The organism is Leptospira paudalimensis, assembly GCF_026151345.1.
Lineage (GTDB): Bacteria > Spirochaetota > Leptospiria > Leptospirales > Leptospiraceae > Leptospira_A > Leptospira_A paudalimensis.
In genome coordinates this window covers 1,253,118-1,368,460 of the sequence record NZ_JAMQPR010000001.1, presented here as the reverse complement: position 1 = coordinate 1,368,460, position 115,343 = coordinate 1,253,118, and the positions used below count along the sequence as shown (strand labels likewise).

Below are 115,343 nucleotides of genomic sequence, written 5' to 3'. Positions count from 1 at the left end.
ATACCTGAATATAAAACATCATGATTAAAATCATAAACAATCCCAAGCAGGGGTTGTCCATTCTCCCATAAAGCAATCGAAACAGAAGCGATTGGAATTCCTCTTGAAAAATTCACTGTCCCATCGATTGGATCAACTATCCAAACTTTGCCATTCAGAAAATCCGTTTCTTGGTGGTTTTCTTCCCCCAAAATTGGGATTTCAGATTTTTTCCGAAGGTAATTTACGATGAGAGTTTCTGACTCTTCATCTTCCATCAATTTGATGTCATGTTTTTCAGAAGATTTCGTCCTAACATTTCCGTTTGCTTTTTTGGCTAATGTTTTACCAACCTTCTTTGCAATCTTGGAAGCAATGTCCAATAATTGTTGATTTGATAGATTCAAATTCTTTTGTTACTCAACTTTGATGTTATATTTATTTCGCCATTCGACATCTTCAAAATAAATTCGATACACTAATTTTAAAGTTTCATGCGCATCTGAACTGGATCCTGTTTGAACTGGTATATTTTCATTTACACATTTTGCAAACTCATTGATTTCATCGCGCCATGAGTTATCTTCTAAATAATTTACAGTTTCTGTTTTTGGATTCCCACCTGATTGGATATCTTGTGGGAATATGGTGAGTGTTTCTTGACCATACGATTTCGAACCAGAAAGGATTCCTGATAAAACAAGTGTACCTTTTTCTAGATTGATTTGTAAATTAAATCGATGCCTCCATTCCGTTGCCGTTGATTGGAATTGAATGATCACTCCTGAGTTTGATTTCATGAGTGCAAAAGCATTGTCTTCTACTTCCAAATTCCAATAACTATTGGAAACATAACTTTTAATTTCGTCTATTTCGCCCGCAAATAAACGGATTAGATCCACCATATGGATCCCTTGGTCGAGTAAAATTCCACCACCTGCAATTTCACGATTAGCTCGCCAACCATTCTCTACACTAACGATTGTCGATTTTCCATATACCCCTCTGATATTGATGATTTTTCCATATTCACCAGACTTTACAATTTTTAAAGCTTCTCGGACGGAATCATGGTAACGGTGATTAAATCCATATTTTAATTTTAAATGAGGGTTTAAGTTTTCAGTTTTTATAACTTCACTCACTTCTTGTAAATTTCTACCTGGAGGTTTTTCACAAAATACATGGCATCCGTTTTTTAGTCCAAGTATGGTTGCGTGAGCAGCAACGTCATTTGTTAGGCAAACAAAGAGAATGTCTAATTTCTCTTCTTTTATCATTTTTTGATAATCTGTATAAACCTTTACATCTTCCCTCTCTAACTTTCCTTCTGCCATGGTAACATCACAAACGGAAACTACATTTAAGAGAGAGTTTTGGTTGATGAATTGATGCCTCCGCCTTCCAACAACACCGTAACCGGCAATACCAACTCTGTATTGCTTCATTTACTTTAAATACTCCTTAAGTATTTTATCAGATTCAAATACTTTCTCTACACGGGAAACATCACCCGGAACATCCACACCTATCATCTGTCCTTCTGTTAAAACCATCCGAACTTTATAACCATGTTCGATGGCTCTATTGATATCAACCGATTCAATGAGTTCATAAGGAGTTGCTGGTAATTTTGCAAACACATCCAAAAAGGATTTTCGAAAACCAATTAAACCCAATTGTTTTAATTTTAAAAAATCAGAGTTTGGAGATTTTTTTACCGATGGGATTGGTTCTCTAGATGCATATAGTAAATCCCAGTTTTTATCAACCACAACCTTCGGAGCATTTGGACTTAGAAACTCTTCCTCATCAGTTATCTTCGTAACCAAATTCGTACAATAAATACTTTCATCCTGTAACATCGGATTGACTAAATCATCGATCATTTTTGGCAGTATCAATGGTTCATCTCCTTGGATGACCAAAATCAAATCCCCATCCACAATTTGTGATGCTTCTGCAACACGATCAATACAACCTCTATGTACATCAGATGTCATAACCGCCTTTCCACCATAAGCTTCCACAGTGTCTTTAATGATCTCGTCACAAGTAGCAACTACAACTTCATGAACGGACTTTGATAACAAAGTACGCCTTCTGACATGTTCAATCATTTCTAAACCAACTATTTTTGCTAAAGGTTTATTCGGAAACCGAGAAGATGCCATCCTGGCTGGTAATACAGCAACTATTTTCATTTGATTAAATTTTCCCAATTTAGATTCGATTTATGATTTAACATCACTGCATCAGTAGAATAAGCAATGAAGGTTTTGCCATTTTTGATTTCAGATTTTAATTGTCCTTCATCTGGATTGATGATGTGAATCCCCAGTGGTAACTTTGCCTTTTCAGCTGCCTTCTGGAATTTTTGGATCACGGCTAAAAACTCTGGATGTGTAAATTGTCCTGTTAGATTCATCGATCCTGATAGGTCATAAGGCCCAATCATAGCAGCATCAATCCCTTCTACTGTAAATATAGATTCGATTTGATCCAAAGCACGAATATTCTCAATTTGAATGACACGGACTAACTCTGTATTGATGGTTTTCGAATAGGTTTCAAAATGTTTTCCAAATAAATTTGCATTCGAAAAACCAACTCCTCTTATGCCCATCGGAGGATAACTACTCCATTTCACAAAATCTCGTGTTTGTTCAACTGTTTCAACCATGGGAACAATGATGCCTTTAGCTCCAGCATCTAATGCTTGTTTGATATCTTTCGGATGGTTTTGGGCCACACGAATGAATGGAACAGATCCTCCGATTTCAATGGCTCTAATGATATCTGGTAGAAGATTTAAACTAAATGCACCATGTTCTAGATCTAGGGTGACCCAATCATATCCATTCGATGCTAAAATTTCAGCTACATTGGAATTGGGTATTTGCATCCAAGTTCCAATCGTAGGTTTGCCAGTTTTTAATTTCTCTTTGATGGAAGTCATACAGATTTTTCCAATAGGATCGCATATTCATACAACAAATGGTGGATCACTTCATGAACGCCCTCGACAACTCCATATTTACCTTTTTCCGTAGGAACAAACAATACTTCATCGGCAATTTTCAATGCTTTACCGCCATCAAACCCAACCATAGCAATGGTTGTACAACCCTTTTCTTTTGCAAAAAGTAATCCATTGATGACATTCTGGCTATTCCCACTACTAGAAATTCCGAACGCAATGTCACCCTCACCAATAAAATTTTCCATTTGTCCGACAAACACTCCATCATAACCGTGATGGTATTCTCCAGGGTAATTCCCTTCTGTAAACGGTTCCTTCCCATCGTTTGCTTGTGCCGTCAACCAAGCGGGATTGTCTAAACCATACACCCGGTAAAACTTTTGGCCAGACTTCCCATTGATTTTTGTGCCTTTCCCAAAATCACAAGCCAGATGTGATGCAATCCCATGACTGCCACCATTACCAAAGAAAAATATGTTTTTCCCTTTTTCTTTTGCTTCGTATAACAGTACTGCGACCCTAGCAATTGAATCAATATCCAATTCATTTATTGATTTCTGAATTTCTGCTAAAAACTCTTTTGAAAATTTCTTTGCGCTATCAATGTTAGGCATGTCTAGATTCCTTTGTATTTCTCTTTTAAATGATTCATTCTCATTATCTTAAATAAAATAATTGCAACGATTCTTTGGGACGTAAGTCCGCAATTGGATAACCCACTGTTTGGTCCACAATTGAATTCACAATTTTCTCTTTTCCTTTCACTTGAGTGAAGATCAGTTGGTGTTTTGTCTCATTTAACCTTTCTAAGGTGAGTGTAATTCGATTCGATGGTGTTTTGGGCGCATTTTTTACAATGGCAACCGAATTCCCAACCATTTCCATATCAGATTGTTTTCCAGGAAATAAACTGGCAATGTGCCCATCATCCCCTAGTCCAAAAAGAACCAGATCAAATATTGGTGTCTTCGAAATTTGTTTTTCATAATCCAGTGCTGAATTTTCTAAATCTAAATCTGTATTACATTTAAACACTTTTTTGTAGTCATAAGAAATTTTGGAAAAAAAACAATGATATGAAAGATTATAATTCAGTTCTTCACTCGCCTTGTCTACGTAACGTTCATCTCCAAAAAAAAATTCGCAACGATTCCAATCGATGTCCTCAAGGACGAGTGACTCATAAATTCTTTTGATTGTATTTCCGCCTGTGAGAACAATTCGAAATACTCCTGAATGTTCAATACTTTCCTTTGCTAACTTCGAAATTATGCCACAAATCTCTTGAATGAAATCAATTTCTGAATCAAATGCAATAGATTCAATGGGAAACAAAAGAATTCACCTCAATTGATCTGCTAAGTTCTGTGATAAAGTGTTTCGATTTTTTTGCGTACTGGTTTAAAAACTTTGTGACACTCGATTGCCTTTTTTTGTCATACCACCAAGTATCTACACCATTCCAAATTTGATTTACTTCTTTCGCACAGTCCTCTGGGTTCTCAAAAAAAATCCCAACTTCTTTAAGTGAATCAAAATATGGTTTTGCTTCATCTCTGATTTCCCAGTGATTAGGATTCCAAAAAATCAATGTAGGTATGTCTAAACTCATCGATTCTAAAAACGTTGTAGCGTTGTACGTCGAGATAAACAATCTCGTAGTTTTTAAAATCTGTTTCATTTGTTTTTGACGGTCTAAAATTTGAATGGAAGGAAATTCTTCTTTCCACCTACGCTCATGTTCCCATCCATAATCTTGAGGATACAACTTTACATTACTTCTATCTTGGATGTCTGGGTTTAATGTTCTGTAAAATGAAAATTGATCCTTTAGGTAATCTAAAACCTGTGATGATTGTGAAGAGCTGTACATCCAATAGGAATACCTGTGCATTGAATTTTGGACCAGTAATAAGTCACCATCTCGGTCCCAATTCATTTTCTTTTGGTTTCCATATTTCACACAAACAGAAGGTGTTACATTCTTATGCTTGGGATCCTTCCAACCCCAAGTTAAGTATCGATTCGCTGTTGATACTTCATGGTCTTCATGGAAGGAAAACTTACCAATCCCATAATGCCCACCATGTTGTGACAGCACCAACTGAGATCCGTTTTGTTGTTTACCAGACATCCAAATCTTAAACAGATCATAACCAATATGGCTATTGCTAGTGAAGATTATTTTTGGATAGAGTGGCCAACGTTTTACAGATGGGTGTTCTTTTAAACTCTTGTATCCTTCCAAATACGATTTTGGAATTTGATTCGGGATGAGTTTCGAAACAATTTGTTCGAAACGAGATTCTCCTAAATCAATATCCCAATTCCTTCGGAGTTCCTGATTGGTTTTAAACTCAGGAATCTCTTCCTCCATAAAACGTTTTGGAAATTGGCCCAGTTTTAATTGAAGGAGGAAGGAATTTTTGATACCGAGATAATCGGAAATCAAAAAATACGAATCGGACTTTGCATTGAACCCAAATATTGTATAAAAAAAGTATTTCACCAGTTCTTTTAGAGAACCTGTTTTTGTACTTTGGTTTTTCTTTGGAAAAACAAATGATTCATCCTTCTTTATGGTTTTGTCAGGATGGGAAGTACTGATGATGTTTTGGTATAAAGATTGGTTCCAAAGATCAGAACCAAAAAACCGGTAAAAATCATTCATATCATTGGGAATCAAACTCTCCTCATCGATGGTTAACATTGTGACCGATGTGATTGGGTAATTTGCAAATGCCAATCGAAGAGACTCATACCGATCCCAAACCATCTGAAGGAAATACCCAAGCCAAGGGCCTACAATATTCCTCCAATAAATACCTGTTTGGTCCTCTCCATGGATCAAATTCAGGTGAGTTGTTAGTGCATCTAATGACTTCTCATAAACAGCTTTTAAGTACTGGTAGTCTTTATAGAGTTTATCCTTTTCATCCCAGTGATAGGGTAAAGTGATCGAATTGTACTGAGACCAAAGCTCCTTTTTGGAATGGAATTTACACCACTCCCCTAAAAAAAGAACATTGGTTCCTTCATTAGGCCAAGTGGCTTCTAAAGCAGTTGTAATTAAATGATAGTTCAATATAGAATTTCCAAAACAATCGACATTGATCTTATAAAGATCGATTCAACCACATTTAACCTTTGCAGAAGTTCATCTAAATTACATTCTAGCGTAGAGTTGTAAAATTTTATCTGGAGTCAAAATCTGTTTCCAGTTTTCACCTAACGCATTCGTAAGGGGTCGTTCCATTCTCAAGGTCATCTCTACCATACGATTTAAAGCAGCCGAATCCAATGATTTTGTAACTCCTTTTGGCAATACAATATTATGTTTTTTTAACATCTGTCTGAATTTTTCTACGTAAGGTCCGTAGTATTCTTCTAAAACATCAAAGGCAATACAATTGGCATATCCATGTCGATACCCAAGCTCTAAACTCAAACCGTACGAAAGAGCGTGGCACACTCCTACTTCAGAATTGACGATCGATACCCCACCCAAATAGGAAGCGGTCATCAACATATCGTCATCACCATCAGCAAGAAACACTAGTTCGCATAAATCCAAAGCTTTACTCGCATAGCCTCTTGCTAGTTCATTGATCATCGTTCCTTGTAAACTTTCTACACAATGGATATAACAATCCATCCCAGAATGGAATCTTTGGTTAGTTGGCACATTTTTGATAAGAGTACTATCCAAAATAATCGCATCAAACATACTAAAATCACTGTTAATCCCAAACTTACGATCTTTCCCCATGAGTACGGCAGTTCGACTTGCTTCCGCACCGGAACCTGCAACTGTTGGAATCCCGATTTTATGGATTCCAGGATTCGGTACTAAATCCCAACCTTGGTACAAACTAGAAGAACCTTCGTTGCATAATACAACAGAAATTGCTTTAGCAACATCCATTGAACTACCACCACCAATTCCAATGATAGAGACTGGTTTTTGATTCCCCTTTTCTTTCAGGATTCGTTCTTTGATTTCATCTACTTGGTAAGTAGCTGGTTCTTTTTTACTTGCTGGAAAATATTCAACGAAATCTGCATTTGTAAGATTCAATCGCGATACAATATTTGAATCTTTATGTACATCATCGATAATAAAGACGTAATAATCCTTTGGATCTTTTTTAGCAGGAACTAATTCTGCTAAACGATTAATGCTATTTTCACCAAATAACAAACGTGGAACTTGTTTAAATATTCTAAAATTTGACATTATGCCTCGCTATACTCTTTCATTAACATTTCTAAGATTTTAAAATCTATTTCATCATCTATCTCAAAATTTAGTTCTTTTGAATTCTCAAAACGATAAATTTTTTCTCCAAACCATTTTCCTTGCGATACGATTGCTTTAGACAAAATGTAAACACTGCCATCATCGTAGAAAAATCCTTTATAATCTTGCCGTCTCAAATTGTTATGTGAACCAAATTCTTTATACTTACACCAAAAACCAGTCGCTAAATTTGTATAATCACCAGATAAATAAGCGGCAATACAATCATCGATTAGGTTTTTATTCCGAAAGGGAGATGTTGGTTGTAAGACGATAAAATTTTTCGCTTCCGGTATTTTTTTCGAGATGTCTTCAATCACGGAAATAGTTGTCGCTTCATCAGATGCTAGTTCTGGACTACGCATCAGGACTTCACAACCATTTGTTTCTGCGACTTTTGCTATCTCTTCGCTGTCAGTAGATACCAATACTCGATCCAAAAGTTTCGATTTTTTAGCAGCTTCAATGGACCAAACGATTAATGGTTTTCCATTTAACAAACGAATGTTTTTTCCAGGAAGACCCTTACTACCACCTCTTGCTGGTATAATTGCTAGGTTCAATTTATCCTCTTAATTCGATTAATGCTTTTTGAATCGAATCAATCATATAATCAAAATCCGAATCAGACATTGTGATATGGAAAGGAAAGGAAACCATATTATCAAAGAAAGAATCGGCATTCGGACAGTTTGCTTCTCCAAAACCCATCTTTTTAAACAAATCGTATCGGTTGAGTGGATAATATTGTACGATCGCCTGTACTTTATATTTTTTACTTAGTAAAGACAAAAATGCATCTCTTGACTTTCCCGATTCTTTTCCTTGGAACTTCGCTACAAGTAAGTGATGGCTATGGGAATTTTCATTTGTTATCTTTTGAAATTTTAATTCAGGAAAATTGACAAACGCTTCTCTGAATTTTTTTGCTCTTTCTCTTCGATTGTTCGTAAGTGCATCGAGTCGGCCAAGTAAAACCGTTCCGAGTGCCGCTTGTGCTTCCGTTAAACTAAAATTATGAGGCCAAATCCCTTCAATGTCCAAATCAACATTTGACATAGCGGGAATCCAATATTCAATTTTATTTAAAAAAGGTGCATGACCATTATGGCGTATTCCAGGAATTTTTTTGGCCTGTGATTCATCTTTTAAAGTGATGATTCCACCTTCCCCGAGTGTCGTAATATTCTTTTGACCATGGAAACTATAAGCACCATAATCACCAAAGGTACCACACACTTTAGAATTCAACTTTGCTCCTAAAGACTGCGCACAATCTTCCACAACGAGAATATTCTTTGATTTCGCAAAATTGACTATTTCTTCGATATTAGGAATGATCATTCCATAAAGGTGAACCACTACGATCACTTTTGTTCTTTCATTTACCAAAGATTTAATACTATCTAAGGAAACTAAAAAAGTATCTGTATCGACATCAGCCCAAACTAATTTTGCCCCAGTCCTTCCAAAAGGAATTGCAGAAGCACAATAAGTGTGGGAAGGAATGATTACTTCATCTCCCTTTTTTACACCCGTTAAATCAGCAATTAGTTCTAATGCATGTGTAGCATTTGTCACACCAAAACATGGTTGTCCGCCAATGTATTTTGAGAATGCACTTTCAAATTCATTCAAATACTTACCTTGTGTTTGAGGATCTGCCGTTCTCATCACATTCACAACTGCATTAATTTCCTCTTCCGTATAATCAATTGATTTACCAGACCATTTAACTTTGAAATCCATATTCACCCTTATATTAAAAATTAAATTTTTCTAATCTACTTAACGCGACCCAAAAACCTTCACCTTGGTTTTTGTGCCCTTGCCATATTTCAGGAATAAAAGATGCTTTTGGTGAAGATTCTCGGAGCAATCGAGCCAATTGAAAAAAATCAATTTCTCCTTCGCCAATTTGCAAACCTTCTCCATCCACACCTGAAGCATCCACAACATGCATGTGAGCAATGTAAGGAGAAATCTTTTCAATAAAATCAGTAAAAGACCAATGAAATTGGTTACATGCTAATTTTGAATGTGAGATATCCAAACAAACTCGAATTTTATACTTATCACAATAATATTGGATGTCCTCAAACGACATGAAAAGGTTATGATACCTTTGCCCCCCAAAGTGCCAAGGAAATGGTGGCATCGTTTGTGGTATAATTTCTACACCATCCAAGTTTAGTTCTTTTAAAGATTGAAAATAATTCTCATATAACTTTGCTTTATCGGAGTTTGGCAAAAAATAATCATTTGAAAAACCACCAACATTTGTAACAATGAGAGGATTTGATTTCATCTTTGGGAAAAACACTTTTAATGATTTGGTTACATCAATCACTCGCTGCATGTGTTTTATCGACTGTTGGCGATAACTTTCATCATTCGAACAGAGATCTAACAAATGATCACCTTCAAATAACTCAGGAGTGTGAACAACAAAATCTACATCATAAGTTCCGCTCAAAAAATCACTGATGTTTAAATCTAAATCCTTATAACTCAAATGGAATTCAACGAGTTTCATGCTGGATAAATTCACCATAACATTAAAATCGTGAAACCTGACTGGCAAACCCCAAGGGCGAGTGAAGGAATAGTTATTTTTGATTTCGATAGCAGTTTCGCTTAAGTCAGACGGAAAGAAAAAATCCCCCTTTGAAAAATTGCGTTTTGCTACCTTACCGATGAGTTCCTTTTTGAAATAAGGAGCAAGTCCTTTCCCAGGACTCCTAGTGGTAATCATATTAGAAAGAATGACTTCCCCCATTACGATATCTTGGTTACAAACCAAACTTTTGCCTAGAGTTTCTCGGTTCATCAATTCACCTTGAGTGATGATTCGATTTCGAGCCTCTCCAAGGGAATCTTCCACTTGGCGAATTCCAATGACCATCTCTTTGAATTCATCTGGAAGTAAACTAACCTTATGATCATTCCCTTCCATTGTTTTATCAACAGTGAAATGTTTTTCGATTACCTTTGCTCCTAAAGCAATGGAAGCTAGAGGTATATGATAACCCCTTTCATGTCCAGAATAACCTACAAGGCAATTTCCAATGTCTTTTAGTCTTTTTAAGTAGGATAGGTTGATATCTTTAAATGGTGCAGGATAAGTTGAATTACAATGGAGTAAAATGTACTGAGCTCCTACTTCTTGTAAAACTTTTACTGTATTCAAGATTTCCGATTCATTTGTCATTCCAGTCGAACAAATTAAAGGTTTACCAGAAGTTGCGACTAATTTAATAAATTCGTGATTCGTAAAATCTGCAGATGCTATCTTATAAGCCTCCATTCCATATTCTTCCAAGGCCATAAAACTTTTTTCGTCCCAAGGAGTACAAAGTGGAAGGATTTCCAATTCTTTACAATAATCGAATAGTTTAAAAAGATCCTCGTTCGATAATTGGAATTTATTTAATAAATCAAGTGTGTATTGGGAACCCAAGTCTTCAGAAGCATCATTCACATTTCCTTGGTTATTATAAAGTGATAACAAATCCCTCATTTGGAATTTTGCACAATCAGCTCCCGATTTTTTAGCCAAATCAACGAGTTTTTTCGCAAGTTCCAAATCACCGTTATGGTTATTCCCAATTTCTGCAATGATGAAAGATGGACTAGATTCATCTAAAACAAAATTACCAATTGTTATTTCTTCTGAACCAATTCTTGCAACTGATTGTAATTTAAAATGATCATCGATCAGTGGAAGGATTGAAATTGTTTGGCTTAATGATTGACGGATTCGATCTGGACTTTCATTCACATGAAGGTATTTAAAATTGCGATTGATGATTGATTCCACGGGCAAACTCAAATCATGATCTTGAATTGAATCATCCAGAATCCATCTTCGAAAATCACCATCGGTTAATACACCTAAAATACGATTATCTTCAGTTACCGCGAATATAGTTTTCGCTTTATTTGATTCGATTTTTTTTAATGAATTCCGAATCGAATCTTCACAAAAAACTATATATTTTGAAATCTTTTTATCTATGATCATTTCATTTGCCAAATATTTTTCTGTAATAGAATTTCATAAACCTACTAGGCCCATGAATCAAAGAATTATAATCATACTGCCTAAGATTCTGCATAGACCAAGCCCCAGAATTTTGGAGCAAACATCGTATCAAAACAAGAATTTCCAAAATCACTTTGATGGTATTAACATAGAAAATTTTAAATACACTACTCTTGTTTACACCTTCTAGATTCGTTAGCATATGATTGACAACGTATTCTGTTGCATTTGATTTCTTTGCATCATCAATCGAATATAAATCCAAAAGATACTGGTTCAATTTTTTAGATGATTTTGGTCTTAAATCCCTGTCTAGGCATAAAGAATAAAGTTCCTTCGTATTTTTTGGAAGGTAACTTCCTTCCCTCGTTAATTTACGCCATTCTTCTAAATTTGGTGGCCCTTTATAATCAAACAAAGAATCAATACAAATCGTGGGTATCCCCGCTAAATAAGGTTCTAAAAAAGCTGAGGACACAGTACCAACTACCTTATCTAAGGTTCCCAACCATTCATAGTAGTCAAACCCTTCATTGATTTCAAATCCATCGCCAAAAAAATCCTTTAGGATTTGATATGATTTTACGTTTTCATTTGGATGAGGTCGAAATGATACCTTATAACCATTGGTTAATAGATATTTTGTTAAATCCCTCACAATCAAAAAGGAATCCAAATCAACATGCCAACGTTCAATATGACGTTGTTCCATATACCGGAGATTTTCAAAATTATGACGACCATCGAATGAATTGATAAGTTCATATCGACCGATGATTCCAATTCGATTTTCCTTACGAGATGAATCAATATATTTGATTAAATCATTCCTTATACATCCCAATACTTCAATCTGACAGGAACCAATGGATCGATTCTTTTTTAACCAATCCTTACTCCACTGGTTCCAAACATAAACGATATCAAAATTTTTAAATTGAACATATTCTGGATAAGTTGCCGAAATATCATGATCGACTCTCACGATACCTTCTACTTCTGTGATGACAATTTTGGTTCCTTTTCTGCGAAGTTTTTCTAACGATTCATTCGGTAAGGTAAAGGGATGAGAAAGGATGAGTAGGTCAGGAGTAAAAAGTTTTAAAATATAATTGGTACTTGATCTCGAAGTCAGAATGACTTTAAAACCATTTTTTTCCAAATACTTTGAAAGAAGCCATACAGAAGAATACTCACGCCTTAGGGCATCAATATGAATTAATGCAATTGGTTTCATAAATCAGGATAACCTTTTCCAATCGTAACGTACTGATTGTTTTCCTTTTTGTAAACATTTGATGTCGCTGGCCAATCGCCTTCATTTGTCATTTCATTATTAACTTCAAAGAATTTAGAAGGGCCCATAAATTCATAATTTCTATATTCTGTTTCTTTCCAAAAATATGAATGTTGGTGTTGTTCAATCATAAACTGGAAGGAACGTAGATCCAAATTTAACCAGTCCAAAAATTCTTTTTGGTACATCGGTTCTTTGAATTCAAATTGTTTAACAACAGAAATTGCCTGTTCTCTCGTAATACGTTTGTGCCGTATTTCCCTAGTTACATGATCTGTAACTTTCGAATACCCAGTTTTTTTTAACTTGATCCAGTCGTGTAAATTTGAATAATTAAAACAATCTATATAATCATACTTATCGGGTGTTCGACTTAAGTTAGCTGATTTATAATTGTATAATTTGATCATCTCTTCATGTTGAGCCAACGGGTCCCAACGGAAAAAATTTCCCAAATAAATTCCCCTTGTTCCTGTCACATGCAAATCAAAGTCAGTCGGATATAAATATTGCCAGACATCCTCTTCCGCCAAACTTCCAGAATGATCACAAAGGTCTTCCGCTTCTACACCAAACAAATCATGATCTTTCCTGTACCTTCGTGTCATCTCCACTTCATGGTCATGGGAAAACATACCAACTTGTTCCATACCTTGGTGTGCCCCCCAAATAATAAGAGGAATTTTATATTTCACCGATGTCTGCACAGGAAAAACTGTCTGGCCAGCCAAACAGTGCCAATACATGGAACCATATTGAGCAAGAGTGTGCCGAGTAATCTTCTTAACTGAATTAGGATTTACATTCTGAATGAAGATATCTACATTAAATTTGATTCTTAGATTTGCTAAATTACGAATCCCAATTTCCGTATTATAATACTTATTATAAGATACACATAAAGGATTTAGTTTTAATACGTTTTTTACTAAATGTAAAATATAGTGAGAATCATGTGCGCCTGTGACAGGAACAATGCAGTCATAGTTTTTTCCCGATTTACTGCGATAGTCTTGCACTAAAGTTTCTAATTTTTGTTTCTTTAATTCCCAATCAATTTGGTCTTTTTCTTCATGGATTTTACAACCAGAGCAAATTCCATTTTCATCGATAACCAAACCAAGCGGATGGTAGGTCGTATAAAGGCATCTTTTACAGATTTTAAATTCAGAAAAATTAAATTTCATGTTTCAAATAATAGGATTGGTTTTAAGAGCATTGTACAAAAGCCAATTTAAAACTGATAAGACTCAAAAATAGGATTTCTTAATAAATTACTAGACAGTTCCAATTTTATGTTTTGAAAATAATGTTCTTTGTAATTCAAAAAATTACCTATACATACCCCGACGACATTTTGGTTTTGGAACAATCTTTCCACTTGTTTTGAATTTGAAATTCCGCCAAAACAAATAATGGAAATATCATTTGGAAAAAATTTCAACATTTCTTCCGAAAAGGAATTCGGTTTCCCTTCGTGGATATGATCGATGAGAAGAAATTCGGAAGCTATAAACTCTTTCATAAAAGGAAGAGAATGAAAATCCACAACTTCCGATTTTTTTGAAATATAATTATAATGAGAGATTTTCCCATCGTAAACAGAACATGGCAAGGAAAGTATAACCGCCTGAGATCCAATGGATTCCGATACCATTTTAATTTGGGAAGGATTCTGAAAGTACATTTGATCAATGATGATCCGATCCGCCCCGGAATGAATCACATCTAAAACATTTTTTAAATTCTTAATTCCGCCACCATAAGCAATCGGAGTATTTACTCGTTTTGAAATTTCACTTAACAAAAGAAGGTTAGGATCAATTCCTTTCTTTGTACTATCGATAGAAAGGATTACAATTTCATCAACTCCCCAACGATCCAAGTTTTCTGCAAGGATCACTGGATTGCCGATGGGTAAATAATCTTTATAACCAAATGATTGAACTGCAATTCCATCTTTTACTAAAATGGAAGCTACCAGTCTTTTCTTAAAAGCCATTGACTAGTTCCTTTACAATTTTGGAAAAAAATTCTTTTCCCACATTCTGGCTTTTTTCCGGATGAAATTGTACTCCAATCACCTGCCCATGTTTCACGATTGAAGGAAACTCACGTACGTACTTCGTAGTTGCCGGAGAAAGATCTCCATCACTTTCATAAGCGAAGGAATGATTAAAATAAAAATCCAATCCATCAAATTCAGATAAAAAAGAATTCGCCTCGCGAATGCTAAGCTGATTCCATCCGATATGAAAATCATTCTGCTGAGACAATTGAGTGACATTCCCTTGGATAAACCCAAGTCCTTCATGGAATTCAATTTCTGTGGAAGAATTTGCAAACAATTGCATACCTAAACAAATTCCAAACAAAGGTCTTCCATCTAAAACCCATTCTTTCAAAAAATGGTTTAATTTTTTTTTGACAAGTGATTGTATTGCGACTGGGAATGCGCCTACTCCAGGCATAATCAGTAAATCACAAACCTTAATTTCAGATACGTCTGAAGTAATTTGAACAATAAAACCTAATTTATCCAAACATGCTTTTACTGATGCATGATTGCCAACTTCGTAATCTAGAATCGCAATTTTAATTCGCTTCAGAGTCCAAACCCTACTTTGAATTTTTTTACAATTTTTTTATCAGGAGTGATTTCAAATAATGATTTGTTAACAGATTTATGAACCACTTCCCAAAATTGAGTCACCGAAATTTCTATATACTGACAAAAACTTTCAATGTAATGATCAGAACAGGCACCATCATATTTTTCGACAATTTCAATTGCCTTCTCTCTTGAGATCCTTCCTACCCGAATATCTTCATTCATATAGTCCGTAACTTTTCCAAATCCAAATTTCAAAAACTTAATCATTTGGTTTAATGTTACCCAATCTTCATCAAGTGCGCTGACACCAAGTGGATCCCCTGTATTTTCTGCTTTATCTTCACGAATGTGAATTCCATATGCAGTTGAGAACATCGCATTTCCCAAGTTATCCCAGTTATCAATGAACCAACCTAAATCTATTACATTTAAACCGGCAGCATTCACTTCCGATTTATCAGGAAAACCATATGAAATGAGTTCTACATCAGAAAAACCAGCATCTCTCATCCAAGTTAAATCACCACCACCAAGAGTATTCATCGAAATTAAATTATTATACTCCCAAGGTTTTTCTGGATCAATGGTTTTCCGATCTCGCAAACTTTGGTTCTCTCCAATAAAGATTAATGGTATTTTATAAGCGATTGCAGTTTTAGGTACCGAACTATACAAAGCCATCTCTGTTGATTTTGCCCAATTGCTAAAGGTAAGGAATGCATGTTTCATTAATTTTTTCCAAGTTCCAGGAGCAGGACCAGAAAATAATACATCAAAACCCAACTGAATTAAATTCGAAATATTTTTAACTCCGAGTTCACTCACTTGTTCTGGCGGATAACTCAAACACACGAGTAATGGATTTAATTTTAATTTATCGCGTACCCAAATGGCTTGTCTTGTACTGTCCTTTCCACCACTGACTCCGATGATACAGTCAAAATGAGTTCCTTTTTTTCGTGGATATTTACTTATGATCTCTTTTAATAAATCAAATCTCTCAAGGTAATTAACATTCCTCGTCAAATCAAAGTTAATACATGAGGAACATTTTCCATCTTCTGAAAATTGTTCATTTACCCTCGTGTTTGGCTGTAAACAAGTGATACAATATTTCATCTAGATAAAATTGATTTAAATTCCTCATATACAGAAGGGACTAGAAAATTTAATTCCTTTTCTTTCTCAGTAACATTCTTTGATAACAATCCAAACCTGTTCTTTTCTTTTTCGAATTCTTGTGGTATATTTAACTCAGAATAAGGCATAATCCATTTAGCCAATTTGTCTTTCTCATCTATTAAATTGGTAGATGAAATATCCTTAAAAGATTCATCTACAAAATCAGAATAACCAAGTAATTTCATTTCTGGATAACATAGAAATTCAATTGCCATTCGATCTGAATGTTTGATTTTATCCTTCCATCGATTCACAGAAGATTGATTAAATCCTGAAGACGCATTTTCCTGGAATGTTGAATTTTGAGTCCATTTTTTATTACCACCATCAGTGATCTCTTCCGTACTAAGTAACTTTTCATCGAATTTTATTCCAACAAAATTACAAATCCCTTGAATGGTATCTTTCGGATTTAAAATCAAATCTTCATACTTAATGATCATATTGTTTGGATTTGATTTAGTATAGCTGTATGCGAGTGTAACAAGTTTTCTCCATTGACGTGCCAAAAAGAGAATTGGGTATCGGCCCTCTGAATAAAAATTTGATACCAAAATAGCCCTTGGATCACGGATGATATGAATAACCTTTGAAGTATTCGGAAATACATTGATGATATGCGGTGCAAATTCATTTGCCCATACCTCTTTAAATCCAGACAATCTTTTATTGCCATATACCTCGCGTAGAATCTGTTCCCCTTGTTTTAAAAAGTCCCCATAGTTATTTGCATTTATTCTATGAATTTGTTTAGATAACAATTCAGAATATGGGAAAGAGGAAGCTTCCGTAAACTCTTTCAAATATTTTAAGTTTGGAATTTTTACATCACTCAAACTAGTATTCTGTATTGTTTTAAAAAAGTTAAACTTACTCTCGTCAAAATAATAATCTTCAAGAGGGGCATGTGGATCCACTTTGTGAGCAGACTCATTCGAAAGAGTATTACGAAAGTCTTTCAAAACGGCAAAAAAAGGATCTGATGCAAATGAAATCTCATCTGATTGATTTAACAAACGAGCGACAAATGTAGTTCCCGAACGAAACATTCCAGTTACAAATATCATAAATGTTCTACTTCCTTTAAAGAAACTAAACCCTTTGATTCCAATTGTTTTATATACCAAAATGCAAAACCAAATGGCATTTTCGTTTCTTCACAGATATCTAATATTGAGTGTTTACCATCCATCATCCTAAGTGTAATTCTCATAAAGTGATACAACAAATCAGTTTCACCTTGAATATAGTCACAATCTTCTTTCGATAGTTTATCTCCAAACTTTTCAATTGCAGTTGTGTTTCTAGTTTGAGAAATATTGGTAGGAGATAAATAAAGATCAATTTCAGGACTTGCGAGTGATGGAATTCCTTTGAAGTTAGCAACAGGGATACAATCATTTTCAAGGATATCAACTACCTGCAAGGTACGTTCTATTAATTCTTCTATAGCTTCCTTGGAATAATTTTCAAAATTATCATCACTTGTGTGGTAATTCTCAAATGGCCATCGCAAAAAAGTTCCCATCGGAATCTCGTAACCGACTGAATCAAAAACATTCTCATCATTTCCAATTTTTTCACGATGTGAAAAAATTACATCTTTATTACCTCGTGTGTTAATTACATTGGCATAAGCTCTATCCAGAATATTTTGATGGTAAAAACTAGATTGGTAAATTAGTTGTTCGTTAATGCCACATAACGCAAGGAAGGTTCCTGCCTTGATATTCTCAGCAAATCCTGGTTCATTGTTCAAATAAGCAACAGAACCCACAATTTCAACACTTGCAAACGCTCTGTAACTATACTTTGTCTCACGATTTTTTAATCGATTGATCACTTCGAAAGAAGCGATACAGCCTGATAAACCATCGTTAATTTGGTCTGGGTGGTCAAAATGACCAACAAATATAATTTCCTTTTTACTTTTGCCTTCTTTTAGAAAGTCAACTTGTGTCATCTTCCCATTATAATCAAAGTTAGACTGAATGTTAACCGTGTATTCACCTGGAATCAAATTCTCATAAATATCATGAGGAAGACAGAACCCCCATTCTGGGTTTCTATGTCTGTATTGATTTCTAAAATGGAATGGGATTACTTTCGGTTTTTTTGGATTGGTAAAGAGATGAGGGCGTAAATCCTCTAAGTCAATTTTCCCTGAAAATGATGGTGAATAACTGAATACAGATAAGTTTGAATGTTTTTTAGAAGCTATCACTTTGCCTTTAGGGTCAATTAATTCAGCTACTTCACAACTCCAATAAGGTGGTAATTCCCAATGGAAAATTTTCTCTCCACACGGGTATTGGATTTTCCTTGCACCAGGATAAAATTTAATAACTTCGTCATATGCAGCTTCCATTTCAGGTCCTGCATGACATCTGTCATAGTTAGCAATTTTTTTGATTAGATCATGATAAGTTGATAACATATTTATAAATTAGAAAATGATTCTCCGATTCCAGTATACTTTGGGAAAAAAGCCAAACTCAACATATCTCGATGTTTTCCAGGCATCGGATTACCCGCTTTATGTACAACATAACCTGTAGAAATCAAAAGAGTATCACCACGTTTTCCAGTTAAAGCAATGGAGTTTGACTTTGGTTTAATTCTATTTCTTTTTCGATAATAATCAAAATGATTCAATTGTTCTTCATACGGAAGGAATTCAAATGGACCCAATTCCTCGTTTGTATCATGCAATAAAATGAATAACTGCATATTTAGATGATCTCTCACTAAATCTTGATGAAAACATTCTGAAAATATGTCTTTACCATAATGTTTTTCATCTATATGAAAATTTCTCCATAAATTTGGTTTGGATACAAGAGCCTCACATCCAAAATAATGTTCAATGACGGTTTCCAAATTTTTTATATACTCTAGTAAATTTGGAGGTAAGTCTTTAAATTCTAGTTGGTAACCAAAACTGAAATACTTTTCATCAATTGATTTACCTCTTGGTTTTCCTAAACTGGGATCATATGAAAAGTCACCAAGATTTACATGTCCTTTAAATAGAAAATAATTGAATTGTTCTTTGGCTCTTCTAAAACTTCTAAGATAAGAAGACTTTAAACAAAAAATTCGATACCGAAAGTAATAGAACAAACCTACGATTGAGGTAGGATAAAATTTAAACTTTGCTTTTGCCTGTACAGAAACTTGATCTTGTAATAACATATAAACCTCAGATAGATTAAATTCTTTTCTTTAATAACTTTGCTGGAACCCCACCTAAAATCGAATAATCAGGGAAATTTTTAGTCACAACACTATTAGCTCCAACAACACAACCCTTCCCTAATTTGACTCCTGGTAATATTACAGAATTAACTCCGAGCCAACAATCGTCTCCGATTTCGATTGGTTCATTTTTGGAATGACCATGTTCTTTGAAATAAATTGCATCCAATTCTCTGATTTTCTGTTTTCCATTAATATTATGTGTGGTACTAAGTAATGTTACACTAGGACCAAACAAACAATCTTCACCAATGTTAATCTCACCTGAAAAAATTGCATTAGAATGGATAGAAGTTCCTTTTCCAATATTTAGTTGAAACCCAGAAGATACCGAAAGCGAACAATTTGCCCCTATACTTACATGATCATTAATGGTAATTTTACTTCCCCCATCTCTGACTGAAATCATTCCATCCTTTGCAATGCGAAAATTTTCTCCAACTTGTAGTTCGGCACCTTTTGAAACATAAAGAGGACAAGGAAGATGACTTGATCGGTTTAACTTTAATTTAGCTTCTTTATCAATGTCTAAGCGTAAGTTAAAACGAATCGGTTTGAGCCTCCAATAAGATATGTTAGACAAAATTCTAATTACTTTCTGCAACATAAAACCGAATCACTTTCCTTTTGTAGGAATAATTGCCTTAGTCGATAGATGAGTTACAATCATCTCTATACTAGTTGGAACATCATAAATGTTAGTATCAATTTTGATCTCAGGATTGACTGGTTCCTCATACGGAGATCCAATCCCTGTAAAATTTGGAATTTCACCAATTCTTGCCTTTTTGTACAAACCTTTTGGATCTCTGCTTTCACAAACACCTAAAGGAGTTGAAATATAAACTTCTATAAACTCATTTTCTGAAAATAAATCCCTAACTATCTTTCGATCTTTCGAAAAAGGTGAAATTAAAGATGCAATGACAATGACTCCAGCCTCTACAAAAAGTTTACCTACTTCTCCGATTCTACGAATATTCTCTGAGCGATCTTCTGGTGAAAATCCCAGGTCTTTATTTAAACCGAATCGCAAATTATCCCCATCAAGGAGAACAGTATGATAACCATTTTGATTCAGATAACTCTCCAATGCATTTGCAATTGTTGATTTACCAGATCCACTAAGACCTGTTAGCCAAAGCATACATGGTTTTTGGTTTTTTATTTTTGCCCGATCTTCTGGAGTTACTTTATGATTGAGCCAAACTATATTATTATCCATTTAAAACGATGTCTCCAATTTATAGGCTTCTTAATTCAATGATTTTACTTTGAGGTAAGCCGAGAGTTTTTCCTTCAGGAGGAATACAACTGACTACTTTTTTATTTGCCAATGAGGCAACAATGAGTGCCATACTTTCGCAACCTACCACCAAATCAGATTTAGCTATTTGTTCAAAGAGTGGAACCCGATTCGAAATTTGAATCGGATATTCAGGATACTTCTCTAATACCCAATCATACTTTCCCATTTCATCAGATGGATGTGGCCTAAAAGTATAAGAACCTGATTTAATTTTAAGTTTCGTTAAATTTTGAAAAAAAAATTCAATTGCATCCGTTTCTGTGTAACCCCAATACCTTTCATCATTAAATGATTTTTTGGCATGGTCACTTATATTTTCACATATAAATAGAATGTTAAGCAATTCATCAGAATGATTTTCATTTTTCAAATTTTTAAAATAAGATTTTAAAGATTCGAAATAGGGATTAGATTTTAGTTTTACAATTTCTGAAGGGAAAGTGGATTTCGCCAAGTTAAAAGCATCTTCATCACCAACCCAAATTTCATCAGGCAACACCAACTGATCTTTATAAAGAAATCGTTCCTTATAGTTTACCCAGTGATCAATGAAACTAACCACTTTGATTTGATTTTTTTTTGCGGTTAGGATCGTTAATTTTTCAATTTCGCTCTGCCAACTAGTTCCTGTTATATATAACTTTGTATTCCCAATCGTTTCTTCTAAAGACTTTATATTTATCTCACTAAGTAACTTCGAAAAAATGGAAACAGCTGGTCCGTCTAGAACATACTGATAATTATTTTTGTTTTGCAGAACATAATTAGAAAGTATCTCTGCACCACCAGCATCGTGTGAAACGATTGTGATCAAATGATTACGTTTTCCAATCCTTTGCTAGAATGTAATACATAAGAACATCATGATAACCACCCTCTAAAAAAAGATGATCCACACGGCGCCCCTCTTCTTTCATTCCCAGTTTTAAGGCTAGTTTTTGCATTCCAATATTCTGATCAGCGGTTCCACAGTAAATTTTATTCAAATTGAGTTTTTTGAAACCATGTTCAAGAATGTACTTAGCTGCTTGGTAAGAGACACCCTTATTCTGATGATTTTGATTTCCAATGATGATTGCAAATTCAGCTGTGCGATTGATCCAAGAAATATCTTGCAAACTTAAATTGCCAATATGACCATCTAAAGTATGAAAGATACCTAAGACCACTTGGTCTTCTCTATTTAAATTTTCATAAAAAGATAGAAAATAGTTTTCATTCTTAAAAAATTTTCCATGGGAACTATACTTCGTAATATTTTGGTCAGAGAACCAAGAAGAATAAGGCCCATCTAAATCAGTTTTTCGAAGTGGCCTTAAATAATAATCATTTAGAAATGTATGGATCATTTTAACTGGTTTAGGTGTTTCCAAACTTTTTGAAACGCACTGATCACTAAGTCAACGTGTTCATCTGGGAATTCTCTCACACACATTTCATACCCTAGATATGTTGAATCATTTAAACCTTCAGCTACAGGGCAAATTCCTTTAGAGTAGTCTACATCTCTTTTGCAAATATCTGAAGTCCAAGGAAAACCTTTCGAACCATATGCAATTTTCTTTTGGTACATTGGCAAAAGGTGTAGGTTTGCATATTGTAATGAGATGTCAGAAACACCTTCCGCAACCAAAGCATCATAAATTCTATGTTTACTTACGCCAGTTACCTTTTCATCAATCTCCATAGGAAAAATGTAATAAACATGAGTTGCTTCAGATCGAATTTCAGGTAATTTTAAACCGATCAGACCTTTTAAACCGTTTCTTAATCTTTCAGCTGCATGGATCCTAGACTTAATTTTGGAATCTAATTTTTTAAGTTGTTCAATTCCAATGGCACATTCAATTTCACCGAGTCGGAAATTATAACCAACCATATTCGTTAAGTTAGTAACTCCCTTATCCTTCACAACAGCTTCCGCATGATTTCGAATTAACTGCATTCTCTCGGCAAGTTCATCATCGTTTGTAACAAGGATCCCGCCTTCACCTGTATGGATATGTTTATGGTAATTTAAACTATAACCACCAATATCACCTAACGTACCTGTATATTTACCTTTATACAGGGAACCAGGAGCTTGGGCTGTATCATTAATTACTTTTAAATTGTGCTTTTTTGCGATCCGGTTGATCTCATCCATATTTGCAGATTGTCCAAAGATATCAACAACCATGATCGCCTTTGTATATGGGGAGATATTTTTTTCAATAGAGACTGGATCAATGCAATAGGTATTTGGTTCTATATCCGCAAAAACTGGAATCGCATTCCAATGGAGGATCGCTGTTGCTGATGCAGACATAGTCCAAGGACTGACAATGATTTCATCTCCAGGTTCAATACCTATAGCTCCAATCGCTGCTATCAGTCCCGAAGTCCAAGAATTGACAGTAATCGCATGTTTAACATTAAAATACTCTCTGCAATTCTTTTCGAATTCTTGTACTTTGGGACCACCATAAAAATCTGGATCCCAACATCCCAAAAATTGAGACAAGTTTCCACTCTCAACTACTCTTTTAGCAGCTTCCACTTCTTCTGGACCCAAAGAATTATACCGATTCAATTCAAAATTAATAACTTTTGAACCACCTAACAGTGCTAATGTATCGTTCATTTCTCAACCTTTAATTTTCTTAACATTCTAATCATATTTAACGTACTATATGCTTCACAAACTGCTACAGAGTTAGAATTTTCCATAAATTTTAAAATCTTATCTAACACAAAGTATTGGCTCTTAAGATGATTACTTTCGATCTCTTCCATTTCTTTCGAAAGTATGGTGTAACCAGGGAAGGTTGGGTCTGGAACTTTATTTTGCCAATAAATTTCATCTCCCCCATTTTTATATGATAGTTTCCCTTCAGATGTAATCAGTTCGATTGAATAGTGAGAAAAATCTGATTCCCGCGATGAGATAAAAAACACTTTGCCTCTTTGAAAGCTAAATAAGGCGTCAGGTTCTATGTCCTCGTTTGACCAATAATTGTGTGATGTTATCGATTCAATTGACTCTAAATTTCCTAACCAAGATTCCAATAAATTGATAAAATGGCTTCCATTATGTATCAAACCTTTTGAATACCAACAAACACCCTTTAAAAATTCAATTTTTTTGTGAGAAGGAAATAATTTTTTCTTTATCACATCCGAAGAAGGTAAGTAAAACCTTTGGTAATTTACAAATAATTTTATATTATTTTGCTCACACAAGTTTACCATTTGCGTTGCTTCTTCGTCATCATAAGAAATAGGTTTCTCACACAGTATGGCTTTTAAAGATTTCTGTTTTAATATTGTTTTTAGAATTTCAAAATGAGTTTCGGTTGGAGTAGAAAGGATTACGAAATCTGGATTTGTTTTCGTAAGACCATCTAAAAGGTCATCAAAACTTGGCACTTTTGATTTTGATTCAAACATGTTTCGTCTTTCTAACGAAACATCAAATCCACCTACGAGTTCATAACCGTCATGAGCAAGTATTGCATTCAAATGGGTTAAACAACTAAAATGGTAATCTTCTTTGTAATCATACCCCATTCCAATTTGCCCAAGACCTACGATAAAAACCTTCAATTTTAAGTATCACCCTTCCTTAACACTTTTTTATTGATTTCCAATAACCTAGGATTCTCTTTTAAATAGGATACACATTCATAAATGCTAAAAAATGGTTTTTGAATTGAATAAAAATGTTCAATGATCGATTTCAAAAGTTCAAAGTCTTGTTTTTCATCTAATGTAAGGCCTAATTCAGGCCAAAAGACGGAAGTTGGTGCTACAAGATGTAAGTGGGGGAATAACTCTGGATGATTTCTCATATATAGAGAAACATGTTCTCTGTCTAATTTATCATTTGTTAGATTACCAGACTTCTCAAGATCATTTAACGAAAACACTTGAACGTCCATTCCATCTGGATAACTTCTAATATGTGCATTCCCAACATAAGAAGCGTTATTGTATTTATACAATTGAATGCATTGGTCGATAATCTCCGGATCAATAATAGGACAATCACCTGTAATTTCCACAATCACATCAGCGTTTACAGATTTTGCACCATCAACCACACGGATTAAAACATCATCCTCACTCCCTCTAAACACTGAAATCCCTTCGGATTTTGCAAAATCAACAACTGGGTTATCAGCCTCATTGATGGTTGTTGCGAGGACAATCTCATCGATTGATTGGACTTTTTTCAATCGATCGATCAAATAACCGAGGATAGGTCTTCCGAGAACTGGCAATAATACTTTACCAGGAAGACGTGAAGAAGTCATTCTTGCTTCAATGGTTGCGACAAATTTTTTCATATACTGATATGTTATGTGATTTCCTAGATAGAATATTCTTATAAAACTTATAAACTAGTTTGATTTAGTGTATCGGTATTTTTTAGGTTTAAATTTGAAATAACAGAAGTTAACTCAATTACTTGGTCTCTAATTTCTCTTAAAGCAGTTGATTCCCATAATTCATTTTTTCTAAGTGGACCCAAACAGTATAAATTTGTTAAAAACTTACCTTCTTTTGATTTTACTTGTCCTAAATTTCCAGTGACAAATCCAATTCCATTCTCCGATTGGGTGATATATCCCTTCTTCTTCAAATTGTTATATAAATCACTTTTTACTTCCTTCAACTTTGTATCAGGTCCCGTACAATTGATCAATCGATCAAATCGATACGAGCCAAATTTTGAGTGTGGTTCTAATGTAGAAATTTCAATCGTGTCATTTTCAAGTTTGGAAGATTGAATCCTTGCTTTTAAAAATGTAAGTTTTCCCAAATGAATCCATTCAGAAATAATCTCCATAGACTCAGAAGGAATTCTGTGACGAAAGGATTCCCAAAATGGACGAACATGTCGTATGAATCTGCGTTGGCTTTTGCCATCCCAAGATTTCCAGATTTCAGATGTGAAAGGTCTGATCACATTCATTAAATTGACATCGGATATTCCTTCATTCTCTCGAATCCAATTTCTTATTTTATGTACATCATGATTTACATTGCCAACTAATTCGGGAAATGGAGTTGGATTCAAATGATCTGGTTTCGAATGAACTTTGGGCAATTTTCCTGACCTAGAAAACGAAACAATTTTACCTTGGAAGTTTTTTCTTTTTAAGGTCATAATTACATCTACCATTGATAAACCAGAACCTAAAATACCTAACGACTCATTCAATTGGATTGATTCAAATAAACTATCATCCCATGGATTATGTAAATATCGTTTGCTATCCAAAACATCATTAGATAGGTAATTTGGATTTCCAGGTGGGATATTCCCCGTTGCGAGTATTAGATTGTCGACAATCAACTCCGCTCCCGAAGAAAGTTTGATTTTCCATTGTGATTCAATTTTTGTAGCATCAACTACTTCATCGTTGATTGTAAAAAACTCTTTATTGGGCGATTTTGTTTGAATATTGGAATTCAAAGTGGATTCTAAGTAATCACCAAAAATAAATCTAGGGAAAAATGAATTTTCATCATAACTTTCTCCTAAATAAAAATAATTCTTTTCATTCGATTTCCACCAATCCACAAAATGATTCGGATTTTCTGGAAACAAACTCATGCCCTTTGCAGGAACATTTAATTTTTGATAAATTGAATTCGGTGAATAAGCAACACCTCTACCAAATCTTTTTTTAGAAGATTCAATTAAGAAAATTTCAATTTTGCCATTAAAAGTGTTCTTTAATAAATTGATGGCGAGTAATGAACCACTAAGTCCAGCCCCTACGATAGCAACTGATAAATGATTATTTTTTTCCATTGATCATATCCCAACTAACTGCGGTTCCTCTAGGAATATCAAACATAGCCTTTGAGCCAATAATGATATCAATATATTTAGGAGGAATTCCATACCCAGGTCGAATACTACGAACAGATTCACTTGTAAACGTTTCACCCTTTTTGACATCTTTTACTACATATAAAGATCTTTTAAAAATGATCGATTTTTCTTCTGCTTTTGATCTTTCCAGTTTCACAGAACCTAGTGATAACCACGCACGTTCACTTTCCACGACAAGTGCCTTCATTTCTTCTGGTTCCAATGAAAATGTGGAATCAACTCCACCGTCTGCTCTTCTTAACGTAAAATGTTTTTCGATAACTGTTGCCCCAAGTGCGACACTGGCAACCGCGACACCAATCCCCATTGTATGGTCTGACAAGCCAACCTCACAACGAAACATATCTCTCATTGCTGGGATACTAAGAATGTTTGTATTTTCTGGACTTGCAGGATAGGTACTTGTACATTTCAAAAGGGTCAGATTTTCATTCCCAACTGAACGAACAGCATCCACTGCTTCTGCAATCTCAGCAATGGTGGCCATGCCCGTTGAAATGATAATGGGCTTTTTTGTTGCAGCCACTTTTCGGATGAGAGGTAAATCATTATTCTCAAACGAAGCAATCTTATAAGCAGGTGCATTTAGAGATTCTAAAAAATCAACGGCAGTAAAATCGAAAGGAGAACTAAAACATAATACTCCCTTTTTATTTGCATGTTCAAAAATAGCTTTGTGCCATTCCCAAGGGGTATATGCTTTTTTATACAACTCGTAAAGAGAAGTCCCCTTCCATAAACTTTTTGGATCGGAAATAAAAAACTCTCCATCACCTTTGTCAATGGTAAGAGTATCAGCAGTATAGGTTTGAATCTTAATTGCTGCTACGCCACAACTAGCAGCAGAGTCTATTATCTCCAATGCTCTTTCCAAAGATTGGTTGTGATTTCCTGACATCTCTGCAATGATAAATGGTTTTTTATTTCGCGAAAATTCAAAGTTCATATAATTTCATATTCCGTAATTATTAAAATTCCATCAGAAACACCAATCAAATAACCTTCGTTAAACTTCCGTATACTTCCCAAAAATAAATTAGTTTGGTTTTCGTTTGAGTTGAATTCTGAAATTTTATAAATGATGATCTTTTCCCCCGTAGGTAAAAAATAATAAGCCCCAGGATAAGGCCGAGTTTGTGCCCGAACAAAGTTTAAAATCGACTTTTTCGATTTGAGTATGTCGATATAACCCATCTCAGGAATCCGTTTCCCAAAATACGTTGCTTCCTCTTCTTTTTGAGGAGTTGGTATGTATTGATTGTCTATTTTTTCCAAAGTCTCACTTAATACCTTTGGGTAGATTGCTTTAAATTCATTGATGATGTCATTGCCAGTTGTCTCAGCGGAAATAGGAATTTTAATTTGGCTATAAATTGGTCCTGTATCAACTGTGGCTTCCATGATATGGCAAGTCACACCTGTAAAAGCCTCACCATTGATAATGGCCCATATATGTGGAGCCCTTCCCCTATACTTAGGTAATAAAGAACCATGGATATTCAGTGGGTATTCTGCAGAGTTTAACAACTGGTTAGGAATAATATAACGATAGTTCACACTGATGAGATATTTGATTTTTTTACTCTTCAGTTCATGCAAAAGGATTTGGTCTTTTCTCAAATCAGAATAGTAAAAAGGAATCTTATTTTCTAGTGCAAGTGTATCAACAGAATCAGATTTCAATTCTTTGTGTGTTAATACATGAGTTACATTTAAACCAGCGTTTATAAGTTCGGATAAACAACTTTGGCCCAAGGCACCAAAACCACAAAAGATCACTTCGTTCATTTAGTTTAAAATAGATCCAACGATATCAAAAGATTTGATCTGAAAGATCGTTTTTAGTTTTGTACTCATATTTTGTCGGACGGAAACATTTGTCAGTTTCTGGTTTAACTGGGAAAGATTTGTTAAAAAATCTCCCCGACTTGGCTCTATGTAAGATTCAATGACACCTGATTTCACAAGTCCAGAAATATTCCCTGTTTGGTTCTCTGCAGTTTGGATCACAATAAAAGGAATCCCTAATTTTCCAAGTTCATAGATTGTTTGTCCACCTGCAGTAATACACAAGTCAACTTGTAACATAAGTTCGCACATGGAACGAGCATCTAGATTTCTATATTTCTTGAGATATGGAAATTGATGGAACTCTTCCTCTGTAAATTCTGTAAATCCAGGTCCAACAATCACATCCAACTTTGATGATGGAAATTCAGAATGGTAGAATTGTATCAATTTGGAAGTTAAGTGTAAAGGATCACTTCCTCCCATCGTAATGAGTATCCTATCGATATTTTGATTTATTTTTTTCTCTATTCGATTCTCTCTAAATTCTTTTCTTAATAAAGCATACTCAGGACCAACCAATATCTTTTTATATCGATTTGGATCGTATTGGTAAACCAAACCTCCAAGTCCGCCATTGTAAATGATACAACCTGACGGATACTCTATCCGTTTGTCATCATCAATCGCAACTAAATGATGTGTATATTGTTTAAAGTGTTCATAATCAGCAGCTTCAGCACGGTATGAATCTATGATGATCGCATCATACCAAGTTTCCAATTGATTTTGTACCAACCAATTTTGTTGATTTAATTCTGATTGGAAGATTTCTGCGTCTTCGTGATCTGTATTGACGAGAATTTTAGTTTTAATCCCTTCACTTTCAAACAATTCAGAAAAGGCAATACATCGCCTGAGATGCCCTAGTCCATTTGATCGAAAATATTCAGTTAAAAAAAGAACCACAAACGAACTTAAAAACCTTTAGTTCAATCGGCTAAAACCAGAATGGCAAACAGGTCCTTCCAATAGGGAATCTATATCCTTTCCATTTTCACATTCTGAGATCACTTGGAAAATAGGTCTTAAATTTTCTAAGTATTTCTCAATGATCTCATCCGTATGACTGATACAAGCATAGACTGAAGTTCCTGCTAAATATCCTTTTTTTAACATTTCTTGTGTGATGTACGTTTTGTACTTTAATGCATTTGGACTTTTTACAGTGAAACCACAAAGTGCAGGTAAACCCCAATAATCCATTTCAAGTTTAGTCTCACTCGCTAATGATTTCCATGCTTCCGTGATTTGATTTCCAATCGCAGTGATAATTTCCCACGATTTTAATTTCTCCATCACTTCCAATGTCTTCAATGCAGCAGTCGGTCCAATGCGTTCAGTCCAAAATGTACTACTGATAAAAGTTGCTTGGGCCGATTCCATTATATTTCTTCTGCCAATGATGGCAGTAATGGCATAACCATTTCCAAGTGTTTTGCCAAAAATTGCCATGTCAGGATCAACTTTATATTGTTTATGTAAACCACCAAAGGTTTGTCGAAAACCAGAAGTACATTCATCAAAGATGAGTACGATTCCATTCTTTGTTGCAATCTCTCTTACTTTTTCTAAGAATCCAGAAGTTGGACCAGTGTTCCTGGATACTTCCATCATAATCACACCAATTGATTCATTTTTAACTAAGGATTCCAATTCTTCGATTTGGTTGTAGTGGAATGGAAAGACAGATCCAGCTAATGATTTAGGAACTCCATTTGGATCTAAACCTGGTAATAGATGCCCAGAGAGTTTATCATCACTTGATAGGTTTGCCGATAAATACCAATCATGCCAGCCATGGTAACCACAGATGGCTACTTTATCTTTTCCTGAAGCTGCTCTTGCAATTCTGATTGCAATGGCATTTGCTTCTCCACCTGTCCTTGCTAAACGAACCATATCGGACCAAGGGTGTAACTCCACCAACTTCTCTGCTAAGTAAACTTCTTCAGGACAGTTCAGTGTTGACATATTTCCTGATTTGACCACATCAAAAACAACTTGGTCTACTTCTGGATGCCCATATCCTAAAGTATTCGTACCAACACCCATAAGGAACATATCTATATATTCTTTGCCATCAATATCCCAAACCTTGCAACCGTTAGTTTTACTAAAGTATGCAGGCCATTTTTCAGGTAAAAACATTTCAGCTCTTTTTGAAAGAAGCATGTTTCCACCAGGGATTACTTTTTTTGCCCTCTGCCAAAGTTTTTGGCCACTACTCATAATCGAACCTTGATTTCTTAAATATTTTTTATTGGATTGGAATAACTCAGGTTTTGCAGACTCTAATGCCAATACATCTAACCAAGAGAAGTTGGTATTTGGCGAAAAGTGTTCAAATACTTTTTTAATGACAACCAAATCCTCTGGTTCATCCACAGTCCACCTTAGTGATGAATGGTCTTCAGAGTTCTCAAAGTTTTTTCTTTGAAATTGTTTTTCTCTTCTTAGGTAAGGAGTGACATGTTCCCGATCGAAGTCCGTTGTTGCCTTCTCATTTGCCTCTTTTAAAGCATCAAATGAGAATACTTCAATGTCCAAACCATCAGGGTAAGTTGGGGGATTGATATTGGACGCATAGTTTATCCCACCTTGTAAATAAAGATTGATTACTTGGTCTACCAAGTTCGCATCAACCAGCGGACAATCACCCGTGATCCTCACAACTACATCCGCTTTGTATTGTTCTGCCGCTAAATAAAATCGGTTTAAAACATCATTTTCACTTCCTCTGAAACAATCAATCTTCAGCTCATGTAGATGGTTTACAAAAGGATCATTTACGGAAGCAACAGAGGTAGCGACCACTATTTGGTTTATCAACCGAGAGGTTTTTAATCGATTGACTAGTAAATCAATCATGGGGTAACCTACAACGGGTTCCATTACCTTCCCAGGATATCTAGTGGAACCCATTCTCGCTTGTACGATCGCTAATACTTTCATTTTAATTGCCAACGGAATGGGTAAATTAAGTCTTCATCATAAGAAGAAAGTTCATCCATAAATTGTAATGTTCGAGTTTCATTAAAATGGGAGATGATTTCTGATAATTGGCTTTTTGATTCTACACCAAAAACAACATTCGATACTTTTGTCAGAGATTTTATAAAAAGAATACAGAAGAGTGCGGGAGATATCTGGTTTTTCTCAATTGCCTTATCCCATTTTTCAAACAAACCCGACCACTTAGAAAAATACTTGGGCCTAGTCTCTTTTTTCATCAAGAGAATACCTTGTAAAAAAATGGAACGTGCTTGGATTTCAATTCCTTTCAAGTGTAAAGAATCCATCCATCCACTCGACTCTAACGAACGATCAAATACATTGATAGGACATTGGATTCGATTGTATTCAACATAACTGGGAATTTTTTCCAAATCGTGATGACTATAAATACTCAAACCAAATTTACGAATGATTCCTTTGGATACAAAGTCTTGAATGGTTTCATAAACTTCTATAGCATTCGGACTAAATAATATTGATACATCATGTAAAAATAGTGTTTCGATTTGACTTAGGTTTAATCTTTCTAAAGAAGATTCAATTTGAGATTTGGTCCATTCGCGGACATTCTTATGATTTTCTAAATCCAGTTTAGGTAGTTTGGTGGATACCTTAAATCTGGCGTTGATTAGTTTACCTAAAATGATTTCACTGTCTCCATAAGCAACTGCCGTATCTAACTCCGAGATTCCATTCTCATAAGCAAAATCTAAAATAGATTCTACTTCTTTTGGGTTTACTTTCCCTACCGAATTAGAAACTCCATAGTTTAGACCAAACTGAACGGTTCCTAAAGTTAACTGTTGTTTCATGTTTAAAAAAGTGTCTGGTGACCTATGGGTGTCGTAAGCCTTAAAACAATTTCTTTTAATTGGTCGTTCGTTAGCCCTGGATACATTGGGATACTCAAGGCACGGCTATAATACTCTTCCATGTTTGGGTAGTCTTCAATTTTGAATCCCATCTTGGAATAGTATGGCTGACGATAAATAGGAATATAATGAAGGTTTACCAAAATGCCTGAGTTTCGAAATCTCTCGAAAATTTGGGTTTGAGAGGATTCCAATTCTTCTAGTTTCAATTGAAGAACAAATAAATGAAATGAAGAATATGAATCTGGCATTTGTTTCGGTAAAATGACCGGTTTATTTTTAAAAAGTTCAAAGTATGTATTCGCAATTTGATGACGTTTGCTCACAAATTCATTTAACCTTTGGTATTGACTATAACCAAGTGCAGCTTGGATATCAGTCATTCTATAATTAAATCCAAGTTCAATTTGTTCATAATACCATGGGCCATGTGGTAAATTCACCATCTGGTTTACATCACGCGTGATTCCATGACTACGAAGTCTATAAAGTGATGCATAAATCTTCTCATCATTTGTAAGTGCCATTCCACCTTCACCCGTTGTGATGATCTTTACGGGGTGAAAGCTAAAGATTGTGATATCGCTATACTCACAATTTCCGACAGGTTTACCTTTATAGGATGCACCGATTGCGTGTGAAGCATCCTCAATGATTTTAAAACCATACTTTTTGGATAAATTGTGAATTTTATCCATCTCCGGAGCTTGGCCCGCAAAGTGAACTGGAATCACAACCTTTGGTAAAGTACCTTGTTTTTCAGCTTGGATGAGTTTTAACTCTAAAGCCTCGACTGAAAGATTATAGGTATCTTTATCAATATCAACAAAATCTACTTTTGCTCCGCAATACAAAGCGCAGTTTGAACTAGCAACAAAACTATTAGGACTTGTCCAAACATAATCTCCAGGTCCAACACCAAGAGCCAAACAAGCGATATGTAAAGCTGAAGTTGCACTATTTACCGCCACAGCATGATTCACTTGTGAACCAGCGGCAACAGCTGCTTCGAATTTTGGAACCATCGGTCCTTGTGTTAAAAAATCACCTTTTAATACTTCAACAACTCGATCGATATCAGCTTGTGATATATCCTGTCTACCGTATGGAATCATATTTTCTTCCTTTGTTCATGTATGGAGTGATCTTGAAAAATCATACCGTTTTCGATTCTAAAAATTTTGTCACAACTTTGAAGGGTACTCAGACGGTGAGCAATGATCAAAATTGTTTTTTGACCATGTAATGCATTGATTGCATCCATCACTTCACTCTCAGTGTTTAAATCTAAGGAACTAGTGGCTTCATCTAAAATTAAAACAGATGGGTTATGATACAAAGCGCGAGCAATTCCAATTCTTTGTTTTTGGCCCCCTGATAACTTAACACCCCTTTCTCCCACAATTGTTTCGATCCCAAATTCGGATTTGTTCACAAAACTTTCTAATTGAGCGAGTTGAATGGACTCATTCACTCGATTGTTATCAATTTGGTTATCTGGTATTCCAAAAGCGATATTGTTTTTCAAAGTATCATCAGTTAGGTATATGTTCTGGGAGACATACCCGATTATCCTTTGCCAAGAATTCGGATCTTTCAAAATCGAATTACCATTTACTTTTATATCACCAGAATCAGGTGTGATTAAACCCAAAATCAAATCCAAGAGGGTACTTTTACCTGCACCACTTTCTCCGATAAATCCTATGGTAGTACCAGATTCAATTTCCAATGAAATATTTTTAATCACAGGAATCGATGAATAACTAAATTGTAAATTTTCTAATGTTAAGGAGTGAAATTCTAAAAGAGCCTCACGAACACTTTGTTCTCTTTTTTCTTTCGGAGAGTCTATTAATTTACATTCTTGGTATATCAAATCGATTGTCGGAAGTGAAAATTTGATATTCTGCATGATCACTAACATCCGATTAATCGAAGGCATCACTCGAAATGCAGCTGCTCCGAACAGAGCAACCAAGGTTGCAGCTTCACTCAATGTTTTCCCTTGGCTAAGGGATGTTAAAATCAGAAGCACAAAGCCTAAAATGGAAAAATACTCTAACCATAATCTAGGGAAGGCAACCAAAGTTGTATACTGTTTCACTACTCTTGCAGCACCATCACTTTCTTTTCGGTAACGACTTAGGAATTCATCCTCTCGTCCATAAATTTTGATATCCTTGATACCACCTAATCCTTGTTGGAAATGACGAATCCTTTCCGCTTCATAATTTTGCCTTTGTAAGCCTAAAGTTAATAATTTTTTCCTAGCAAGGACAAAAGTAATACCAGCCGCTAATCCCAATGAACCAACAACAACAAAGGCACCAACTGGTTCTACATAAACAAGAAACAAAGAAATCCCCACCATAGTGATTGCTTCATTAAAAAATGACAAAGCTTGTTGCACCATCGAAACAAGAGCAGCTACTTCAGTGGAAGTATTTCGAATCAACTCAGAAGAATTTCGATTCACATGAAATAAATAAGGTTGGTCTAAATATTTTTTAAAAAGTGTTCTCGATAATTTACTCTGAAACTCAGCCGCATAACTTGCTTGTTCCCAAGTAAAATAAATCAAATAAATGGTTCGAACCGTATACAACACTACCATGAGAACCATTGCGTAAACAGCCAATGTCTCGAGTGGCGGATTTCCGAGATACGATATCACATTTACAAAATATGGATTCTCTCTTAGTTGGCTCGAATCAGTTAATACCGAGACTAAAGGAACAATCACCCCTATCCCAAATGATTCAAATAACAAACTAAAAAATATCAAAACAAACATATAAACAGTGCGCCTCTTCTGTGCACTGTCTAGGAGAAACCAAACTTTAGATATATTTGACATGATGAAAGTAAAAGGAGTAAGTTAGATTAAATTTTACAAAGAAACGTATAAATCAAATTTATAAAGGATCGAAACATACACAAATATGATATAGGCAATTGTGAGAGGGAGTCCTAATTTAAGGAAATCTGATGGTTTGTATTGACCAACACTAAAAACCATCATGTTTGTGTGGTAACCAAAAGGCGTTAAAAAACTAGCACTAGCACCAAATGCTGTTACCAAAAAAAAAGGTTCCGTTGCAGTTGAAAGGCCATTCGCTAAAGACAATGCAAAAGGAAATGCAATGCCTGCAGCCACTGCGTTACTCACAAACTCGGTTAAAAAAATGACGAATAGAAAAAACAGAAATAGGGAGATAAAAACTGGCATTTGAAGTAAATACGGCAATATAAACGATAAAACTAATTCAGGTGCTTTTAAATTCTTAAGAACGACTGAAATCACAAACGCAGATCCTACAGTCATAATTAAGTTATAAGGTATTTCTGTTCTTAAGGAATTCACCGAAATAATTTTTGTTAAAATAGCAAATACTAATACAATAAGTGTTCCTTTGAATAAGGAAAGTAATCCGAATAAATTCAAAATAAGAATGCAGATAAAAAAACCTAAAAACAACAAAGAACTAATCATTCCATTCGTTTCTGCTTTTTTTTCCAAGTGGACAAAACTTAAATCGTTCGCATGAGATTTTTTAAAATCATCACCAATCACAAGTCTGAGTTGGTCTCCCGAATGAATTGTTTCTTCACCAATGTTTTTGAAAAAAACCTTATCACCTCTTCTAATTGAGATGATCACTGCATTAAACCTAGATCGGAATTGTGCATTTTTTGGTGTGAGTCCAATTAAATCAGATTCATCGGATACAATAACTTCGTTTACATTTTTCAAAAGATAACTAGAATCTGAGTCCAAGACAATTAAATCTTTTAGAATTTCAGCTGATTGAATGTCTTCCTTGTCTCCAACGAAAACTAAACGATCATTTTTTTGAATGATATGAGTTGGTGATGCAGGTGATACCAATTCTCCATTTTCGCGAACAACTTCTCCTAAAAATATTTTTTTAAGATTTCGAAGTCCGTTTTCCTCTATCGATTTACCAATCAATTTAGAATCAGGTGAAACGCGGGCTTCAAAAATTGAGCTCCCTTCTTTTGTCTTTGTATCTTCATCACCGAACAACCGTAAAGGAGCTTTTGCCAAATAAATTAAACCTACAATTGCAGGAGTGATACCAATCATAAAAAAATCGAATAAATTCCAGGTGGGAAATCCGGATTTCATTTTTAGATTATTTACAATCAAATTAGTTGATGTTCCTACCAAGGTGAGCATACCACCTAGAATGGAAGCAAATGAGATTGACATCAAAAAAGGCCTTTGGTATTGGTATCGCCCTCTTAAAATTCCAATCATAGTCGAAACGACAGCTGCATTATTCACGAACATGGAATAAATCAAAGAGAATACATTTAGTTTAAATAAAATGTATCTTTTGGAACCATTTAGCAATAAATTTCGAAAAACTTCCGTTAATCGATTGTATTCAAGACCTCTGGATATAAAAATCAGAGTTACAATTGTCATTAGAGTTTCATCAAAAAAAGAAGATAAAAATTCTTTGGTTTCGATCAAACCCGTTAATAAAAATAGAATGGATAATGTAAAAAAAACAAATCCAGTTGAGATTTCAAAAAAATACACAATCACAATTGCCGAAAAAATCAGAAGTAAAACGGTAAGGATGATTAGATTTTGCATTGTATTAATTGGCAAAATTTGAAACTTGAAATCGGAAGGATCAAATCTTAGTTTTAGAGTGATTTTGAATAATCATCGTAAGTCAGACGAACACCTTCGTTCAGATTCACTTCATGTTTCCATCCCATTTTGTGGAGTTTGGATACATCGAGTAACTTCCTAGGTGTTCCATCTGGTTTTGTTGGATCAAAAATCAGTTTTCCGTTATAACCCACAACTTCCTTCACTGTTTCTGCAAGTTCTTTGATACTTACTTCAATTCCAGAACCAACGTTAACATGTTCTCCACCTTTTGGATCTCCTGTTACATCGTAATTCTCCATAAGAAATACACAGGCTCTTGCCATGTCTTCTGAATATAAAAATTCACGAAGGGGTTTACCAGTACCCCAAATCACAACTTCAGGTAACTTATTCACTTTAGCTTCATGGAATCTTCGCATAAGAGCAGGTAACACATGTGAGTTTTCTGGATGGTAATTATCTCCTGGGCCATACAAATTTGTCGGCATCACTGAGATAAAATTTGTGCCATACTGACGGTTGTAAGATTGACACATCACAATGCCTGCAATTTTTGCAACCGCATAAGGTTCATTTGTTGGCTCCAACTTTCCATCTAAAAGTTGACCTTCGTCCATTGGTTGTTTGGCAAATTTTGGATAAATGCATGAGGATCCCAAAAAACAAAGTTTTTTGATCCCATAACGGTAGGAAGCATCGATGATATTGTTCTGGATTTGTAAGTTTGAAAAGATAAATTCAGCGGGATAAGTATTATTCGCATGGATACCACCTACTTTTGCGGCAGCAAGGAATACATATTCTGGTTTTTCCGATTCAAAAAATTGAATCACATCCTTTTGGTTGGTTAAATCTAGTTCTTGATGAGACCTACCAATCACATTAGTGTATCCAGACTTGTTTAAAACTTTTACTAAAGCAGATCCAACAAGACCTTTGTGTCCAGCAACGTAAATTTTCGATGATACATTCATAATCATATTTCCAGTTTCAATTTTAATGAATTTTGGTAAAAGAACCCAAATCGATTAGCTTAACTTTTCGATGGTCTCACCTAACTTTTCTACTTCAGCGCGAAGTGCTTCGTATTCTCTTTTTTTCTTTTCATAAAAATGAAGAGTCATCCTAGCTTTTTCTTCGATTCCTTGTGGTGTGAGTAAATATGTGTATGCGAGTTTGTTTTTATTATTACGAAAATTATTCATTTTGATAAGCCCTTTGTCGAGGAATGCCTTCAAAATATAATTCACCTTTCCTAAACTGAGTCCCAACACATCCGATGCATCTCTTTGCGATAAATGTGGGTTCTCATCAAGTAATTGGAGTAACTTGAGGTGGTGGTCACTGTATTCGTATTGTTCTTTCATGGAGGAATTTGTGTCCGTTTCAGACACCGTGTGGAAAAGGAAAGTCACGTTCAAAATGGACCCCAGGCATAGCTTCGCCCCCTGAGTCCCATTCTTTGTCAAAATGTGTTCAGTCTTTGAACAAAGTAAAGAAATTTTTGTTCATATTATGAACGAAAAAATCGTAAGATCCCATCCATCGTCCGTTGCAACAGGAAAAAAGTCCCAACGAAAAACCAAATCCCTGAAGGAATGAGAGAGAGGAAAAGAAAAAAGGAAGAAGTGGATTGGACATAATCCTCCTTTGGTTCATAGAGTGAAATCCAGACTACATTGCCTTTTTTGGATTCTGGATACTTTTGTTCCCAAGTTTGCAAGAGAATTGGGAAATCTGTAGAATCCGGTAGGATTTTGGCAAAACGGGGGTGCACCCCAAGTTCCTGCCACTTGTGGAAACGAAACAAATTTTTGTCCAAATAGAAGAATCGAATTGGCTCCGACGGATCCTTATCTGACATAAGTGGGATCATTTCATAAAAAGAGGCATGGCTCGTGTCCCTCCCCTTGGCATCGCGGGACCTATGTTGGATTGCTTTTGATAGAATCAAATTTAGGTGGAAAAAACCATCACAACAGATGTGAATAGGATGGTAACTGGTTTGTTTCTTTTCACAATACCTGTACCCAAGACACGAGTGATGGCATTCAATAACCTAAAATTTAGGTTGTAAAGAAGATTGTACAGTTTGGTCGGAAACAATCCGAATTTTCCGCAAGTTTTCTTGAATCATCAAATTGTGTTTTTACGTTTGGATGGAAACACAAATAACACTTTTCCATCTCCAGAGAATGCTATTGACTTTTCTTCCTTTTCAAAGGAAATCTACCTCAATGAAACCTAAAAAACATACGATCCCTTATGACTTTCTCATCAATCTCGTAAGTTTAGCAAAAGGACTTGTTTTCCATTCCATCGAAGAAAACTTCCCGGAAACAAAAGAAGAATTAGAAGCCCCTTATCCCTCTGCTCTCCTTTGTAACCATGTATCAGAAGCGGATGTAGTTTCCCTTTCCATGGTTTACCCAAGACTCAATCCTAAAATCAAAATGATCATCCCTGCCAGAGAAGACATCCTCTTACCTGGATTTTTACAAAAAGAATTTCGTGCGAAAGGATTTTTGAAGTGGATTTTCAAATTCATTGATGCAACAAATATCATTCCGATTTTATTACGTTATATCGGAGCAGTTCCCATCAAACGCCCGTTTCGTGATAATGCTAGAGAACTCATCAAAAAAGGGGAACTCCGAGACAAAGTGGATAGTGAATGGACCGAAATGGTAACTCACATTCGAAAAGGTCGAAATTTGTTTATGTTTCCTGAGGGAACATACAACCATGATGGATTTCTAAACCAAGTGAAACGTGGTGCTTACCACATCAAATCAAAAATAGATAAACTTCATTTTAATAGTTTTACACTTACCTATGACCACTTGTCTTACCAAAAAACAAAATTATACATAAAGTATGGTAAACCTTTTGAAATTCCAACGGAGATGCCAGCGGACCAAGTGGTGAAACTCGTTGCGGATACATTAGGAAAACACTACACAGTTACAATTGGAAATCTAACTTCTTTCTTATTACTCAAATTAGAAAAAGAAACCAAAATCAAAAAACAACAAATCATCCAATTATTATCACAATTTAAATCGCATATCGAAAACCAATTTCCAGAAATTACAATTGCTTCCGAATTACGAAAAGAGACGTTTGTTTCACAATTAGAAATTCTTTTTGCCAAACTGAAAAAAGTAAATTTGATTGATTGGGAAGACGAAATCATTCGCACAAAAGAAGTTTTGTATCATATACCAAAATCATTACACAATTTAAAAAAATCCAATATTGTATTGTATCATAAAAACCAACTTACAGCACATTTCGCAAAATTAGAAACCATTTGGAACCAAATACCACTAGAAAAAGGAATTGAAGTAAAAACATGAAAACAATAAAACCGATCAAACTCATGTTAGTTTCCACACTTTTTTTCATTGGTTGTGGTTCGATTTCCAGAGGGTGTGCTAAATATTTTGGATATGACGAAGTTTGTGTGGATGGTGTTCGTTACATCCAATTTACTTCAGGAGCGAGCGTAAAATACAATCCCGATGGAACAATAGCAACTTGTCGCTAAAACTAATTTGTTCTTTGTGATCCCTTTCCTTTGGTGACTTCCCAAAAGAGAATGGATCCAGCACAGGAAACATTCAGCGAATTCACAACACCAAACATGGGAATTTTAACCATTTGGTCGCAGAGAGATTGTAATTGTACACTCATCCCTTTTTTTTCATTCCCTAAGACCAAAAATATCGGGGACTTGAGTGTTGTTTCTCGTAAATCAAATTCACCACAGGAATCGGTTCCAATCACTCTGATTCCGATACGTTTTTTTTCCGAATCCACAAAACGAACCAAAGTTTCAAAATTGGGAACAAACACGAGTTTTGTGTGAAACAAACTGCCTAAACTAGACCGAATGACCTTAGGATCATACACATCAATGGAATGCCCAATGACAAACACGATATCGACTAAAAATGCATCTGCGGAACGTAACAGAGTTCCAAAATTGCCATAATCACTGGGCCGATCAAATAATAGATAAAATGGTTTCTCTTTTGGTAATATGGAAACTTCTCTACTGAGTTTACTGAGATCAAATTGGTTTTTTATTTTGGCTGTTATGATGAGTTCAGATGGATTTTCTTTTTCTGAAAGTTCTAAGTACAATTCATCTTTCACTTCATATACGAGTGCATCTCTCTGGTTTTGGATCACTTCCTTCGCCCAAGAAGATAAGTTACTGTTTTCTCGGAACAAAATCCGTGTGATTTTCCAACTTGCAGTTAACAACTGCTTTATGGGTTCAGTACCCTCAACAAAAACCTCTTTTTCCTGACTCCGTTTGGTTCGGTTTGTTTGGAGTGCAGAAATGATTTGAAATTCTGCATTCCGAACCGACATCTTTAAGAGTTTCAATTTTGAAATTTGATTCCTAGTTCCCAAAAAAACTAATACGTCAGATAGAAACGGCCAGTCTTGTACCTTGGTCGATGGCACGTTTTGCATCTAATTCAGAAGCAAGATCGGCACCTCCAATTAAGTGTACAGGGATTTTTGCCTTTTGTAAAGGTTCGAGTAAGTTACGGTTTGGGTCTTGGCCTGCACAAATCACAACTGTGTCACAAGGAATTTTTTTAGTCTCCCCTTTGACCTCAATCACGATTCCATCTGATTCAATTGCCTTGTAGGTAACTCCCGAAATTTGGGTTACCTTTCTGTCTTCTAAGGATGTTTTATGGATCCAACCAGTAGTTTTTCCAAGTGTAGCCCCAAATTTACTATTAGAACGTTTTAACATGGTCACTTCCCGAACACCTGTAGGTGTTTCTTTGGAACCAAGACCCCCATCTTTATCGATGGTTTTTCGGATCCCCCACTCTTTTAGGTAATTATCAGTTGTAAAACTATGACCAGGATCAGTCAGTAAAATACTCACATCAAATCCAATACCACCTGCTCCCATCACCACAACACGTTTTCCAACTGGTTTCCCTTTTAAAACTACGTCCACATAACTAAGAACATTTGGTCCGTTGATACCTGGAATCTCAGGAATTCTTGGGATCACACCTGTCGCAAGGACCACTTCTTCAAAACCTTGTTCAATCAATGAATCACTGGAGATAAATGTATTGAGTTTCACTTCCACTCCATATTTTTTTAGCATCGTGCCAAAATAGCGAATGGTTTCTTTAAACTCTTCTTTACCAGGGATACGTCTTGCAATATTCAATTGCCCACCTAACTCTGGTTGTGCATCAAAAAGTGTTACAGAATGTCCACGTTCCGCTAATGTTTTTGCACAAGACATCCCACCAGGGCCTGCACCAACAACCGCTACCTTTTTCACGCGATCCGTTTTTTGAATGTTTAATTCGGTTTCATGACAAGCTCTTGGGTTCACCAAACAACTAGCAGTTTTGCCTTGGAAAATATGATCTAAACATGCTTGGTTACAAGCAATACAAGTATTGATCTCTTCGGGTTTTCCGGCCATTGCCTTCTCTACAAAAAAGGAATCAGCAAGGAATGGACGTGCCATTGATACTAAATCTGCATCACCTCGAGATAAAACTGATTCCGCTACTTCAGGAGTATTGATTCTGTTGGAAGTCACAAGTGGAATCGACACGTGACCTTTTACTTTTGCAGTGACCCAAGTAAAAGCAGCTCTTGGAACCATCATAGCAATTGTTGGGATTCTTGCCTCATGCCAACCGATTCCTGTGTTGATGATGGTAGCCCCTGCTTTTTCAATTTCTTTTGCGAGGTGTAAAACTTCATCGATATTACCACCTTCTTCCACCAAGTCTAACATCGACAGACGGTAGATGATGATAAAATCAGTTCCCACTCGTTTTCTAACTGCTTTTACGATTTCAATTGGGAATTTGATACGGTTTTCAAAACTCCCTCCCCAATCATCAGTTCTGTTATTGGTTCTTTTAGCAATAAACTGATTGATGAGATAACCTTCACTGCCCATGATTTCAACTCCATCATAACCAGCTAATTTAGCTAATTCAGAACATCTAACAAAGTCATCAATGGTTTTCCAGATTTCTTCTTCTGTTAAGGGATGAGGTTTGAACATGTTGATGGGCGCACGTAAATTGGAAGCACCTACAATTTTATCATGGTAGCCATATCTGCCAGTATGCAAAATCTGCATGGCAATTTTTCCACCTTCTTTGTGGACTGCTTCTGTGACAACACGGTGGTGCATTGCTTCTTCTTCTGTGTCCATCACACTGCCACCTTTCGACACACGTCCGGCTTCATTCGGTGCAATGCCTCCCGTCACAATGAGAGCAACTCCACCCTTTGCCCTTTCCCCATAAAAAGTCGCCATACGTTCGTATCCATTCGGAGCCTCTTCCAGGCCCGTGTGCATAGAACCCATAATGGTTCGGTTTTTTAAAGTAGTGAATCCAAGGGATAAAGGAGAAAGTAAAGTTGGGTAAGCTGTCATAAAGACCCAAGTGTAGAAATTCTAGGATTTTGGCAAGATTTACTTGCAATCTAAAAGAGAACGGATAAAACTTTGTCCTGTGGAAATTCTCACTGAAAATAAAAATGGGAAAAAAGGAATTCTCTTCGTTGATGATGAGTCCATCATTTTACTGAGCATGAAATCCCAAGTGAAACACCATTTTGGAGAGAGATTCAAATACTTAACGGCAGAAAATGCCAACGAAGCATGGGATTTAATTTTAGAATTAGAAGAAGAAAGAAATTCTGTTGCGGTCATTATTTCCGATTGGTCTATGCCTGGAATGAACGGTGATGAATTTTTACGAAAGGTTCACAAACGATTTCCTTCGATAGAAAAAGTCATCATCACAGGTTTTGCTGATGAAAAATTAGTAACTGCTTTAGAAAAAGAGATTGGGCTTGTCACTTGTTTGAAAAAACCTTGGGACGAAAAAGAACTCATCACAGCCATCACCCAAGCCATTGATCACGAAGATCCTTTTGGTAAATAAATCGAAAATATAGTTTCCCCTGGTTTGGAAGACAAATCAATCCTTCCACCATGCCGTTTCACAATTTTATTCACGATGTCAAGTCCGAGCCCACTTCCTTCTCCAGGAGGTTTGGTAGTAAAAAAAGGTTCAAAGATTTTGGAACGGATTCCTGGTTCAATCCCAGGTCCAGAATCTTGTAAGGATACCAAAACTTCGGAACCACAGTCTTTAATTGTGATCATCAATTTTCCAGTAAAGGACATGGCTTGTAAGGAATTATAAATTAGATTTGTCCAAACATGTAATAAATCATCCGGATAACAATCTATAGGTGGAATCTCATCATAATGTTTAATTAAGGTAATTCCCCTTTTCAATTGGTTTTGGTAAATGGTAAGAACCGTCTCAATTGTCTCCTGAATCGATGCTTTGATTTTTTTTCCTGTGGAATCAAAATGAGAAAAGTTTTTTAAAGCATACATGATTTTTGATACTCGATCAACCGCCAATTGGATGGAACGAGTGTTCCGACGGAACTGGATTTCAAGTGCTAAATAATCTAGAAAAACTCTTAAATAATGGGACCTGAAAAGTGGAATGTATTTGTCTTCCAATTCTCCAATTCCTAATTCCACCCATGCTTCTGCAAATTCATCAGCATCATCCGTTTTAATTCCATTTTGGATCAAAATTTCTTTGTTCTTCTTTTTACGTAATCGTTCTTCTTTTCCAGTATAAAACTCGATTGGTTGGTCAAGGTTTGAAAGAATCGTTTTCAGAATGACTTGTTCTTCTCTAGGAACACTAAGGATCGCTTCACGAAACAATTGTGAGGCGATCCCATATCGTTTTTGCCAATCCATCATGTTCTGATTGGATGCTTTTACGGCACCTATCGGATTATTAATTTCGTGCGCAATCCCTGCTATCAACTGCCCAAGTGCAGCTAGTTTTTCGGATTGTACAAGTTGTTCTTGTGTACGTTTTAAATTCTCAAACGCCATTTCCAGTTCGATTTTTTGTTTCTCAATGAGTTTGTTTTTTTCGCGTATTTCCGAATTGATTTGGCGGAGTTCTTCCACTTCTTTCAGAGGGCTCAAATCAAAAATACTATACGCGATTGAATTTGTTTGATTGTACTTAAACCGTTTGATGGAAACCAAAGCGGGAAACACTTCCCCATTTTTTCTTTTGCAAAGGATCTCAATCGAATCACTCGAATTGTCTGCAATTTTTTCTCTAATTTTTTGGAGTGAGTCTGGTGTGAGTAAAGAGCGGATTTTTAAATTTTTTGTGTCATCACTTGAATATCCAAATAGATTCTGAAAGGCAAAGTTAGAGTCTTTCGCTCTAAGAGAATTTTCATCAAATATCAAAAATGCTTCCGTTGAAAATTGGTAAAAAGCACGGAATCTTTCATCGGAAGTTCGCAGTGCTTCTTCAGCTAACTTAGATTCGGTGACATCGAGTAAAGTTCCCATCAATCGAACTGGTTTTCCATCTTTATCTCGGATTAAATTTCCACGAGACTCGACCCAATGTACTGTTCCATCCGCATGAAAAATTCGTTGTTGGATTCTGTATCCAGACCGGGAAGGATCGTCTTTTAAGAGTTGGATTTCCGCTGAGACCTTTTGCAAATCATCGAGATCATTTAAACTGAGATACCTTTCCACAGTGATCGCTGGACCATCTGGATCGAGACCATAAATCTCATACGTTTGGGGTGACCAATATATATTTCGTTGGTCAATGTCCCAACTCCAAATTCCCATTTTGACAGCATCCAAAGACATAAGAAGCCTAGACTCAGATTCTTTTAAAGCTAAGTTTGCTTTTATTTGTTCAGTACGGTTGATCATCGCACCAAACATTCGATAGGCGCTATCATTCTTATCGTATAAAAAGACTCCATTATCTTCTATATAAACATATTTTCCATCTTTTGTTCGATACCGATACACATAGGAAAACTTTGTTTTTTTTGCCATCGCCTCTTTAAATAATTGGATGGTTTTTTCTTTGTCATCAGGATGGATGAGGATCATCCAAGCTTCATAACCTATGGCCCTATACTCTTCAGGAGTAAAACCAGTAATTTCCTGGATGGCACCAGCCCATTGGTTCACACCTGTTTTGATGTCCAAATCATACACCATACTTAACGAAAGTTCGGTGATCGATCTATATTTTGCTTCACTGTCTTCTAATGCTTTTTGTTTTAAAACGTTTTCTGTGATATCGGTAATTAAAAATACAAGGGAACGGAGTTCACCCATTTCGTCAAAAACAGGAGATCCATTAATGGATAAGTATTTTTTAACACCAAATGAATCTTCAATTGCATGCCGAATGTCCGTGACCGGTTTTTTTGTTTTGAGCACGACATTAAATGGTTGGTCTTCCTCTCGCCACGGTCCTCCATCAAGAGAAGTGTTTTTCCATTGTGGTGCATCATAGGTTCTAGATAGTATATCATTGAGTTTAATGCCAAGGACAGACTCAGATGCAGGGTTTGCATATAAAATCTGCCCTTGTGGGTTCAGCAAAACAATCGCGGTGGAACTAACGTCCATGATTGTTTTTAAAAGATCAACTTCGACATTTAGATGGTTCCCCACCTCTGTCGAAATATTAGGCATTGATCCTTCCTCGGAAGACTGCATAGTGTCCACTATGCAGTAGACTTAAGATTTATGCGAATTCAATTTTACCGCTTCTATTTTTTGGTAAATTTTAAGCGGAAAAAATAAAAATCGATCTAAGATTTGAATGAATCGAAACAAAAAGGATGGGAAAACTTCTTTTTTGTCTCTCAAAATCCCATTCACAATTTGTTTTGCAACGGTTTCTGGCGTTTGGCTTGGAAATGGTACAGGTACTTGTTTCCCAGCTGAGTCAAAAAATTGTGTCCTAGTGGCAATTGGATACACAATCATCGTACGGTTTCCAGGTCTTAGTTCACATTGGTAGGCATCGAGAAAGGACCTAACAGAAGCCTTGGTTGCCGAATACAAGGCATAACCAGGCAGAGGCAAATGGCTCATCGCAGAGGCGGTCACAACAAATAAACAGGGAGAGGTCCTGTGTTTGTTCAAACTCACCAAAGTATAAAAGGGAGAGTAAACATTTGTTCGAAAAATCTTGTCGATACGATCCCAACTCGCTTCTTGGATGATTTCATAATACGCAAAACCTGCATTCGCAAAAAAGATATCAATCCCACCCAATTTTTTATCTGCATCTTTTAAGAGTTTATCTAAATTTTCTGGTTTCGAAACATCACATTTATAAGGAATTACATTGGGATGAGACACTACATTTTTTTCATTCAAGTCACAGGCTAAAATTTTCACGTTTTCATGTTTTAACATCTGCAAGACGGTTTCCTTTCCAATACCTGATCCTGCACCCGTAACTACAATTCTTTTGTTTTTTAATTCCATTGGCGAAACCTAACTTGTATGGATCTTGTTGAAAGTTTTTTTTAATGAGATATCTAACTTTTTTTCATATTATTTAAAAATATGTTTACTTAGGTTTGAGACAACCTTATACTTTGTCTTCCTTGGGGATCACAATGAGTCGGTTCTTTGATCAATTATTCAAATTCTTACACAGGTTCATTTCTTACAGTTTTGCCATTGTATTCTTCTCTCTCCAAGGTGCCTTTTTTGGTGCATTTTATGCTTATTTTTTTGGATCTGCACTCATCCCTGATTTTTCCACCGAGAACCATCCGGAAGTTGTGTACGTTTTTGTATTTGCTACCTTCCTTGCTGCTGTCGGACATAGCATTGAATTTGGAATCCTCACTCCTCTTGGTTATGGTGGATTTCGTAACGACTTAAAAAAACTAAACCTGTTTTTACGATACAACGACACCATTCGCCACAAAGATATTTTGGAATTAGAAAACAATTTGAATACGCTGATCCATTTACCAAAGGAAAACATGTATGCTGCCATTCGTTATGCGGTAATGGTCTTTGTTTCTGTTTCCATTACCCATATCATTTGTCACCACCCAATGTACGAGTTAGTATTAGTTTCCATTGGTTGGCTTTCGGCAGTATTTGTTTACGGAGGATTTTCATACATCATCTCCGATTATTTTACAGGTAACAAAAGAGTTGAGATCAAAAAAATCTTAGCATACCGAGATGTATCAATTCATAAAAACTATGGAATCCTAAGTTTAAAGGGCAAATTTGTATTTTTATTAATTTTAATTCTTCTATCGCTCAGTGTACTTTCAGTCTTCATTTCCTTTGGAAATGCCAGTTTATTTAAAATTACAGCTTTCATTGGAATGACTTTTGTCGAGGCAGTGATATTGATTTTTATGTTTTTCCAATCCATTAATCTAACATTGGAACAAATTAATGAATCAGCCAATAGCCTTGCTACTGGAGGTAGAGGTGCCCTTCCCATACTATCCATTGACAAAGAATTTATTTTGTTTGCAGAGAATTACGAAAAGGCAACAAGAGAAGTTGGGAGGATTCGGGAAAACTTACAAGAATTAGTTGAGGCAAAAACTTCAGAATTAAGAAACAGTTTAGAAACCGTTGAAACTTTAAAAAAACAACAAGATGGAGATTATTTTCTCACTTCCCTTTTAATTAAACCTCTTAGTTTGAACAAAACCATTGGAACACATGTAAAAACAGATTTTTTGATCAAACAAAAAAAGACGTTTTTATTCCATGGAAGGGAAAATGAAATTGGTGGAGATATCTGTATCACTCGCACCATTACATTGCGAGGCAAAGATTATACATTTTTTCTCAATGCAGATGCCATGGGAAAATCGTTACAAGGTGCAGGTGGGGTTCTTGTACTTGGAGCTGCTGTACAATCCATCTTGGAACGATCCAATGCAGTTGAGTCTGTTAAATTATTGTATGCAGAACGGTGGATCAAAAACGCATACCAAGAACTCCATCATATTTTTGAGAGCTTCGACTGTTCTATGTTAGTCTCTATGGTTATGGGACTGATCGATGACGAAACTGGCCTTATGTATTACTTAAACGCAGAACATCCATGGTCGGTGTTGTATAGAAAGGGAACTGCGGAATTTATCAAAAACAATTCAGAACTCCGCAAATTGGGAACACCCTTTTCCGAAAAATCACTCGAAATCTCTACTTTACAATTGATTCCAGGAGATGTACTCATCCTTGGTTCTGACGGAAGGGATGACATCGAATTTGTAACGGAAACCACAGCTAGAAAAATCAACCATGATGAGGAATTATTTTTGCGACACGTGGAACGAGGGAATGGAAATTTAAAAGAAATTTACCAATCCATCCTCTCCATGGGAGAACTGACTGATGATTTAAGTCTGATGCGGATAACCTTTAAAGAAAATCTGGACCAACCACCAAGAGCCATTCGAAAAGAATCGTATGAATTGATGCGTAAAGCAAAGTCACAAATCAAATTGGACCAATTAGAAGAGGCAAAAACCAGTCTTTTAGACGCAAACCGAATCAACCCAGAAAATAGAGAAATCCAAAGGGCACTCATACGCCTCCTCGTACGCATGAAAGAGTACAATTTGGCAGCAGAGAAATTAAATACCTATTTAGAAGAATACCCTGGTGACACAGATTTAATTTATTTGGCATCCTTTACTTACAAACAAACAAAAGAATACGGAAAGGCCATCGATATGGGTGAGAGAATCCGTTTGCGTAACCCTGGTCATTTATCAAATTTAATACAACTTGTTCAATTGTACCTCATTATCGGCAATCTGCCAAAAGCGGAAAAGACGTTACAACTAACATCGTTTATCCCTTCAGATCCAAATCGAATTGAACAATTAAAGTCTCAAATTGAGACGTTTAGACAGAAAATTGTTGATGAAATTCCGACCTAAAGGGGAAGTTATCAGAATTACCGTTTAGCATTCATTTTATGACACAGTTCCAAATTTGGTTATTTCTACTTTGTCTCTGTGTGATTACCTTCTTCTCTTGCAATCAGTCCGATTTAGAAAATTTATGTGACCCTAAATCAGACCAATACAAAGACAGTTTACTTTTGCGTTATATTAATTTTGATGAGTCACCTCATTGTGGTGTGGTATTAAAAGTAAACCCACCAACCTACTTAATTTGTCCTCCTCTCATTCCCAAACGAAATGGAACTTTTTTTTTGGAAGCATTTGAAACAGATGGGAATCGGCTAAGTTTTTCCAGTAATCCTCCCCTTCCTCCTGGTGTGGTTTTTTCTTTTTTTTCAAATTCACTCGAAGGCACTTACAATGGATGGAAGGCTAACCAAGTCCAATTCACAATCACTGCAAGTAACCCAAAAGGAAGTGCAAGTTGTGTATACAAACCAGCATGGATGGGGAAAACTCCTCCAAAGACAAATATCACAGTGTGTTATGATGGTTCGGGCAATTTTGATGCAACATGTACTGTGATCCCAGGCCAAGATGGCCAACTGCGAAGAGGAGTTAACACGAATTTTGTGGGACCAACTCTTGTTTCCGGCGTTGAAATCACAACTGATTTAGTAACAGGTCTTGTATGGACAAGTTGTCACCGAGGGAGAACTGGTATTGGATGTGGTACTCCGGGAACAGAAACCTTTACGTATACAGACGCACAAACGGAATGTGCAAGTTTAAATGCTGGTTCCGGATTTGCCGATCGAACTGATTGGCGTGTCCCAGAGATGGAAGAATACTTAACCACGTTTGACCACACCACAGAAAACCCTTCTATCAATTCGACATACTTTCCTCAAACAGCCAGTTTTAATTATAAATCCAATACTTCCAACGCAGCAAGTACAGGAGCATTTTATCCTACGTATATCCAATCCTCCATTGGATTTGGAAATTATACAGATATGCACTACTTACGTTGTGTTGCGACTCCAAGAAATACATTTATCAAACGTTTCATCGACCAATCGGATGGAACCATCTTGGATTTAGATACTGCTCTTCTTTGGCAAAAATGTACAGCAGGCCAACCCAATGTGGCAACTTGTTCTGGTGGAACTGATAGCGCATTCCAATGGTCTGCTGCCATTAATTACTGCCAAGGTTTAACACTTGCTGGTAAAACATGGCGACTTCCCAATGCGAATGAATTAATATCATTAAAAGATTACCGATTTAATTTTGGAACTCCAGGTTTTAATGCTCTTTATTTTCCCAATACGGCATCTGCATCGTTTTGGTCGTCAAGCCCTGTCCTTGGAAATCCATCTACCCAAGCGTATGTCACTGATTTTGCTGGTTCTGGTGGTGGACCAACATTAAAAACAGATGCTACCGTTCGAACTCGTTGTGTTACCGATTATTAAAGGATTCTTTTTCATTTGTATTCCAAATTAAAATTTTTTTATAGTTCTCTTCTCTTTCTTCTATTTCTCACAACTTGTACAACCGTTGGGTTTCACCAAGAGAAAATAAGAAATTCCATAAACTTTGGAGATCAAGCAAGTTTCCGAGTCTGTGTAGTCAAAGAAACAGGAATTTTGGATGGAGATGTCGTCACTCTTTTCGAAAGTTGGAACGAAGAATTAAAACTCTACCAATTAAAGGCAGTGCCTAAAATTCTTTTTGAAACGGAACGTCCTGGTTTTTATGGGACAGATATACTCGAATACATGATGAACATGAGAATGTCCGATGAATGTGATCGACTTTTGTATTTAAAAGGCAGAACTTGGGGAGATATTGTTTTTGAAATTGTCACTCTCGGAATTTTTGTTGGTGTTGGTCTCAAATTAGAATTACAAGGAGCCGTAGAAGGAAACACCAATACAAGAGGTTATATCAAAGCCAAATACATTTCCACCATACAGTTGTTATTCACTAGTCCAAATTCTACTCTCGTTCATGAAGGTTACCATTTACTTGGATGTGGACATCAATTATTCATGAAAGCATGTTATGAAAAAATTCGAGATGTAAAATTATTACTCGCAGATCCAGAGCGAGATCCAAATTTTTTTCCCGTCATAAACACTTCTGGGAAAAAGATCTTACACCGACCCATTTGAGATCGTTATAATGTCAGAAACTTTCCCAACTTCGATACGGACAATTCCGCAAGTAATCTTTGGGGAATTTTCTAAACTTGATTGCGATTCGAATGCGATTACCAGTAACGTCAAATTCAGAATGTTTATGCTCCGAAATTTTACTCTGCTCATTTTTGTCATTTTTTTATCCCATTGTACGAATGGAAATATCTCTAACAATTGTGATGTGGGCTCGGAGAATTATATAAATTCTTTACTGTTACGTTTTGTAGTGAAGGACAGGAGTTACCTGTGTGGTTACAAAGTTCGGATACCTGCTTGTTCCTTAAGTTACGAAGAAACACATTTGCCTGAGAATTGGATCCAGGTAAAACAAGAAGTAGAAACTCAATTTGCACTTGGATCTAGTGGTGAAGAGACCTTAATCAAATACAATACAAATACTGTCGCAGCAGTAACCGGCGCTGCCTCAACAGCTTTCCAAGGTGCACTCAGTGCACCAAATGGAAATGTTTATCTCTTACCTTATAACTCACCTAAAATAGTCACCATTAATCCCATTACAAAAAATTATGAATCAGCAGCAACTGTTCCAGGAAATGTGGATTTTATAGGCGGAACCTTAGGTCCAAATGGAATCATTTACCTTTCCCCTCATACCAATAATACTTTTTTCAAACTGGATACTTCAAATAATACATTGACGAACATAACATCGATTTCCATGGGAGGGGCAGCTTACAATGGTGGTGTGTATGCTCCGAATGGAAAAATTTATTACGTTCCAAGTGGGGAATCAACAATCCGGTATTATGACACGAAAAAAGGAACGATTGGTTCTGTTGCAACACCTGTGAGTGGAGGAATCTTCGCCAATGGTGTGTTAACTCCCGAAGGTAAAATCTACTTTATTCCTCATACGGCAACGAATATACATATTCTAGACACATTTACAGAATCAGTCACAACGATTCCATTTTCTTTCGGTGGTGCAAGTAATTATATATCAGGAATCTATACACCTAACGGCCGTATCTATATCATACCTTATAATGCTTCGACAGTTTATTATGTAGACACAAAAGATAACGACAAAGTTGTCAATGCGGGTACAATTCCCAGCGCTGGCACTGCCATGTTTAACGGAGTTGTACTAGCACCTAACGGAAGGCTCTATCCCATTCCCTTAAATTATGCGAATTTTATTTCCATCGATTCCAATAACTCTGAAATCAGAGTTTTAATGGCAAATCCAAGTACAAATTCCTACCGGGGAGGTGTCATCGGGCAAGCTGGTGAGATTTACCTCTCTCCCCATAGTTCAAACCGTTTTGATTTACTCGATACTAAATCAATTGGAAGTTTTTGTGATTCCGTTAGGCTTTCACCCTATTGGAATAAATTTTAGCCGAAAAAAATCACAGTTCTTCACCAATTATTTCGTCTCATGGTTCTTGAGAAGGTAGCGATTCATTTGGATTGGCTACCGATTCTTTATGAACGAAGCGATCCATCAATCAGAGTTCTTTTATTCCTTCGCAAACCAATTGCCCTATTCTGTTTTTTTATTTGAATCTAAATCCCAAACGATTGATAAAGAAAATTCATTATTATTTTCGAACTCCAAAGCGATGGAACTCCAACGGATTCCTGAACTTGGAGGCTTTGATTTAACCATTGGATCATTCTTTCCATTTTTATTTGAAACAGAATTATTCCACGAAATCCAATCTGTTTGGAACGAACACAGACAATGGGAAGAGGTAATTGCAAAAAATAAGTTCCACTACTTTGGAATCCAAAACCAAACTTACTTACTCAAACTAACCCGTTTGGATTCTTTCCATTATACAATTTCGATGGAAGAGTTAACAGATGCCATCCTCGCAGAAAAAATCCTAAAACAAAAAGAAACAAAACTCGATCGTTTATTAAGGACAATGATCAACGGTGTTGTAGTTGTGAATTTGCAAGGACAAATCCTTTATGCAAATGAAAGTGCTTCCGAAATTTTAGATTTGGAATTGGAACAAATTGAAAACCGATACTTCAGTTCAAAGGAATGGAAACAAATCAATGAAGATGGAAGCCCTTTCCCTACAGACAAACTACCATTAGCATTAGCTCTTGGAAAACAAATCACAGTCTACAATTGTGAACATGGAATTATATCGGAAGATGGTCATGTAAAATGGTTAAACGTGAATGCGACTCCACTTTTTGATGAACATGGAAACTTAGAAGGAGCCACAGCTAGTTTTTTAGATATCACAGAACTTAAAAACACACAGAATACAATCGAACAACAAAATCGAAAACTAACCTCTGTTTTAAATGCAATTGAAAGATCATCCATTGTGAGTGTCACAAATCCCGAAGGGATCATCATACGAGCAAATTCAAAATTTATTAAAATTTCTGGGTTTACAGAATCCGAAATCATTGGATCGGACCATAAAATATTAAGTTCGGATTATCATAAAAAAGATTTTTGGCAAGAACTTTGGGAACAAATCAAAAATGGAAAAACTTGGGAAGGGGTCATTAAAAACAAATCCAAAGATGGCACTTATTTTTGGCTTCAAACCTTTATCCACCCTCTATACAACCTTCAAGATGAAATTGAAGCATATCTATCCATACGATTCGATATAACCGAAGAAATTGAAGCACTGGAAAATACAAATCGAATGTTACATTTTACAGGCATCCAAAACAATCGATTACAAAACTTTGCTTACATCGTATCTCACAACATAAGACAACATTCATCCAATTTCACTTCTCTTATCCAATTGTTAGAAGAATCAAAATCAGAAGAAGACAAAAAGAATCTGATCGATATGTTACATGCGTCCTCCATCCAATTGGAAGAAACAATTTCCCATCTGAACGATATCATTTCCATTAACCAAACATTGAATAAGCCTATGGAATTTTGTTCCTTAAAAAAAGAAGTGGATAAAACTCTTTCGATCCTCAGTGGTTCCATCGAATTGCGAAAGATCCAAGTGGATGTACAAATTCCAGAGGGGCTTACCATAAGAACCATCCCTGCTTATTTAGAAAGCATCTTACTCAACCTTCTATCCAATGCCGTAAAATATGTACGTTTGAAACAAGGTGCTTGGATCAAAGTGGGAATCGAAGAAAAAAATGAACAAATCACCATTTTGGTCGAAGACAATGGCCTTGGGATCAATTTGGAGAAACATGGGAACAAAATCTTTGGGATGTTCAAAACATTCCACCGCAATGAAGACGCAAGAGGGATTGGTCTATTCATCACCAAATCACAAGTAGAGGTTCTTGGTGGTGAGATCACTGTGGAAAGTGAAGAACAAAAAGGTTCCAGATTTTTTGTAAGGCTCCCCAAAAACCCAGAGGAAACACTAAGGGTGTAAAAAGGAAATCGGAATCAAGACACAACTTTCATATCTCACTTCCCACTCTCCTCTTTGTTCACTTCCTTTCAATCCGTCTTGACAATCTCACCCAACCCTTGAGGCTTACCCTAGTGATCCGTTGGCGAAAGCTTTCGGACGAACCAATGACATAAGGAAATCCATGAAAGTCCACGAATACCAGGCCAAAGAAATCCTACGTAGACACAATGCCAACGTTCCATTCGGAAAGGTCATCGACACAGTCGGTGATTTCGAAAAGGCATATAGCGAAGTTGTCCAAAAATCACCAGTAGTGGTGGTAAAAGCCCAAATCCACGCAGGTGGACGAGGAAAAGGTGGCGGAGTGAAGGTCGCAAAGACAAAAGACGATGCCAAAGCAGCAGCTGAGAAAATTCTCGGAATGCAACTCATCACCCCTCAAACGGGTCCAGAAGGGAAAAAAGTCCTAAAAGTGTATTTAGAACAAGGACTTGAAATCGCAAAAGAATATTACCTTTCCATCCTCCTCGACAGAGCAATTCGCAAAACCATTATCATGGCTTCTACTGAAGGTGGTATGGAAATTGAAGAAGTTGCGGAAACTCACCCTGAAAAGATCATCAAAATCCAAATTGATCCAGGAATTGGAATCCAAGGTTCCCAAGTCAGAGAACTTGCATTCGCTCTTGGAATCCCTGCGGAAGCACAAAAATCATTCACTGCCCTAGTGAATTCTGTCTATAATGCTTACATCAAAGAAGATGCAGCACTTTTAGAAATTAACCCCCTCATCCTTACCAAACAAAACGAAATCATTGCAGGTGACTGTAAGATGGACTTGGATGAAAATGCACTCTATCGTCACCCAGACAACGAAGCACTCCGTGACATTTCGGAAGAAGATCCTTACGAAGTAAAAGCAAAAGAATACAACCTCAACTACGTGAAGTTAGATGGAAACATCGGTTGTATGGTGAATGGTGCCGGTCTTGCGATGGCAACCATGGACATCGTTAAACTTGCTGGTGCAGAACCTGCTAACTTCCTTGACGTCGGAGGTGGAGCAAATCCAACCACTGTGGAAAACGGATTTAGACTCATCCTTTCCGATCCAAATGTGAAGGGAATTTTTGTGAACGTATTTGGTGGAATCGTACGATGTGACCGTGTTGCGGTTGGTATCATCGAAGCTACTAAAAAAGTAAACGTATCGGTACCGGTTGTGGTTCGGTTGAAAGGAACCAACGCAGAAGAAGGGAAAAAAATCCTGAACGAATCTGGTATGAACATTGTGGGAGTAGAAGGACTCCGTGACGCGGCAGACAAAATTGTCTCCCTAATCAAAAAATAGGAAACTAAAAACATGGCTGTATTAGTAGATGAAAATACAAGAGTCGTTGTACAAGGGATCACTGGAAAAGAAGGATCCTTCCATGCAACGCAAATGTTAGAATATGGTACCAAAGTGGTAGCAGGTGTTACACCAGGAAAGGGTGGACAAATTTGGACTTCTGAGTTCGGAAAAACTGCACCAGTACGCAATACTATCAAAGACGCAATGAAGGAAGACGGAGCAAACGCTGCTGTCATTTTTGTTCCACCTCCATTTGCTGCGGATGCAATCCTAGAAGGAATTTTTGCAGAGATCCCTCTCGTGGTTTGTATCACAGAAGGAATCCCAACTCACGACATGTTAAAAGTGTACAGTGTTTTACGAAATTCCAAAACAAAACTTGTGGGACCTAACTGCCCAGGTGTCATTAACCCTCGTTACAATGTAAAGATGGGAATTATGCCAGGTTTTATCCACACTCCAGGAAACATTGGAATCGTTTCCCGTTCTGGAACCTTAACATATGAATCCGTTGCTTCTCTCACTGCGGCAGGCCTTGGCCAGTCTACATGTATTGGGATCGGGGGTGACCCAGTTCCAGGGATGAACCACGTAGAAGCGGTTCGTCTCCTTAACGAAGACCCAGATACAGAAGGGATCGTGATGATTGGTGAAATTGGTGGAACTTCCGAAGAAGAAGCTGCTGCTTACATCAAAGCTCATGTGAAAAAACCAGTTGTCGGTTTTATTGCAGGGCAAACTGCTCCTCCAGGAAAACGTATGGGCCATGCCGGTGCGATCATTTCAGGGGGAATGGGAACTGCTACTTCCAAAATTGCAGCAATGCAAGATGCTGGTGTGAGCATTTGTGCTCATATTGGGGAAGTGGGAGATAAAATGAAATTGGCCCTTAAAAAATAAGGGTTTTTTTCAAAAAAAACAACTTTGCAGGGGAAATGAGGAGTCTGAATTAAGAGTATGGAACAACGTTCATGGGTTTCTAGTGCATTGGTTCTCTTCATTTCCTTCGGCCTTCTTGCCGCCGAATCGGACGATAAAGGGTTTACCTTAAGTTTAAAGGATGCGGTTCGGTATGCGATTGAAAACAACCGCGAAGTGTTACAAGCACGTTTGGAATTAGCAAAAGCTGATACCAATTTAATGAAATTTGAAGCCAAGTATTCTTGGCGTGCGATATCCAAAGCAGAAATCGACCAAAAGAAGTTCCCTTTTAACCAAAACAACATCTTTACGGGAACAAAAACCCAAACCAACACCTACAGTGCTGGGATTGAAAAACTGTTCACTACAGGAACTTACTTCAAACTAGAAGCAAGGTCACAACGTTTTGACTCAAACGCGTTTGAAAATCCGAACCAAACTCCTGCTGGATTTACAGCATTAGGACTCCCTCCTCTGTATACGGATTCCTTATCCGTTACCATTGCCCAAGACTTGCTTAAAAATGCGTTTGGTGCCAATGAAAGGAATATGGAAAAAATCTTAGAAAACCAAACAGAAATCATGCGGGAACAAATGGAAGACCAAGTTGCTTCCAAAGTGGTATCTACTCTTGTCGATTATTGGAATTATTCTGTAAAAGAATCGGGATACCAAACCTTCGAACAATTGTTAAAAAATACAAAAAATGTAAGGGATCTAACGATTCGCAAACAAGGGCTTGGACTTTCGGAAAGTTTCGAAGTGAACCAATGGAATGCCCTACTTTCCCAAGTGGAAGGCCAAATGGCCCAAGCAAGTGCAGAAAAAGAAGAAGCGAGACGAAAACTGATTCGTTCCCTGAACCTTCCTGAAGACACTGTTTTCCAAAAAACAACTCCACTTTCTGAAACTTTACCCGACAAATTGGATTACCAATCTGATATCGATTACGCATACAAACACAGAGCTGATTTCCGAGCCATACAAAGGAAAAAAGAAAACGCAGAACTTGCTATGAAGATGGCAAAAAACGAAGCCCTACCATCGTTAAAAGCAGCGGGAACGTATGGTTACCAAGCTCAAAATACCATTAGCCCTCAAAATAATTATTCTGACAACCGCCATGGTGTTTTTTCCTACCAATACCCAGTGATGCAAGGGTCTCTTGACTTAAGTTACCCCATCATGGACAAAGGGGTAAAAGTTGGAATCCGTGATGCAGAAATCCAAAAAAGACAGGTCTCGTTAGAGGAAGCTGATTTGGTCAAAGCAGTTTCAGATGATGTCAAAACAAGAATTGATATATTAAAAGCATCATTCCGAGTGATGGAAAATGCAAAACGTACGGAAGAGGAATCCAAAAAATACTACAATGGTGTTTTACGTTCCTTCCAACAAGGCAGGTTCAATGCACTTGCCGTAAAAAATGCACTGGACACATTGGTACAAGACCAGTTATCACTCGTAAGAGCAAAAGTTGACTACAACATCAATTTACACAGATACTATGTGGCAAAAAATGCATTATTCGAAGAATACGGAGTGGACCGAGCCAAACTCCTTCCTGAAAATCTTTAAGAGAAAAACGGGAGGTAACGTTTGATTCGCTCCCGTGTTTTTTTTGTAATTGGTTTACTTTTTTTACTCGTTATCCTTTTCACTTACACCTTTGTTGATTTCCGAGAACGAGATGATAAAGCGTATGATCTCTACCAATCAGGTTCTTATTTAAAAGTTTTAAAACTGTATAAGGAATCCGAAATTCCAACAAGTGAGTTGGAACTAACGATTTTATCCCAATCTTTATCCCAATTGGAAAAACAAATCAATGGGAAAGACAACCAAAAAGAACTCTTACAGTTTTTACAAAAAAGAAATGATACAAAACTTTTAGAATGGGAAACTTCGAGAGGGACGTATTATCATATTGAGGATCCATACTTTTCTCATTTGAAAAAACATGGAACTGGTTACAAACGTGCACTCATCACAAAAATCAATTCCATCATCAAACCCATTCCCAAGTCAGAAGTCACACATTTCCTACTCTTATTAATTTTAGAAGATCCAAGAGGAATGGAGGAAAGTTTTAGTGATGCATTATCACATTTACTTACCTTTCCTTTTGAACCGATAGGCGAAATTGAAACAGGTTTTCTGTTACAAACCTTACATTTTTTATCACAAAACTCAGGAACCAATCTTTACCACCAAACAGCCATCATTCGAGGAAAAAATGTAAACCTTCGTAGTGGACCGGGAAGGGAAAATAGTGAAGTGGGGGAAGTAAGTGAACCAGAGCCTACAATCTGTTTGGAAGAAGATGGTGCAGAAGAAACCATAGCCGGAAACGAAGGGCATTGGAAACGATGTTATTTTCCAAACACACAAAAAACAGCATGGGTTTTTTCTGGGTTTTTAAAGGAAACCTTAGCGGATGAAACTCTCACAGGGGAATTTGAAAAACGTTTCAAAGCCGTAGACAATGAGATTCGAATAGATTTTGAAGGATGGGACGGGAAAAAAATCCCACAAACTTTTTTTGGAAATTACATTCCGAGGGAATCCATTCGCGTGTATGGAGAAACAGGATTTCCCATTTATGGATCAGACACCAAAAACCCAAGTTCTCAAAGGATCTGTAAAAAACTTTCCGGGAACAAAAACTATTTTGAATTTTCCTTTATGCCAACTGATTCAGAGACCCCTATTCCTTTTATCGAAATTCACGTTCAATACAACCACTTAGAACATTTAGCATACTCGATCTCTCTGGACCAAACTTCGATTTGGGTCAATAAAAATCGTTATGTCCTGGACGGTGCCAAAAGGAGAGAAAATCTGTCCTTACATATAGAAAACAGGCAAGGTGACAAATGGAACGCAAGCCTCTGGAGAAGGAATACTGGCCTCATCCAATCCATTCGATCCTATCCTCTCTCGGAAGCCATGCTCGAAGCGGGCAAGTATTCTTGGGAGATTTGCCTTCCGCTTGCGACCAAACCAAACAGAGACCATGTCTTATTATTTGAAGTGAGAACAGGAATCCATTAGAGGAGATACTATGGCAACTTACGACTACCACTGTAACACATGCGGAAAAGACTTTGAACACGTACAATCCATGAAGGAAGATGCTTTGACAGAATGCCTTTGTGGACAAAAAGGTTCTGTGGAAAGACGAATCTCGGCAAGTGCAGGGATCATTTTCAAAGGATCAGGATTTTACGTCACCGACTACAAAAAAGAAAGTACTCCATCCACACCTTCTAGTGGTGATTCTGGTAACACATAAAAGGACCAGCATTGGCTTCAAAAGGTAGATTGGCAATCATCGCTGGTGGTGGAGAGCTCCCCCATATAGGAATGTTGGAAGCTCTCGCTAGCGGCGAGGATCCATTATTTTTGGGACTCATTGAATCTGATTTTTCTCCACGAGGACACGAATCAAGGACCATACCCGTCCACATCACCCAAGTCGGGAAAATTTTAAAAACCATCCAGAAAGAAAAAATCTCGCGAATCCTGATGCTTGGAAAAGTGAGAAAGGATCTCCTTTTCCAAAAACTCAAATTTGATCTCAAAGCACTCTCCATCCTTGCCAAAACCATCAACCGAAATGATTACCCCATTTTCCTTGCGATTGCCGATGAGTTTGAAGCGATGGGAGTAAAAGTGATTTCACAAAAGATCTACTTACAGTCTCTCCTCCTCAAAGAAGGAAGATACACACCCAAAAAATTCAGCAACCAAGAACTAAAGGACATTGAATTTGGAATGTTCTACGCTGAAAAAATGGCTGATTTGGATATCGGACAAATGGTAGTTGTGAGTGATGAATCTGTGATTGCTGTGGAAGCAGTGGAAGGAACGGACGAAACCATTCGTCGTGGAGGAAAGTACACCCAAAAAAAAGGTGATGCAGTTATTTGTAAAAGTCCCAAAGCAAAACAGGACGAACGATTTGATTTACCAACCATTGGAATTCACACCTTCCAAGTGATGTTAGAAAGTGGATGTAAAACATTGTGCATCAGGGAAGGTGAAACGCTTGTTGTTAATCCGAAAGAAACAATTGAATTTGCCACAAAACACAAATTAAACTTTTGTGTCCTCGGTAAAAATGGAAGTAAGGTTCTCAATGGTAGCCAAAAAAAAGTCACATCGATCTAATTCTAAAAAAAACATTTTAGTCATCGCAGGAGAACATTCAGGTGACCTCATTGGCACAGATCTTTTACAAGAATTAAAACTCATCGAACCTGATTACCATTTTTATGGGATAGGTGGAGAAGGAATGATCCAAAATGGCCTTGAGTCATTGGAAGAAATGGAAAATCTCAGTGTGATTGGATTTTCTGAAGCGATTAAAAAGTACAGTTATCTAAAAAAAGTTTTTTATCGTTTGTTAGACGAAACTACACACAGACCAACACAGCTTGCCATCTTAATTGATTACCCTGGATTTAATTTACGTTTGGCGAAGGAGCTAAAAGCTCGAGGAATTCCAACCGTATTTTATGTATCTCCACAAATTTGGGCTTGGAAATTCAAACGAATCTTTTTTATCAAGGAACACATTGCATTAATGCTAACACTTTTTCGATTTGAAGAAGAGATATACAATGAGTATGGTGTGAATGCAAAATTTGTAGGTCACCCTATCACCAAAAGGATTCCAGAAAAATTAAAAAAAGAGCCAGTGATTCCAGAAAAACTTCCAGACCCTCACCATGGTTATACGGTGGGTTTATTACCTGGATCCAGAAAAGGAGAAATCCATCGACTCATTGATCCTATTCTTGGAACTGCAGTTTTACTCCACGAACAATGTAAGTTAGAAAAAAAGAAAATTGTATTTTTACTTCCGAATATCAACCAAAAGGAAGAAACCTTTTTATTAGAAAAAATCAATCTTGTCAAAACAACACATCCAGATATCCAAATCCACTATATTTGGAATTCCTCCCTTCGTGTGATGGAAGCAAGTGACCTACTCCTCATTGCATCAGGGACAGCAACTCTGGAAGGTTTGTATTTTGAAACCCCAATGGTGATTTTGTATAAAGTCAGTTTATTTACCTATTTTTTAGGTTCCTTACTCATGAAGTCCAAGTTCATTGGCCTTGCGAATATTCTGAGTGGGGAAGAAGTTTGCCGCGAAATCACTCAAAACGAGTGTAAACCTGAATACATTGTTTCTGAGGCTTGGAAAATCCTTTCCAATACAAAACTCAGAAATAAAATCAAAGGTATTTTACGTGAGGCGAAAGAAAGAGAACTGGGAACAAATAATGCTTCGAAAAAAGCGGCAAAGGAAATCCAAAACCTTCTAAAATCAATTCCTTCGGATTAACCGAACAACACGGTTTTCCCAAGTGCCGATCCAAGATTTTGGTTTGATATCGGAATACAAAAAATAACCTTTCACTGACTCTTCGTCAAAAGCGCGAATCCGAATCCCAACCGAATCCAAATCAAGTTCCAATCCTTCCTTCCCATCGATGAATACTTTTTTCTCTTCTGGTTCAATTTGGAGTTGGTGGATTTTATTTTCCCATTCCAGGGTCCACTCACCTTTAAAATTTGGTAAACTGCTTAGGCTCGGGACAGTATCCGCCGGATTTGACTTTTCAGAACATTGAAACAAACCTAGGATCAAAATAGAAACTAATACTAAAAATCTCATTTGAACACGCATTTGTTCTCCTCCTCTGAAATCGAAAAATTCCCTCTAGTATCACCAATCAGGCCATACACTGTCATCTGGTAATTGCCATTTTTATTATTACCATACCCTTTTAGATCGATGGCCCCACTTCCACTGGTGACAACAACATCAGATAAATAATCCAAATCGGAATATCGATTGAGAGTAAATTCCATATCAAATGGTGACTGTAATGGTTTTAAATCCACACTGCCCTTTACAATCAAATCTCCATCTTTTAAATGAATTCCAAATAATTTTAAGAAATAAGATGTCCTAGCATCTTTATGCAACATATAATAATCACTTCCAATGCTATTGAAACTAAAATCCATACTCACATTGGTAGGTTTAAGTTCGGTGCCACACATGACCATCCAAGGTTCCGACCATGGGTATTCTTTTAATAGTAAGTTCAAACTAAAGTTAGGTGTTTTACTGGCAAAATAGGAAACCATAGAAACTTTTGAATCTGCATTACCTAGTCCCAAATTGAAATTAAACCTACCATCTTTGACTGTAAAATTACCTTTTGATTCTCCTAAAGATTTTGCCCCTCGGTAAGGATAAAAATTTGTAATGTGGATACCTAAATCAAAATTCATGGATTCTAAAAAGTATTTGTAGAGTTTTGTTTGGTAAAAATACTCTTCTGGAATTAGTTTTTCTTGCCTTTCTCGAATTTCTTCTAAGGTTTCTTTTTTCCAATCTTCATATAATGGTTTCCAATCATTCGCTGTAAGTTCCGTAGTCTGAAAACTAAGTTTGGATTTGGATGTCATTGGGTAATAATAAGATCCATCTATTTTTTTGGAACGACTCCAATCGGAAGATCCAGATCCTAATAAATGAGAAGGTTTCCCAAAAATTTCAGCATCTAAGTTTAAATCCCATTCTTGGTTTGGTTTAAATTTGAATGAAAGTTTTGCATTTTCAATTTGTACAAGTGATGAATCAAGTTTAATCTCATTTCCATTCACTTCCCCTGAAAGAGAAAACCATTTGTTTTTTTCCCCAGTTTCCTTTAATTCAATATTTCCACGCAGTTCACCAAACAATGGGAAACGAACAAATCCAGAAATGTCAGTAACATGTTCAAATATATCTTCTAATGCCCCAATCTGAAATTCAATTTTGCGAAAAAGCAAAGTTTCCTTCGCCATCTGAGACAATACTTGTGATTTGATTTGGAACTCATTCCCAATGAATTCTCGTTCTTCTAAATTTTCGGTAAAATGGAACTTCTCACGAAACCGGAAACCTTCCAGGAGATAGTTTTCAAAAAATGGAATGATGATGAATGAGTTTTCGAATTCAACCTCTCCATCCATCACAAAACCAGAATTTGCATTGGAAGATATTTTACCTTCCCCCGATAAAACTGCAGATTGAACATTGGCACCAAACAAATAATTGGTGAGTAAAATTGCTTCCTCTGAAGGATAATTTTTCCAAAAAAATTCAAATTGATATTCATTCAAATTGGTCTCGGAAAACTCACCTTCACCTTTGATTCGAGTGGTATTCGGAACCCAAAACCAACCATTTGTATATTTTAAATAAAGGCGTTTGTTTTTTCGAAGTAAATCGATATCCCAACCTTCTTTCCAATCCACCAAAGTTGTATCTGATTTTTTAACTGTGAGTTTTGCATCGTGGAATCGGATGTCTTTGATCCGACTCGTTTGTGCATACTCGATTAACCGATTCCTTAAACTGGTATCTTCGTTTAAAACTAATTGTGGACTGTAAAAATCAATCCGTTCCACCGTAGGAGATTCTTTGAAATAACTTGAGAGTCGAAAGGTTACCTTTTTAACCTTCAACATATGGTCGTTAAACGAAAAGTCTTCTTCGTTTGAAACAACCAAATCTTCAATGATCAGACCTTCCCTTAACGAAAAATCGAGTACACCGATGTCAACGGCTTTGCCTAATTCTTGGTTGATGGTTGCCGCCACAACCTTACGAAGTTTTACGAGTGGAATCCTGTAGTTACGAAGGTAAAATTCTAAACCATAGTATGAGAGGACAAAAAGAAAAAATACAAAACCAAGAGCTATAAATGAAAATAGAACCCGTTTGTTTTCACGGATTCTATTGAGTACGAATTCTAAGTTTTGTTTCCATTCAAGGAAACGATGTGTTGGGAAAAAACGTTCCAAAAAATCTTAGAGTTTGCCCTCCGGCTGTAACACTTCCAAACATTCTTTTTGAATGGACTTTAAGGTTTCATTGTTTGGAAATTCTTCCAAACCAAGGTTTGCTACTTGTAATCCTTTTTGGTAAAAACCAGTGTTTTTGTATTCGAAACCCATTTTGAGATAGGTCTTTGCAGCCGTTTCATAATAGAATTCGTCTTTTTTCTGATTCCCTTTTGTATAGGTTTTGGTAAGAGTCGCAAGTGCTGGGTAATACTCTCTTTCTGCCACAAGGGATTGCACCACAAGTTTTTTACGTTCCATTAGGTTCGTGTTTTTATCGAGTTTTTCCGATTGGTTTAAGAATTGGATAGCTTTGCTATATTCGTTTTTTCCAATATAGGCTTTTCCCATTGCCAAATTCCACTCAGACAATTGCACAGGATTTGCTTTTGCCTGGTTCACTTGGTTGAGGGTTGTGATCGTTTCTTCATAACGACCTAAATCGAGTAATAACTTTCCCTTTTTGATGATTAATTTGTCACGGGATTCGTCAGATAGTGTAGAGGATTTGAGATCAGCATCGATTGCTTCGATTTGGGCCAAATGAGACCCTGTGTTGATTTTGGAAACTCCTGGGCGGATGGTTTCCTTGTTTGATGCGCAATTTTCAAATGCCACTACCAACAATAGGAGGGTGAGTGGGAGAATCGATTTCATTAGCCTACCTTTAGTTTGTCTAATTCCTCTAAGAAATTCTTAGTTTCCGTGTCTCTATCCTTCGTTTCCATTGGGAAAAAAAGAACAGCGTCCTGAGACAGCTCGTTTAAAAACCGAGAGGGGGCACTCTCGATTTGCTCCCCAAATTTGCGTCTTGTACGAGCCGAAGTCAAGTACAATTTTCGCCTTGGGCGAGTCATACCCACGTAGAGAAGGCGTCGTTCTTCATCGACCACTTCCCCTTCTTCTTCTATAACACGTGAGTTCGGTAAAATTCCCTCTTCAAGTCCCACTAAAAATACTAAATCGTATTCGAGTCCTTTGGACTGGTGCATGGTGAGGAGTTGCACCCGCCTGTCCTCTTCATCTTCTTTCGGTTCGTCTTCCATAAGGAGGACTAACCTTTGTAGGAAGTCAAAAATCGTGGCCTTCCCTTCCCTGCCTTCTTCTTCTTCAAAAAAGGACAACATGTTCACAAGTTCACTCAAATTATAGATCCGGGCTTTGACCACCTTCTCTTCGGTCTCTTCCATGGAAATTTCCCGTTCGAAGCCAATCTGGGTGATCATTTCCCGAAGGACTGGAGCTAGTTTCGGAGACATGGCAAACTTCTTTTTGAAAGCATCCACCAGTTCCACAAATTGGTAAATTTCTTGTCTGACCTTAGCCTTTACTTCGGGCAAATAGTCGGGACTCTCAATCATTTTATGGAAGATTTCATACAATGAGAGTTTGTGGGTAAAGGCTTCTTCCTGGAGTTTTTGCATGGTTCCTGGACCAATCCCCCGTTTTGGGTAGTTGATGATGCGAAGGAGGGAATAATCATCCTTTGGGTTTGCCACGTAACGAAGGTAAGAAATACAATCGCGGATTTCCTTCCGATCAAAAAAATTATAACCACCCACTACTTTGTAAGGGATACTACGGTTACGAAGTTCCTCTTCAAAGGGTCGTGATTGGAAGTTCGTACGAAAGAGGATGGCAATTTCTTTTCCCTTAAATTCATTTTTGATGAGTAAGGTTTGGATTCGCCCTGCGACGAAGATGGCCTCTTCCCTTTCATCCGCAGTTTCATAGTATTCCACTCGTTCGGCGGAAGGGATCCGGCTGTACAAGGTTTTTTCCTTTCTGCCTTTATTATTTTGAATGAGAGAGTTTGCTGCTTGGATGATGAGTGATGTTGACCTATAATTTTCAAGTAACCTCACCACTTTCGCATGAGGGAATTCCCTTTCAAAATTGAGGATGAGTTGCACATTGGATCCGCGGAAAGCATAGATACTTTGGTCATCGTCACCTACCACACAAAGGTTATCACTGTTCCCACGAAAGAGAGATAAAAATTCATATTGGAGTTGGTTTGTGTCTTGGAATTCATCCACAAGGAAGTATTCGTGTTTCCTTTGGTAATAGGCTGCAATTTCAGGAAATTCAGCTAACAGCCGTTTGGGAAGTAAAATCAAATCGTCAAAGTCGATGGCATTTTTTTCTTTGAGTCCCTCTTCATACAGGGAAAAAACTTCAGCAGCTACTAAATCAAACTCACCTGTGAGGCCATTGTCCTTGGGGTGGACTTGTGTATTTTTAGCATACGAGATACGTCGCAGGATTTCTTTCGGGGGAACTTTTTTGGGATCCAAGCGTTTGGATTTTAGGAGGTCGGAAACAAATGCTTCTTGGTCAGTCCCGTTAAAGAGTAAAAACGTTTCGTTGTAACCTAGTTTTGTGATGTGTTCTTTTAGGATCTTTAGGCCTAACGAATGGAAGGTAGAAAGTGTGATCCCTTTCAGTTTTTCCCTTGGAACCATCTTTCGCAGACGTTCCGCCATTTCCTTTGCACTTTTATTGGTAAAAGAGAGAGCGACGATTTTACTCGCTGGGATTTTGACTCCCTCCACCATATGGGCGATCCGGTTGGTAATGACGCGGGTTTTCCCTGACCCTGCTCCTGCAAAAACAAGAAGGGGACCTTGGATGGTGGAAACAGCTTCCATTTGTGCCGCATTCAATTTCATAGGGAGTCCAGTAAGGGACATAATCCAGTGAAATCAAATGGGGTCGAGTAAAAAAGGTTTGGGAAGTTTACTTAGGTGCCGTTTCCATCCAAGATTTGTTTGGTCCATGGAAATTCAGAAAATTGACAAAAATTTCCTCTTCCAAAATCGGCAAAACGGAACGAAACCGCATCCAATCCAAAGTGGAATATAGTGCGATCTCAGATAAACCCACTTTGCCATCGGAAAAGAAATGGTTACCACTTAACTCCCGTTTGATGAATTCCAAAATAGAACTGATCCGAAGTGCATTTTTAGTTAGGTAAGGAGCGGCATCCGGTTTGATCCCCTCCTTATTCAAATAAAAGAGGAGAATGGCATTGTCGAGAGCTTGGTCAATGGCTGTGAGTAGATTTGCCTCTCGGTAAAAATGGTCACCTGTTTTGGGACGAAACTTACCAGGTCCTTTTGTATCCAAAATATAATCAGTGATGGTGTGGCTATCCCAAATTTTGACGTCGTCCGTTTCTAAGTAAGGCACTTTCCATAATGGGTTTTTTTCCCTGAGTTCTTTTTGCCCAGATTCTGTCATCGTATCAACGAGTTGGAAAGGAATCCCGAGTTCTAAACAGAGGAAACGAATGCGTCTGACATAAGGGGAAGTGATGCTACCGTATAATTTCATAAGGAAAGGTTTTCAAACTATGCTTCTTCTAGCAAGGAGTAAGATTGGAACTTCTAAAAAAAGCTAGTCAATCCTTTGAACACAAGATTGGATTGGAGGTGGCACCAAACTGAATCTAAGGAACGAAATCAATTGAAAGAACGAAAAAATTGGAAAGACCTATTCCCTACTCCCATTTACACTCTGGCATCTTTCGATATCAAACTGCCACGTTCGGAACAAGAAAAAACCTATTATGTATTAAAATCCAAAAACTGGGTGAATGTGGTTCCCGTCACCAAATCTGGTGAAATTTTACTCATCAAACAATACAGACATGGGATAGGTGAAGACAGTTTAGAAATTCCAGGTGGTATTGTGGATGAAGAAGGACCAGATAGTGAACTAACATCCGTCATTCGAGAGTTACGAGAAGAAACAGGTTATGCGACAGACCCGAAGAAAATCAAATTATTGTCAAAATTTTCTGGCAATCCGGCAATGTTCACCAACTGGTCGTATTCTTACGTAGCCTATGATGTGGAACAACTCCACAATGTTGAGTTTGATGAAGGAGAAGACATTGAAATCGTTTTGAAATCTCCAGACGAAGTCAAACGACTGTTACTTGATGGAACAATCCATCACCCCCATATGGCGGCAGCACTTGGAATTTATTTTTTACAAGAAGGTTAAAAACTAACTTTGATAAGGATACATTTTCATTGGATTCGGAAATTATGGTTCGATTCTTTAGATCATTCGAATGCTTTGATGGAAAACTTCGTTTAGAAAAATCCCCAAGATTTACGAAATCGCTGGAAATTTAAACAGAAGTTTGAGAGAGTATGTATATGAGAAAGTCCATCGTACACACTATCCTAGTACTTATCATAATGTTATGCCAATTCCCAGTGATGGCAGAACCAGAAGCGGCATTGGAACCCATTACCATCACCGTCCAAAAGGGAGAAACTCTTTCTCTCATTTCGGAACGCCACCTATCCGATCCGAAACGTTGGCCAGAACTTCTGAAATACAATAAAATCCCAAATCCTGATTTGATCAAACCAGGTCTTTCACTTGTGGTGCCTGTTTTTTTAAGAAAGGCAGTTGTAGGTGTGACGGAATTTGTGATGGGACAAGTGGAATGGAATGGAACTGCCGGAAAAGGACCTTGGGCTCCTCTCAAACTTGGACAAGAATTACATCCGAATGACCAAATCCGCACCAATGGAAAAGGAAAAACGGACATCCACATCAACCAAGTAGGAATGGTTCGCATCTTAAACAATAGCCATTTTGAAGTAAGAGGTGAAGAGAAAAAAGGTGGTCCTGTTACAGTGGCTCTCTTTAAAGGAAGCCTCGATGCAAAAGTGACTAAAAGTGATCCACCAACTGCCAATCATAAATTCAATATTGTTAGCCCTTCTTCAACTGCCGGTGTGAGAGGGACTGAGTTTCGTGTAGAACTCGATGAAAAATTAAGTTCCACGATCTCTTGTTTTGAAGGTGTTGTGGATGTAAATGCTCAAGGGAAAACAGTAGAACTCACACAAGGAATGGCAACCTTCGTCGAAAAAGGAAAGTCACCTGTACAACCTTATAAAATTCCAGAAGCACCTCGTATCAAAGAAGAATAGAAGGGATATGAAACAAAAATTAACTTTAGTCCTCAGTTTATTATTACTGATTTTTGGTTCCTTAGATTCCAAACCAAAAAGGGAATTAAGAATCCTCATTGATGCGGAAGCCGATGCCAATTTTGAATTGGAACTTTGGCAAGAAAAACCAAGTGAAACGGAAGCATCGATTGCGCCCAAACCACCAGAGGTGATTCAGTTCAAAGGGAACCGAATCACTGTGACTCCGAAAGATGACTTCGAATACTTTCGAGTTCGTAGGTTAGGTGAATATGGAGCAAAAGGATTTTGGACCCAAGTATTCTCTACGAATGTGGACCCTGGTTCTCCTTTGTCTGTTCCAAGAGAATTTGTAACCAAAAAAACTTTTGAACCAAAACCAATCCCGAAAAAACAAGTCTCCGTAATCTCTAATGATAGTTTTGTGATTGTTAAAGAGAAGGAAGTTGGGACTCGGTATTTAACCAAAGACCATATTTATGTATCAACTACTGATGATGCATCGGGAATTGCAGAAGTTCGTTACCGAGTGAATGATGGTCAATGGAATTCTGCCAAGTCCTTAGCTTCGATTCCTTTTACAGAAGAAGGAGAATATAAATTATATTACTTCTCTGTGGACATGGCGGGAAACAAGGAACCTATACAAATTGTAGATTTTATTCGAGATACGATTCCACCAACTTCGAATGTAGAGTGGATGGGTACAATGTCCAAAGGAAAAGGGAATACGAACTTTTTGTCCCCAACTTCTGCAATCCGATTGGTAGCGAAAGACAATCGAAGTGGAGTCAAAGATATTCTGTATTCGGTCACCTGTCAATCAGGACCCCAATCTGAATTTAAATCCTTTTCAACGGATATTTCTGTATTGGGTTTAAAATCGGAATGTAAAGGTTCCTTCCAATTGTTTTATTATGCAGTGGACCATGTAGGAAATGAAGAACCTGTAAAAACTTTAAATTTCCAATTGGGAAGTGAATCGAATTAATCCTAGTCCACAATTTGTGAATTGCACCCTGATTTTGTAGGAAAACATTGGCTGAATAGAGATGAAAAAAAATCTTTCTTTAGCCATTTTCCAACATAAAGACTTTCGGTTTTTTATTGTCGCAAGGTTTTTTATGGTCCTTGCGATCAATATCCAAGCAACAATTGTTGGTTGGCAGGTTTATGAACTCACAGGGAGTGTTTTGGATCTCGGTCTTGTTGGATTATTTGAAGCCATTCCCTCCATCCTTGTCTCTCTTTATGCGGGCCACCTAGCAGACCTTAGGGATCGAAGAAATATAATTGTTGTTTGTTTGTTTTTTTTACTCGTTTGTTCCCTTACCTTATTTGCATTTACGGGTCCTTTGTTTTATCTCTTGGAAACTTATAAAGCCTATCCGATATTTTTAGTGATCTTGGTTTCTGGAATTGCTCGAGGGTTTATCTCCCCTGCTATATTTAGTTTTGTTACCCAACTTGTACCAAGAGAACATTACCCTCATTCAGCTGCTTGGATGGGAACATCTTTCCAGGCTGGTGCTGTGATTGGCCCTGCTCTTGGTGGAATTGTGTATGGGAGTTTTGGAATCCACTGGGCTTATGGACTAGATTCCATTTGTATTGGATTACCCTTCTTGTTATTCTTTTGGATTAAAAAACGTAGTTTACCAGAATCCAAAGTCAAAGAACCACTAAAAGATAGCCTACTCAAAGGTTTAAAATTTGTTTTAAAAAATGAAATCATGTTAGGTGCCATGGCACTCGATATGTTTGCTATTTTATTTGGCGGAGCCGTTGCCTTACTTCCCGTTTTTGCAAAAGATATTTTATTCGTTGGTTCGGAAGGACTTGGGTATTTGCGTGCAGCACCTTCTTTTGGTGCGTTGATTATGGCCTACTACCTAACTTACAAACCACCACTTGAAAAATCGGGAAAAGTTTTACTCTCTTGTGTGTTTGGATTCGGGATCTGTATGTTGGTATTTGGTTTATCCCACTCCTTTTATCTCTCCCTATTTGCTTTATTTTTGTCAGGTGTATTTGATAGTGTTTCCGTCGTAGTCCGTTCGACCATCATGCAAACGATGACTCCAGAAGATATGCGTGGGAGAGTGAGTGCTATCAATAAAGTGTTTATTGGTTCCTCCAATGAAATTGGTGCCTTTGAATCTGGTATTTCTGCTAAATTTTTAGGGACAGTTGGTTCCGTTGTGTTTGGAGCCACGATGACAGTACTCATTGTGATGTTTACGTATCGGATGGCACCCAAACTAAAAGAACTGGAGCTAAAAAACTGGGTTTAAAAATGCTTGGAAATTCTCATTTCCATGACAAATTGGACAAGCCATGTCCGATTTGATCCATGATTCAAAACTTCCCGAAGATAAAAAACACACTCTAATCCTTCTCATACAAACGATGTTAAATGATGTGAACAAACAAATCACACATTTAGGAATCAATAACTACATGAAATTACAAGAAGATATCGCCAAAATTTTAGTTCCTATCATTGAAGATAAAATGGAATGACTAGTCATTAGAACATACCAAAGATTGATTCTGTTTAACCTGCAAACGGTTTAACAAAAATACCATCCATCTTGGAATGGCGTTTTTTAGTTTGGTATGGCAAAAGGATATAGTTCGTTTTTCTGTACGAACCCACATCCAAAGATTTTTACCCAACCTAAAGTTTGATCTTCCCACTGCAATGGAGTTAGGATCGATTGGAATCAATTCTTTCGGATGATTTCCGTCCCAAAGGGAAATGGATTGGATTTTTTCTCCATTGGAAAGACTCACTCGTGTTCCAAGAAAGTAATTTTGTAAATGTAAGGTTATATCCGTTCCTTCACTCATTTCCCAAATAGGATCTGGTTCGATCGTTTCCCAATCAAACCTTTCCCATTCCTTTTCCAAAAAATTATTTTTAGGAATTCCAGCGAAACCTAACGATTGTTGGTAAGGTTTTGCTACGGCATTCGAGTTAGAATCAAAACTACCTGTTTCCTGGAAAAACAAATTTGTTTCGTACAAAGGATTATAAAATCGTTTTAACTTAAAAGAATGTAACTCCAATGTATCAATTGTATCGAGAGAAAGATTGGTCGGTGAGAGTGGGATGGCATTTGTTTCGATCCTTTTCCATTCGTGTAAAAATTCTTTCGTGATGAGTGGGTGACTCATTTTGACAAATACTTCTTTGTTCTTATCCCTTGCTGATACAGAATAATTATAGGACCCAACATAAACGTCCCTTTTGTCTATCACCATTGTTTTATGGTGTAAGAGTCCGCCTTTGTATGTATTCTCTTCATACACAAAATCGACATTTCCATCTTCCCAAATTTGGGATGGAAAAGACAATTGTTTGCTTAGATAAATTGCCTCTGGATTTGTTTGTGTTGGTGAGTTATAAATTCCTTCTACCCGAACCCCTCGTTTTGATGCCTCGAGTAACTTTAAACTAATGACTGGATCGTAATGTGAGTAAATCAAATATTGGATGGATTCTTTTGCCAAATCAATTGCTTCAAGGATCTGTGTTTGGATTTCAAACCCTGCGTCAGGTGCAAATATGTACACTAAGTCTCCTACTTTTACAGTTCCCAGAGGATTTTTACCTTCCAACGTGGTGACAAGTGCATCGTATTCTGGAAGTTTCAGATTTTGGGTCCAATAAACATTATGATCTGTCTCCAATCCATGCGAGGTAAAATTTCCCGTTCCCAGGAACATTCTATTTCGATCGAATAAGATTATCTTTGTATGGTGAATCCCTGAACCTTCCCAACGTTGTACTTGGAATCCAAAAGATTCTAACTCCTTATAATCCTCATCTTTGTCGCCATAAATTTGGATATTCACTCCTGCTCTTTTTTTGGCATACAGGGCTGAGATGATTTCATAGTCATCAATCGAATATAAATACATACGAATTGATTCCTTCGACTTTTGAATTTCTGAAAGGATCACGTCTCTTACATTTCTCTTTTTTTCTTTTGAAACATTCCGACCGGGATAAGAGAAATAAATTTCACTCAGTGGACTTGGAAATAAGAATGCAGATAAATCTAGTTTTGATTTTGACGGATGGCAATTCAAAACAAACCATACACACAGAACTGAAATGAAAGGAACAAACTTTAAATCTCTTCCCGTTTTCAAATTTGGTACCTTCCATAGACATAACCAAAATTAGAACTGATACCCATGGATTCGGGTAAATACAACTGAGAGAGCCCAACTCCTAATTCAAAACCTTCCTCATCTTTCAGTGCCACTTCCAACATTCCTTCTGCCACAAAAAATTTCTCAAATTGTCTTTTTTGGAAATGGATCCGACCATCCAACAATCCATTCTCGTGGTAAGGCACAAAATAATTTCCAATTAACTTAACAATGACTTGTTGGTATTGGTAAGAAATTACCAATTCTGTTAAATACCCGAATGCTCTTCCTTCGATCAGGGCAAAGTTTTTTTCATACCCAGATTCAGTGATGGCCGCCGATGGGAAAATTCGAAAGATCTGGGATAAATAGGGAGTTTGACTCGGGTGTGTTCCCATCGATACATAACCCTCTTTTACAATTTGATGGTTTTGATTTGTTTCTGCTGTATCGGAGAGAAAATGAGAACTTCTGACTGTAAATCCACCAAACCGAAATTCAGCTCCAACTTGAATTGCCTCACCCGCAATTGGAATGGTTCCTGGTTTCTCGGCAATTTGGGAACGAGTCCTGTCACTCCCCTTACACCACAAAAAATCAAACGCAAAGGATAAGGTTTCGAATTGTATTCCAAATCCAAAATTACCAGAAAAGAGAGAATCCCCATCTGCAGAATTCTTCTTTGTTTCACTTGGATGGTCTTTTGTATTAGGCCCAAAACTTCCTAGTTCCAAGTAGTGAACACCAAGTCGTAAAGAATTAGATTCTCCATAATGGATTCCAAAACTATGCCTCCTATGGTGAGAACGGCTAAACCCATCATTCTTTTTTTCGGGTGTTAGAAATTCTGATGAACTCTCATTACGGAGTAAACCATGAAATTGGTCTTTCGAGAGGAGTAGCGATCCAGAATAAAAATCCCAAATCATAAATTGAAACGTAAGATTTGTTTCAGGTTTTATTTCTAGGAATAAACCTTCACTTCCATCATATTGAGTGGAAAAACTTTTAGGTGAAAACAAGTGTTCTCGTCGGCCCACACCTAAAAAAAACAATTTGGATTGGTAACCTAGGAAATGATTTTTTCCTAAGTAATAATTTCGTAATCCAGTATCTGGTCCTGTAGTGAGCTTGGCATCCAGGTCCCAATGGATTTGGTTTCGATTGTTTTTATCCTTTAAGCCAACAAAACCAGACTCTCCCGAGGTTCGATTCAAATAAGCATTGTTACGAAATACATGATCCCATCTTTGGTTTTGAAAATCCCAATTGGGAACTTCTAAAGGTTTGGGTATTTGTTTTTCTTTTAAAAATAATTCGTATCCATATATACCAAACTCAAGGCCAACTCCATACACTCTTGTCAAAGGAATAGAAGTCAAAACAAGAAAATAGAGTATAACTCGCATTAAACAAGGAAACGGTTTCAATTTTCCTCACGGTAAACTTCAAAGTCATCTGGAGATGTCCCATCTGCATTCGTTTTTAACCAAAGGTATTCTCCTGTACTCACCGTTTTACGAAAGTTTGATGGACTTTCCTTATGTCCGAAGGAAGAAATGAGGAGGGATACCCCACTACTCTTTTTTCTCAGTTGTAGAAATTCGCCAGATGAGATTCCATTTCCGATGGTCTGTGTTGTGACAACTGTAACCAATCGATCTGTTTCGGAATGAAAGATCGGTAAGTACCAATCTTTGCCATCAGGATCGACAATCCAGGCACAACTGGAAGGTGGTAACACGGTATCGTTTGTGATAAATCCTTTTCCATTTTTACCAGTTGGTGTTCCATTGGGGAACCGGGATTGGAAAGAAACCAAATCGTCTGTTGATGTTTCATCCTCAATGAGATATAAACTCAAATCTTCTGAGTTTCCAGAACGATTGCATACATAGACCCATTCATTCTGTGAAAGAAAAGGATTCGGATAAACAGCTTCAATTTGAATCGGTCCTTTTTTCTCCAAAAATCCAACAGGTTTGATCAGATTAGGTTGTGTGAAATAGGAATACAATTGTTCTTCAGGGTGAGCAAAAAGAACATTCGTTACATCTAAGTGAAACTGTAAGTTTGAGAATAGTATCACAGAGATTGCCGATTTCTGTCTTTGGTTTCCAAAAAAAATAGAACCAACGTTTCCTAACGGTGAATTTGTTTGGTAACCTGCTTGGTCTTTTAATTTTACAATTTCCAAACTGGAAGTTTTTTCGACACCTGGACTCCTCCACAATCCTGGACAAGGAATCGAACTTACCATTGAAGATGAAAAAAGAATGGGTGCTATTTCGGGTTGAAGGGAACGAGAACCATCGTATGATTTTTCTTTTAAAATAGTTTCATTCCAGACTAACAAATCACTGTTAGATGTGTCCTTATTGGTATACATCAAAGATTTAAACGATTCGCCAAAAAAACCAGAAGGTAAGTGGTAAATATTTTCACCGTTACATAGGTTTGGTTCGTATCCAAACGTTTCCATTTTTCTGCCACTCTGTTTCCAATAGAAATAGTCTTTCTTTTCACTCGACTGAAAGGAACCAACCCCCTCTTCGCCTTCTGAAAATCCAAAGTCAAGAAATGGATATGGATTTTGTGCAAATTCTAGAAGGGAACTGCCTATTAGTTTGATTTGGTTTGTTTCGTGTACACCTGGGCTAAGCTGAAATCCATAACTGAGTAATCTTGGATCACTCATCATTCGGGGATGAGGGTATTCTTTCTCTTGGACAAGGATGGAAAAACGATTTTGGTTTCCTTTCCGGAGCAAATGAAAACGATTTGGATCAAACTGGAAGGAAAAACTCTCCTCTGTTTTTCGATTTTGGATGAAAAAGGGAGGGACTTGGAACACTTGTTTGGGGATATAAAATGGTTTTTCTCTTTCTAATAGATTCCAACCTAACCAACGTTCCTTAGTGATTAAGAAGATTCCATTTTGTTTTAGAACTTCTTCTTTCGCTGAAAATGGATAAACATCTCCGTTCAAAATCCAATTCAAAGAGGATAAATCACAAGAACTTCCTTCATTTCGAAATTCAAAATAAGCAGGGAAAGGGAAGTTTGGATCAGAATCATTTCCCGGATAAAATTCCGTGAGTTGGATTTGACTTGGAATACACTGAGGGATTGTATTTGGTTCCATATTTTGTTCTAGGTTGTTAGGTAAACCAGGATTCCCACAAAAGGATTTTTCACTTTCCCATAGTTTTTTTTGGTCACGACAAGAAGTGGTTCTCCACTGTTTTGCAAAATATTCCCCACCTTGCTTGAAATCAAACGAGGTATCATACAAAATCGATTCCCCAAATCGGATGGTTTCCTTTGTTCCCAGTTGTGATAAAAATTGTTTGGGAATGTTGATTCCTTGGAATTTTGGATGGTCGGAAAAAAGTAAAATTCCGTGTGGTAACATCACACGGCTACGTTTTCGAAAGTCTTCCGATTGGAATGTGATTGTGACTCCATCCTTTTCCCTCTCGATTGTTTCCGCATAAGGACAAATGACCTTGTCTTTTGTGTTCTCCCATTCCAAATAACGTATATAATCAGATTCTGAATGACGGAAGATCTCAGAGATGTTAGGTGAATCAATCTCACAACTGGAAATCCAAGTTTGGTTCTGGCTTAAGACCAAATCGAGAATCTTCTCCACATGAGGGCATGGAATTTCGAATACAATCGTAGGGGTTTGGTTTTCTGAAACAGGGAGAGAATACGAACGGTAAACAACCTCACACTCTGTATTTGATTTTTGCAAAAAAATGGGATGAGGGATTGCAAAACTTTGGTATGTCACAAGGCCTGTTGAGAACACTTGTTCCTTCCACTCTAGAATAGGTATAATCTCCTTTCGTTTCTCTTTCCATTTCCCAAATGTCGTGAACGAAAGATTCCAACCCTTTCTGGATTCTAAAAATGTTGGATATTCCGATGTTTGATTTTTTAAGAGAGAAAACCCTGTTTTCCAACGTTTGGAACTCTCTTCATCCAGTTTGGAACAAATTCTGAATTTTGCACCTAATTCTAGTTTGTATAATGAGACAGGAATGGAATAAACACAAAATATCCCATTTTCATAATGGAATATTTCATTTGAATCTGGCAAATTGAGTGAAGAATCCTTCGTTCCATATTCAAAAAATAATTCCGGAATCTCTCCTAAAGAATCATCATAAAAATAAAATGGAGATTGGTTCTGTGAAGAACAAGAAACTACGAACCCAAAGATGATGAGTAAAAATTGTTTCACCTAACCACTCCTTCCAAAAGAAGTAGTTAAGAATTTTTATTTCGGTTCTATTTTTTTTAAAGATTGAATGTTATTATAAATTTTTTCAGCAAGAACAGGACCAATGCCCTGTACATTTTCCAATTCTTCCTTTGTTGCATCAGTGACTTTCTTTTTCGATTGGAAATACATTAGGATATTTTTCCTTCTACTTGCTCCGATGTCGGGGATATCATCCAAAATGGATTTGAGTGCTTTTTTCTTCCTTTGTAATCTTTGGAAGGTAACACCAAACCTGTGGGCTTCGTCACGTAGATTTCGAAGGAGTCTCATCATGGGTGAATGAATATCGAAACTATAAGGGTCTTTTTCCCCTGGAAAATAAATCTCTTCTCGTTTTTTTGCAAGGCCTACCATTGGAATATGGCCTAGATCCAGTGCATTCGCCGCTTCTGCAGCACGTGATAATTGGGTAAGTCCTCCATCGATCACAATCAAATCAGGGAGTGGTTCTTCTTCGTTCACCAAGTGGCTTAACCTTCTTGCAATCACTTCATGGATCATACCAGGATCGTTGATCCCATCATAACCTCTCATCTTATAATGCCGATACCCGGATTTAAAAGGTTTTCCTTCCACAAACATCACACCACTGGCAACAGGGGAACTCCCTTGGAAATGAGAGATATCATAACATTCAATTGTCCTAGGTAAAGTTGGTAAATTTAACTTTTCTTGTAGTTCCTTCATGGCAACTGTTTGGTCACGGAGTTTTGTTGCAAGGATCCTTTCCGTTAAACTTAATTCTGCATTTTTTTCTGCTAGGCGAAGTAAGGATTTTTTCGGACCCATCTCAGGGAATTTTAATTTAATGGATGTTCCGTATTTCTCCAGAATTGTTTCTAAAAATACATCGTGATTGCCTTTTGCCGAAGTTGGTAAGTACACAACACTTGGCAATATAGTGACGTTTAGATAATAATCACGTAGGAAAGAATTAAAAGCTTCTTCATCATCTGAAAAAGAAAGTCCTGTTAATGGGAAAGATTTTTTACCTTCTAACCTACCCCCTCTCACTTCGAGGATGACAATCTGACCTTCATCATCTCTTTTGCTAATCCCTAAAATATCTTCATCTCCACCATCTAAACTGACAACAGTTTGTTTTTCTCGAATTTGATTGATTTTTTCGATCCTTTGTTTGAGAAATCCAGCTCGTTCATATTCCATTTTGGTGGAAGCATCTAACATTGCTGATTTTAAATCGGCAACTAGGCGATCTTTTTTACCTTCTAAAAACCGAAGGATCTCATCCACTAACTCGGCATATGTTTCTTTTGTGATATTTCCCTGGCAAGGCCCAAGGCAACGTCCCATATGAAAATTGAGGCATGGCCTTTGTGGTTTTGAAAGAGGAAGTTTTAATTTCGTTTTCCTAACAGGAAAAATGCGATGGATAAGCTCTAACGTATCCCTTGCTGCTTTGACATCCGTAAATGGTCCAAAATACCTATCTCCATTGTCTTTTACCTTCCTTGTCAAAAAGACCATTGGATAGTCTTCACTTGTGGAGACACATAAGAAGGGATATTTTTTATCATCCTTTAACCTAACATTGAACTTAGGGTTGTATTTTTTGATGAGTGTCGCTTCGAGTAATAAGGCTTCTTTTTCTGTTCTTGTTGCAATCCAATCTAAATCATACAATTCTACATAAAGTGCTCTTGTTTTTCTGTCCTTTTGGTTGGGGTTGAGATAGGACCTAACTCGTGATTGGAGTTTCAAGGCTTTTCCTACATAGATCACTTGCCCCAATTGGTTTTTCCAAAGATAACAACCTGGTAAACTGCCTAAGTTTTTAATTTTTTCTTGGATGGTTTTGAGTATCAGGGCATCTTTCATAAAGAGGAACCGTCGGGAATTTTACGTTTACAATTCTTAGACAATCTGTATCCCTAGGGTATGGACATACGGAAAATGATCAAATTTATAATTTTTGGTCTTGAAGGATTTAACTATTTAATTGGATTCCCGATTTTACTGTCATATATTTATTTTTTCACACAATGGACAAGTGAAGAACTTCAAATCATTCTAATTTCTACAGGCGTCGTCGTCATTTTCATTGTAACCTTTGCTGTTTCTTTTTATTGGATCCGTTTTTCACCCGTTACCAGAATCTTCAATGGAACCGCTTCCAACACAGACAACCACAAAGCTTACTTCTGGCTCGATCATTTAGAAAAAGTCTCGATGATTGATGTCATCGTCCGTTATTCCGTAGGGTATCTTTTTGTACTCGGAGCCCTTCTCTTTTACCAAAAGACCAAAAATTTTGTTCTACTCAGTGAACTTGCCATTGGGCTTGGAATGACAGTCGCCTTTACGATTTTGTTCCAATCAATTTTTATTGGGTATGTAGAAACTAAATTTAACACAAAAGGAATTTTACTTTCCATTCGGTTAGATAAAAACTCAAGGATCAATACAAGAAAGTTATCTAGGAATTTGGGATTTCAAACTGTACTTTCGTTTTTTGCTGCAATTTTATTACTATTTATCATCAACTACCGCATGAACTTCAAACAAGAGTTAGATCTTGTGAACTCAAGTATGCAACAATCCGTAATGGATTCTGAATCTCTCATGCGACTCACTTTAGTTGACTTTCGTGATCGACTTACTGTTTCCATTTTTACAGAGAACAAACTAAAAGACCAAATCGTGAAACGCAATCTAAATGGAATTCGAAATGTCCTAAACGAAATCCAATTAAAAAGCACAAACCACGCAGTTGAGGCATTGTTTTATTACAAACCCGATGATGGAATTTTTATATCTACGAATGAATATGATCGTTCCAAAACTGGATCCATTTTTTACATTGAAGATGGAAACTTGGCAAGGCTAGGGCCACTCAGACACACAAGCATACGTTCTAAAATTTCTGGAGATATCGTTTCTCCATACACCTTACCTGTCTACGAAAACAACCAATTCCAAGGTTACGTAGGAGGATTTCTCAACATAGGTAAATTATCTAGTTTTATCTTAGGAAATTTAAAAATTGGAACATCAGGAAAAGTTGGATTTTTTGATGGTGATGGAACCATGGTTTATTTCACCGACAAACGAGAGATTGGTAAAAACGCCAAAACAATGTTAGTTTTCGATACTCCCTTCCAAACCCAGGAAGCACTTGGGTTTATCGATTCCACAGAAGATGGAACTCAAAAAAGAATCTTTTTTGTTAAAAACCCGGAGTTCAATTATCTTATCTACTGCATTTTTGAAAATTCTGAATTGTATGAAAAAACATTAACAAGCCTTATGATGACACTTGGAATTTCGATTTTGATTGTTGTCATCATCGGACTTGTAACTGTACTTGTGATCGAATCCAAATTAAAACCATTAGAACGTATCAAAGTACGTATCAGTGAAATGGTAAAAGGAAATCTAAAATCAGATTTTTATGACCCGAGCCGAGATGAAATTGGAAGTATGGCAAATGCTATGTTTGAATTCCAATCCAAACTCCGCCAAATTGTCAACCAAACTCAATCGGTTTCCAATGAACTTACTAATACAAGTTCCGAAATTTACGAATCCATGTTAACCCTTTCGGATGCCGCACAAAACCAAGCAGCTAGTAGCGAAGAGATTTCTGCTTCCATTGAAGAAATCACTGCCGGGATTGAAAGTGTAGCACAACGTACGGAAACTCAATCCTTTACCCTAGTTTCTCTCATGAAAAAGATGACGGAACTCAACCAAGTTGTTTCCGAAATTGATAAAAAATTCCAAATTGCAGACGTACGTGTGGAAGAAATCACAAACGATGCAAAAAAAGGGGAATCATCGCTTGGTGAGATGAAACTTTCCATGGATAAAATTTACCAGTCATCTTCTGAGATGACAAATGTAGTGGAGATCATCCATACCATTTCCGAACAAATCAATTTACTCGCTCTAAATGCAGCCATAGAAGCGGCAAGGGCTGGTGCCAGTGGCCGCGGGTTTGCTGTTGTTGCTGATGAAATTTCCAAACTAGCTGACAAAACAGCAAAATCCATTGAAGACATCGAAGAACTCATCAAACAGAACGAAGTCGAAATCAACCAAGGCCAAGAAAAAATTGACCAATCCATTTCAATTTTAAGCGAAACCATTACGGGTGTGAATTCGATCAACCAAATGACAAAAGAAATCCGAATGGTTGTCCAAAAACAAATTGAGACCAACGAAGAGGTAAACGAAGGTGTCTCTCAAATCCGAGAACTTTCTGAAATGATCCGAGAAGCAACAGAAGAACAAAAAACAGCGATGATGGAAATTTCACGATCCATTGCCGAAATTAATAACCATGCCCAAACTACAGCGATTTCCAGTGATGGCACAAAATCCAATTCACAAAACATGAACCAACTAACAGAAAGTTTACGAAAAGAGATCAATTATTTCCATGTCTAAGCCAAAAAATAAAGTCCCACTCAAAACAAAACTCATAGTGATTTTACTTCCGATGGGAATCGGTCTCGTCTCTGCTATGTTTGTGAAGTATAAAGTTCTCCTTCCTGTGGCCATTCCCAATTCCTATATGGAACCTACTTTAAAAAAAGGGGACACCGCTTACTTCAATCGTTTTTACCGCAAAAGCCAACTGGGAATTGGAGATGTGGTGATCGCCTCCTCCCCACTTGACCCGAATGCAACCTTCATTGCGAGGATCATTGGCAAACCAGGAGATTCCATTTCCATTCAAAAACGAATGGTTTTTCGGAATGGAACCATCTTAGATCCTACCATGTTTCCTGAAGCAAGTACACAATCGATCCCTCTCATCCCAGTAGGAAAAACAGAACATGATGATATGAACCCAGTGACAGTTCCAGAAAAACATTTCTTTTTACTCTCTGACAATCGCGAATTAGGAGTGGATTCGAGAACCCTCGGTACCATCCAAGAATCCCAAATCATCGCTGTTATGTGGTGATTTTCACTCGATTTATTTTGGAATTTGGAGCGGAAGTTCGATCGTAAATTCAGTATTACCTGGAATTGACTGGAATCGAATCGAACCTTGATGGCGTTCTACAATCTTGCGACAAATATCTAAACCAAGCCCACTTCCTTCACCGAGTGCTTTTGTTGTAAAGAATGGTTCAAAAATACGCGCCTTGATGGATTCAGGTATACCTGGTCCCGAATCTTGTACACAGATGGATACCTTATCCCCTAGATTTTTGGTATGTATCTTGAGTGTACCAGAAAAGGACATCGCTTGTAAAGAATTGTAAATCAGATTGGTCCATAAGTGCAAAAGTTCTTCTGGATACCCTTCTATGAAGGGAATGTCTTCATATTCCTTTATCAAAATCACATTTTTCTTGAATTGATTTTGATACAAAGTGAGAACAGTTTCGATATTCTCTTTCACATTGACCTTGATTGGATTTTTGGATATTTCAAATCGAACAAAGTTTTTCAAAGCAAACGTCATTTTACTGGCTCGTTCAACTGCTAGTAACATAATGTGAAGTGATTGGTAAACAGTGATTTCTTCCACAAGTAATGTGAGTATCTTATCTACCTTGTCTTTTAAAAACAATTCCTGATACGACTCCAAAACATCCAAATCAAACCCAACATCTATCAAATGGAATGAAAAAGAATCGGGAAGACCTCTTGAGTGGAGCCAAGATTCAATTCGTTTCCTTCTGCTCATCCGTTCTCTACCAGATATGATTTCAATTCTAGATTTTAAAACTTGGATTACTTCCTGAAATAAATTTTGACTCTTATGATCTGGCAAGAGTTCTTTTAACTCTTTTTGGAATAAGGAATATTCGGATTCAAATAAAGATTCTTTTAGATTTTCAGCTGATGCTTGGATGGCTGCAATGGGGTTATTGATTTCATGTGCTATGCCTGCTACGAGTTGCCCAAGGCTTGCCATTTTTTCAGAAAGGATGAGTTGGTTTTGAGCTTTTTTAACGTGGCGATAGTTGACTCTAGTTCTTCGTTAGAATTTCTTAGTTTTTTTGTACGTTCTTCAACCAGTTGTTCTAATCTTTCATTTAACTCTCTTAATTCATTTTCTCTTGAGATCAATTCCTCATAAATTTGGTTTTTCCTTTGGTTACTGATTGTGAGAGCGATTTGATCACCTAATTGGCTACAAAAAATAATTTCATCATCTTGCCACTTATGTTTTTTACCAACATGTTCAAAACATAAAGTTCCAATCAGTTCTTCTCCCATTCTGATTACACCATCTAACATTGCCGTGATGCCATTTGGTTTTAAATAGGTTTCAATGAATCCTTTCGTACGTGGATCCGTATAAGGATCGTTAGCATCCACATACTTTTCCTTCACTAGGTATTGGAATTCCTCTCGGAATTCAACTTCCTTCAAAATGGCACCTGAACTATGAAGGGCTTGACTTTGGAAGTATGTATCCACATTCAAAAGTTCATTTTTGGAATCATTAAAGAGCCATACTCCCACTCGTTCAATTCCAAGCCCCTCCGCTACTGATTTGGTGATGAATTTGGCCAAAGTTTGGATGTCACCTGACCGAGCACTCGGATGAGCGGAAACTTGTGCCAAAATGTTTTGTTGGAATCTGGCCCGAGTGAGCTCTCTTTGTATCCGATCCATGCCGTTTTTAGACAGTAGAATTGGCAAAAATCGTACAACTAGGATGGTGGATCCTCGCGTTAAAAATGTCAATTTCTAGCCTTTCGTTTGCTCCTATGCCCTTTAAAATGAGTGACATAGACCCCGAACTCGAAATTCTGTAATTAAAAAATCGTTTTATCTCTAGATACGAGCCTTTTAGGAGAAACTCAATGGTAAAAATCGCAATTAATGGTTTTGGTCGCATCGGACGACTTGTGCTTCGTTCCGGAATCAAAGACCCCAATTTAGAATTTGTCGCAATCAACGACCTAGTCACCCCAGACAACCTTTCTTACCTTTTTAAGTACGACTCAACTCATGGTCGTTTCAATGGGGAAGTTTCTCACACAGACAATGAAATCATCATCGATGGCAAAAAAGTAAAAACGTTCTCGGAAAGAGACCCAGAAAAACTCCCATGGAAAGAACTCGGAGTGGACTTTGTGATCGAATCAACTGGTCTTTTCACAGACCGAGTGGGTGCTGAAAAACACATCAAAGCTGGTGCCAAAAAAGTGGTGATCTCAGCTCCTGCAAAAGACAAAGACATCCCTACCTTTGTGATGGGTGTAAACCACGAGAAATACGATGCGGGAAAAGACAATGTTGTCTCTAATGCATCGTGTACAACAAACTGCCTTGCTCCCATCACAAAAGTGGTTCTTGACAACTTTGGAATCGTGGAAGGCCTTATGACTACCATCCACGCCATGACAGCAACCCAACCAACGGTAGATGGACCTTCTAAAAAGGACTTCCGTGGTGGACGTGGTGCTGCACAGAACATCATCCCTGCATCCACTGGTGCTGCGAAAGCAGTAGGACTTTGTATCCCAGAAGTAAACGGAAAACTCACAGGTATGAGTTTCCGCGTTCCTACACCGGATGTTTCGGTTGTGGACTTAACTGTTCGCACGGAAAAACCAACAAGCCTTGCTGAAATCAAAAAGAAAATGAAAGAAGCAAGTGAAGGTTCCATGAAAGGAATCCTTGGTTACACAGAAGATATGGTTGTATCGAACGACTTCCTTGGTGACATTCGTTCTTCTATCTTCGATGCAGATGCTTGTATTGAACTAAGCCCAACTTTTTTCAAACTCGTGTCTTGGTATGACAACGAAATGGGATACTCCAACCGAGTTCTCGACCTCGTACGTTACATGGCAAAAAAAGGCTAAGATGAAATTACCTCTTCTCGAAGAACAAAATCTAAAAGGAAAACGAGTCTTTGTTCGTGTGGACTTCAATGTCCCTGTGGAAAACGGAATCGCCACGGACAAAACTCGGATTGAAAAAACCCTCCCTACTTTGGAATTACTCATTTCCAAAGGAGCAAAGATCATTTTGGGAAGCCATTTGGGCCGACCAAAAGGTGGACCGGAACCAAAATATTCCATGAAACCTGTGTTTGATGTTTTATCTACACTCGTAAAAACCAAAGTCAGTTTCTCAGAAGCTGTGATTGGGGCGCCTGTTGTGAAGTTATCAAATGAACTTGGGGAAGGTGAAATTTTACTTTTAGAAAACCTTCGTTTCCATAAGGAAGAAGAGGCAAATGATGCCGGTTTCTGTAAGGAACTGGCAAAACTCGCTGACGTATATGTCAACGATGCATTCGGAACCGCACATAGAGCCCACGCTTCGACAGAGGGTGTGGCTCATCTTCTCCCTGCCTTTGCAGGACTTCTGATGCGGAAAGAAATTGAAGTATTAAGTGGGCTTCTTGCAAGACCAGAACGTCCATTTGTGGCGATCGTTGGTGGATCAAAAGTCAGTTCCAAATTCGCAATTTTAAAAAACCTTCTCGAAAAAGTGGACCACCTCCTCATCGGGGGCGGTATGGCTTATACCTTTCTCAAATCCAGAGCTGTACCTGTGGGTAAATCCCTTGTAGAACCTGAATTTGAATCCCAAGCCTTCCAACTCATTGACCGTGCAGGTGTACAAGGAGTTGACCTCCAAATCCCTGTGGACCACATCATTGCTGACAATTTTGATCCCAATGCAAAAACCAAGTCTGTGGACAAAATGGGGATTTTGGACGGATGGATGGGAATGGACATCGGGCCAAAAACCATCGACAATTATGTAAAAGCCATCAAAGAAGCAAAGACCATCTTATGGAACGGACCGATGGGTGTGTTTGAAATGGATAAGTTCTCCAAAGGAACGATTGAAATTGCAAAAGCCATTAGTAAATCCAAAGCAAAAACCGTTGTGGGTGGTGGAGACTCCATCGCTGCGGTGAATAAAGCAGGGGTTGCTGATAAAATCACTCATATCTCCACTGGTGGTGGTGCTTCCTTAGAATTTTTGGAAGGACGCACTCTCCCAGGAGTTCAATGTTTACTCCCAAAGGAAGATAAATAAGATGAGAAAAAAAATCATAGCTGGAAACTGGAAGATGAACCTGACACTTTCTGAGGCGAAAACCATCACATCTGGTCTCAAAGTTGCCAGTGATTCTTCCGCTTATGAAGTGATGGTGTTCCCAAGTGCTCTCCATTTGGAATCGGTCTCTTCCCTCGCAAGTGGATCGAAACTCATCGTTGGGGCACAAAATGCATACCAATCTGGGCTCACGGCAATGACGGGAGAAATTTCTCCCGTGCAACTCGCAGAACTCGGGATCAAAACTATCCTTGTGGGCCATTCCGAAAGAAGACAATTCCTCGGAGAAACATCAGAATTTGACAATGCAAAGATTGCCTACTTTTTAAAAGCAGGACTTCGTGTTGTGTATTGTGTGGGTGAAACTTGGGCGGAAAGAGAAAAAGGCCAAACTTTCTCTGTGTTAGAAGACCAAATCAAAAAAGGTCTCAAAGACATTACAAGTGACCTCTTTTCCAATCTTGTCATTGCATACGAACCTGTTTGGGCGATCGGAACTGGAAAAGTGGCAACTCCTGCGGAAGCAGAAGAAGCTCATGCGTTCATACGAAAAGAAATTGGCAAACTCTTTGTGGGTGCAGACTACGTAGCTGAAAACATACAAATTCTCTATGGTGGATCTGTGAAACCAGACAACATCAAAGAACTTCTCGCCAAACCAAACATTGACGGTGGCCTCGTGGGTGGAGCCAGTCAAAAATTAGAATCATTTTTAGGACTTTTAAAATAAGGAAATTATATGGGATTTTTTGCAGGAACCATTCTCACTCTATTTGTTCTACTTTCACTTTTCCTCATCCTTCTTGTGATGATCCAGACGGGAAAAGGTGGAAGCGCGGGAATGCTTGGTGGATCTACCGCTAGCCAATCCGTGTTTGGAGCTTCAACAGCTGACGTGATGACAAAAACAACAAGAGTTGCGGCAATTTTGTTTATTGTTTTATCACTTGCTCTTTCCTTTGTTTTTGCAAAGAAAGATGAAGTATTGGTACCAGATGTGGAACCAAGTTTAGAAACTCCGGTAGAAACTGATGGAACAACTCCCGAAGTTCCGGCACCTAGCACTCCTTAGTCTTTTTTTACTGAGTGTCGGTCTCTTCGCTGAGGTCGACATTACCGAAAAAGAAAACCGATTAGACAAGGAAATCCTTAGCCTTTACCGAGACATCGCCAAGGCCAGGGAACTTTTGTCTTACGAACAACTTTCGTCTTTACCAGCCAATACCACGATCCAATTCATTGGATCTTATCCAAACCGAACAGGCATAAGAATCCGTAAATTCAAAGTAGATCCAGACCCTCAGAATAAAAACCGTATCAAACATTCTGAAGAAAAATCAATCCTACTTGAATTTAATGGATCCGTTCTATCCAAAGTAGAAATCCAAATCACCTCAGAAGATACAGAAATCGAACAAAAAACGAGAACTAAAATCACTGATTCTACCCCACTCGATGAATCGGTGAATGATATGGTAATCCAATTTTCAGGTCTTGATGGATCAGAAAGTTTCCCACTTTCCTCTCTCAGAAATGATTCCATTAAACAAGAAAGGAATGATTTCAAAAAAGATTTTTATATCAAATTTTTATTAGATTTCCATAGCCAACTCATCTCGATTAGTGCACTCCAGAAAACAAACGGAAACCAAAGCCAAAAGAAAATGTTCAAACAACTAAACCAATCACTGGGATACTAATTTGTCAGAAAACAAAAACAATGGTGATTCTCAATCGATGGAAAACATTGAAAAAGTGGCAGAAAAAGCCCGAGAATTGGAAGCCATTTATGATGTTGTACAAGACCCACTCGTTCTTATCGATTCGGATTTCAATATCCAAAGAGCCAATCTTGCGACCATTTTGTTTGCAAAGAACAATAAATATGACGAGTTGTTAGACAAAAAATGTTACGAAGTATTGTACCAACGAACAGATATTTGTCCCTATTGCCCCAAAATAAACGTAAAATCAAAGGACAAAAACCATACTTCGTCTGCTCCCATCACCAGAGAAATTTTTTTTCGTTCTGAAGACAAAAAACAAACACTTCTTTTAGAATTTTACCCCTACCCGAAACAAGAAGATTTGTTTTGGATGGTGGAAAAAATATCGGATGTTACCAAACAAAGAGACAAAGAAGAAGAATCTTTCCGAATGCGTAACCTTGCGTCCTTAGGAATCTTAATTTCGGGAATTGCTCACGAATTGAATAACCCTTTAACTGGAATTAGTCTTACATTACAAAATTTAAAAGCAAACTGGCAAAACCAACCGCCAGAACAAATTGAAAAAAGATTGGATATGATTCGAAACGATATCTCTCGTGCAGCGATCATCGTATCAGATATTATTTCCTTTGCAAAAACAGATAAGGTCAAAGTCACTTTAGGTGATATCGTTGAAACCATTAACCGCGCAAAAGATACTGTCATTCGGCTTTATCCACATCTAAGTAAAAATATCAACTGGCGTATCACATGTGATCACGAATACCAATTCCCTTTCCATCCAGGAAAGATGGAAAGATTATTTATGAATTTGTTTCGAAATTCACTCCAAGCGTTTGATTATAGGCCTGGCGAAATCGCAATTGAAATTCGCAAAACCAAAAATTGGCTCCACATCATCGTGGAAGACAATGCAGGAGGAATTCCTGATGCGATCATCCAAAAGATCTTCGATCCTTTTTTCACAAGTAATAAATCGGGAACTGGTACTGGACTTGGACTTTCCATCTGTCATTCCATTGTAAAAGAACATGATGGCAATATCTCAGTTAAATCAGTGGAACAAAAAACAAGATTTACGATCTCTTTTCCGCTCACTAATGACATCACGGAGCCAAGTTCATGAAACAATCCATTCTTATCGTTGAAGATATTCATTCAATTCGTGAAGCCATCATGGATTTATTAAGTGCAAAATTTAATGTCTTTGGTGCAGAACATTTTGAAGAAGCAGTTTGGTATTTATCAAATGAAAAAATTGACCTAACCATTACCGACATTCGATTACCCGGTAAATCAGGTATTGACCTTGTGAAACTCATCCAAAAGGAGTTTCCGAGTGTTCAGTATGCATTGATGACAGCATACAATATCAACGAATACATAAAATATGCAAAAGACCTTCAAATTTGGAACATCATACCCAAGTATAGTTTTTTGGATATCCATCTCATCGAAGTGATGGTAGAAAAATTATTATCAAACGATATCTTTGGAATTGAAAAGTATTTTGCAAAAGATTTCCAAGTATTAGACCAAAACATCAATAGTGAATTTGAAGAAGCTCCTAATAATGGAATTGTATACAAACAAATTAAATCAGACCAAGACAGGTCAATCCTTTGTGGTAAAATTTCCAAAAATCTAATCCAATTGGGAGCTCCTAAAGCGATTCAACAGGTGTTAGAAGAACTAACTTCCAATGCGATGATCCGTGCTCCTCGTACAAACGAAGGAGAGTACAAATACCAATTTGAAATTCCTAGCCATGACATGGTAGTTCCACTTGATAATATCCAACTCATGCCAGATGATTATTTTTTAATTGGGTATGGTTCTACAGAGAGTACGATTTTTATAGTGGTTCGAGACCAATTTGGATCCCTACGTAAGGAAGAAATTTTACATCGTTTGGATCGTCATATCAGTATTGATGAAACCACTGGATTTCCAAAAGGTTTAGAAGACAGTCATGGAAGAGGACTTTATATCTGTCGCGAAATTTCCGACCAATTGATCTTTAATATCAAACCAGGTGTTTGTACAGAAACCATTGCCATGATCAACCGAGAAGGTAGAACTGGTTTTAAGTCTTTATCCATTTACGAAGTGTAAAAAAAGATCATAAGATTTGAATCTGTACTAAATCCGTTTTTGTTTCCATATAAAAAACGGATTCTGCTTTTCCTGGGAAAAATCGAACTGGAAATTCAGATGGGGAAATTCTTTTTTTGCGAATCAAATACCCTTTAGGAGTATAAAACTGAAGTTCTGAATCCACAGCCGCCACAACAAATTGATCACTGGCAAAAATGGATTGGTAAACACCCACTTGTTTTGTTTTGATTTTTTCCCAAACCAATTTCCCATCTTCATAAAACTGCAATGAGTCAGGAGTTTGCAAAAATAGATTCCCTTCGTTACTTGTAGCCAAATACAATTGATGTGGGTAAAATTTGGCCAATGGAAATTCTTCTACAACTTTACCTTTTTCATCTAAGATTAGGATCCAATCTTTATCATTCACGGAAAAATGAACCGAGACAAATCTGCCATCGGGTGAGATCGACAATGATTTAAAAAACGAATTTTCTTTCTCTTTGGATAAATCAAATCCATATTTTAAATTGGCCTTTTCATCCAATCTGTAAATTTCCCCACCTGAAAATAATACAACACAACCTTTGTTTTTTATATCAAACTGGTAATCAGTCAGAAACCTACCATTTAACTCCTGTTTACCGATTCTATTCCCACTTTCATCAAGTAAAAATACTGTGTTATTATCTCCTGATAAATACAAAACTGGTGATGCAAAATAACCACTACGTGGGTATGAATTAATCGGTTTTTTCCAAAACAATTCACTACTATCTGAGAAAAAATTAACCTCATCTCCAATTTTTTCATACAACAAATACCCATTTCCTAAAAGTGGAAAATCGATTAGGTATTTAGGATCAATCTCTGGTCGGGAATTCGTTTTAAAGGAATAAAACTGTCTATTGTATTTATAACCATTGATTGTTTTGATTGGATCCTCACCAAGTTTAGGAGGATTGGTACCAAATTTACCTTCCAAATTCCAAATCCAAGTTTCACGAATACTCGGAACAAAATTTAAATCCACATCCCAACTAAAATAGAACAATAGAAAAAAACCGATGGAATAGAATATGTTTTGAAGCATAAATTATATAACCTTACTTTTTAAAGATTGGTAAATCAAAAATATTGCAGTATTACTTGCATTCTCACGGATTGCTTCCCTATTCCCAGGAAACACATACCTGTGGATAGCGATCTCACCATTAGGTTCTTTGATTCCAATACAAACTGTGCCTACAGGTTTTCCTTCACTTCCACCGTCCGGCCCTGCAATCCCCGTGATGGATACTCCATAATGTGTTCCTGTTTTTTGGCATAGTCCTTCCACCATCGCTTTTGCCACTTCTTCACTTACGGCACCATATGTGTTAATTGTCTCGATAGGAATCCCAAGTAAATTGGATTTCATCTCATTCGAATACGTTAAAAAACCACCCATAAAGTAAGCACTGGAACCAGGTTGTTCTGTCAATTTTTTACCAAGTAATCCACCAGTACAACTTTCTACAACCGAGATGGTCAATTTTTCACTTAACAAACCTTCGTGTACGATACTAAACACATCGTCTGAAATGATTTTTGGATATTGAGTTTCCAACCGATTGGTGATTTGATCTAGTAAATCTTGATTTGTAGATTGGAATATGCATTTAATATAACCACGATTCGCAGTAACTCCCCATTCCGCTTCCTTAAAAAATTCATCCCTATTGGGTTCGATAAAATCATTTTGGAATAATGATTCGCCAATGTTCCACAACCATTTTGTTTTTTGTAGTAAGTTTTCCCGAGGGTAAAGTTTTTTCAGTTCAGGAACTAACCTACGTCTAAACATTTCAGTCATCTCGGATGGAACTCCTGGCATACATACCAAATAGGAATTTTCTCCAATAGATTCCACAAATCCTACGGCAATGCCGACTGCGTTGTCTAAAGTTTTACATCCTTCAGGAACAAATGTTTGGCGAAACACATTAGGAAGGATATCTTTATATTCCTTTCCTCTTGATTCATAAATTTTGGTGAGACGAAGTTTCGCTTTTTCAACAGAATAGGATGTTTTTCCAGTTAATTTTAAAACTGTCTCCAAAGTATAATCATCTTCCGTTGGTCCAAGCCCACCTGTCATGATAGCAAGCACTGGTTTTTCTTTTGCGAGAGTTTGTAGTGATTGTAATTCCGAAAGAATCAAATTTGGATCATCAGGCAAAGTGATGAACTTTTTTACCTTCCAACCAAGTTCAAACAATTGATTCGCAATCCAACCAGAATTGGTATCCAGACTACGACCTGCGGTTAATTCCGATCCAGTGGATAGGATAACAATAAATGGTGACATCATCCTTCTACTTCTTTCGACATTTTTTCAGGGGAAGAAATTCCAAGAAGTTCTAAACCAGAAGCAATTGCCAATTTCGTAACATAGATCAGTAACAATAATTGTTCCCTTTCCTCACCTACTTTCTCTTTAATACGGTTATCTTTATGAGAATAAAATTTGGTAAATGCCTTACTCAGTGATTGGAGATAGTTTGTTAAACGATGCGGTTCCAGATGAGTTGCAGTATCATACACTTCTTCCTGGAAACGAGATACCCAAAAAAGAAGTCTAACTCGTTCCTCTTGTTGGAATTGTTGCACTTTTAATTCAGAAGGAAATTTCCATTCCGTAATATTCATTTGTAATTCACGGAAGATGGAACAAACTCTTGCATGTGCATATTGGATATAAAATACAGGATTTTTATCTGATTCATCTTTGGCTAAATCCAAATCAAAATCGAGTGGTGCATCCGAACTTCTCATTAGGAAAAAATAACGGCCCACATCCTTTCCATTTTTACCTAGATAGGTTAACAAATCCCGCATCGTTTGGAAAATTCCCAACCGTTTGCTCATTTTAACCTTTTCTTTGTTTTCGATCAGATTCACTTGTTGAGCGATGAGAACCATAAAACTTTCTTTTGGTTTCCCGAAAGATTCCACTGCCCCTTTCAATCGAGCAATGTAACCATAATGATCAGGTCCCCATATATCAATGAGTTTGGTAAATCCTCTTTTGTATTTATCAAAATGATATGCAATATCAGCCATAAGGTAAGTTGGCCTTCCATCTTCCCTACGAATCACACGGTCTTTGTCATCACCATAATGGGTTGATAAAAAATGAAGTTTTCCATCGATTGTCGTGACATCTTCTTTTTTCAATAACGATGGAACATTTTCCACTTCACCTGATTCGTGTAAGCTCCTTTCACTGTAAAACTTATCAAATTGAACACCAAATAAATTTAAGTCTTCTTTCTGTCGGCTGAGGTTATAATCAACAGCATACTTGGATAAAAATTGAATACAATTTTCCCAATTTTTGTTTTGGATCCAATCCCCTACTTGTTTTGAATGATCTGAGTCATTAAGTAATTCATTGGCAATGTCTTTAATGTACTCCCCTCGGTAACTTTCTTTGGGTAACATACGTTTTTCTATAAGGGAAAATATAGATTCATCAGATTCTTCCTCTTGGAAGGTGATATGATCACCCTTACATTCAAAAATTCGAAGTAAAACAGCAACCCCAAGTAAATACACTTGGTTTCCATAATCATTTACATAAAACTCTCGTTTGACGGTATGGCCCAAACTCAATAATAAGTTTGCCAATGCATCACCATATGCAGCAGAACGAGCCGATACAATATTCATGGGACCCGTTGGGTTAGCAGAAACAAATTCTAATAATATAGTTTCCGAATCATCTGTTTTTGCAAAGGAAACAGCAGGTGACATGACTTTTGCAACATATCCAATTAAATACGAAGGACGAATTCTAAAATTGATAAAACCAGGCGGAGAAAACGAAACAAAATCAAAAAGGGAATCATTTTGGATTTCGGCCAGAACTCCTTCGGCAATATCCTTTGGATTCAATTTTAAGAGATTTTTATTTTCTAAAGCAAAGGGAGAGGAGTAATCTCCAAACTTCTCGTCCCTTGAATATTCGATTCGAATTTTAAAATCTTCAAATGGGATATCTGCGTTCAGTTTTTGTATATAAGACTTAACTGCAGATTCTAATTCTGCGAGGACAATATTCTTTAATAATTGATTGGCTTTCATTTTAATATTTAATTTCCATTTTTAATTTGTCTGAATTTTCCCATAGTTCAAAACTTTTGATTTTAAATCGGGATACAAAATTGGGAATGGATTCTGCTTTCTCTCGAAGGATCACTTGGAACACTTCATTCTTTGGTTTGGTCTTAGGGTTAAAGGAATTTTGTTTTAGATTCTCTGATTTGAGTAAAATTTGGAACAATGCGAGGAAAACCGAGAAGGTCATTAGAAGTAAGGTCGTTTTTGTTATAAAATTCATAAATCCCCAATCGTTCGATAAAACTCAAAATAAGATTTTAATTCTTTTCCAAAGAGCGATCGTATAAATTGATTCAGGATCATATCACCTTCTCTGTATTCAAACTCTTTCGGAAAAATAGCCAAAACATTTGAAAATTTCTTAGATAACATTGTGTGAAAAAGTTTTAAAACAGGCAAATGATCTTTGGAAATGGGATGGCAATCTGAACATAAAAATTCACGAGAATCAACAGAAAAATAAGCCTTGGATTTTGTGAGGACTTCCTCCCCGCAAGTATGGCAATAAAATTCCGTAGGAAAATGACCCATATGAGTAAGTGCTCTGATTTTAAAAAATGGCAAAATTTCCTTTCGAAAACCATTGGTATTACTTGTTTCCAAACTCCCTGAAAGTAGCTGGAACAAAAAAGGATGATTTTCTCCTTCTGGATACAATTGAGAAGTAAGTTCCGTCATGTACAAAACAAAAAGGGTTCCAATATAATCAGATTTTAATTCATCAAATCGTTTGATCAGGTGGATTTCTTTAGTTGATTTCCAATCCTTTTCAGCTTGGTCATAAAAATCCACTTCCACTAAACAACCTATTTCTGTTGAAATGATGGCACGTCGTTTGGACTTTCGAATTCCTTTACTGATAAAGTTCATCCGCACTTGGGACTCCCCTGCAAGACTAATCAGTCGGTCACTATCACCGATGTCTTTACTCTGGATGATGATTCCTGTTTCTTTTCGTATTGCCATTTACGTTGCAAATACCAAATCCAAACATTCATCTTCCATTTTTCTCATTAAAATCGCATCCTCTTCATTGGTTTCATGATCATAACCAAACAGATGTAAGATTCCATGAACAAGCAAACGATAAAATTCATCAATGACTGTATGACCAATCTCAATTGCTTGTTTCCGACAAGTTTCCATAGAAATCACGACTTCACCTAAAATTTGAAATGGTATTTTTAAAGATGCGTCAAACAATGGGAACGATAAAACATCAGTAGTTTTTGGTTTTCCACGACGTTCCCGATTAATATCAGACATCATTTGGTCATTCACAACTAATAAGGAAAGTTCAAGTGATTGTAAAAAATTGGGAGCTAAGTGCTGCAAAATGAGTTCACAGTTTTGGATGATTAACTCTGGATCGATTTCCTCTTGGTCTGTTTCATCATTCCAATTAGTGAAGACCTGAAGTTCTGGATTCATGATTTTGGCTTTTTAGTATTCGCTGTTTCCAATGCCTTTGTATCCTCTGGTTTCGGATATTTAGGCCTTTGGTGTAAACTGGAAAGTAAAACTTCTTTAAAACTTGCTTTGATGATTTCTAAATCACCGATGGTTAGACCACTTTCATCTAACTGGTTCTCTGCTAATTTTGAATTGATGATTTTACGAATTAACTCATCCAAACTTTCCTGAGAAACCTCATCTAACGAACGTGATGCTGCTTCTAATGAATCGGCAATCATCACAATTGCTGTTTCCTTACTTTGAGGTTTTGGTCCTGGGTATTGGAAATCTTTTTTGTTTATATTTTTCCTGGCACTACTAGAGATTTCTTGTAATGCTTTATGGTAAAAGAATGCCATAGTGGAAGTTCCATGGTGTTCTGGAATAAAACTGATGATCTCGCGGGGAAGCCTTGCTTTTTTCGCCATTTCAATACCATCTAACACGTGGTCGATGACAGTTTTTGCAGCAAGTGCCGGATTATTTTTATCAATGTGTTCTGGTTTTGGGATTAAATGCTGGTTTTCCACAAAAAAACCAGCATTTGGAATTTTACCAATATCATGGAAGTACACTCCCACCCTCACAAGGAGTCTATCTAAGTTAAGATTTTGTGCTGCTCTTTCGGAGAGTGCCGCCACCATAAAGGTATGAGTGTAGGTAGAAGGAGCTTTAGTGAGAAGTTGTTGTAATAAAGGGTGGCCCGTATCAGCCAGTTCAATCAATTTAAAACGGGTTGGGATATTAAAAATATACTCATACAAAGGAAGTAAAAACTGAACTGCAGTGGCACTTGCAAAACCATTCACAAAACACATCACCGTGATTCGGAATAAATTGGAATTGGTTAAGTCCTTAAAAAATCCAGCACCACTGGAGACAAAAAACTCCCTGCCATCAAACAAATAACCCGCAGTTGTCACAAGGATTTGAACAAATGTGAGTAAAAACCCAGCTTTTAAAAAATCAATTCGTTTGAGTAACCTTCTGCCATAAATGGAACTCATGACAGCTACCGTGAATGCTAACATAAAGGAAGTAGGATTGTACCGAGAGGCAAAAAACACGGCAAAGGCTAAAAAGAACCCAATGGCAATGGAGAGTTGTTCATCATAAACAAAACCAAGAAGTAAACAAAGCATTCCCACAGGAACAAACATTCCGAAATAATAAACCCCCGACAAATCACTGTCAGTTGCGTAAAATACTTTCGATAACAAATAAATCGAAGCAATAACAATCCAAAGTGTAAAAAAGATGATAAGGTTACTCGAAAGGTCATTCAATCTGTTTGGCCTATAACGAATCAAATAAAAGCCTACAATTACGATGAGAACACATTGAGTGAGAAAAATAGAAATGATAGAAGCAAGGTTTGCCCGAGTCGCATATAAATTCATCATATCCAGTTTTAACTTCACCTCTGGAGTGATGACATCCCCTGCTCTAACAATGATTTCATTTGCTTGGATTCTGCTTTTTTGCACAACGACAGCACTTGCCGCTTTTACCCTTGCATTTTCAGTTTCTTCTGGATTGTAATTACAAGCAGGATAGGAATACACATAGTACAATCCAATTCTCGATACTGCCTTGAGAAGTGAGTCAGAAACGTTTGGTAATTTTTCCGAAGCTAACTTGGATAAAACGGCAGTAACAGGCCCATCTTTGTAAATTTGGGAACGCGGAATCACTAAGTTTCCATCAATGATGGTGGTATGGTCTTGTGTTCCAATGTTACGAATTTTAGCACCTGCTTTGTCTAATTCCTTTGCAAATGGTAAATCCTCTTTCACAATACAATACTTGGAAAAAATCAGATTGGTGTATTGTTGGATGAAGTTTTTTAATTTGTCTTTTCTTGGATATTCTAAGATCGCTTGGATTTCTTCGTTTGTACGATTACGCCACCGTGGGATACGGTCTTTTACAATAGCAGGATTGGATTTTCCCTCTTGGAGTAAGATCCGAAGGATTTCTAAATCCTCTGATAAATTGGTGTCAATCCCAGCAACTAAGACTCCAAAGTCTTTATCAAATGCAAACGGAACATTCGCTTTTGCTTTTTGTTTTTCTAAATTGGTTTTTTCGGTATCTTCGTAAGAAAATTCTTTTACCGATTGGATGGTTTCTGGTGCAATTTTCCCTTCTGAAAAAAGTCCATCTGGATCCGTATTTACCTTTGATTGTCCAAAAAAGGGAATCGAAAGTACATAGGTCACAAATAATAAAGTAAGCGAAACCAAAATGATTTGGATGTTACGAACGACAGAGACAGGTCTAACTTTTGTTAAAAAGTCAGTCACACTCGTCATAGAAGAATCAAAGATCGCTTTCATTGTTTTTTGTTAAATAGGCTTTCGTTTTCTTCAAATCGTCGGACAATCGATTCGACAATCGGGTGACGTGTGATGTCTTCCCTTCCGAAAAAAATTGTCTCTATTCCATTCAAATTCCTGAGTGTGTAAACTGTTTTTTCGAGTCCAGATTTTCCGTGTGCAAGGTCAATTTGTGTGGCATCACCCGAAATTGCCATTTTGGAATTTTTCCCAAACCGAGTGAGGAACATTTTAAGTTGTGGCAAAGTACAGTTTTGAGCTTCATCTAAAATGATAAAGGAATGAGAAAGTGTTCGGCCTCTCATAAAGGCAATCGGGGCAATTTCAATTTTACCCACTTGTAAGTACTCACTTGTTTTTTCAAAACCGATACATTCGTGTAACGCATCATAGATGGGACGTAAATAGGGGTTTACTTTTTGTGTTAGGTCACCAGGTAAAAAACCCAAGTTTTCTCCTGCTTCCACAGCTGGCCTTGTGAGGATGAGCCTGTCCACTTCTCCTGTTTGCATCATACGGCAAGCCGTGGCAATGGATAAAAATGTTTTACCTGTTCCCGCAGGCCCCATGGCAATGGTGATGTAGTTTTTATGAAGGCTATCGACAAAACTTTCTTGGTTTTTGGTTCGTGGAAAGATGGGTTTTCCTTTGAAGGTGACAAAAATTTTGTCTTTAGGTGTCCAAGATTCTCCTTCCTTTTGGAAGTCAGGGGATCCAGGTGTTGGCCATCCACCACTCGAGTCTTTGACCTTATTTACCAAATAATCAATATCAAAAAAAGAATACTCAGATTTGTCAGGTCTACGTTTGAAATTCTCTTCTACTTTCTGAAAGGTATCAAGGGCCACTTGTACATGGTCCGCACTCCCTTGGATGATGAGAGATTTTCCTCGGGGGATGAGTTTTACATTCAGTCTGCTTTCCCATAACGGGAGTTTGCTGTCGCTAATCCCACAGACCGTTTGGTAGAGGGATTCTTCCTGGAATGTAAAACTTTCATCCATACTAAATTGTGACTACCCTGAGTTTGAGTTCTTCTAATTGTTTTGCTTCGACAGGACCTGGTGCTTCACTCATCATACAAGTTCCTTTTTGTGTTTTTGGGAAAGCAATCACATCACGGATGGAAGTGCCACCTGTGAGTAACATCATGATGCGGTCCACACCAAAGGCAATCCCACCGTGTGGAGGAGCACCAAAGGATAAAGCATCGAGTAAAAATCCAAACTTGGACTTGGCATCTTCTTCTCCAATCCCAATTGCCTCAAGCACGAGACTTTGGATTTCTGGGTTGTGGATACGAATCGAACCACCACCAATTTCTGTTCCATTCAGAACTAGGTCATATGCTTTCGCACCAATCGAAGAAAGGTCAACTTCTTTCCCAGCTTTCCAATCTCTTAATTTTTGAAAGTCTTCTTCTTTCGGAGATGTGAATGGGTGGTGGAGGAAGGTCCATGTTTTTGTGGTTTCATCCAACTCAAACATAGGAAAATCAACTACCCAATGGAAACTATAAGGGACCTTAGGTGGATCGTATTTTTCTGATAATTTCAAACGTAAAGCACCAAGAGAGGCATTCACAATCTTAGACGAATCTGCCCCAAAAAATACCATATCTCCTTCTTTGGAACCAACTGCTTTTGCAATTGCCTCTAAGGTTTCAGGAGTGAACCGTTTTGTGATCGTTGATTCGAGTCCATTTGCTCCATGTTTCATGTAAGCAAGGCCTTTGGCACGAAAGTCCCGAGAAAGCCAAGCAGTAAGGTCTTCAATTTCTTTCCGTGAGATGGTAGAACCACCAGGAACACAGATCGCTTTGACCACACCTCCACCAGCGATGGCACCAGTAAACACTTGGAAGTCACAAGATTTCACAAGTTCCGATACATTCACAAGTTTCATTCCAAAACGAATGTCTGGTTTGTCTGATCCGTATTCTTCCATTGCCACATGGTATGGCATGGTCATAAAGGGTGCGTTTACCTCTAATTGGAAAACTTTTTTTAAGGCATAGGCCCACATAGCTTCGATTTCACGACGGATGTCTTCTTCTGTCACAAACGAAAACTCCATATCCAATTGTGTGAATTCTGGTTGGCGGTCAGCACGTAAGTCTTCATCCCGAAAACATTTTACGATTTGGAAGTATCGTTCCATTCCCCCAATCATGAGGATCTGTTTAAAAAGTTGTGGTGATTGTGGGAGTGCATAAAACTCACCTGCATTCAAACGAGACGGCACAAGAAAGTCACGTGCTCCTTCTGGAGTCGACTTATTGAGAATCGGAGTTTCAATTTCTAAAAAGGAGCGTTGGTCCAAGTATTCCCGTAAAGCGAATGTTAATTTGTGTCGCAACACCAAACGATCCCGAAGTTCTTCCCTACGCATATCGAGGTAACGATACTTCAAACGAATTTCTTCGCCTGACGGATCAAACTCATCTAAAGTGAAAGGAGGAGTTTTGGATGTATTTAAGATTTCAATTGCTTCTGCAATGAGTTCATATTTCCCCGTTTCCATTTTAGGATTCACGGATTCTGCATCACGAAGGGAAAGTTTTCCCTTCACCGCAATCACATACTCGGAACGAATTTTTTCGACTTTGGAAAAATCATCTCCCAAGATTTCTTTTCTTGCAACAATTTGTAAAATTCCAGAACGATCCCTTAGGTCGATGAAGATCACACCACCTTGGTCGCGGTAACGGAAAGCCCAACCGGAAAGGAATAATGTTTTTCCAACAGACGCATCTGAGACATTTGTGGCGCTAATTCTATTTTTGTATTCTGATGTTACCCAGTGATTCAATTGAAAACCTCTTATAATGGAACGTTATCGAAACGACTGATTTTCGGATTGAACATCAATGGAAAATCGGCCGTTGCTCCCGCTCTGTTTTTGGCGATGATGATCTCAGCCATCCCCCTTTTGTTTGGGTCTAGCTCTTCGGGAGGTTTCACCATTTCTTCCCGATAAATAAAACATACAATATCCGCATCCTGCTCAATGGCACCTGACTCCCGTAAGTCGGAAAGTTGTGGCCTTTGGTCTTTGGAGCGGTTTTCAATGGAACGGTTCATCTGAGATAAGGCAATGATGGGACATCCCACTTCCCTTGCCATTTGTTTGAGTCCTCTGGAAATATTGGCAACCTCTTGTTGTCGTCCACCCATCGCAGCTTTCGGATCACTCATAAGCTGCAAGTAATCTACAATCACAAGGCCCACTTCTTCTGTAGTCCGAAGTTGGCGAAGTCTTGCCGAAAATTCTTGGATCGTCAAATACCCTGAATCATCGATGTAAAGACTTGCCGAAGTGATATTTCCAATACTGTCTTTGAGTTGTGTCATCTGTGCGGAGGTGAGTGTTCCCGCTTTTAAAGCATAGGAATCAATCCTTGCATCGGCACTGATGAGTTTGAGAAGGAGTTCGATCCGACTCATCTCAAGGGAAAAGATAACAACCGTTTTACGCTCTTTTAGTGCAGCATTGGCAGCAATGTTCAATGCAAATGTTGTTTTCCCATTTCCTGGACGGGCTGCAAGGATCATAAGTTCGTGTGACTTAAGACCAGTGGTAGCCATATCAAGCCCAGTAAAATGTGTTTTTAAACCATTGATTCCACCGGTTCCGTTTTGGCTTGCCGCCACAACATTTTTGATGTAATCGATAAGGGCATTGGCATCATCTTTGACTTTGCGTAGTCCTTTGGATCTCTCTTGGCGCGAGATATCCATAAGGGACTGTTCCACAAGACTAAAAACGGAATCGTTTTCACCAGGTTCAATTTTGACTTTATCAATGGCTTGGTTTAATGCTTCGACATACTTCCGTCTGTCGGAAACACGTTTCACACGACGAACATAATAGTCTAACGGTTGAAAGGGGACAGTATCTTTGTAGAGAGATGTAATGTATTCCAAGTCGCGAGATTCGTCTTTAAATAGACGTTTTTCTCGCATTTGGTTTGTGACCGTAACTAGGTCAATGTTTGTCCCTTCATTAATGAGGTCAGTAACCGCTTCGAAGACTCTTCTATGGGTATCCATGTAAAAGTCTTCTGGGCTTAGACCTAAGTCTTCCTGCCCGGCTACCCCTCGCATGAGTAGGTAACCGATTAAGTTCTTCTCAGACTCTATCTCCTGAAGGGGGTTAGAATTCATCGAAAAAGCGTTAGTGTAAGACTATGCTTGGCCGACGACTTTCACTACGATTTGAGGCACAACACCTTCAGCCAAACGAACTTTGATCTTAAACTCACCAACAGATTTAATTGGCTCGCCTAATTCAAGTTTACGTTTGTCGAGTTCTACTCCAGTGTTTTTAATTGCGAGAGCAATATCATTCGCTGTTACAGAACCAAAAAGTTTGTCGTTCTCACCCACTTTCACTTTCACTTCGTATGTTTTACCATCAATCGAAGAAGAAAGTTCTTTCATCACCTTTACACGTTTGTCACGTTTTAATTCAGCGAGTCTTTTTTGGTGGATAGCTGCTTTCGTGTTTCCGTCGTTTGCACGAACGGCAAGTCTTCTTGGAATGAGGAAGTTACGTGCATAACCATCAGCAACTTCTTTTACATCCCCAGCATCACCAAGATTTAATACGTCTTTTTGTAATACAACTTTCATCCGTAACTCCTACAGAACTTTAAACGGTAATAAACCGATGGATCTGGATTTTCTGATTTCACGAGCAAGAGCTCTTTGGTGTTTGCCACAAGTTCCTGTGATCCTTCTTGGAATGATTTTACCACGGTTAGTAACAAATCTTTCTAAGATATCAACTCGTTTGTAATCAAGACCTGCAAGTAACGCTTTGTCAGCGCAGAACTTACATACTTTCTTTTTGTATTTTGCGTTTTTACGACCGAACTTACCTTCTCCGTCTTTTCCACGGAAACCACCTTTTTCGTCGTCATCCATCCCGTCCATACTGTCACGGGAATCTATTCTTGTATCATCAATATTTGTCGTTTCACTCATTGTCATCACCTATCAAAAAGGAATGTCGTCATCACCGGCTGGATAATCATCATAACCACTACTTACGCCGGAATCATAAGAATTGGAACTGTCAGATCGGTCTCCGGATCCGCCACCTTGCCCTTGACCACCTAATAGTTGTGCGGTCTCGACATATACGCGGATCTTTGAGGCTTTTTTGCCTTCTGGAGTTTCCCATGACTGTTGTTGGAGTCTACCTTCGATTGCTACTTGTTTACCCTTGCCCGCATATTGTTTTAAAATGTCAGCAAGTCGGCCCCATGCAACACAGTCGAAATAATGAGTTTCCTCTTTTTTTTCGCCGTTCGTCACATAAACTCTGTTATTTGCAATTGAAAAATTGACAACAGAACTCCCGTTCACCGATTTAAATTCCGGATCACGAGTCATACGACCGATGAGTAGTACTTTGTTTAGATCGTTAGCCATTTGCCCTAATTACGAGGGTTTTTAAGATATTGGCATTGAGTTTAAATTCATGCTCAATCTTGATAACTTCTGCGGGAGATCCAGAACACTTAGTGAGTATAAAGTGACCTTGTTCGTCTTGTCCAACGGGATGCCAGAGTCTTTTAGAACCCCAATCCTCTTCGCCTTGGATCGTGAAGTTGTATTTGGAGAGAAGTTCCTTAACGGCAGACTTCGTCTCTTCTACATTCCCTTCACGAAGAATATTCGTGATTTCGTAGTTTCTCATATTTCTCCTATGGGTATACCTACATAGAAACACTTGTAGGTAGAAGAATTTGTTAGTTTCCACTAGGGTTTTGGTTATGGGGCCTTGGGTCAATGGAATTTCTTCTTGGAGCCTTGAATCCCTTCGCATTCTATGTAATTTCTGACTGTTTATGGGTGAAAAATCAAATTTTCCAGAAGTTTGGGGCCTGGGTCTGGGTCTCTTTTTAGCACTATATGCTGGTTTTTTAAACCACATCACTCCCAAAGAACCCGCACTCGACAACCATTCTGGATTTGAATCCACTCTGCTTGGTCTCGAGATGGCAGAAACACCCAAACAAGTGCAGGACCTCATTGGCATCCCCGATACCATCGACTTTTTCCACCTCTCAACGGAATACCGTAGGGTTCATTATTTTGATTTTGGTTTTATCTTTTGTTATTTGGCTTTTTTGACGTATACGGGACATTATGCGGGACGGAAAGTACGTCCCATTTTCCTCAAAATTTTTATGGGAATGATCCTTCTCCTTGTGATTGCAGGGTTTGCTGACCTCATTGAAAACATTCTCATTCTGAATATACTAGATGCAAAAACTGCAGAGGAAATGACCCCTTCTTTGGAGTATCTCAAACCCACATCCCAACTCAAATGGTTTTGTTTGTTTTCTTATGTGGCAATTGTTTCCGTATACTTTTGGTTATACGAAAAAGGTTGGATTTTAAGGAGTGCGGCGATCCTATTTTTTACAGGATTTTTTTTGCAGGTGTTTTCTATCATCCGCACCAATTTACTAGAACTCAGTTTTCCCTTTTTTGCATTGGGAATGGTATGCAGTTGGTTTCATTACGGTTTTAGTTTGGCCTTTAGTTCCTTTTCAAAAAAAACATAACCCCTTCCCCCCGAAATCACAAGTTCTGTTCCCAGTTGTTTGCAAAGAATGGCATATTCTTTTAAAAAACTTTCTGCTTCTTTTGGACCCAAAGGGAAAAAATAATGATCCCCAGGAAGGTTTTGGTGTTTTCCAAACACTGGAATCACTTCCACAAACAAAAGTTTGTCGCCATCAAAATGAGTCACTACAGAAATATTGTGTTTTAGGTATTGGTTTTTGGATCCAAAGAAAAAATTACCAAGTGAATATACAACAATCCCTTTTGGGAATACTTCGATCCCTTGTGGCACATGGGGGTGATGACCAATGATCACCTTATAACCAGCGTTCACCAAATATTTGGCAGCATTCCGTTCTGTGTCCATGGGTGTGGGATTGTATTCCACTCCCCAATGTACAGATAATACATTCACTTGCCCTGGTTTTGTTTTTTTTATGATCCTTTCTGCTGTGGCCACTCGGAAATAAGCGGCACCTGGGGAATTGGTTCCAGAAAATAACCTGGTTTCGCCTGTATCAGAAAAGGAAAACAATCGAAATTCGGTATTTCCCTTTTTCACAAGAATAGGTAACAAAGCATGGTCGGTGTTTTTTCCTGCACCTGTATGGAGGATTTTAAATTCATCTAACAGATCTAAGGTTTCAAAAAGTCCATTTTCACCAAAATCCATTGTATGATTATTTCCAAGGAAAACTCCATTGATGCCGAGAGCACGTAGGACAGTGAGATCCCTTCTTTCTCCATAAAACACATAGGATTTTCTTTGGTCTGCTGTGGGTGCTTTGTGTAATATAGGTGTTTCTAAATTGATAAAGCGAAAATCAAATTGGTCGAGATAACGAAAAAAACTTCGAAAGGGAAAAAATACATCCTCAGAACGCATGGAATCCCGAACTCCCCAATTGAACATCACATCACCACCAAACCAAAGTTTAGTGGAATTGGTAATTTGTAGTGATTCACCAGTTTCGGTTTGGAACTGATATAAGTACTTTGTTGGTAACTCCAATGGATCTTCCAATTGTTCTGGAAAATCCGCAGAAAAAAGAAGGATCGGGAATAATAGAAGCGAAACAAAAAACTTATGTTTCATCTCTTAAAAACGAAATACTTGTGGAGATACTTCGGTGATTTGTGATTTTTTCAATTTGATTTGGATGAGAACATTTTCCTTTTCCGTATCAAGGCTCACAACTTTGGTTGTGATTTCTTTAGGTGGGTGTATTTGGTTCACACTTGTTTTTACAATGGCGATGGCTTTTAGTCCCCGTTTACCACTTGTTAACTCTAATCGATCCAAACTACCATCTTTAAAAAAATATTCGTAATCTCCATCTGCTTTGGAAAGTGCAACCCTAGTTTCATTCGGATTGAATTTTGCCTTTGGGTTTTGGATTTCATTTAAATAATTCCCTGTAAGGTATGCATAAATCACAGGAAAGGGAATCGTATATTTTTTCCCCGAATTTGGATCTTGGATGAGGATATCACCCATTGGTAAGGTTTGGATTTCTTTTGTACTGGTTGGTTTGATTAGGATTTGGTTTTCGTTTGCTATGAGTTCAGTAAAAACCATTCCAAAAAAACTATCCATCAATTGGATTTTAATTTGTTTAGAATCTTTGGCAAAAAACACCTTTCCATCCAAATTTACATTTTCCTTCTTAGGGACAAAGGTTTGGATCTGCATGGAAAATTCTGATTTAAAACTAGGGAAATCAGGGTTTTTATCCAAAACTTCTTTTAAAAAAGTTTGGGAAGAATTGTCCTTTGCGGGTAAATACTTTCCATTTGCTTTTCCTAAAAAGTTTGGATCTTCGACTTCTGCCGATTGGCAACCTAGGGAGAGTAAAATGAAAACAATTGTTAGATAACGAGAATTCATTCTGAAATTTCCTTTTCCACTCGTTTGATTTTTGACACCAAGTCTTTGTTAGACGTCTGTTTGTCTTTTGAAAGCGAAAGTTTAAAAAATTGTACGGCATTGACTGGATCTTTTTTTGCTAAATACACATCACCCAGATGTTCATAAATCACTGGGTCTTCAAACCCTCTTTCCAAAGCCAATGACGCTGCAAAGTTTAGATGTAATAACGCCAAATTATAATCTTTTTTTCGGTAATAGACCCAACCCAAACTGTCTTGGTAAGCAGGATTATCTGGTTCCAAAGTAATTGCTTGAGTTAACAGTTGTTTTGCCTCATCAGGGAACATATCTTTTTCAGCATACAAATAACCTAAATAATTCATTGCATTGGATGCATTTGGATTGAGAGAAATGGTTTTTTTAAGATCTGATTCTGTTTCAGGAAATTGTTTGAGTTTATCGTAAGCAGTTGCTCTATAAAAATAAAAATTAGGATTGGTTGGATCCATTTGGATGGCTTGTGTATAATCGTTAATACTTTCTTTGTATTTTTCCAATTGGAAATAAGACAATCCACGCAAATAATAATGAGCTGGGTTCGGATTTTCAGCAATGGTTTCGGACAAAATATCCACAGAAACTTTTTCTTTTTTTAAATTACCTTGCAGATATAAATAAGCCAAACGGAATCGCATACGGAATTTTTTTTCAAGGTCCGAACTCAAAACAATTGCTTCTTTCATAGAAAGGATTGCATGGTTCCATTGCCCTAACATCTCTTGGCAGTTTGCAATCTTTTCTAAGTAACTTGCTTTTTCTTCCACTTGAGATGGATTTAATCTTTGTTTCCCTCGTTTGAGGATTTTTTCAGCAAGCCCGTATTGCCTGTATTCATAAGCATATTGCGCGGTTTCTGCATTAATTTGTTCGTAATCAGGGTCATTCAGTTTATCAGCTAACTCAAGAAAAGCGACACGTGGCGACAATCTACCTGGATTTGACTTAATAAAATTTCGTAGTTTTTCATCTAACCCAATGGTACGGCCGTTCACCAATTGGTATAAAATGGGGATGATACCGTCTTTTGGAATTTTTTTCTCATTTTTTAAAGTATCAAAAAACTGAGGTGCTAAATCACGTGCTTCCAAAAAATAAATTTCGGCTAACATGTGCGATGCGTCAATGTCTCTCGAATTTTTTTCCCTGATTTGTTCCAAATAAAATTTGGACATCTTAAAATCACCTAACACAAAATAAATTTGTGCCAAACGAAATAAGACTTCCATGTCATTTTTATTGACTGAATTGTATTCATTATAACGTTTGATGGCAATTTTTGGGTAATCTAACTTATAATTCAGTTCACCTAACGATTTTGCTGTGATGTATTTGTATTTGGAATGATTGTCCCTTCTTTCAATGACAAAAGAAAGAGCGGTGTAGTACAATAAGGATTGGTTCCACATCTTTCGTTCAAAGTATAAATTTCCAAGTAAATACAAAAAATCAGGATCATTGGGAAAAGAGACCAAATCATGTTCCAATACTTCTGTTGCTTTGGTTAAGTCTTGTTCCCGAAGACGGATCCTCATTTGTAAAATTACGAGTTCTTTTGTGACTTCTTTTGTATTCTGTTTTGCAATTTCAGACCATTCCCAAGCTTTGCCTGGATTTCCTAACTCCAAATAATTTTGAGCTTGGATTTCTGCTGATTGGGCACTTGGACCTTGCCCTTTTTCTTTTAAACAAGAGTGGTATTTGTCTAAAAACGACACAGAGTTTTCAAACCCAAGTTTTGCCTCTGCTGTCTTTTTACGGTTGTTTGCTTGGTAACCATCAATCTGTTCGTAGATGGCACGAGAGAGTAAGTATTCACTTGGAACACCAGGCTCAAGGAGGGAACAATCTTTCTGTTTAGGGGTTGGATCTGCCTGGTTTGGAAAAACAGAAAGAAAACATAAGAAAACAAAGAGGAATTGGTAGTTTAGAGTTTTAATTGCTTGAAACATCAGTAGATTCCGGCAAAGATCGGGTACAGGGACAATCCTTGAACCAAATCTTCCGAGAAAATTTAAAATACATTCTGGCTGTTCTCCTCGTGTGGGCAATCACTTTCCCATGGATTCTGAGAAACAAGGACACGATCCTTGCCAAAATCACCCTCACTTACAATTCGTTTTTTGGTTACCCCAATCCACGGATCGCCCACTCTTTGATCGCCAAAGGGGATGCGGTTCTCGAAGGCAGAAAGGAAGGTGGCACTAATCTTCTGCAAACGATCAGCCAATTTTTTAGTGCGGAAGAAAATGGAAAAGGCACCATTTTGCCCCTTGACTTAACCCTCATGGAAAAAGCCTGTCTCTACTTTCGCAGTAAGGAACATGTGGAGGACCATTTTTTAGAACTCACATGGCGGGAAAAAGCAAGTGATTGGGGGTCTCCCCTTTTCCAAAGAATGGCACCACAAGGGGAATTAACTCTCGGCCCCAATCCCAAAGAGTATTGGAACTCACACATTGAAGCCGTGTTAACGGCTCTTGATTATTACAAACGTGCCTTACGATTTTCAGGTCCTGAACTCATCGCACCAAAAAAAATAGAGTCTGTTGCATGGGCCAGTTGTCGGCCAAGTGAAATCTTACTCGCCTACAAAACACATATGGTTGAAACAGAAACCTATGTTTTAAAAAAACTCACTGAACTCGAAAAAGTTCCGAGTGGTCTCAGTGCCGTCCAAAAACGAAGTGTGGTTTTATCATCCATCAAACGAAGTGATTTTTCGGAAGTTTCGGCAAATGATTATTTGGAATCCTTACTCAGACAAATCCTTCTCACAGGAATGAAAAATTTTTCTCCAAGAGAAATGGATGATATTTACGAACGAATACTTTACTTCGTTGGTGCCGATGAAAGAGAGTATCTGAAATTTAAATTTCGTCGTGCCGAACTGTATTTCCAACTAGGCAGTGAAGAAGAAAACTATTACCAAAAAGCAGCCAATGAATTTAAGGAATCTGCAAACATCCAACTAGCTTCTGAAATAGAAGATATCAACTTACCTGCGTTACTTGTTCATGAGTTTGAGGCAAAACTTAAACAAGCAGAAAGTTACCACAAACTAAAAGAAAATAACAAAAGTTTGACCATTCTCGATTCTTTAAAACCAAAACTGCGAAACGTCGACGAACGTAGTGTTGGTGGAAAAAAAGATGAAATCTTAAAGGCATACCATAACCTAACAAGGTCCGTTCTCCGCAAACTCGGACGTTACGAAGAAGCAGATGAAATCCCATTTAACGAATGATATAAAGTATTTTGATTATAACGCGACTCACCCCCCCTACCCAGAGATTTTAGAGTCGTGTTTAAAAGAATACTTAGAAAACTTTTACAATCCTTCAGGGATCACACGTTATTCTCTTAAAAACCAAGGCAAAATTGAACAAACGAGAAAGTATCTTTGCCAAGTGACAAATGGAAAGGAAAAACAGTTTATCTTTTCCTCTACTGGTACTGAAGCTAATTTTTTACTCATCCAGAGTTTACGAATTTTATACCCAAACTTAGATTCGGTAATTGTATCACCTTTTGAACATGCGAGCATGTATGCTGCTTTAGATTCTTTTGGATTTTCACCCCAATTGATTCACACAAACAAAACGGGAACGATCGATCTGAATCATTTGCAAAGGTTATTAAAAGAAAATCCAAAGCCTGTCATTTGTTTGTATGCTGGCAATGAAACAGGAGTGATTCAACCTGCAAAGTCAATTCATACTTTGACCAAAGAACATGGCCAACTTTTTTATAGTGATTTGATGCAAGCATTCTGCAAAATTCCTGTGCCATTTGAATTGTTTGATGGTTATACATTCTCTGGTCATAAAATTGGTGCAGGTATGGGTGCTGCCGTTACCTACTTACCAGCTGAAAACAAAAACTTTCGTCTGTTTGGTGGTGGAAACCAGGAAAATGAACATAGAGCTGGAACCGAAAATACCTTTGCTATCAATTGCCTACAAAAAGTAACAGAAATCCAACTCAACTATTTAGAAGAAAAAAACATAAGACTAAAAGGTTTTCAAAAAATTTTAGAAGACCAATTAGAATCCTTCGGTTGTGAAATCATCGCGAAAAATGAAACGAGACTCCCCAATACAACCTTTCTCATTTTACCCATCCAAACTGTTGATTTTTTCCTTCTAGGATTGGAAGAAAAAGGAATCATTGTATCGACGGGAAGTTCTTGCAAATCAAGAGCCAGAGAAGCCTCTAAATCCTTACTACAAATGGGTTACTCAGAAGAAGAAGCACTTAGAGCAATTCGGATTTCTACTGGCAGTTTTACAACTTTAGAAGATGTGAATTTACTGATAGACCAAATCAAAATACTCATACAAAAACTAAAATGACAACCTAATGAAAATCCGTATCATTTCGAAATACTCTGACCAAGGTATCTCCGATGGTGAATGTTTTTGGGAAGAAAAACATTCACAATTTGGTTCCGTAGAAAAAACGACTCCGTTTTCAGGGCCATTACTGAAGGAATTTCAAAATGATTGGTCCATTTTTGTAGAACGCATTTTATCTCAAAATCCTAAAAAAGAAGAATTTTTAGACAAACTAGGCAAAAAGTCTGATAGTTTAGAACAAATTGTATTTGGTGAATCCCTTCCCTTTTGGAGGACTCCCGGATTTCGAGGCACCATTGAGCTGTTAGTTGATCCGGAATTTTCTCCCATTCCCTGGGAAATTTTAAGATCTACAAATGGATTTCTATTCCAAGATAAAAACTTCAAACGAGGGATTCGGATCCAAAAAAACCAAAGGGAAATTTCCAAAAAAACAAATGTTGCTCTTATCATCTGTAATCCCGTGATTCCTAGTTTAGAAAACACAGTAAATGAAGAATGTGCTAGCCTATATCCAATCATTGAAGAAAAACTTCCCCTTAGAATCCTAAAACAAAATCACCTAACTAAAATTCGTTTCATCGAAGAATTAAATTCTGTTAAATATTTACATTATGCCGGCCATTCTGAAAAACAAGGAATCCCCATTGGAAAGGATCAATTCATTTCCATGAATGAAATTGCTACAAGATCGTTTAGTCATCTAGATTTAGTATTTTTTAATAGCTGTTATTCGTCTTTTGATTCCATAAACCAAGCTGGATTAACAACCAGTTTTCTAAAGGCTGGTGCCAAACAAGTCATTGGATTTTTATATCCAGTGGAAACAAATGTAGCCAAGGAAATAGGAATTTCCTTTTGGAAATATTTTTTAGAATCTAAAAACGCAGAAAAAAGTTTAGATAAAATTAGAAAACAATTACAAAAGGGTTCTGGCAAAGAAATCATAACAGCCATTAGTTTGGTTCAATTTTCTACTTTAACTCCAAACCCACTTCCAAAAAGGATAGTAAGCATTGTCTCAAGTCTACTACTGGTTTTACTTTTCCTTATTTTTACAAAAGAAACACAAAATGAAAACCCAGCTGTAACACCAATCCAATTGGAAAAAACAAAGGAATCTTCTATTAACGAGAACTCGACAGTGTCCCAACCAAAAAACCAGTCAAAAGATCCATTGGTATTAAAAATCCAAAAAATCATTCATCCGGAGTTTCGAAAAAAAGCACTTCTCTTTTTAGAAACAAAACATGAGTTACTTGACGAAACCCAAAAACGAGATATCTTAGAATCGATCCTTTCGGAAGGATCTTCAGAAGAAAAAATGTATTATGAATTCAAAACAAGGAGTGGGTTTTGAAATATTGGGGTTTATTTGTTTTTGGGTTTTTCTTTTTTGTATCCCCGAGTTTACCCCAATGGTTTACAAAACCAGCGACTTTTGAATCCATCTGGTCAAAATTCCAATTGGCCCCCAATTTAGATTCAGAAGCTTATACGATTTCGAGTTTTCCCATTTTACGTGAAGTAGAGACCAAAGAAAACGAAGAGTATGATTATTATTTCCAACTTTGCAAATTCCAGGAAATTAGAGAACTAACAGAAATCCTTTCCTACCTTTCCTTTTATGATGCTTTATTACAAATCAAACGATGTACAGAAATAACTAAAAATGAAACAGCGAACTTAGAAAAACAGATCAAAAAAAAACTATTTGATCTCATTGTATTTCCCAAATTGGAAATTCTATCATCTGAGATTTCCAATGCGGAAAATTTAAGTTTAGTACGTGAATTACAATCGGAATGGGAAAAAACAGTTTATCTCTATTCCAATTTCTATAAACCTCATGAAGTTCTTTTGTTTGGAAAAGAACGAGAATACACTTTAAGTCTCAATCGTATTCTCTATTCGGATATGCCAGAATCCAAAAGAAGATCCTTTTTACTTCGTTTATTACAAGACATCAAAACAAATCAAAGATCCACCTACCAACTGTTTTACTATTCAAAACAAAATCCTTGGAATCTTGCAGAATTAAAATCGGAAAATGAGAAGTCTAAATCCTATTTTTTACAAATCCTATCCTCATGGAAAATTGACCCTCTATTTACCGATGGACAAAAACAACAACTGAACGAATTACAAATTTGTTTAGAAAAACTCCCGACTGAGGAAAAGAAAATTCGAATATTCGGTTTTTTTGGTTTTTTCTCTGATTATGGAAGATTCTCAGTAGAAAACCCAAGTTTTGAAACGAGAGAAAACCTAACAAAGTTGTTATACATCCGCCAAACATTATTCCAATCCCATCATTTTCAAAAAAGATTAGAAAATGTAATGATAAATTGCAAAAATTCCGTCGAATCAAAGAAAGAACTATGAGTGATGAGATACGGAGTTTAATCGATAATTGTTTACTCGGGAAAAGAGAGGCATGGCAAACACTTATCCAAAAATTCCATCGC

Annotated in this window: 104 protein-coding genes (2 of these 104 cut by a window edge); 35 read left to right on the top strand and 69 right to left on the bottom strand. The window is 37.2% G+C overall.

Going from position 1 to position 115,343, the window contains the following annotated elements; all coding sequences use genetic code 11:
• The 37 genes from ND855_RS06305 to ND855_RS06125 all read right to left on the bottom strand — a co-directional run.
• Positions 1-386 carry the 5' portion of an inositol monophosphatase family protein gene (locus ND855_RS06305; RefSeq protein ID WP_265357656.1) on the bottom strand. Its footprint begins 367 nt before the window's first position, so 386 of the gene's 753 nt are visible here — the first part of the coding sequence; its start codon is at positions 384-386; the stop codon falls past the left edge of the window.
• A 9-nt stretch (positions 387-395) separates the two neighbouring features.
• Positions 396-1,427, bottom strand: a complete 1,032-nt coding sequence (locus tag ND855_RS06300; protein WP_265357655.1) for a Gfo/Idh/MocA family protein — start codon at positions 1,425-1,427, stop codon at positions 396-398.
• Positions 1,428-2,183: a 3-deoxy-manno-octulosonate cytidylyltransferase gene (locus tag ND855_RS06295; protein ID WP_265357654.1), complete on the bottom strand. Its 756-nt coding sequence runs from the start codon at positions 2,181-2,183 to the stop codon at positions 1,428-1,430. It lies immediately after the preceding gene.
• Positions 2,180-2,938 (bottom strand): HpcH/HpaI aldolase family protein, encoded by a 759-nt coding sequence (locus ND855_RS06290; RefSeq protein ID WP_265357653.1) that lies wholly within the window; start codon positions 2,936-2,938, stop codon positions 2,180-2,182. Before ND855_RS06290 ends, ND855_RS06295 begins: the two co-directional genes overlap by 4 nt.
• Positions 2,935-3,576: an SIS domain-containing protein gene (locus tag ND855_RS06285; RefSeq protein WP_265357652.1), complete on the bottom strand. Its 642-nt coding sequence runs from the start codon at positions 3,574-3,576 to the stop codon at positions 2,935-2,937. Before ND855_RS06285 ends, ND855_RS06290 begins: the two co-directional genes overlap by 4 nt.
• Before the next feature lie 43 nt (positions 3,577-3,619).
• On the bottom strand, positions 3,620-4,297 hold the full coding sequence (gene pgl / locus ND855_RS06280) for a 6-phosphogluconolactonase (RefSeq protein WP_265357651.1): 678 nt from the start codon (positions 4,295-4,297) through the stop codon (positions 3,620-3,622).
• Positions 4,284-6,047, bottom strand: a complete 1,764-nt coding sequence (locus tag ND855_RS06275; RefSeq protein WP_265357650.1) for an LIC12162 family transferase — start codon at positions 6,045-6,047, stop codon at positions 4,284-4,286. The genes pgl and ND855_RS06275 overlap by 14 nt, the downstream gene beginning before the upstream one ends.
• A gap of 81 nt (positions 6,048-6,128) precedes the next feature.
• On the bottom strand, positions 6,129-7,199 hold the full coding sequence (locus ND855_RS06270) for an iron-containing alcohol dehydrogenase family protein (protein WP_265357649.1): 1,071 nt from the start codon (positions 7,197-7,199) through the stop codon (positions 6,129-6,131).
• Positions 7,199-7,825: an acylneuraminate cytidylyltransferase family protein gene (locus tag ND855_RS06265; RefSeq protein WP_265357648.1), complete on the bottom strand. Its 627-nt coding sequence runs from the start codon at positions 7,823-7,825 to the stop codon at positions 7,199-7,201. Before ND855_RS06265 ends, ND855_RS06270 begins: the two co-directional genes overlap by 1 nt.
• Before the next feature lies 1 nt (position 7,826).
• The gene (locus ND855_RS06260) at positions 7,827-9,011 is read right to left on the bottom strand and encodes a DegT/DnrJ/EryC1/StrS aminotransferase family protein (RefSeq protein WP_265357647.1); all 1,185 of its coding nucleotides are present in this window, start codon (positions 9,009-9,011) and stop codon (positions 7,827-7,829) included.
• A gap of 13 nt (positions 9,012-9,024) precedes the next feature.
• Entirely contained in the window at positions 9,025-11,286 is a 2,262-nt protein-coding gene (locus tag ND855_RS06255) for an N-acetylneuraminate synthase family protein (RefSeq protein ID WP_265357646.1), read from the bottom strand.
• A gap of 1 nt (position 11,287) precedes the next feature.
• Positions 11,288-12,544, bottom strand: coding sequence for a glycosyltransferase family protein (locus tag ND855_RS06250; protein ID WP_265357645.1), 1,257 nt, complete (start codon positions 12,542-12,544; stop codon positions 11,288-11,290).
• Entirely contained in the window at positions 12,541-13,791 is a 1,251-nt protein-coding gene (locus tag ND855_RS06245; protein WP_265357644.1) for an N-acetyl sugar amidotransferase, read from the bottom strand. The genes ND855_RS06250 and ND855_RS06245 overlap by 4 nt, the downstream gene beginning before the upstream one ends.
• 47 nt (positions 13,792-13,838) lie before the next feature.
• Positions 13,839-14,606 carry a HisA/HisF-related TIM barrel protein gene (locus ND855_RS06240; protein WP_265357643.1) on the bottom strand — a complete coding sequence of 256 codons (768 nt, stop codon included), beginning with the start codon at positions 14,604-14,606 and terminating at the stop codon, positions 13,839-13,841.
• Entirely contained in the window at positions 14,596-15,192 is a 597-nt protein-coding gene (gene hisH, locus ND855_RS06235) for an imidazole glycerol phosphate synthase subunit HisH (RefSeq protein WP_265359352.1), read from the bottom strand. Before hisH ends, ND855_RS06240 begins: the two co-directional genes overlap by 11 nt.
• A 17-nt stretch (positions 15,193-15,209) precedes the next feature.
• Positions 15,210-16,337 (bottom strand): N-acetyl sugar amidotransferase, encoded by a 1,128-nt coding sequence (locus tag ND855_RS06230; RefSeq protein ID WP_265357642.1) that lies wholly within the window; start codon positions 16,335-16,337, stop codon positions 15,210-15,212.
• Positions 16,334-17,467, bottom strand: a complete 1,134-nt coding sequence (locus ND855_RS06225; protein ID WP_265357641.1) for a sulfotransferase — start codon at positions 17,465-17,467, stop codon at positions 16,334-16,336. Before ND855_RS06225 ends, ND855_RS06230 begins: the two co-directional genes overlap by 4 nt.
• Positions 17,464-18,837, bottom strand: coding sequence for a DUF4910 domain-containing protein (locus ND855_RS06220; protein ID WP_265357640.1), 1,374 nt, complete (start codon positions 18,835-18,837; stop codon positions 17,464-17,466). The genes ND855_RS06225 and ND855_RS06220 overlap by 4 nt, the downstream gene beginning before the upstream one ends.
• A gap of 2 nt (positions 18,838-18,839) precedes the next feature.
• Positions 18,840-19,595, bottom strand: coding sequence for a phytanoyl-CoA dioxygenase family protein (locus ND855_RS06215; protein ID WP_265357639.1), 756 nt, complete (start codon positions 19,593-19,595; stop codon positions 18,840-18,842).
• Between the two features lie 16 nt (positions 19,596-19,611).
• Positions 19,612-20,265: an acyltransferase gene (locus ND855_RS06210; RefSeq protein ID WP_265357638.1), complete on the bottom strand. Its 654-nt coding sequence runs from the start codon at positions 20,263-20,265 to the stop codon at positions 19,612-19,614.
• A gap of 9 nt (positions 20,266-20,274) precedes the next feature.
• Positions 20,275-20,883 (bottom strand): adenylyl-sulfate kinase, encoded by a 609-nt coding sequence (gene cysC / locus ND855_RS06205; RefSeq protein ID WP_322113529.1) that lies wholly within the window; start codon positions 20,881-20,883, stop codon positions 20,275-20,277.
• 19 nt (positions 20,884-20,902) lie between these two features.
• A complete protein-coding gene (locus tag ND855_RS06200; protein ID WP_265357637.1) occupies positions 20,903-21,781 on the bottom strand; it encodes a hypothetical protein in 879 nt (292 codons plus the stop codon).
• Between the two features lie 4 nt (positions 21,782-21,785).
• Positions 21,786-22,316: a GNAT family N-acetyltransferase gene (locus ND855_RS06195; RefSeq protein WP_265357636.1), complete on the bottom strand. Its 531-nt coding sequence runs from the start codon at positions 22,314-22,316 to the stop codon at positions 21,786-21,788.
• Positions 22,313-23,590 (bottom strand): DegT/DnrJ/EryC1/StrS family aminotransferase, encoded by a 1,278-nt coding sequence (locus tag ND855_RS06190; RefSeq protein ID WP_265357635.1) that lies wholly within the window; start codon positions 23,588-23,590, stop codon positions 22,313-22,315. The genes ND855_RS06195 and ND855_RS06190 overlap by 4 nt, the downstream gene beginning before the upstream one ends.
• The gene (locus ND855_RS06185; RefSeq protein WP_265357634.1) at positions 23,587-24,552 is read right to left on the bottom strand and encodes a Gfo/Idh/MocA family protein; all 966 of its coding nucleotides are present in this window, start codon (positions 24,550-24,552) and stop codon (positions 23,587-23,589) included. Before ND855_RS06185 ends, ND855_RS06190 begins: the two co-directional genes overlap by 4 nt.
• Before the next feature lie 2 nt (positions 24,553-24,554).
• The gene (locus ND855_RS06180) at positions 24,555-25,295 is read right to left on the bottom strand and encodes a glycosyltransferase family protein (protein WP_265357633.1); all 741 of its coding nucleotides are present in this window, start codon (positions 25,293-25,295) and stop codon (positions 24,555-24,557) included.
• 47 nt (positions 25,296-25,342) lie between these two features.
• Positions 25,343-26,770: an FAD/NAD(P)-binding protein gene (locus ND855_RS06175; protein ID WP_265357632.1), complete on the bottom strand. Its 1,428-nt coding sequence runs from the start codon at positions 26,768-26,770 to the stop codon at positions 25,343-25,345.
• Complete coding sequence (pseI, locus tag ND855_RS06170) at positions 26,757-27,800, bottom strand: pseudaminic acid synthase (protein WP_265357631.1); 1,044 nt, start codon at positions 27,798-27,800, stop codon at positions 26,757-26,759. Before pseI ends, ND855_RS06175 begins: the two co-directional genes overlap by 14 nt.
• The gene (locus tag ND855_RS06165; RefSeq protein WP_265357630.1) at positions 27,797-28,642 is read right to left on the bottom strand and encodes a methionyl-tRNA formyltransferase; all 846 of its coding nucleotides are present in this window, start codon (positions 28,640-28,642) and stop codon (positions 27,797-27,799) included. The genes pseI and ND855_RS06165 overlap by 4 nt, the downstream gene beginning before the upstream one ends.
• Positions 28,643-29,611 (bottom strand): PseG/SpsG family protein, encoded by a 969-nt coding sequence (locus tag ND855_RS06160; RefSeq protein WP_265357629.1) that lies wholly within the window; start codon positions 29,609-29,611, stop codon positions 28,643-28,645.
• A gap of 18 nt (positions 29,612-29,629) precedes the next feature.
• On the bottom strand, positions 29,630-31,657 hold the full coding sequence (locus ND855_RS06155; protein WP_265357628.1) for an aminotransferase class III-fold pyridoxal phosphate-dependent enzyme: 2,028 nt from the start codon (positions 31,655-31,657) through the stop codon (positions 29,630-29,632).
• Positions 31,654-32,532, bottom strand: a complete 879-nt coding sequence (locus ND855_RS06150; protein ID WP_265357627.1) for an aldo/keto reductase — start codon at positions 32,530-32,532, stop codon at positions 31,654-31,656. The genes ND855_RS06155 and ND855_RS06150 overlap by 4 nt, the downstream gene beginning before the upstream one ends.
• 2 nt (positions 32,533-32,534) lie before the next feature.
• Positions 32,535-33,707 carry a UDP-4-amino-4,6-dideoxy-N-acetyl-beta-L-altrosamine transaminase gene (pseC, locus tag ND855_RS06145; RefSeq protein ID WP_265357626.1) on the bottom strand — a complete coding sequence of 391 codons (1,173 nt, stop codon included), beginning with the start codon at positions 33,705-33,707 and terminating at the stop codon, positions 32,535-32,537.
• Positions 33,704-35,389, bottom strand: a complete 1,686-nt coding sequence (locus ND855_RS06140) for an ABC transporter ATP-binding protein (RefSeq protein ID WP_265357625.1) — start codon at positions 35,387-35,389, stop codon at positions 33,704-33,706. Before ND855_RS06140 ends, pseC begins: the two co-directional genes overlap by 4 nt.
• A gap of 96 nt (positions 35,390-35,485) precedes the next feature.
• Positions 35,486-37,237 carry an SLC13 family permease gene (locus ND855_RS06135; protein ID WP_265357624.1) on the bottom strand — a complete coding sequence of 584 codons (1,752 nt, stop codon included), beginning with the start codon at positions 37,235-37,237 and terminating at the stop codon, positions 35,486-35,488.
• Positions 37,238-37,275: 38 nt separating this feature from the next.
• Positions 37,276-38,220 (bottom strand): GDP-L-fucose synthase family protein, encoded by a 945-nt coding sequence (locus ND855_RS06130; RefSeq protein ID WP_265357623.1) that lies wholly within the window; start codon positions 38,218-38,220, stop codon positions 37,276-37,278.
• 54 nt (positions 38,221-38,274) lie between these two features.
• Positions 38,275-38,613, bottom strand: coding sequence for a MarR family EPS-associated transcriptional regulator (locus tag ND855_RS06125; RefSeq protein WP_265357622.1), 339 nt, complete (start codon positions 38,611-38,613; stop codon positions 38,275-38,277).
• Between the two features lie 870 nt (positions 38,614-39,483).
• On the opposite strand from ND855_RS06125, the gene ND855_RS06120 reads away from it, so the two are divergent.
• Both ND855_RS06120 and ND855_RS06115 read left to right on the top strand, forming a co-directional pair.
• Positions 39,484-40,605 (top strand): lysophospholipid acyltransferase family protein, encoded by a 1,122-nt coding sequence (locus ND855_RS06120; RefSeq protein ID WP_265357621.1) that lies wholly within the window; start codon positions 39,484-39,486, stop codon positions 40,603-40,605.
• Complete coding sequence (locus tag ND855_RS06115) at positions 40,602-40,796, top strand: hypothetical protein (RefSeq protein ID WP_265357620.1); 195 nt, start codon at positions 40,602-40,604, stop codon at positions 40,794-40,796. The genes ND855_RS06120 and ND855_RS06115 overlap by 4 nt, the downstream gene beginning before the upstream one ends.
• Before the next feature lie 2 nt (positions 40,797-40,798).
• Here ND855_RS06115 and ND855_RS06110 read toward each other — a convergent pair whose 3' ends face one another.
• Positions 40,799-41,629 carry a TrmH family RNA methyltransferase gene (locus tag ND855_RS06110; RefSeq protein ID WP_407658738.1) on the bottom strand — a complete coding sequence of 277 codons (831 nt, stop codon included), beginning with the start codon at positions 41,627-41,629 and terminating at the stop codon, positions 40,799-40,801.
• A 55-nt stretch (positions 41,630-41,684) separates the two neighbouring features.
• Positions 41,685-43,700, bottom strand: a complete 2,016-nt coding sequence (locus ND855_RS06105; RefSeq protein ID WP_265357619.1) for an NADPH-dependent 2,4-dienoyl-CoA reductase — start codon at positions 43,698-43,700, stop codon at positions 41,685-41,687.
• Positions 43,701-43,779: 79 nt separating this feature from the next.
• On the opposite strand from ND855_RS06105, the gene ND855_RS06100 reads away from it, so the two are divergent.
• Positions 43,780-44,214, top strand: coding sequence for a response regulator (locus tag ND855_RS06100; RefSeq protein WP_265359349.1), 435 nt, complete (start codon positions 43,780-43,782; stop codon positions 44,212-44,214).
• Here ND855_RS06100 and ND855_RS06095 read toward each other — a convergent pair.
• Complete coding sequence (locus tag ND855_RS06095) at positions 44,190-46,838, bottom strand: PAS domain S-box protein (RefSeq protein ID WP_265357618.1); 2,649 nt, start codon at positions 46,836-46,838, stop codon at positions 44,190-44,192. The two genes, ND855_RS06100 and ND855_RS06095, sit on opposite strands and share 25 nt — an antisense overlap.
• A 45-nt stretch (positions 46,839-46,883) precedes the next feature.
• Positions 46,884-47,642, bottom strand: a complete 759-nt coding sequence (locus ND855_RS06090) for an SDR family NAD(P)-dependent oxidoreductase (RefSeq protein WP_265357617.1) — start codon at positions 47,640-47,642, stop codon at positions 46,884-46,886.
• 134 nt (positions 47,643-47,776) lie between these two features.
• Between ND855_RS06090 and ND855_RS06085 the strand changes: the two genes are divergently transcribed.
• The 12 genes from ND855_RS06085 to lpxB all read left to right on the top strand — a co-directional run bounded on the left by ND855_RS06085 (position 47,777) and on the right by lpxB (position 63,235).
• Positions 47,777-50,089: a SpoIIE family protein phosphatase gene (locus tag ND855_RS06085; protein WP_265357616.1), complete on the top strand. Its 2,313-nt coding sequence runs from the start codon at positions 47,777-47,779 to the stop codon at positions 50,087-50,089.
• A 38-nt stretch (positions 50,090-50,127) separates the two neighbouring features.
• Positions 50,128-51,534 carry an Lcl C-terminal domain-containing protein gene (locus tag ND855_RS06080; RefSeq protein WP_265357615.1) on the top strand — a complete coding sequence of 469 codons (1,407 nt, stop codon included), beginning with the start codon at positions 50,128-50,130 and terminating at the stop codon, positions 51,532-51,534.
• A 15-nt stretch (positions 51,535-51,549) separates the two neighbouring features.
• Positions 51,550-52,236, top strand: coding sequence for a hypothetical protein (locus tag ND855_RS06075; protein WP_265357614.1), 687 nt, complete (start codon positions 51,550-51,552; stop codon positions 52,234-52,236).
• A gap of 127 nt (positions 52,237-52,363) precedes the next feature.
• Positions 52,364-53,626, top strand: a complete 1,263-nt coding sequence (locus ND855_RS06070; protein ID WP_265357613.1) for a Vgb family protein — start codon at positions 52,364-52,366, stop codon at positions 53,624-53,626.
• A gap of 88 nt (positions 53,627-53,714) precedes the next feature.
• Positions 53,715-55,622 (top strand): sensor histidine kinase, encoded by a 1,908-nt coding sequence (locus tag ND855_RS06065; RefSeq protein ID WP_265357612.1) that lies wholly within the window; start codon positions 53,715-53,717, stop codon positions 55,620-55,622.
• Positions 55,623-55,785: 163 nt separating this feature from the next.
• A complete protein-coding gene (gene sucC, locus ND855_RS06060; RefSeq protein ID WP_100727204.1) occupies positions 55,786-56,955 on the top strand; it encodes an ADP-forming succinate--CoA ligase subunit beta in 1,170 nt (389 codons plus the stop codon).
• Between the two features lie 12 nt (positions 56,956-56,967).
• Positions 56,968-57,858, top strand: coding sequence for a succinate--CoA ligase subunit alpha (gene sucD, locus ND855_RS06055; RefSeq protein ID WP_100727205.1), 891 nt, complete (start codon positions 56,968-56,970; stop codon positions 57,856-57,858).
• A 57-nt stretch (positions 57,859-57,915) separates the two neighbouring features.
• Complete coding sequence (locus ND855_RS06050; protein WP_100727206.1) at positions 57,916-59,457, top strand: TolC family protein; 1,542 nt, start codon at positions 57,916-57,918, stop codon at positions 59,455-59,457.
• Positions 59,458-59,478: 21 nt separating this feature from the next.
• Entirely contained in the window at positions 59,479-60,933 is a 1,455-nt protein-coding gene (locus tag ND855_RS06045; RefSeq protein ID WP_265357611.1) for an SH3 domain-containing protein, read from the top strand.
• Positions 60,934-60,943: 10 nt separating this feature from the next.
• Positions 60,944-61,174: an FmdB family zinc ribbon protein gene (locus ND855_RS06040; RefSeq protein WP_265357610.1), complete on the top strand. Its 231-nt coding sequence runs from the start codon at positions 60,944-60,946 to the stop codon at positions 61,172-61,174.
• Between the two features lie 11 nt (positions 61,175-61,185).
• On the top strand, positions 61,186-62,052 hold the full coding sequence (locus tag ND855_RS06035) for an LpxI family protein (RefSeq protein WP_265357609.1): 867 nt from the start codon (positions 61,186-61,188) through the stop codon (positions 62,050-62,052).
• Positions 62,021-63,235, top strand: a complete 1,215-nt coding sequence (gene lpxB, locus ND855_RS06030) for a lipid-A-disaccharide synthase (protein WP_265357608.1) — start codon at positions 62,021-62,023, stop codon at positions 63,233-63,235. Before ND855_RS06035 ends, lpxB begins: the two co-directional genes overlap by 32 nt.
• Here the strand turns inward: lpxB and ND855_RS06025 are convergent.
• The 5 genes from ND855_RS06025 to ND855_RS06005 form a co-directional block, all read right to left on the bottom strand.
• Positions 63,218-63,580, bottom strand: coding sequence for a hypothetical protein (locus tag ND855_RS06025; protein ID WP_265357607.1), 363 nt, complete (start codon positions 63,578-63,580; stop codon positions 63,218-63,220). The two genes, lpxB and ND855_RS06025, sit on opposite strands and share 18 nt — an antisense overlap.
• Positions 63,565-65,754, bottom strand: coding sequence for an LIC_12586 family protein (locus ND855_RS06020; RefSeq protein ID WP_265357606.1), 2,190 nt, complete (start codon positions 65,752-65,754; stop codon positions 63,565-63,567). The genes ND855_RS06025 and ND855_RS06020 overlap by 16 nt, the downstream gene beginning before the upstream one ends.
• A gap of 6 nt (positions 65,755-65,760) precedes the next feature.
• Positions 65,761-66,450: a tetratricopeptide repeat protein gene (locus ND855_RS06015; RefSeq protein WP_108958518.1), complete on the bottom strand. Its 690-nt coding sequence runs from the start codon at positions 66,448-66,450 to the stop codon at positions 65,761-65,763.
• Positions 66,450-68,465 (bottom strand): ATP-dependent helicase, encoded by a 2,016-nt coding sequence (locus tag ND855_RS06010; protein WP_265357605.1) that lies wholly within the window; start codon positions 68,463-68,465, stop codon positions 66,450-66,452. Before ND855_RS06010 ends, ND855_RS06015 begins: the two co-directional genes overlap by 1 nt.
• Positions 68,466-68,532: 67 nt before the next feature.
• Positions 68,533-69,129, bottom strand: coding sequence for a glutathione S-transferase family protein (locus tag ND855_RS06005; protein WP_265357604.1), 597 nt, complete (start codon positions 69,127-69,129; stop codon positions 68,533-68,535).
• 132 nt (positions 69,130-69,261) lie between these two features.
• On the opposite strand from ND855_RS06005, the gene ND855_RS06000 reads away from it, so the two are divergent.
• From ND855_RS06000 to ND855_RS05980, 5 genes are all read left to right on the top strand, one after another.
• Positions 69,262-69,804 carry an NUDIX hydrolase gene (locus ND855_RS06000; RefSeq protein ID WP_265357603.1) on the top strand — a complete coding sequence of 181 codons (543 nt, stop codon included), beginning with the start codon at positions 69,262-69,264 and terminating at the stop codon, positions 69,802-69,804.
• A gap of 158 nt (positions 69,805-69,962) precedes the next feature.
• Entirely contained in the window at positions 69,963-70,751 is a 789-nt protein-coding gene (locus ND855_RS05995; RefSeq protein WP_265357602.1) for a FecR domain-containing protein, read from the top strand.
• A 7-nt stretch (positions 70,752-70,758) separates the two neighbouring features.
• Positions 70,759-71,742 carry an LBF_2017 N-terminal domain-containing protein gene (locus ND855_RS05990; RefSeq protein ID WP_265357601.1) on the top strand — a complete coding sequence of 328 codons (984 nt, stop codon included), beginning with the start codon at positions 70,759-70,761 and terminating at the stop codon, positions 71,740-71,742.
• Between the two features lie 61 nt (positions 71,743-71,803).
• Positions 71,804-73,045, top strand: a complete 1,242-nt coding sequence (locus ND855_RS05985) for an MFS transporter (protein ID WP_265357600.1) — start codon at positions 71,804-71,806, stop codon at positions 73,043-73,045.
• Positions 73,046-73,088: 43 nt separating this feature from the next.
• Positions 73,089-73,274 carry a hypothetical protein gene (locus tag ND855_RS05980; RefSeq protein ID WP_100727218.1) on the top strand — a complete coding sequence of 62 codons (186 nt, stop codon included), beginning with the start codon at positions 73,089-73,091 and terminating at the stop codon, positions 73,272-73,274.
• Here the strand turns inward: ND855_RS05980 and ND855_RS05975 are convergent, their stop codons facing one another.
• Genes ND855_RS05975 through uvrC form a run of 4 tightly spaced genes read right to left on the bottom strand, consistent with a single transcriptional unit; the run spans position 73,275 to position 81,048 of the window.
• Complete coding sequence (locus tag ND855_RS05975; RefSeq protein WP_322113528.1) at positions 73,275-74,912, bottom strand: phospholipase D-like domain-containing protein; 1,638 nt, start codon at positions 74,910-74,912, stop codon at positions 73,275-73,277.
• Entirely contained in the window at positions 74,909-76,324 is a 1,416-nt protein-coding gene (locus tag ND855_RS05970) for an LA_2168 family protein (protein WP_407658737.1), read from the bottom strand. The genes ND855_RS05975 and ND855_RS05970 overlap by 4 nt, the downstream gene beginning before the upstream one ends.
• A gap of 17 nt (positions 76,325-76,341) precedes the next feature.
• Positions 76,342-79,167 (bottom strand): LIC11755 family lipoprotein, encoded by a 2,826-nt coding sequence (locus tag ND855_RS05965; RefSeq protein ID WP_265357598.1) that lies wholly within the window; start codon positions 79,165-79,167, stop codon positions 76,342-76,344.
• Positions 79,168-79,203: 36 nt separating this feature from the next.
• Complete coding sequence (gene uvrC / locus ND855_RS05960) at positions 79,204-81,048, bottom strand: excinuclease ABC subunit UvrC (RefSeq protein ID WP_265357597.1); 1,845 nt, start codon at positions 81,046-81,048, stop codon at positions 79,204-79,206.
• Between the two features lie 75 nt (positions 81,049-81,123).
• On the opposite strand from uvrC, the gene ND855_RS05955 reads away from it, so the two are divergent.
• Both ND855_RS05955 and lepB read left to right on the top strand, forming a co-directional pair.
• The gene (locus ND855_RS05955; protein WP_265357596.1) at positions 81,124-83,619 is read left to right on the top strand and encodes a methyl-accepting chemotaxis protein; all 2,496 of its coding nucleotides are present in this window, start codon (positions 81,124-81,126) and stop codon (positions 83,617-83,619) included.
• The gene (lepB, locus tag ND855_RS05950; RefSeq protein WP_265357595.1) at positions 83,612-84,142 is read left to right on the top strand and encodes a signal peptidase I; all 531 of its coding nucleotides are present in this window, start codon (positions 83,612-83,614) and stop codon (positions 84,140-84,142) included. Before ND855_RS05955 ends, lepB begins: the two co-directional genes overlap by 8 nt.
• Before the next feature lie 12 nt (positions 84,143-84,154).
• Here lepB and ND855_RS05945 read toward each other — a convergent pair whose 3' ends face one another.
• Both ND855_RS05945 and ND855_RS05940 read right to left on the bottom strand, forming a co-directional pair.
• Positions 84,155-85,105 (bottom strand): sensor histidine kinase, encoded by a 951-nt coding sequence (locus tag ND855_RS05945; protein ID WP_265357594.1) that lies wholly within the window; start codon positions 85,103-85,105, stop codon positions 84,155-84,157.
• The gene (locus ND855_RS05940; RefSeq protein WP_265357593.1) at positions 85,081-85,812 is read right to left on the bottom strand and encodes a GAF domain-containing protein; all 732 of its coding nucleotides are present in this window, start codon (positions 85,810-85,812) and stop codon (positions 85,081-85,083) included. The genes ND855_RS05945 and ND855_RS05940 overlap by 25 nt, the downstream gene beginning before the upstream one ends.
• Before the next feature lie 191 nt (positions 85,813-86,003).
• Between ND855_RS05940 and gap the strand changes: the two genes are divergently transcribed.
• Genes gap through ND855_RS05905 form a run of 7 tightly spaced genes read left to right on the top strand, consistent with a single transcriptional unit; the run spans position 86,004 to position 92,069 of the window.
• Positions 86,004-87,011 (top strand): type I glyceraldehyde-3-phosphate dehydrogenase, encoded by a 1,008-nt coding sequence (gene gap, locus ND855_RS05935; RefSeq protein ID WP_100727225.1) that lies wholly within the window; start codon positions 86,004-86,006, stop codon positions 87,009-87,011.
• A 1-nt stretch (position 87,012) separates the two neighbouring features.
• Positions 87,013-88,203, top strand: coding sequence for a phosphoglycerate kinase (locus ND855_RS05930; RefSeq protein ID WP_265357592.1), 1,191 nt, complete (start codon positions 87,013-87,015; stop codon positions 88,201-88,203).
• Position 88,204: 1 nt separating this feature from the next.
• On the top strand, positions 88,205-88,954 hold the full coding sequence (gene tpiA / locus ND855_RS05925) for a triose-phosphate isomerase (RefSeq protein WP_265357591.1): 750 nt from the start codon (positions 88,205-88,207) through the stop codon (positions 88,952-88,954).
• 9 nt (positions 88,955-88,963) lie between these two features.
• Complete coding sequence (gene secG, locus ND855_RS05920) at positions 88,964-89,296, top strand: preprotein translocase subunit SecG (protein ID WP_100727228.1); 333 nt, start codon at positions 88,964-88,966, stop codon at positions 89,294-89,296.
• The gene (locus ND855_RS05915) at positions 89,256-89,924 is read left to right on the top strand and encodes an LIC_12096 family protein (RefSeq protein WP_265357590.1); all 669 of its coding nucleotides are present in this window, start codon (positions 89,256-89,258) and stop codon (positions 89,922-89,924) included. The genes secG and ND855_RS05915 overlap by 41 nt, the downstream gene beginning before the upstream one ends.
• A gap of 37 nt (positions 89,925-89,961) precedes the next feature.
• A complete protein-coding gene (locus ND855_RS05910; protein WP_265359347.1) occupies positions 89,962-91,080 on the top strand; it encodes an LIC_12097 family sensor histidine kinase in 1,119 nt (372 codons plus the stop codon).
• Complete coding sequence (locus tag ND855_RS05905) at positions 91,077-92,069, top strand: response regulator transcription factor (RefSeq protein WP_265357589.1); 993 nt, start codon at positions 91,077-91,079, stop codon at positions 92,067-92,069. The genes ND855_RS05910 and ND855_RS05905 overlap by 4 nt, the downstream gene beginning before the upstream one ends.
• Before the next feature lie 7 nt (positions 92,070-92,076).
• On the opposite strand, the gene ND855_RS05900 is transcribed toward ND855_RS05905, so the two are convergent.
• From ND855_RS05900 to rpsF, 14 genes are all read right to left on the bottom strand, one after another.
• On the bottom strand, positions 92,077-93,144 hold the full coding sequence (locus ND855_RS05900; RefSeq protein WP_265357588.1) for a hypothetical protein: 1,068 nt from the start codon (positions 93,142-93,144) through the stop codon (positions 92,077-92,079).
• Positions 93,145-93,147: 3 nt separating this feature from the next.
• Positions 93,148-94,401, bottom strand: a complete 1,254-nt coding sequence (locus ND855_RS05895) for a nicotinamide-nucleotide amidohydrolase family protein (RefSeq protein ID WP_265359346.1) — start codon at positions 94,399-94,401, stop codon at positions 93,148-93,150.
• Complete coding sequence (gene argS, locus ND855_RS05890) at positions 94,401-96,179, bottom strand: arginine--tRNA ligase (RefSeq protein WP_265357587.1); 1,779 nt, start codon at positions 96,177-96,179, stop codon at positions 94,401-94,403. Before argS ends, ND855_RS05895 begins: the two co-directional genes overlap by 1 nt.
• Position 96,180: 1 nt before the next feature.
• On the bottom strand, positions 96,181-96,435 hold the full coding sequence (locus ND855_RS05885; RefSeq protein WP_265357586.1) for a hypothetical protein: 255 nt from the start codon (positions 96,433-96,435) through the stop codon (positions 96,181-96,183).
• Positions 96,432-97,181, bottom strand: a complete 750-nt coding sequence (gene recO / locus ND855_RS05880) for a DNA repair protein RecO (protein ID WP_265357585.1) — start codon at positions 97,179-97,181, stop codon at positions 96,432-96,434. Before recO ends, ND855_RS05885 begins: the two co-directional genes overlap by 4 nt.
• Positions 97,182-97,646 carry an rRNA maturation RNase YbeY gene (gene ybeY, locus ND855_RS05875; protein ID WP_265357584.1) on the bottom strand — a complete coding sequence of 155 codons (465 nt, stop codon included), beginning with the start codon at positions 97,644-97,646 and terminating at the stop codon, positions 97,182-97,184. It abuts the gene before it with no gap.
• On the bottom strand, positions 97,643-100,009 hold the full coding sequence (locus tag ND855_RS05870) for an HD family phosphohydrolase (protein ID WP_265357583.1): 2,367 nt from the start codon (positions 100,007-100,009) through the stop codon (positions 97,643-97,645). Before ND855_RS05870 ends, ybeY begins: the two co-directional genes overlap by 4 nt.
• Entirely contained in the window at positions 100,006-101,013 is a 1,008-nt protein-coding gene (locus tag ND855_RS05865) for a PhoH family protein (protein ID WP_265357582.1), read from the bottom strand. Before ND855_RS05865 ends, ND855_RS05870 begins: the two co-directional genes overlap by 4 nt.
• A gap of 1 nt (position 101,014) precedes the next feature.
• Positions 101,015-102,820 carry an aspartate--tRNA ligase gene (gene aspS, locus ND855_RS05860; protein ID WP_265357581.1) on the bottom strand — a complete coding sequence of 602 codons (1,806 nt, stop codon included), beginning with the start codon at positions 102,818-102,820 and terminating at the stop codon, positions 101,015-101,017.
• An 11-nt stretch (positions 102,821-102,831) separates the two neighbouring features.
• On the bottom strand, positions 102,832-104,175 hold the full coding sequence (gene dnaB / locus ND855_RS05855) for a replicative DNA helicase (RefSeq protein ID WP_265357580.1): 1,344 nt from the start codon (positions 104,173-104,175) through the stop codon (positions 102,832-102,834).
• A gap of 21 nt (positions 104,176-104,196) precedes the next feature.
• A complete protein-coding gene (rplI, locus tag ND855_RS05850) occupies positions 104,197-104,643 on the bottom strand; it encodes a 50S ribosomal protein L9 (protein WP_108958491.1) in 447 nt (148 codons plus the stop codon).
• A 9-nt stretch (positions 104,644-104,652) separates the two neighbouring features.
• Positions 104,653-104,937 (bottom strand): 30S ribosomal protein S18, encoded by a 285-nt coding sequence (gene rpsR, locus ND855_RS05845; protein ID WP_174705011.1) that lies wholly within the window; start codon positions 104,935-104,937, stop codon positions 104,653-104,655.
• Positions 104,938-105,009: 72 nt separating this feature from the next.
• Entirely contained in the window at positions 105,010-105,447 is a 438-nt protein-coding gene (locus tag ND855_RS05840) for a single-stranded DNA-binding protein (protein ID WP_015678373.1), read from the bottom strand.
• Positions 105,440-105,715 carry a 30S ribosomal protein S6 gene (gene rpsF, locus ND855_RS05835; RefSeq protein ID WP_100727290.1) on the bottom strand — a complete coding sequence of 92 codons (276 nt, stop codon included), beginning with the start codon at positions 105,713-105,715 and terminating at the stop codon, positions 105,440-105,442. The genes ND855_RS05840 and rpsF overlap by 8 nt, the downstream gene beginning before the upstream one ends.
• A gap of 151 nt (positions 105,716-105,866) precedes the next feature.
• On the opposite strand from rpsF, the gene ND855_RS05830 reads away from it, so the two are divergent.
• Positions 105,867-106,589 carry a hypothetical protein gene (locus tag ND855_RS05830; protein WP_265355964.1) on the top strand — a complete coding sequence of 241 codons (723 nt, stop codon included), beginning with the start codon at positions 105,867-105,869 and terminating at the stop codon, positions 106,587-106,589.
• Here ND855_RS05830 and ND855_RS05825 read toward each other — a convergent pair.
• The 3 genes from ND855_RS05825 to ND855_RS05815 are packed head-to-tail and all read right to left on the bottom strand — an operon-like array spanning position 106,544 to position 110,469.
• Complete coding sequence (locus tag ND855_RS05825) at positions 106,544-107,686, bottom strand: CapA family protein (RefSeq protein ID WP_265357579.1); 1,143 nt, start codon at positions 107,684-107,686, stop codon at positions 106,544-106,546. The genes ND855_RS05830 and ND855_RS05825 overlap by 46 nt on opposite strands.
• Before the next feature lie 3 nt (positions 107,687-107,689).
• Entirely contained in the window at positions 107,690-108,478 is a 789-nt protein-coding gene (locus ND855_RS05820; RefSeq protein ID WP_265357578.1) for a hypothetical protein, read from the bottom strand.
• Positions 108,475-110,469 (bottom strand): tetratricopeptide repeat protein, encoded by a 1,995-nt coding sequence (locus ND855_RS05815; protein WP_265357577.1) that lies wholly within the window; start codon positions 110,467-110,469, stop codon positions 108,475-108,477. Before ND855_RS05815 ends, ND855_RS05820 begins: the two co-directional genes overlap by 4 nt.
• Before the next feature lie 38 nt (positions 110,470-110,507).
• Here ND855_RS05815 and ND855_RS05810 point away from each other — a divergent pair, with 38 nt between their 5' ends.
• The 5 genes in view from ND855_RS05810 to ND855_RS05790 are tightly spaced (at most 7 nt apart) and all read left to right on the top strand, a layout consistent with a single transcriptional unit that may run on beyond the window.
• A complete protein-coding gene (locus tag ND855_RS05810) occupies positions 110,508-111,764 on the top strand; it encodes a hypothetical protein (protein ID WP_265357576.1) in 1,257 nt (418 codons plus the stop codon).
• Entirely contained in the window at positions 111,742-112,872 is a 1,131-nt protein-coding gene (locus ND855_RS05805; RefSeq protein WP_265357575.1) for a cysteine desulfurase family protein, read from the top strand. The genes ND855_RS05810 and ND855_RS05805 overlap by 23 nt, the downstream gene beginning before the upstream one ends.
• Before the next feature lie 7 nt (positions 112,873-112,879).
• A complete protein-coding gene (locus ND855_RS05800; RefSeq protein ID WP_265357574.1) occupies positions 112,880-114,235 on the top strand; it encodes a CHAT domain-containing protein in 1,356 nt (451 codons plus the stop codon).
• A complete protein-coding gene (locus ND855_RS05795) occupies positions 114,232-115,260 on the top strand; it encodes a hypothetical protein (RefSeq protein ID WP_265357573.1) in 1,029 nt (342 codons plus the stop codon). Before ND855_RS05800 ends, ND855_RS05795 begins: the two co-directional genes overlap by 4 nt.
• On the top strand, positions 115,257-115,343 hold the beginning of the coding sequence (locus ND855_RS05790) for an RNA polymerase sigma factor (protein WP_265355956.1). It continues 483 nt past the right edge of the window; only the first 87 of its 570 coding nucleotides appear in the window; its start codon is at positions 115,257-115,259; its stop codon lies beyond the right edge, outside the window. The genes ND855_RS05795 and ND855_RS05790 overlap by 4 nt, the downstream gene beginning before the upstream one ends.

Coding starts and splice junctions, on each gene's coding strand:
- ND855_RS06300 (WP_265357655.1), bottom strand. CDS start 1,427: ATGAAGCAATACAGAGTTGGTATTGCCGGTTACGGTGTTGTTGGAAGG.
- ND855_RS06295 (WP_265357654.1), bottom strand. CDS start 2,183: ATGAAAATAGTTGCTGTATTACCAGCCAGGATGGCATCTTCTCGGTTT.
- ND855_RS06290 (WP_265357653.1), bottom strand. CDS start 2,938: ATGACTTCCATCAAAGAGAAATTAAAAACTGGCAAACCTACGATTGGA.
- ND855_RS06285 (WP_265357652.1), bottom strand. CDS start 3,576: ATGCCTAACATTGATAGCGCAAAGAAATTTTCAAAAGAGTTTTTAGCA.
- ND855_RS06270 (WP_265357649.1), bottom strand. CDS start 7,199: ATGTCAAATTTTAGAATATTTAAACAAGTTCCACGTTTGTTATTTGGT.
- ND855_RS06260 (WP_265357647.1), bottom strand. CDS start 9,011: ATGGATTTCAAAGTTAAATGGTCTGGTAAATCAATTGATTATACGGAA.
- ND855_RS06255 (WP_265357646.1), bottom strand. CDS start 11,286: ATGATCATAGATAAAAAGATTTCAAAATATATAGTTTTTTGTGAAGAT.
- ND855_RS06250 (WP_265357645.1), bottom strand. CDS start 12,544: ATGAAACCAATTGCATTAATTCATATTGATGCCCTAAGGCGTGAGTAT.
- ND855_RS06245 (WP_265357644.1), bottom strand. CDS start 13,791: ATGAAATTTAATTTTTCTGAATTTAAAATCTGTAAAAGATGCCTTTAT.
- ND855_RS06240 (WP_265357643.1), bottom strand. CDS start 14,606: ATGGCTTTTAAGAAAAGACTGGTAGCTTCCATTTTAGTAAAAGATGGA.
- ND855_RS06230 (WP_265357642.1), bottom strand. CDS start 16,337: ATGAAATATTGTATCACTTGTTTACAGCCAAACACGAGGGTAAATGAA.
- ND855_RS06225 (WP_265357641.1), bottom strand. CDS start 17,467: ATGATATTTGTAACTGGAATGTTTCGTTCGGGAACTACATTTGTCGCT.
- ND855_RS06220 (WP_265357640.1), bottom strand. CDS start 18,837: ATGTTATCAACTTATCATGATCTAATCAAAAAAATTGCTAACTATGAC.
- ND855_RS06215 (WP_265357639.1), bottom strand. CDS start 19,595: ATGTTATTACAAGATCAAGTTTCTGTACAGGCAAAAGCAAAGTTTAAA.
- ND855_RS06210 (WP_265357638.1), bottom strand. CDS start 20,265: ATGTTGCAGAAAGTAATTAGAATTTTGTCTAACATATCTTATTGGAGG.
- cysC (WP_322113529.1), bottom strand. CDS start 20,883: ATGGATAATAATATAGTTTGGCTCAATCATAAAGTAACTCCAGAAGAT.
- ND855_RS06195 (WP_265357636.1), bottom strand. CDS start 22,316: ATGATCCATACATTTCTAAATGATTATTATTTAAGGCCACTTCGAAAA.
- ND855_RS06190 (WP_265357635.1), bottom strand. CDS start 23,590: ATGAACGATACATTAGCACTGTTAGGTGGTTCAAAAGTTATTAATTTT.
- ND855_RS06180 (WP_265357633.1), bottom strand. CDS start 25,295: ATGAAAAAATTTGTCGCAACCATTGAAGCAAGAATGACTTCTTCACGT.
- ND855_RS06175 (WP_265357632.1), bottom strand. CDS start 26,770: ATGGAAAAAAATAATCATTTATCAGTTGCTATCGTAGGGGCTGGACTT.
- pseI (WP_265357631.1), bottom strand. CDS start 27,800: ATGAACTTTGAATTTTCGCGAAATAAAAAACCATTTATCATTGCAGAG.
- ND855_RS06165 (WP_265357630.1), bottom strand. CDS start 28,642: ATGAACGAAGTGATCTTTTGTGGTTTTGGTGCCTTGGGCCAAAGTTGT.
- ND855_RS06155 (WP_265357628.1), bottom strand. CDS start 31,657: ATGAAAGTATTAGCGATCGTACAAGCGAGAATGGGTTCCACTAGATAT.
- ND855_RS06150 (WP_265357627.1), bottom strand. CDS start 32,532: ATGAAACAACAGTTAACTTTAGGAACCGTTCAGTTTGGTCTAAACTAT.
- pseC (WP_265357626.1), bottom strand. CDS start 33,707: ATGATTCCATACGGTAGACAGGATATATCACAAGCTGATATCGATCGA.
- ND855_RS06140 (WP_265357625.1), bottom strand. CDS start 35,389: ATGTTTGTTTTGATATTTTTTAGTTTGTTATTTGAATCATTTGGGATA.
- ND855_RS06130 (WP_265357623.1), bottom strand. CDS start 38,220: ATGAATGTATCATCGAAAATTTACGTTGCTGGACACAAAGGTCTTGTT.
- ND855_RS06125 (WP_265357622.1), bottom strand. CDS start 38,613: ATGAAAGAACAATACGAATACAGTGACCACCACCTCAAGTTACTCCAA.
- ND855_RS06120 (WP_265357621.1), top strand. CDS start 39,484: ATGAAACCTAAAAAACATACGATCCCTTATGACTTTCTCATCAATCTC.
- ND855_RS06115 (WP_265357620.1), top strand. CDS start 40,602: ATGAAAACAATAAAACCGATCAAACTCATGTTAGTTTCCACACTTTTT.
- ND855_RS06110 (WP_407658738.1), bottom strand. CDS start 41,629: ATGTCGGTTCGGAATGCAGAATTTCAAATCATTTCTGCACTCCAAACA.
- ND855_RS06105 (WP_265357619.1), bottom strand. CDS start 43,700: ATGACAGCTTACCCAACTTTACTTTCTCCTTTATCCCTTGGATTCACT.
- ND855_RS06095 (WP_265357618.1), bottom strand. CDS start 46,838: ATGCCTAATATTTCGACAGAGGTGGGGAACCATCTAAATGTCGAAGTT.
- ND855_RS06090 (WP_265357617.1), bottom strand. CDS start 47,642: ATGGAATTAAAAAACAAAAGAATTGTAGTTACGGGTGCAGGATCAGGT.
- ND855_RS06085 (WP_265357616.1), top strand. CDS start 47,777: ATGAGTCGGTTCTTTGATCAATTATTCAAATTCTTACACAGGTTCATT.
- ND855_RS06080 (WP_265357615.1), top strand. CDS start 50,128: ATGACACAGTTCCAAATTTGGTTATTTCTACTTTGTCTCTGTGTGATT.
- ND855_RS06070 (WP_265357613.1), top strand. CDS start 52,364: ATGCTCCGAAATTTTACTCTGCTCATTTTTGTCATTTTTTTATCCCAT.
- ND855_RS06065 (WP_265357612.1), top strand. CDS start 53,715: ATGAACGAAGCGATCCATCAATCAGAGTTCTTTTATTCCTTCGCAAAC.
- sucC (WP_100727204.1), top strand. CDS start 55,786: ATGAAAGTCCACGAATACCAGGCCAAAGAAATCCTACGTAGACACAAT.
- sucD (WP_100727205.1), top strand. CDS start 56,968: ATGGCTGTATTAGTAGATGAAAATACAAGAGTCGTTGTACAAGGGATC.
- ND855_RS06050 (WP_100727206.1), top strand. CDS start 57,916: ATGGAACAACGTTCATGGGTTTCTAGTGCATTGGTTCTCTTCATTTCC.
- ND855_RS06040 (WP_265357610.1), top strand. CDS start 60,944: ATGGCAACTTACGACTACCACTGTAACACATGCGGAAAAGACTTTGAA.
- lpxB (WP_265357608.1), top strand. CDS start 62,021: ATGGTAGCCAAAAAAAAGTCACATCGATCTAATTCTAAAAAAAACATT.
- ND855_RS06025 (WP_265357607.1), bottom strand. CDS start 63,580: ATGCGTGTTCAAATGAGATTTTTAGTATTAGTTTCTATTTTGATCCTA.
- ND855_RS06015 (WP_108958518.1), bottom strand. CDS start 66,450: ATGAAATCGATTCTCCCACTCACCCTCCTATTGTTGGTAGTGGCATTT.
- ND855_RS06010 (WP_265357605.1), bottom strand. CDS start 68,465: ATGAAATTGAATGCGGCACAAATGGAAGCTGTTTCCACCATCCAAGGT.
- ND855_RS06005 (WP_265357604.1), bottom strand. CDS start 69,129: ATGAAATTATACGGTAGCATCACTTCCCCTTATGTCAGACGCATTCGT.
- ND855_RS05995 (WP_265357602.1), top strand. CDS start 69,963: ATGAGAAAGTCCATCGTACACACTATCCTAGTACTTATCATAATGTTA.
- ND855_RS05990 (WP_265357601.1), top strand. CDS start 70,759: ATGAAACAAAAATTAACTTTAGTCCTCAGTTTATTATTACTGATTTTT.
- ND855_RS05985 (WP_265357600.1), top strand. CDS start 71,804: ATGAAAAAAAATCTTTCTTTAGCCATTTTCCAACATAAAGACTTTCGG.
- ND855_RS05980 (WP_100727218.1), top strand. CDS start 73,089: ATGTCCGATTTGATCCATGATTCAAAACTTCCCGAAGATAAAAAACAC.
- ND855_RS05970 (WP_407658737.1), bottom strand. CDS start 76,324: ATGCGAGTTATACTCTATTTTCTTGTTTTGACTTCTATTCCTTTGACA.
- uvrC (WP_265357597.1), bottom strand. CDS start 81,048: ATGAAAGATGCCCTGATACTCAAAACCATCCAAGAAAAAATTAAAAAC.
- ND855_RS05955 (WP_265357596.1), top strand. CDS start 81,124: ATGATCAAATTTATAATTTTTGGTCTTGAAGGATTTAACTATTTAATT.
- lepB (WP_265357595.1), top strand. CDS start 83,612: ATGTCTAAGCCAAAAAATAAAGTCCCACTCAAAACAAAACTCATAGTG.
- ND855_RS05945 (WP_265357594.1), bottom strand. CDS start 85,105: ATGGCAAGCCTTGGGCAACTCGTAGCAGGCATAGCACATGAAATCAAT.
- ND855_RS05940 (WP_265357593.1), bottom strand. CDS start 85,812: ATGGATCGGATACAAAGAGAGCTCACTCGGGCCAGATTCCAACAAAAC.
- gap (WP_100727225.1), top strand. CDS start 86,004: ATGGTAAAAATCGCAATTAATGGTTTTGGTCGCATCGGACGACTTGTG.
- ND855_RS05930 (WP_265357592.1), top strand. CDS start 87,013: ATGAAATTACCTCTTCTCGAAGAACAAAATCTAAAAGGAAAACGAGTC.
- tpiA (WP_265357591.1), top strand. CDS start 88,205: ATGAGAAAAAAAATCATAGCTGGAAACTGGAAGATGAACCTGACACTT.
- secG (WP_100727228.1), top strand. CDS start 88,964: ATGGGATTTTTTGCAGGAACCATTCTCACTCTATTTGTTCTACTTTCA.
- ND855_RS05915 (WP_265357590.1), top strand. CDS start 89,256: ATGGAACAACTCCCGAAGTTCCGGCACCTAGCACTCCTTAGTCTTTTT.
- ND855_RS05910 (WP_265359347.1), top strand. CDS start 89,962: ATGGAAAACATTGAAAAAGTGGCAGAAAAAGCCCGAGAATTGGAAGCC.
- ND855_RS05905 (WP_265357589.1), top strand. CDS start 91,077: ATGAAACAATCCATTCTTATCGTTGAAGATATTCATTCAATTCGTGAA.
- ND855_RS05900 (WP_265357588.1), bottom strand. CDS start 93,144: ATGCTTCAAAACATATTCTATTCCATCGGTTTTTTTCTATTGTTCTAT.
- ND855_RS05895 (WP_265359346.1), bottom strand. CDS start 94,401: ATGTCACCATTTATTGTTATCCTATCCACTGGATCGGAATTAACCGCA.
- argS (WP_265357587.1), bottom strand. CDS start 96,179: ATGAAAGCCAATCAATTATTAAAGAATATTGTCCTCGCAGAATTAGAA.
- ND855_RS05885 (WP_265357586.1), bottom strand. CDS start 96,435: ATGAATTTTATAACAAAAACGACCTTACTTCTAATGACCTTCTCGGTT.
- recO (WP_265357585.1), bottom strand. CDS start 97,181: ATGGCAATACGAAAAGAAACAGGAATCATCATCCAGAGTAAAGACATC.
- ybeY (WP_265357584.1), bottom strand. CDS start 97,646: ATGAATCCAGAACTTCAGGTCTTCACTAATTGGAATGATGAAACAGAC.
- ND855_RS05870 (WP_265357583.1), bottom strand. CDS start 100,009: ATGAAAGCGATCTTTGATTCTTCTATGACGAGTGTGACTGACTTTTTA.
- ND855_RS05865 (WP_265357582.1), bottom strand. CDS start 101,013: ATGGATGAAAGTTTTACATTCCAGGAAGAATCCCTCTACCAAACGGTC.
- dnaB (WP_265357580.1), bottom strand. CDS start 104,175: ATGAATTCTAACCCCCTTCAGGAGATAGAGTCTGAGAAGAACTTAATC.
- rplI (WP_108958491.1), bottom strand. CDS start 104,643: ATGAAAGTTGTATTACAAAAAGACGTATTAAATCTTGGTGATGCTGGG.
- rpsR (WP_174705011.1), bottom strand. CDS start 104,937: ATGGATGACGACGAAAAAGGTGGTTTCCGTGGAAAAGACGGAGAAGGT.
- ND855_RS05840 (WP_015678373.1), bottom strand. CDS start 105,447: ATGGCTAACGATCTAAACAAAGTACTACTCATCGGTCGTATGACTCGT.
- rpsF (WP_100727290.1), bottom strand. CDS start 105,715: ATGAGAAACTACGAAATCACGAATATTCTTCGTGAAGGGAATGTAGAA.
- ND855_RS05830 (WP_265355964.1), top strand. CDS start 105,867: ATGGGTGAAAAATCAAATTTTCCAGAAGTTTGGGGCCTGGGTCTGGGT.
- ND855_RS05825 (WP_265357579.1), bottom strand. CDS start 107,686: ATGAAACATAAGTTTTTTGTTTCGCTTCTATTATTCCCGATCCTTCTT.
- ND855_RS05820 (WP_265357578.1), bottom strand. CDS start 108,478: ATGAATTCTCGTTATCTAACAATTGTTTTCATTTTACTCTCCCTAGGT.
- ND855_RS05815 (WP_265357577.1), bottom strand. CDS start 110,469: ATGTTTCAAGCAATTAAAACTCTAAACTACCAATTCCTCTTTGTTTTC.
- ND855_RS05805 (WP_265357575.1), top strand. CDS start 111,742: ATGAAATCCCATTTAACGAATGATATAAAGTATTTTGATTATAACGCG.
- ND855_RS05800 (WP_265357574.1), top strand. CDS start 112,880: ATGAAAATCCGTATCATTTCGAAATACTCTGACCAAGGTATCTCCGAT.